98 protein-coding genes and 1 tRNA gene (2 of these 99 running past the window's edge) are annotated in these 115,343 nt (G+C 39.4%); 39 read left to right on the top strand and 60 right to left on the bottom strand.

The genetic code is table 11. The features are described from left to right. Positions 1 to 1,789: the 5' portion of a SusC/RagA family TonB-linked outer membrane protein gene (locus B3H30_RS22460; RefSeq protein ID WP_070569522.1), read on the bottom strand. The gene continues 1,307 nt to the left of window position 1, outside the view; only the first 1,789 of its 3,096 coding nucleotides appear in the window; its start codon is at positions 1,787 to 1,789; its stop codon lies beyond the left edge, outside the window. A 439-nt stretch (positions 1,790 to 2,228) separates the two neighbouring features. Beyond that, positions 2,229 to 3,215 (bottom strand): hypothetical protein, encoded by a 987-nt coding sequence (locus B3H30_RS22455; protein ID WP_070569519.1) that lies wholly within the window; start codon positions 3,213 to 3,215, stop codon positions 2,229 to 2,231. A 226-nt stretch (positions 3,216 to 3,441) separates the two neighbouring features. On the opposite strand from B3H30_RS22455, the gene B3H30_RS22450 reads away from it, so the two are divergent. Together B3H30_RS22450 and cydB are read left to right on the top strand one after the other, a co-directional pair. Next, entirely contained in the window at positions 3,442 to 4,779 is a 1,338-nt protein-coding gene (locus B3H30_RS22450; protein ID WP_070569516.1) for a cytochrome ubiquinol oxidase subunit I, read from the top strand. A 6-nt stretch (positions 4,780 to 4,785) separates the two neighbouring features. Then, positions 4,786 to 5,862, top strand: coding sequence for a cytochrome d ubiquinol oxidase subunit II (cydB, locus tag B3H30_RS22445; RefSeq protein WP_070569513.1), 1,077 nt, complete (start codon positions 4,786 to 4,788; stop codon positions 5,860 to 5,862). Between the two features lie 9 nt (positions 5,863 to 5,871). Here cydB and B3H30_RS22440 read toward each other — a convergent pair whose 3' ends face one another. From B3H30_RS22440 to B3H30_RS22420, 5 genes are all read right to left on the bottom strand, one after another. Beyond that, positions 5,872 to 6,498: a LuxR C-terminal-related transcriptional regulator gene (locus B3H30_RS22440; protein ID WP_070569509.1), complete on the bottom strand. Its 627-nt coding sequence runs from the start codon at positions 6,496 to 6,498 to the stop codon at positions 5,872 to 5,874. Positions 6,499 to 6,510: 12 nt separating this feature from the next. Then, the gene (locus tag B3H30_RS22435) at positions 6,511 to 8,466 is read right to left on the bottom strand and encodes a sensor histidine kinase (protein ID WP_172462337.1); all 1,956 of its coding nucleotides are present in this window, start codon (positions 8,464 to 8,466) and stop codon (positions 6,511 to 6,513) included. Positions 8,467 to 8,831: 365 nt separating this feature from the next. Further along, complete coding sequence (locus tag B3H30_RS22430; protein ID WP_070569503.1) at positions 8,832 to 9,386, bottom strand: NADPH-dependent FMN reductase; 555 nt, start codon at positions 9,384 to 9,386, stop codon at positions 8,832 to 8,834. Beyond that, positions 9,386 to 9,883, bottom strand: a complete 498-nt coding sequence (locus B3H30_RS22425; protein WP_070569500.1) for a DUF2480 family protein — start codon at positions 9,881 to 9,883, stop codon at positions 9,386 to 9,388. The genes B3H30_RS22430 and B3H30_RS22425 overlap by 1 nt, the downstream gene beginning before the upstream one ends. A gap of 1 nt (position 9,884) precedes the next feature. Beyond that, positions 9,885 to 10,511, bottom strand: coding sequence for a superoxide dismutase (locus tag B3H30_RS22420; RefSeq protein ID WP_070569497.1), 627 nt, complete (start codon positions 10,509 to 10,511; stop codon positions 9,885 to 9,887). Positions 10,512 to 10,700: 189 nt separating this feature from the next. Between B3H30_RS22420 and B3H30_RS22415 the strand changes: the two genes are divergently transcribed. From B3H30_RS22415 to fabF, 3 genes are all read left to right on the top strand, one after another. After that, positions 10,701 to 11,327 (top strand): helix-turn-helix transcriptional regulator, encoded by a 627-nt coding sequence (locus B3H30_RS22415; protein WP_204990747.1) that lies wholly within the window; start codon positions 10,701 to 10,703, stop codon positions 11,325 to 11,327. An 84-nt stretch (positions 11,328 to 11,411) separates the two neighbouring features. After that, the gene (locus B3H30_RS22410; protein ID WP_070569491.1) at positions 11,412 to 12,005 is read left to right on the top strand and encodes a TetR/AcrR family transcriptional regulator; all 594 of its coding nucleotides are present in this window, start codon (positions 11,412 to 11,414) and stop codon (positions 12,003 to 12,005) included. A gap of 60 nt (positions 12,006 to 12,065) precedes the next feature. Beyond that, complete coding sequence (gene fabF / locus B3H30_RS22405) at positions 12,066 to 13,304, top strand: beta-ketoacyl-ACP synthase II (protein ID WP_070569489.1); 1,239 nt, start codon at positions 12,066 to 12,068, stop codon at positions 13,302 to 13,304. Between the two features lie 652 nt (positions 13,305 to 13,956). Here the strand turns inward: fabF and B3H30_RS22400 are convergent. Beyond that, the gene (locus tag B3H30_RS22400; protein WP_070569964.1) at positions 13,957 to 14,841 is read right to left on the bottom strand and encodes an AraC family transcriptional regulator; all 885 of its coding nucleotides are present in this window, start codon (positions 14,839 to 14,841) and stop codon (positions 13,957 to 13,959) included. 453 nt (positions 14,842 to 15,294) lie between these two features. Here B3H30_RS22400 and B3H30_RS22395 point away from each other — a divergent pair, with 453 nt between their 5' ends. From B3H30_RS22395 to B3H30_RS22385, 3 genes are all read left to right on the top strand, one after another. Continuing rightward, the gene (locus B3H30_RS22395) at positions 15,295 to 16,683 is read left to right on the top strand and encodes an aminopeptidase P family protein (protein ID WP_070569486.1); all 1,389 of its coding nucleotides are present in this window, start codon (positions 15,295 to 15,297) and stop codon (positions 16,681 to 16,683) included. Positions 16,684 to 16,756: 73 nt separating this feature from the next. Continuing rightward, the gene (locus B3H30_RS22390) at positions 16,757 to 18,931 is read left to right on the top strand and encodes a S9 family peptidase (protein ID WP_070569483.1); all 2,175 of its coding nucleotides are present in this window, start codon (positions 16,757 to 16,759) and stop codon (positions 18,929 to 18,931) included. A 22-nt stretch (positions 18,932 to 18,953) separates the two neighbouring features. Beyond that, positions 18,954 to 20,627 (top strand): M1 family metallopeptidase, encoded by a 1,674-nt coding sequence (locus B3H30_RS22385; RefSeq protein WP_070569480.1) that lies wholly within the window; start codon positions 18,954 to 18,956, stop codon positions 20,625 to 20,627. 261 nt (positions 20,628 to 20,888) lie between these two features. Here B3H30_RS22385 and B3H30_RS22380 read toward each other — a convergent pair whose 3' ends face one another. From B3H30_RS22380 to B3H30_RS22325, 13 genes are all read right to left on the bottom strand, one after another. Continuing rightward, positions 20,889 to 23,120 (bottom strand): S9 family peptidase, encoded by a 2,232-nt coding sequence (locus B3H30_RS22380; protein WP_070569477.1) that lies wholly within the window; start codon positions 23,118 to 23,120, stop codon positions 20,889 to 20,891. Then, positions 23,107 to 23,943 (bottom strand): APC family permease, encoded by an 837-nt coding sequence (locus B3H30_RS24800; protein WP_349682248.1) that lies wholly within the window; start codon positions 23,941 to 23,943, stop codon positions 23,107 to 23,109. Before B3H30_RS24800 ends, B3H30_RS22380 begins: the two co-directional genes overlap by 14 nt. Beyond that, complete coding sequence (locus B3H30_RS24795; RefSeq protein WP_349682247.1) at positions 23,940 to 24,530, bottom strand: APC family permease; 591 nt, start codon at positions 24,528 to 24,530, stop codon at positions 23,940 to 23,942. Before B3H30_RS24795 ends, B3H30_RS24800 begins: the two co-directional genes overlap by 4 nt. 6 nt (positions 24,531 to 24,536) lie before the next feature. Beyond that, positions 24,537 to 26,309 carry a DUF885 family protein gene (locus B3H30_RS22370; RefSeq protein ID WP_217493567.1) on the bottom strand — a complete coding sequence of 591 codons (1,773 nt, stop codon included), beginning with the start codon at positions 26,307 to 26,309 and terminating at the stop codon, positions 24,537 to 24,539. Positions 26,310 to 26,337: 28 nt separating this feature from the next. Further along, complete coding sequence (locus B3H30_RS22365; protein WP_070569474.1) at positions 26,338 to 27,603, bottom strand: NAD(P)/FAD-dependent oxidoreductase; 1,266 nt, start codon at positions 27,601 to 27,603, stop codon at positions 26,338 to 26,340. A gap of 23 nt (positions 27,604 to 27,626) precedes the next feature. Then, on the bottom strand, positions 27,627 to 28,625 hold the full coding sequence (locus B3H30_RS22360) for a 4-hydroxyproline epimerase (protein WP_070569471.1): 999 nt from the start codon (positions 28,623 to 28,625) through the stop codon (positions 27,627 to 27,629). A 38-nt stretch (positions 28,626 to 28,663) separates the two neighbouring features. Continuing rightward, positions 28,664 to 30,121, bottom strand: coding sequence for an aldehyde dehydrogenase (NADP(+)) (locus B3H30_RS22355; protein ID WP_070569468.1), 1,458 nt, complete (start codon positions 30,119 to 30,121; stop codon positions 28,664 to 28,666). A gap of 171 nt (positions 30,122 to 30,292) precedes the next feature. Next, a complete protein-coding gene (locus B3H30_RS22350) occupies positions 30,293 to 31,192 on the bottom strand; it encodes a dihydrodipicolinate synthase family protein (RefSeq protein ID WP_070569465.1) in 900 nt (299 codons plus the stop codon). Positions 31,193 to 31,594: 402 nt separating this feature from the next. Beyond that, a complete protein-coding gene (locus tag B3H30_RS22345; protein ID WP_070569462.1) occupies positions 31,595 to 34,690 on the bottom strand; it encodes an efflux RND transporter permease subunit in 3,096 nt (1,031 codons plus the stop codon). 1 nt (position 34,691) lies between these two features. After that, positions 34,692 to 35,798 (bottom strand): efflux RND transporter periplasmic adaptor subunit, encoded by a 1,107-nt coding sequence (locus B3H30_RS22340; protein WP_286834859.1) that lies wholly within the window; start codon positions 35,796 to 35,798, stop codon positions 34,692 to 34,694. Further along, positions 35,798 to 37,069, bottom strand: coding sequence for a TolC family protein (locus tag B3H30_RS22335; protein ID WP_083296095.1), 1,272 nt, complete (start codon positions 37,067 to 37,069; stop codon positions 35,798 to 35,800). Before B3H30_RS22335 ends, B3H30_RS22340 begins: the two co-directional genes overlap by 1 nt. 90 nt (positions 37,070 to 37,159) lie before the next feature. Then, positions 37,160 to 38,506: a sensor histidine kinase gene (locus B3H30_RS22330; RefSeq protein ID WP_070569456.1), complete on the bottom strand. Its 1,347-nt coding sequence runs from the start codon at positions 38,504 to 38,506 to the stop codon at positions 37,160 to 37,162. A gap of 2 nt (positions 38,507 to 38,508) precedes the next feature. Beyond that, entirely contained in the window at positions 38,509 to 39,189 is a 681-nt protein-coding gene (locus B3H30_RS22325; protein ID WP_046675722.1) for a response regulator transcription factor, read from the bottom strand. 236 nt (positions 39,190 to 39,425) lie between these two features. On the opposite strand from B3H30_RS22325, the gene B3H30_RS22320 reads away from it, so the two are divergent. Beyond that, positions 39,426 to 39,815, top strand: a complete 390-nt coding sequence (locus B3H30_RS22320) for a helix-turn-helix domain-containing protein (RefSeq protein ID WP_070569453.1) — start codon at positions 39,426 to 39,428, stop codon at positions 39,813 to 39,815. A gap of 50 nt (positions 39,816 to 39,865) precedes the next feature. After that, positions 39,866 to 40,621: an SDR family oxidoreductase gene (locus tag B3H30_RS22315; protein WP_070569450.1), complete on the top strand. Its 756-nt coding sequence runs from the start codon at positions 39,866 to 39,868 to the stop codon at positions 40,619 to 40,621. Positions 40,622 to 40,736: 115 nt separating this feature from the next. Here the strand turns inward: B3H30_RS22315 and B3H30_RS22310 are convergent, their stop codons facing one another. Beyond that, on the bottom strand, positions 40,737 to 41,267 hold the full coding sequence (locus B3H30_RS22310; protein ID WP_070569448.1) for an NAD(P)H-dependent oxidoreductase: 531 nt from the start codon (positions 41,265 to 41,267) through the stop codon (positions 40,737 to 40,739). 155 nt (positions 41,268 to 41,422) lie between these two features. Here B3H30_RS22310 and B3H30_RS22305 point away from each other — a divergent pair, with 155 nt between their 5' ends. After that, positions 41,423 to 41,785: a winged helix-turn-helix transcriptional regulator gene (locus B3H30_RS22305; protein ID WP_070569958.1), complete on the top strand. Its 363-nt coding sequence runs from the start codon at positions 41,423 to 41,425 to the stop codon at positions 41,783 to 41,785. 29 nt (positions 41,786 to 41,814) lie between these two features. Here B3H30_RS22305 and B3H30_RS22300 read toward each other — a convergent pair whose 3' ends face one another. The 5 genes from B3H30_RS22300 to B3H30_RS22280 form a co-directional block, all read right to left on the bottom strand. After that, positions 41,815 to 42,291 (bottom strand): DinB family protein, encoded by a 477-nt coding sequence (locus B3H30_RS22300; protein WP_254667764.1) that lies wholly within the window; start codon positions 42,289 to 42,291, stop codon positions 41,815 to 41,817. A gap of 469 nt (positions 42,292 to 42,760) precedes the next feature. Next, positions 42,761 to 44,176, bottom strand: coding sequence for a Gfo/Idh/MocA family protein (locus B3H30_RS22295; protein WP_070569442.1), 1,416 nt, complete (start codon positions 44,174 to 44,176; stop codon positions 42,761 to 42,763). A gap of 11 nt (positions 44,177 to 44,187) precedes the next feature. Next, complete coding sequence (locus B3H30_RS22290) at positions 44,188 to 45,579, bottom strand: 3-keto-disaccharide hydrolase (protein WP_083296094.1); 1,392 nt, start codon at positions 45,577 to 45,579, stop codon at positions 44,188 to 44,190. Between the two features lie 246 nt (positions 45,580 to 45,825). Next, the gene (locus tag B3H30_RS22285; RefSeq protein WP_070569439.1) at positions 45,826 to 47,703 is read right to left on the bottom strand and encodes a RagB/SusD family nutrient uptake outer membrane protein; all 1,878 of its coding nucleotides are present in this window, start codon (positions 47,701 to 47,703) and stop codon (positions 45,826 to 45,828) included. Positions 47,704 to 47,713: 10 nt separating this feature from the next. After that, entirely contained in the window at positions 47,714 to 50,854 is a 3,141-nt protein-coding gene (locus tag B3H30_RS22280; RefSeq protein ID WP_070569436.1) for a SusC/RagA family TonB-linked outer membrane protein, read from the bottom strand. Positions 50,855 to 51,883: 1,029 nt separating this feature from the next. Here B3H30_RS22280 and B3H30_RS22275 point away from each other — a divergent pair. Continuing rightward, entirely contained in the window at positions 51,884 to 52,369 is a 486-nt protein-coding gene (locus B3H30_RS22275) for a hypothetical protein (RefSeq protein ID WP_070569433.1), read from the top strand. Positions 52,370 to 52,387: 18 nt separating this feature from the next. Here the strand turns inward: B3H30_RS22275 and B3H30_RS22270 are convergent, their stop codons facing one another. The 6 genes from B3H30_RS22270 to B3H30_RS22245 form a co-directional block, all read right to left on the bottom strand. Next, positions 52,388 to 52,975: a Crp/Fnr family transcriptional regulator gene (locus tag B3H30_RS22270; protein WP_254667763.1), complete on the bottom strand. Its 588-nt coding sequence runs from the start codon at positions 52,973 to 52,975 to the stop codon at positions 52,388 to 52,390. Between the two features lie 394 nt (positions 52,976 to 53,369). After that, positions 53,370 to 54,521, bottom strand: a complete 1,152-nt coding sequence (locus B3H30_RS22265; protein WP_286834858.1) for an AAA family ATPase — start codon at positions 54,519 to 54,521, stop codon at positions 53,370 to 53,372. Then, positions 54,464 to 55,177, bottom strand: a complete 714-nt coding sequence (locus B3H30_RS22260; protein ID WP_286834857.1) for an RNA ligase family protein — start codon at positions 55,175 to 55,177, stop codon at positions 54,464 to 54,466. Before B3H30_RS22260 ends, B3H30_RS22265 begins: the two co-directional genes overlap by 58 nt. A 263-nt stretch (positions 55,178 to 55,440) precedes the next feature. Continuing rightward, entirely contained in the window at positions 55,441 to 56,118 is a 678-nt protein-coding gene (locus tag B3H30_RS22255) for a LytR/AlgR family response regulator transcription factor (RefSeq protein WP_070569424.1), read from the bottom strand. Between the two features lie 5 nt (positions 56,119 to 56,123). Beyond that, a complete protein-coding gene (locus tag B3H30_RS22250; protein WP_070569420.1) occupies positions 56,124 to 57,620 on the bottom strand; it encodes a TlpA family protein disulfide reductase in 1,497 nt (498 codons plus the stop codon). A gap of 87 nt (positions 57,621 to 57,707) precedes the next feature. Then, positions 57,708 to 59,213 (bottom strand): sensor histidine kinase, encoded by a 1,506-nt coding sequence (locus B3H30_RS22245; RefSeq protein WP_070569417.1) that lies wholly within the window; start codon positions 59,211 to 59,213, stop codon positions 57,708 to 57,710. Between the two features lie 337 nt (positions 59,214 to 59,550). Between B3H30_RS22245 and B3H30_RS22240 the strand changes: the two genes are divergently transcribed. The 7 genes from B3H30_RS22240 (at position 59,551) to B3H30_RS22210 (ending at position 63,782) form a co-directional block, all read left to right on the top strand. After that, positions 59,551 to 60,201, top strand: coding sequence for a hypothetical protein (locus B3H30_RS22240; RefSeq protein ID WP_070569414.1), 651 nt, complete (start codon positions 59,551 to 59,553; stop codon positions 60,199 to 60,201). A 201-nt stretch (positions 60,202 to 60,402) separates the two neighbouring features. Next, entirely contained in the window at positions 60,403 to 60,801 is a 399-nt protein-coding gene (locus B3H30_RS22235) for a hypothetical protein (RefSeq protein WP_070569411.1), read from the top strand. A 20-nt stretch (positions 60,802 to 60,821) separates the two neighbouring features. After that, positions 60,822 to 61,349, top strand: a complete 528-nt coding sequence (locus tag B3H30_RS22230) for an NUDIX domain-containing protein (protein ID WP_070569408.1) — start codon at positions 60,822 to 60,824, stop codon at positions 61,347 to 61,349. Between the two features lie 110 nt (positions 61,350 to 61,459). Beyond that, positions 61,460 to 61,999 (top strand): GNAT family N-acetyltransferase, encoded by a 540-nt coding sequence (locus B3H30_RS22225; RefSeq protein ID WP_286834856.1) that lies wholly within the window; start codon positions 61,460 to 61,462, stop codon positions 61,997 to 61,999. Positions 62,000 to 62,029: 30 nt separating this feature from the next. Further along, entirely contained in the window at positions 62,030 to 62,272 is a 243-nt protein-coding gene (locus B3H30_RS22220; protein ID WP_083296093.1) for a hypothetical protein, read from the top strand. A gap of 85 nt (positions 62,273 to 62,357) precedes the next feature. Beyond that, entirely contained in the window at positions 62,358 to 63,122 is a 765-nt protein-coding gene (locus B3H30_RS22215) for a tetratricopeptide repeat protein (protein WP_083296092.1), read from the top strand. A 126-nt stretch (positions 63,123 to 63,248) separates the two neighbouring features. Then, a complete protein-coding gene (locus B3H30_RS22210) occupies positions 63,249 to 63,782 on the top strand; it encodes an NADPH-dependent FMN reductase (protein WP_070569402.1) in 534 nt (177 codons plus the stop codon). Positions 63,783 to 64,141: 359 nt separating this feature from the next. On the opposite strand, the gene B3H30_RS22205 is transcribed toward B3H30_RS22210, so the two are convergent. From B3H30_RS22205 to B3H30_RS22165, 9 genes are all read right to left on the bottom strand, one after another. Further along, positions 64,142 to 64,696 (bottom strand): peroxiredoxin family protein, encoded by a 555-nt coding sequence (locus B3H30_RS22205; protein ID WP_286710317.1) that lies wholly within the window; start codon positions 64,694 to 64,696, stop codon positions 64,142 to 64,144. A gap of 126 nt (positions 64,697 to 64,822) precedes the next feature. Beyond that, positions 64,823 to 65,290 (bottom strand): DUF4369 domain-containing protein, encoded by a 468-nt coding sequence (locus B3H30_RS22200; RefSeq protein ID WP_070569396.1) that lies wholly within the window; start codon positions 65,288 to 65,290, stop codon positions 64,823 to 64,825. Between the two features lie 8 nt (positions 65,291 to 65,298). Further along, positions 65,299 to 66,489, bottom strand: coding sequence for a thioredoxin family protein (locus B3H30_RS22195; protein WP_070569393.1), 1,191 nt, complete (start codon positions 66,487 to 66,489; stop codon positions 65,299 to 65,301). 76 nt (positions 66,490 to 66,565) lie between these two features. Next, on the bottom strand, positions 66,566 to 68,014 hold the full coding sequence (locus B3H30_RS22190) for a RagB/SusD family nutrient uptake outer membrane protein (protein ID WP_070569390.1): 1,449 nt from the start codon (positions 68,012 to 68,014) through the stop codon (positions 66,566 to 66,568). Between the two features lie 12 nt (positions 68,015 to 68,026). Then, positions 68,027 to 71,635: a SusC/RagA family TonB-linked outer membrane protein gene (locus B3H30_RS22185; protein WP_286710314.1), complete on the bottom strand. Its 3,609-nt coding sequence runs from the start codon at positions 71,633 to 71,635 to the stop codon at positions 68,027 to 68,029. Between the two features lie 94 nt (positions 71,636 to 71,729). Continuing rightward, complete coding sequence (locus tag B3H30_RS22180; RefSeq protein WP_286710313.1) at positions 71,730 to 72,611, bottom strand: FecR family protein; 882 nt, start codon at positions 72,609 to 72,611, stop codon at positions 71,730 to 71,732. Between the two features lie 15 nt (positions 72,612 to 72,626). Further along, positions 72,627 to 72,779 carry a hypothetical protein gene (locus B3H30_RS22175; RefSeq protein ID WP_175442034.1) on the bottom strand — a complete coding sequence of 51 codons (153 nt, stop codon included), beginning with the start codon at positions 72,777 to 72,779 and terminating at the stop codon, positions 72,627 to 72,629. A 185-nt stretch (positions 72,780 to 72,964) separates the two neighbouring features. Then, positions 72,965 to 73,558, bottom strand: a complete 594-nt coding sequence (locus B3H30_RS22170; RefSeq protein WP_286834855.1) for an RNA polymerase sigma factor — start codon at positions 73,556 to 73,558, stop codon at positions 72,965 to 72,967. A gap of 175 nt (positions 73,559 to 73,733) precedes the next feature. Then, complete coding sequence (locus B3H30_RS22165) at positions 73,734 to 74,081, bottom strand: winged helix-turn-helix transcriptional regulator (protein ID WP_070569380.1); 348 nt, start codon at positions 74,079 to 74,081, stop codon at positions 73,734 to 73,736. A 112-nt stretch (positions 74,082 to 74,193) separates the two neighbouring features. Between B3H30_RS22165 and B3H30_RS22160 the strand changes: the two genes are divergently transcribed. The 6 genes from B3H30_RS22160 (at position 74,194) to B3H30_RS22135 (ending at position 78,810) form a co-directional block, all read left to right on the top strand. Then, complete coding sequence (locus B3H30_RS22160) at positions 74,194 to 75,258, top strand: NADH:flavin oxidoreductase (protein ID WP_070569377.1); 1,065 nt, start codon at positions 74,194 to 74,196, stop codon at positions 75,256 to 75,258. Positions 75,259 to 75,436: 178 nt separating this feature from the next. Continuing rightward, a complete protein-coding gene (locus B3H30_RS22155; protein ID WP_070569374.1) occupies positions 75,437 to 76,090 on the top strand; it encodes an alpha/beta fold hydrolase in 654 nt (217 codons plus the stop codon). 318 nt (positions 76,091 to 76,408) lie between these two features. Then, positions 76,409 to 77,467 (top strand): SMP-30/gluconolactonase/LRE family protein, encoded by a 1,059-nt coding sequence (locus B3H30_RS22150; protein ID WP_236560156.1) that lies wholly within the window; start codon positions 76,409 to 76,411, stop codon positions 77,465 to 77,467. A gap of 331 nt (positions 77,468 to 77,798) precedes the next feature. Further along, positions 77,799 to 78,113, top strand: a complete 315-nt coding sequence (locus B3H30_RS22145) for a hypothetical protein (protein WP_070569368.1) — start codon at positions 77,799 to 77,801, stop codon at positions 78,111 to 78,113. A gap of 32 nt (positions 78,114 to 78,145) precedes the next feature. Next, on the top strand, positions 78,146 to 78,466 hold the full coding sequence (locus B3H30_RS22140; RefSeq protein WP_070569365.1) for a hypothetical protein: 321 nt from the start codon (positions 78,146 to 78,148) through the stop codon (positions 78,464 to 78,466). Between the two features lie 11 nt (positions 78,467 to 78,477). Beyond that, positions 78,478 to 78,810: a hypothetical protein gene (locus B3H30_RS22135; RefSeq protein WP_070569361.1), complete on the top strand. Its 333-nt coding sequence runs from the start codon at positions 78,478 to 78,480 to the stop codon at positions 78,808 to 78,810. Positions 78,811 to 78,823: 13 nt separating this feature from the next. Here the strand turns inward: B3H30_RS22135 and B3H30_RS22130 are convergent, their stop codons facing one another. Further along, positions 78,824 to 79,588 (bottom strand): DUF72 domain-containing protein, encoded by a 765-nt coding sequence (locus B3H30_RS22130; protein WP_070569952.1) that lies wholly within the window; start codon positions 79,586 to 79,588, stop codon positions 78,824 to 78,826. A 199-nt stretch (positions 79,589 to 79,787) separates the two neighbouring features. On the opposite strand from B3H30_RS22130, the gene B3H30_RS22125 reads away from it, so the two are divergent. After that, positions 79,788 to 80,897, top strand: a complete 1,110-nt coding sequence (locus B3H30_RS22125; RefSeq protein WP_070569358.1) for a glutaminyl-peptide cyclotransferase — start codon at positions 79,788 to 79,790, stop codon at positions 80,895 to 80,897. Positions 80,898 to 80,962: 65 nt separating this feature from the next. Here the strand turns inward: B3H30_RS22125 and B3H30_RS22120 are convergent, their stop codons facing one another. Next, on the bottom strand, positions 80,963 to 81,838 hold the full coding sequence (locus B3H30_RS22120; RefSeq protein ID WP_139145081.1) for a hypothetical protein: 876 nt from the start codon (positions 81,836 to 81,838) through the stop codon (positions 80,963 to 80,965). Positions 81,839 to 81,864: 26 nt separating this feature from the next. Beyond that, complete coding sequence (locus B3H30_RS22115) at positions 81,865 to 82,365, bottom strand: hypothetical protein (RefSeq protein WP_070569355.1); 501 nt, start codon at positions 82,363 to 82,365, stop codon at positions 81,865 to 81,867. Positions 82,366 to 82,752: 387 nt separating this feature from the next. On the opposite strand from B3H30_RS22115, the gene B3H30_RS22110 reads away from it, so the two are divergent. The 3 genes from B3H30_RS22110 (at position 82,753) to B3H30_RS22100 (ending at position 83,914) form a co-directional block, all read left to right on the top strand. Beyond that, positions 82,753 to 83,001: a hypothetical protein gene (locus tag B3H30_RS22110; protein WP_046675688.1), complete on the top strand. Its 249-nt coding sequence runs from the start codon at positions 82,753 to 82,755 to the stop codon at positions 82,999 to 83,001. A gap of 7 nt (positions 83,002 to 83,008) precedes the next feature. After that, positions 83,009 to 83,239, top strand: a complete 231-nt coding sequence (locus B3H30_RS22105) for a hypothetical protein (protein ID WP_197084131.1) — start codon at positions 83,009 to 83,011, stop codon at positions 83,237 to 83,239. 114 nt (positions 83,240 to 83,353) lie between these two features. Next, a complete protein-coding gene (locus B3H30_RS22100; RefSeq protein WP_083296089.1) occupies positions 83,354 to 83,914 on the top strand; it encodes a GNAT family N-acetyltransferase in 561 nt (186 codons plus the stop codon). 87 nt (positions 83,915 to 84,001) lie between these two features. Here B3H30_RS22100 and B3H30_RS22095 read toward each other — a convergent pair whose 3' ends face one another. From B3H30_RS22095 to B3H30_RS22085, 3 genes are all read right to left on the bottom strand, one after another. Further along, the gene (locus B3H30_RS22095; RefSeq protein WP_286710312.1) at positions 84,002 to 86,248 is read right to left on the bottom strand and encodes a GH92 family glycosyl hydrolase; all 2,247 of its coding nucleotides are present in this window, start codon (positions 86,246 to 86,248) and stop codon (positions 84,002 to 84,004) included. A gap of 34 nt (positions 86,249 to 86,282) precedes the next feature. After that, positions 86,283 to 88,568, bottom strand: coding sequence for a GH92 family glycosyl hydrolase (locus tag B3H30_RS22090; protein WP_201303499.1), 2,286 nt, complete (start codon positions 88,566 to 88,568; stop codon positions 86,283 to 86,285). Positions 88,569 to 88,924: 356 nt separating this feature from the next. Beyond that, a complete protein-coding gene (locus B3H30_RS22085) occupies positions 88,925 to 92,062 on the bottom strand; it encodes a GH92 family glycosyl hydrolase (RefSeq protein ID WP_286834854.1) in 3,138 nt (1,045 codons plus the stop codon). 799 nt (positions 92,063 to 92,861) lie between these two features. Here B3H30_RS22085 and B3H30_RS22080 point away from each other — a divergent pair. Further along, on the top strand, positions 92,862 to 93,623 hold the full coding sequence (locus B3H30_RS22080) for a response regulator transcription factor (RefSeq protein WP_070569349.1): 762 nt from the start codon (positions 92,862 to 92,864) through the stop codon (positions 93,621 to 93,623). Between the two features lie 2 nt (positions 93,624 to 93,625). On the opposite strand, the gene B3H30_RS22075 is transcribed toward B3H30_RS22080, so the two are convergent. After that, on the bottom strand, positions 93,626 to 94,318 hold the full coding sequence (locus B3H30_RS22075; protein WP_070569347.1) for a hypothetical protein: 693 nt from the start codon (positions 94,316 to 94,318) through the stop codon (positions 93,626 to 93,628). 118 nt (positions 94,319 to 94,436) lie between these two features. Then, positions 94,437 to 95,186 (bottom strand): ThiF family adenylyltransferase, encoded by a 750-nt coding sequence (locus tag B3H30_RS22070; RefSeq protein WP_070569344.1) that lies wholly within the window; start codon positions 95,184 to 95,186, stop codon positions 94,437 to 94,439. A 190-nt stretch (positions 95,187 to 95,376) separates the two neighbouring features. Between B3H30_RS22070 and B3H30_RS22065 the strand changes: the two genes are divergently transcribed. Continuing rightward, the gene (locus B3H30_RS22065) at positions 95,377 to 95,727 is read left to right on the top strand and encodes a DUF2200 domain-containing protein (RefSeq protein WP_286834853.1); all 351 of its coding nucleotides are present in this window, start codon (positions 95,377 to 95,379) and stop codon (positions 95,725 to 95,727) included. Between the two features lie 33 nt (positions 95,728 to 95,760). On the opposite strand, the gene B3H30_RS22060 is transcribed toward B3H30_RS22065, so the two are convergent. Next, positions 95,761 to 97,014 (bottom strand): PQQ-binding-like beta-propeller repeat protein, encoded by a 1,254-nt coding sequence (locus B3H30_RS22060; protein ID WP_070569336.1) that lies wholly within the window; start codon positions 97,012 to 97,014, stop codon positions 95,761 to 95,763. Positions 97,015 to 97,038: 24 nt separating this feature from the next. Further along, positions 97,039 to 98,253, bottom strand: coding sequence for an exo-beta-N-acetylmuramidase NamZ family protein (locus B3H30_RS22055; RefSeq protein WP_115047888.1), 1,215 nt, complete (start codon positions 98,251 to 98,253; stop codon positions 97,039 to 97,041). A gap of 224 nt (positions 98,254 to 98,477) precedes the next feature. On the opposite strand from B3H30_RS22055, the gene B3H30_RS22050 reads away from it, so the two are divergent. Continuing rightward, a complete protein-coding gene (locus B3H30_RS22050) occupies positions 98,478 to 99,344 on the top strand; it encodes a helix-turn-helix domain-containing protein (protein WP_172462352.1) in 867 nt (288 codons plus the stop codon). A gap of 176 nt (positions 99,345 to 99,520) precedes the next feature. After that, on the top strand, positions 99,521 to 101,041 hold the full coding sequence (locus tag B3H30_RS22045; protein ID WP_201639451.1) for an acyl-CoA dehydrogenase family protein: 1,521 nt from the start codon (positions 99,521 to 99,523) through the stop codon (positions 101,039 to 101,041). Positions 101,042 to 101,123: 82 nt separating this feature from the next. Here the strand turns inward: B3H30_RS22045 and B3H30_RS22040 are convergent, their stop codons facing one another. Then, entirely contained in the window at positions 101,124 to 103,037 is a 1,914-nt protein-coding gene (locus B3H30_RS22040; RefSeq protein ID WP_070569327.1) for an AAA domain-containing protein, read from the bottom strand. A gap of 215 nt (positions 103,038 to 103,252) precedes the next feature. On the opposite strand from B3H30_RS22040, the gene B3H30_RS22035 reads away from it, so the two are divergent. The 3 genes from B3H30_RS22035 to B3H30_RS22025 all read left to right on the top strand — a co-directional run bounded on the left by B3H30_RS22035 (position 103,253) and on the right by B3H30_RS22025 (position 104,710). Continuing rightward, a complete protein-coding gene (locus tag B3H30_RS22035) occupies positions 103,253 to 103,591 on the top strand; it encodes a cupin domain-containing protein (protein ID WP_070569321.1) in 339 nt (112 codons plus the stop codon). A 96-nt stretch (positions 103,592 to 103,687) separates the two neighbouring features. After that, the gene (gene bla / locus B3H30_RS22030; protein ID WP_070569933.1) at positions 103,688 to 104,416 is read left to right on the top strand and encodes a BlaB/IND/MUS family subclass B1 metallo-beta-lactamase; all 729 of its coding nucleotides are present in this window, start codon (positions 103,688 to 103,690) and stop codon (positions 104,414 to 104,416) included. Positions 104,417 to 104,636: 220 nt separating this feature from the next. Further along, positions 104,637 to 104,710: transfer RNA gene (locus B3H30_RS22025), tRNA-Ala, on the top strand. A 63-nt stretch (positions 104,711 to 104,773) separates the two neighbouring features. Here B3H30_RS22025 and B3H30_RS22020 read toward each other — a convergent pair. Continuing rightward, entirely contained in the window at positions 104,774 to 105,202 is a 429-nt protein-coding gene (locus B3H30_RS22020) for a nuclear transport factor 2 family protein (RefSeq protein WP_083296087.1), read from the bottom strand. A gap of 342 nt (positions 105,203 to 105,544) precedes the next feature. Here B3H30_RS22020 and B3H30_RS22015 point away from each other — a divergent pair, with 342 nt between their 5' ends. Beyond that, positions 105,545 to 106,747 (top strand): hypothetical protein, encoded by a 1,203-nt coding sequence (locus B3H30_RS22015; protein WP_236560154.1) that lies wholly within the window; start codon positions 105,545 to 105,547, stop codon positions 106,745 to 106,747. A gap of 3 nt (positions 106,748 to 106,750) precedes the next feature. Here B3H30_RS22015 and B3H30_RS22010 read toward each other — a convergent pair whose 3' ends face one another. Next, a complete protein-coding gene (locus B3H30_RS22010; RefSeq protein ID WP_070569311.1) occupies positions 106,751 to 107,875 on the bottom strand; it encodes a lipid II:glycine glycyltransferase FemX in 1,125 nt (374 codons plus the stop codon). Between the two features lie 260 nt (positions 107,876 to 108,135). Between B3H30_RS22010 and B3H30_RS22005 the strand changes: the two genes are divergently transcribed. Continuing rightward, positions 108,136 to 109,797, top strand: coding sequence for a DNA polymerase/3'-5' exonuclease PolX (locus tag B3H30_RS22005; RefSeq protein WP_286834852.1), 1,662 nt, complete (start codon positions 108,136 to 108,138; stop codon positions 109,795 to 109,797). Between the two features lie 3 nt (positions 109,798 to 109,800). After that, a complete protein-coding gene (gene ybaK / locus B3H30_RS22000) occupies positions 109,801 to 110,277 on the top strand; it encodes a Cys-tRNA(Pro) deacylase (protein ID WP_286710308.1) in 477 nt (158 codons plus the stop codon). Position 110,278: 1 nt separating this feature from the next. Here the strand turns inward: ybaK and B3H30_RS21995 are convergent, their stop codons facing one another. From B3H30_RS21995 to B3H30_RS21975, 5 genes are all read right to left on the bottom strand, one after another. Then, a complete protein-coding gene (locus tag B3H30_RS21995) occupies positions 110,279 to 111,046 on the bottom strand; it encodes a methyltransferase domain-containing protein (RefSeq protein ID WP_115047878.1) in 768 nt (255 codons plus the stop codon). Between the two features lie 42 nt (positions 111,047 to 111,088). After that, positions 111,089 to 112,072: a lipoate--protein ligase gene (locus B3H30_RS21990; protein ID WP_115047876.1), complete on the bottom strand. Its 984-nt coding sequence runs from the start codon at positions 112,070 to 112,072 to the stop codon at positions 111,089 to 111,091. Positions 112,073 to 112,204: 132 nt separating this feature from the next. Then, on the bottom strand, positions 112,205 to 113,209 hold the full coding sequence (locus B3H30_RS21985; protein WP_075991800.1) for a glutathione synthetase: 1,005 nt from the start codon (positions 113,207 to 113,209) through the stop codon (positions 112,205 to 112,207). A gap of 13 nt (positions 113,210 to 113,222) precedes the next feature. Next, a complete protein-coding gene (locus B3H30_RS21980; protein ID WP_070569297.1) occupies positions 113,223 to 115,055 on the bottom strand; it encodes a flavohemoglobin expression-modulating QEGLA motif protein in 1,833 nt (610 codons plus the stop codon). Beyond that, positions 115,045 to 115,343, bottom strand: partial view of an N-formylglutamate amidohydrolase gene (locus B3H30_RS21975; RefSeq protein ID WP_286710307.1) — the 3' end only. 481 nt of this gene lie beyond the right edge of the window; 299 of the gene's 780 nt are visible here — the last part of the coding sequence; its start codon lies beyond the right edge, outside the window; it ends in the stop codon at positions 115,045 to 115,047. Before B3H30_RS21975 ends, B3H30_RS21980 begins: the two co-directional genes overlap by 11 nt.

The following is a 115,343-nucleotide window of genomic DNA, read 5'->3' as shown; positions in this document are numbered from 1 at the left end:
CCCAATCGTAATTTACCCGACCAAAAAACGAACGCAAGCCATACTGCACATCATATCCATTATTGTTTTTGGTCGCATCATCGGCTCCCTGTCCGATGGAGGTGATATCATTATTGTAGAATCTTTCACGATAAGCCGTCAAGTAATTTTGGTAATTGTGAATCTGTGAATAGCCAACAAGTGCCTTAATATGATTTGGCCCAACCGCCAATTGATAGGTCAACAGATTGTTCCATGTATACTCGCTGCTATTATCACGAATTTCGTTTAATGAATTGATCGGAAAACTTTTTACAATACCTGTATTTCGGTCCTTATTTTCAAAAGCGTTCAAAAAGGTTTTGGTATTATTTAGGTTCACTCTTACACCAAATTGGGACGTAAATAACAAATTTCTCCACAATTGAATGTCGGTTTTAACGATGGAGCTTAAGTAGTTTTCATTAACCTTTTTAAAACCACTTTTCTCAATCAGCATCAAGGGGTTATTGCCTTGAGTACTCAATCCATAGGTACCATCATCATATTTAGGCACCACCCACATCGAGCCATGGAGAAAGTTGTTGATCGGATCACGTCCAGGCTCAGCGGCTTTGCTATATCGGTAGTTTATACTTCCTGTAAAATTAAGCCAAGAGCTTGCTTTATAATCGTTGTTTAGCCTAATATCCGCCAGTTCAGCGCCATAATGATCAATAATACCATCCTGTTTATTATAACGAACCGCCAATCTAGAACGTAGAATGTCATTTCCACCTGCGAATGACAAGGCATGGTCTTGTTGAGGAGCTGTTTTCAACAGTGTATCAAACCATGTATTCGGTAAAGGATATTTTTCGCGATCGGTCGCAGTCCGATAAGCCGTTATTGATTCGTCAGTAAATCGCGCCGGCACAGCCAGCCCCGCGTTACGGTAGGCGTCCTGTTGCAATTGGAGGTAGGATACGGCGTCCATCTGCTTTGGGGTGTTGATTGATTTTTGTAAGGCGTAGTAGCCATTATAATCAATCACAACATGTCCAGATTTTGCACTTTTGGTAGTTACAATAATTACACCGTTGGTCGCACGTGATCCATATATCGCCGTGGAAGCCGCATCCTTCAGGACTGAAATTGAAGCGATATCATTGGGGTTTAACTTGGACCAGGGTTGTTCAATTCCGTCCACAATGACCAAAGCATTATTCTTGCTGAGATCATATCCACTGGTGCTGCTCGAATTGGTATTAAATGTCGTCAATCCTCTAATTCGAATATTGGCAGCCGATTGCCCTGGTTTTCCACCAAGGTCTTGAACAGTCACCCCCGGTAATAAGCCCTGCAAAGCCTGCTGCGTATTAGAAACTGGTCTTTTCGTCAATTTATCACCATCAATACTGGCGATTGAATTGGTCAACGAGATTTTTTTCTGAGTTCCATAGCCAACAACCACCACCTCATCCAGGTCCTGTGTAACTGGCTCTAATTCAATTTTTGTGGGAGATTCGGAAACTAACAAGGTCTTTTTCTTATAGCCAATGCGCGAGAGTGTAATGGAAAATGGTAATTTCTGTCCCGTTACAATTTGAAAAAAACCTTTTTGATCTGTTGTAACAACATGCGTTACAGCTTCGAGTTGAATGGTTACGCCTTCAATAGGCTGCTTACGTTGACTATCATATACATAGCCTGATAAGGAAGCATTGACAATCGGTTTAACATCTGTTTGCGCATATACCTGATGCCCAACGCCAGATAACAATAAACATAGCGACAAGGTAGAATACCGGAGTACCCTAAGATTTTTCATAGATAAAGTATTAATGGTGAATACGAACAAGTGCCAACGCCAATCGAAAACTTGTTTTTATTTTGAAGACATGAGGGGAAGCGAGCGCCTCCCCTGCTGTCAGTTTGAGAAAAGATAAGGGAAATTATCCTATATGACACATTCGCATCTTTCTTACATCAGGGGATTTAGCCTTCAGAGACTTTGCAGTAATACTTACGAAAAATGTGCTTTTACTAATATTGATATGTTCCATAATAATGTGTTAATACGCCACGCTGAAAAGTAATGCATATTTTCAACAGCGATCTGTTATCTTTTCACAAATATAGGAGTAAATTTAATATAATCTACTAATTCTATAGATTTTCTTAAAATAAATATACGAGACCTGCAGAGGGACTATATAAGCAGACTGGTAGCCGTAAAAGGTTACCGATTAAGGTTAAGCAATGAATGCTTATTTTAAAGTTTTTAGATAGGTTTTAATCAGCAGTATTCCTTCATCATGCAGTACGGTGGTTCCCTTTTGAGGCATATGCATCTCTCCAAGCGTAGACATCCGTCCAATAATCTTCGCTTGTTTCAACCAAATTCCAGTTTCATGCATGGGGCTTTCATAACGAAGATCCAGCATGGTCATGTAGGCTGTCCCTTTCGGATTGTGACAATGGGCACAGTTGATTTCCAAATAAGCTCGCGCACGACTTGCAGTTGATTGGGCAAGGTCATCATAACTCGGTAAATTCGTGAAGCTTTTGAAGGACTTCAGATCGAGAGCCCCCTGTTTGGTCAACTGCACCAGTTGCTGAATGCTGTCACCATCGTGACCGATTATCCGGTTCAGATTTCTGATCTTTGGACATATCGGAAACAGCTGATTTCCTTGTCGATGGCATGCCATACAATCGTTTCGTGAAGGAATAATATAATTTGTTTGTCGCTCGTCACCTTTGCTGTCCAAAAACGAAACATGCACGGAAGCACTGTCCATCAACAACAAAGCTTCATCTTGGGCTGCATTCCATTGATAGGTTGCTGCATTCCACTGTCCGTCTTTATAAATCAACAGCCGTGTTTCAAGCAATTGCTGTCGTACATCTCCGGCCGCATCTTTTTGCGGATAAAAAAATGTTTTGGCAATTAGGGTACCATCGGGGAAGCTGGGCAAACCATCATCTGAGGCGATCATTTTTTTTCCCCTGGGAAGAAAGATGACGCGCTTTTTATCGGTATAGTCTGTAAATAAGGTGGAGGCTAATTCATAGGAAATTCCCTGGTCGTTTGGAACAAGATCAGCAATTTTGCCTTTGAATAAATTGTAATCAGATAATTTATCTCGAAACACAATATTATCTTTAGCGATTGTACCCCGCCCCGTATTATTCAATACAATAAAAAATATAGGTATCAATAGAATACCCATCAAAATCAGCACTTTCTTCATTTCACTAATGCTCTTTTCTACCGTTCAAGTCCGTTTTAAATTCGGGCGAAGATAAGATAAAAAAGAGATTACGCTGATTGATATCTGCTATTGAGGTTCAGATTTTACAATGCGTACAGAAAACAATAAAAGTCCCGTTATTTTATCAAAAAATAAAACGGTTTCATGGCTATATACGCGAATAAAAGGTTATATTTAGCTGTCTTTTAACCAAAACTTCGGCTACATGGAAGATATGATTCTCTATAATCGACTTCAGTTCGCATTTACGATTACATTCCATTATTTATTCCCTCAATTGACCATGGGTTTATCCCTCATGATCGTCTATTTCAAATGGAAATTTCTACGGACACAAAACGAAGATTACAACCATGCATCCAAATTTTGGATGAAAATCTTTGCGCTTAACTTCACCATGGGCGTTGTAACAGGTATCCCCATGGAGTTTCAATTTGGTACCAACTGGGCTAAATTTTCTGAACTTACGGGTGGTATTATCGGACAGACCTTAGCCATGGAAGGTATGTTTTCCTTTTTCCTGGAGTCATCATTTCTGGGGATGTTTCTTTTTGGAGAGAAGTTGCTGGGGCATAAGCTCCATTTTTTATCCGGACTCATGGTCTTTATTGGATCTTGGGCTAGTGGTTTCCTGATTATCGCCACACATTCCTGGATGCAGCACCCTGTTGGGTATGAGATTCTTGAAAATGGCAAATTTGTGCTGAACAATTTTAGTGCATTATTCAATAATCCATGGTTATGGCCATCTTATTTACATAATCAAGCCGCTTCGTTGGTGACCAGTTCCTTTTTTGTGGCCTCTATTGGAGCTTTCTATCTCCTAAGTGACCGGCATAGTAAGTTTGGAAAGATATTCGTTAAAAGTGGCGTCATCTTCGGCGCCATTTCATCGGTTATTTTGGCATTTCCTACGGGAGACCTTGCCGCCAAAAACGTAGTCAAATATCAGCCCGCAGCCTTTGCCGGCATGGAGGGCATTTTCAAAACGGAGCAAGGCGGATCCGAGATTATCCTGGTCGGCCAACCCGACATGGAAAACAAAAAGCTGGACAATAAAATAGCGGTGCCGAATGTCTTGAGCTTCCTCACCTACCAGCGCTGGGATGCAGAAATCAAAGGATTAAATGAATTTGACCAGTCCTTACATCCAACCAACGTACCCGGACTGTATTACAGTTATCACATCATGGTAGGGCTGGGTACCATATTCATCGGCATTATGGTCCTGGGAGCGCTACTGCTTTGGCGGAACAAATTGTATCAAACGAAATGGTTATTGTGGATCATCATGTTTATGATTCCTTTTCCATACATCGCGAATACTGCAGGTTGGTATACAGCTGAACTGGGACGGCAACCTTGGCTTGTTTATAATCTCATGCGAATGGTAGACGGTGTATCCCCTACCGTATCTTCCGGAAATACATTATTTACCTTTCTCGGCTTCGTCGGTTTGTACATTCTTTTGGGCTTGTTATTTCTGATGTTAGTCTTGAAGATCATTAGAAAAGGTCCTGAAACGACAGTTGCATTAACCTAATTAGCTATGGAAATATTCTGGTTTATCGTATTAACTTTTATGCTGGGAATTTATATCGTACTCGATGGGTACGATTTTGGAGCGGGAATTATCCATTTATTCTTTGCTAAGACCGAACAGGAGAAAAAAGCTGTTACCAACTCAATTGGGCCGTTTTGGGATGCCAATGAAGTCTGGCTCATCGCCTCTGGTGGTGTCCTATTTTTTGCTTTCCCCACACTCTACGCCTCCTCCTTCAGTGGTTTCTACCTTCCCCTAATGCTTGTACTTTGGTTACTTATTTTTAGAGCAATAAGTCTTGAACTCAGAGGTCAGGTTCATCATCGTCTTTGGGAAGCTTTATGGGATAAGGCTTTCGGCCTCGCAAGCCTGTTGCTGGCACTTTTCTTTGGCGCCGCGCTGGGCAATGTCGTTCGCGGAGTAAACCTGGGTATGGTAGAGAATGGTGTATCTACCCAAGAGCCGCACTATTTCTTCTTGGCACTTTGGAACCCGACATTTGACCCATTAGCCCAACATCAAGGCATCATAGACTGGTTCACTATCATATTAGGTTTAGTTGCCGTCGTTACATTAACCATCCACGGCGCAGGCTGGGTCATTCTGAAAACATCCAGTACATTGAACACGAGACTAAAGAACATTGTTTTTAAGCTCAACTTTGTCTTGCTTATTCTCGTCATACTATCGGCCTATGTATGGCATTATGTGAAACCCATCTCCCTTAACAATCTTCAAAATCATTATTGGCTATGGATATTCCCTGTGATAGCTGCCGTTGGATTACTTGGACAATTTTGGATCAAAACCTTTAAAAAAGATGGTATTGGCTTCCTATTTTCATCGCTGTTCATCCTAGGGAGCTTTGCGACGACCGTTGCTTCCATGTTCCCGATAGTATTGCCTTCAACGAATGACGTAAACCCCTCCTTGACGATTCAAAATGCGGCGGCGCATGAATATGGTCTTTCCGTAGGTTTAGGCTGGTTTATGTTTGCCGCAATTCTGGTGATTGCCTATTTTATCATCCAATTTAGGGTCTTCAAAGGTAAGCTGGATGACGTGGGTTACGGCGAACATTAAGAGCGGTCTCTATTCGAGTCCCAACAACTTATGTTTCATTGCCAGCTGTACGAGCTCAATCATATTTTTAACTTTGAATTTAGTCAGGAGATTGCGTCGATGCGTTTCAACCGTAACTGGACTTAAAAACAACTGTTCAGCAATTTGGTTGGTCGTAAGTCCCTTGGAGATCAACGTCAAAATCTCTTTTTCACGCTGTGTAAGCCGAGGTAGACCGCTGATCGTCGAAATTGCACCACGATAAAGTTCTTTTGCCCGATCACAAACGGCCTCTTTCCCATCGAGCCCGAGCTCTACGCAGCGCAGGAATTCTTCGTTGGTAACATCCTTTAAGATATAGCCATTTCCACCAGCCTGCATAAACTGAAAAATAAGGTTTCCATCGGCTAAATTGCTCAATGCAACAATGGGAATCATCGGAAACAGTTTCCTCACCTGTGTACAGACATCCACCCCATTTGTCTTTAACAGCTGCATATCCATCAGGATGAGATCGGCCCCCGTGATCTTTAAAAATTCAATTAACGCAATCTCTTCCAAAAAGGGGTATACGAGATACCCATCCTGATTATTGAGAAAAGAAGCGACACCTTCCAACAATAAGGGATGATCGTCTAACACTGCAATTATCTTCATGACTCCGCTTATTTAAACCGTTACACCAATTTCGATCTGCGTTCCAGATCCAAGCTTACTCTGAATATCAATTGATCCATTGATCCATTTCACCCTGTTGACCATATTATTTAAACCCAATCCATAATTTAACACAGCAGAATCAAAGCCTTTGCCATTATCCTCAACGAGGATATGGAGTACTTCCTCAGATTTACTTACCTGAACGATAATTGAATCTGCATTTGCATACTTTAGTGCATTTGAAATAGCTTCTTGAACAATTCGATACAGGGCCAACCCCTTTTGAAAGTCCACATTCAATTCAGGCTCGTAGTTCTCAAACTGGATCGAAACGTTACTATTTTTCATCGCCATACACAATTGCTCCAATGCTGCTATCAATCCAAACTGACGCAGCGATTCGGGCATCAGGTTATGGGATATCCGTCTTACTTCACCTAAAATATCGTTCAACTTCTGCGGCACTTCATCTGTCAAGAGCGTACTCTTTGCCACATCGCCGGCAATCTTAAATTTTAAACCTGTCAACATGCCACCTATGCTATCGTGCAGATCTTGGGCAATACGCTGACGCTCCTGCTCCTCTCCTTTTAGCATCGATTCCGAAATTTGCAACTGCTTTTCCTTTTCCATTTTGTCCAATGCGATTTCGTGATTGAGCTGTATCTGTGTATTAAGCTTCCTTTGTTTTCGATAGGAAAAAGTAACAAATAGCACAATAAAGAAAAGCAAAACGGCAATACCCAAAACGAGGAAAATCCGAAATTGGTTGCGTTCCTTTTCTGCGCGCAGATTCAGAATCTCTTTTTCTTTTTCTACGGTTTTATATTTTGCTTCCATCTCATTCATTTTCTCCAACAATTGGACCTTCTGAATACTGTCGGATAGCTGATTTGCCTTATTGGACATTTTCAGCGCATCCTGATAATTACCCATCAGCTCATTTACAGCCGCCAGTTGACTGTACACAATTTTACTGTTGTAAAGATCTCGCGTTAATAATCCATTTTTTACGATTTCCTCCAACTGTAGTTTAGCATCAGCATACTTTTTCTGCAGGAGATACACATTAAACTTTCTGAACCGCATCATCTGGAATAATTTCCAATTGTTCATTTTCACCGACCAATCCAACCCGATATCCAGCAGACGAAGGGCTTCATCAGTCTGTTGCTTTGTGGTAAAATAAAGCGCCTCATTGTAATAGTAATTGGGTAATTGCGAAGAATTTGGATAATCTTTCAAGAGCTGTTTGACTTTATCCAGTAGCACTCTTGCTTCTTTAGATTTCACCTGATAGCAATAATTGCTGACTGTATTGAGATAAGCCACCACAAGTGCTGTACTCGGCGGTTGCTGCTCGAGTTGCTTGATGGCCAATTGATGATATTCATCAGCTTTTGCAAGCTGATTGGACGACATAAAGGTCATGCCGATCATCGTATTTATACTACCTTCCATGATGGGGTCATGTGCTTTGGCATAAGGCAGGCACTTCCCGTTTAGGATATCCAGAAAATCAGCAAATCCTTTTTTAGGAAATCGAATCAAGCCCAGATTATACCAAGCTTTGGCCAAAAGGCCCTGCTGAAAAGGTTTTTGCGCATTTCCAAGGAGGTCTACACATCGTTGGGCTTCAATTCCGGCATTTTTACTATCCAGAAATTGTCCATAATAAAAGCTTTTGTAGAGTGCCCCCATCGCCTGTAAACTCCGGAATGGTTTGGCGAAACGCTCCCCCGCCCGCATATGATCCCAAAATTTGGTCGTATCCCTAAATCGATAGTAATCTGCCAAATAAAAATACTGCATCGCCTTCACACTGTCATCCGAACTCGACAGCAATAACCTTTCCGCATCAGATCGATATTTATTCTCATCCAATGGCAGAAAACTCTGTGCAGTTACAAGATGCACAGTAAAGTATACTATAAAAAAGGCAATTATCTTCGTTAACTCTTTCAACTGAAACATTATTAATCCAATTTCTTAATCATTTAAACAATTAAACTAAATGGGGCCTTTTCAGCCAATGGTTTCATAATATGCAACAAGAAAGTCTGATGGTGGTTCAAGACTTCTCCCTACGTCTAAATTTGCGGTCGATCCGGCTTCGTCAAAGTCGACAGTAGAAAACGTAGGTCGGAAAACCGCAAAGGCAATTAGCGGATCCAAAAAACAAAGATATATCTCCGCGATGAATTGCTAAAGATATTCTTCTACTTTTTTGAAATTAATTTTCCATACAGGATTTGGCCAGTCTATTTAAATATAGGCTAAAACATCTTCCGTTGATAAAAAAGCCTCTCGAGCGATCGAGAGGCTTTTTATCAATGATATTCGCTGCTCTTTTTGGTAGCAATATCGATCAGCAAGTCAAGCTTACATTGGTAAGCCGAAGATACCACATGTGGATTATCCGGCTCAAAAAGCATAGATTTCATCATAGGCACACTAAAAGGCAATGTCCAGGCGCGGAGCGACTTCGCGATAGCATCCATTGCATTAATGCCCTGTAGTGCGTGTACACCATCGGCCCAACAAACCAGTCCGATATGTTTATCCGTCAGGTAAGCCGGTTTATTTTTAGCACTGACCTCAAGCCAATCCAAACAATTTTTCATGACACCGGGAACACTACCATGATAAAGTGGAGACAACCAAAAATGTACATCCGCTTCCAGAAACTGGTTATTCATAATCTTGACGGCATTGGGTACCCGATTGAGGCTCAAATCAAATAAGGGTATTCCGCTATCAGCCAGGTTAAAAATCGTATTTTCAACACCTCGTTGGTTTAGTTGGTCGGAAAAATAGTGTGACAATTTTCCCGAAGTAGATTCTTGCCTTCTTTCCAAGGCGCCATTGAATATTAATGCTTTCATTATACTTTCCCTTTTTTAAAAATAACTTTTGCCATACCAACCTCACCATACATCAAGGTCTGCACAATAGGAATCAAACGTTCCGTCGCCAACATATAAAGTGACGCCGGGATATTCGGACGGGCCCGTATGACAACCTTTTGCTGCTGAAAATGCGATAGATCCATTGCTTGCAAAGCCTGTATCCACAAATCTATTTCCAAAGCCTCTACCGTCTTAAAATCGTAATACGCTGCAACAGGATGAAGTTTTTCCGCCAGGGTCATATAGACCCAAGGCGGGATAATTGCGTCGACAGAACAGTTGATAGCAACCGCCTGATTTCGGAAAGCAGACCAGTCCACCGCGGTCAACGCTTCTCGGAATTCCTTTTCTTTCACGATTGCTTCCCGATACAACAATGTTTTGATGTCAAAACTTTGGATGGCGAGATTGGACTTAAAATCAATCAGATCTAAAGCCAATATACCAGTGTTTTCAACTTTATTTATAAACATATCAAACCAAGCCTGCAATCACGGCATCGTATTTTTGTTCAACAACAGACCAATCCAAAAGCGACCAAAATGCATCTAAATAATCGGCCCTTTTATTCTGATATTTCAAATAATAGGCATGCTCCCAAACATCGACACCCAAAATAGGAAAACCCCTGCCGATCGATTGTGTATCCATCAGGGGATTATCCTGATTGGCGGTTGCGACGACAGCTAAGGCACCGGAATGCTTAACATAAAGCCAGGACCAACCCGAACCGAACTGCCCAAGCCCCGCATTTTTGATATTGGCTTTGAGCTCTTCTAAAGAACCAAAGGCTGCATTTATCTCATCTGCTAACTTCCCTGTAGGTACCGTTTTTGGATTGGGCGATAAGATTTCCCAAAATAACGTATGGTTAAAGTGACCGCCGCCATTATTGCGGACTGCTGGGCTATATGTACTTATGTTTGTGAGTATATCCAATAGCGTGTCAGCTTCGCTTTCCGATCCTTCCAATGCCTTATTTAGGTTGTCGACATAAGCTTGATGATGCTTTTGATGATGAATCGTCATGGTCTCGCGATCAAAATAAGGTTCAAGCGCCGCATAGGCATATGATAACTGGGGTAATTGAAATTTGTGCATAGTTTTATTGTTTTTTATGATAAGTCAAAACTAGAGAATCAATTTTAATAAAACAACTAAACAGTTGTTTTATTAAAGTCATAAAACTAAATTCGAAAAGACTAAACCTGTATCTGAAACACTTTTTAGAACAAAAAATAAAAATGCTATCTTTGTTGGTAGTACATAAAACAACTTTTTTATTGTCAAATGCAGAAAAGTCCAGCTGATCGAATATTGATGTTATTAAAAATGCGCCGAGAAGCCACAGCAGCTGTGATTGCAACAGCGTTGGCGATAACAAAAGAAGGCGCCCGTAAACATTTATTGAACCTCGCGAATCAAAACCTGATCGTATCCAATGCCCGTAGCGAAGGTATAGGCCGCCCCTCGACTTATTACAGTCTGTCGCCACAGGGTATGGCAAGATTCCCAGATAGTCATGCCGACATTACAGTACAATTGTTGCAGTCGATTAAACAGGTGCTTGGCGAGAATGCGTTGGATCTACTGATTAGTGACCGGGAGTCTAAGGTATATCAGAAATATACTGAAGCGCTATCAGGTATTGAATCCATCGAAAAAAAACTTGAAATTATAGCCGCAAAAAGAACAGAGGAAGGCTATATGGCTGAATGGAGGAAAGAAGCCGACGATTATCTTCTCATTGAAAATCACTGCCCCATATGTGCCGCAGCGACCGAATGTCAGGGATTTTGCCGGTCAGAACTGAATAATTTCCAGCAACTCATCGGTCCGGCCTTTCGCATCTGTAGAACAGAATACATCATCGAAAACGCGCCTCGCTGTACCTATCGCATTTCAAAGGCGAAGTAAAACCAATTTCTAAGACATTCCTGCACAAATTACTAATATACCAAAAAGTATTTTTTATATTTGCATTAAAAGAACAGGAATAACATGTCAAAAGCAGAACAGACACGGCAATATATCATTGAAAAAACTGCGCCCATTTTTAATAAGAAAGGCTATTTTGCGACTTCGCTCTCGGACATCACGACAGCGACAGGATTAACAAAAGGAAGTATCTATGGTAATTTCAAGGACAAAGATGACCTGGCTACTCATGTGTATACCTATCAGAGCAAAAAAATCGCCGAAGCCGTTAATCAGCAGATTATACAGCAAAAAACAGCGTTAAAAAAACTCTTGTCTTTTCTAGATTTCTACAAGGAAAATTTCAAAAATATCGCAGCTTCAGGAGGCTGTCCTATGATGAACGCGGCTGTAGAGGCCGATGACTCGCTGTCTTTTCTAACACCTAAAGTCAAACGCTCTTTTGACCTATGGAGACAACAGTTAATTCTAATCCTTGAAGAAGGAGTTGCCAGCGGCGAATTTAAACAGCATATTTCTACCGAAAATTATGCTATTACGTTTATGGCTATGGTTGAAGGCGGAATCCTGCTTTCCAAGATTTCCGGCCGAGCAAAAGATCTTGCCATTGTATTGGATAAAATGAAGGATATGGTGGATCGGGAGATCAAGGCGTAATTTTTTTTACAAAAACAAATACCAATTGGTATATTAATACATTTATATCAAAAAAAAGAGATGAAAAGAGTAGTAATAACTGGCATGGGAACGATTAACCCGCTGGGAGAAAATATAGACATATTTTGGGACAACATTTTACGGGGCGAGAACCATACAACGCTTATTAGCCGTTTTGATGCCTCGTTGTTTCGAACACAGATTGCAAGTGAAATTAAGCATTTTCAACCCGAAAAATACTTAGATAGAAATGAGATTAAACGAAGTGATCTCTTTACGCAATATGCTTTGTACAGTGCAGCGCAGGCGATGGAAGATTCGGGACTAGATCTCGATACCATGGATCCATTTGATATCGGTGTGATCTGGGGTGTTGGTCAGGGTGGAATGGAAACTTTCGAAAACGAAGTTGAGGCTTACGTAACGGGAGATTATAAACCGAGATTCAGTCCTTTCTTTGTTCCTAGACTTATTGTGAATATGGCTTCAGGCATGATTTCAATGAAGTATGGCTTAAAAGGAATCAATTACACCACCGTATCAGCTTGTGCCACATCCAATACGGCCTTTATGGACGCCTTTAATTACATTAGGCTCGGCAAAGCCAAAGTCTTCATCAGTGGCGGTTCAGAAGCCCCCATCACACCGGCATCAGTTGGCGGCTTTTCTGCAATGAAAGCCATGTCGAGCCGGCATGATAGTCCACAGACTGCGAGTAGACCCTTTGACCGCGATCGTGACGGTTTTGTCATGGGTGAAGGAGCCGGAGCACTCATCTTGGAAGAATATGAACATGCCAAGCAAAGAGGCGCAAAAATTTACGCAGAGCTTGTTGGGGCTTCAATGACCGCAGATGCTTACCATATGACCTCGCCCCATCCCGAAGGGATAGCGGCAGCCAAAGCCATGTCATTGGCGCTGGAAGAAGCAAAAATCGATATCAGCCAGCTCGACTATTTGAATCTCCATGCGACTTCCACACCAGTGGGTGATATCGCCGAACTTAAGGCCGTGCAACGGGCTTTTGGAAGCCCAAATAATCTATGGGTCAGTTCCACCAAATCGATGACAGGACATTTACTTGGGGCGGCTGGCGCTATCGAAGCAATCATTGCCATAAAATCCATCAACAATAATGTAATTCCTGCAACTATTAATATCGAAAATATCGATCCCGATATTCCCGAAGGAGTTCAGATTGTCATCAATCAACCGCATGAAAAAACAGTTCAGACCGCAATGAGCAATGCATTTGGCTTTGGAGGACACAATTCGAGTATCGTCTTCAAAAAGATTTAATTTTTTTGAAATAATTCTTGACAAAGTGTAAAAAACACACTATCTTTGTAGTATCATAATTTAGGTTTATAATTGGTTATTTAAGGTTTTCATTCTCCCCGTTTGAAAACCTTTTTTTTTGCCTATTTTTTTCATCAATTGCACGTATAGATCTGCTTTTTTGAATCGTTATTCCTGTTTGAAGGTCTTTAGGTTTATTTCCAGGAGTCGAATGGGTATAGAATTAGCATCACATCTGCATATCAACTTATAGCTAATCACAATTTTCAATCAATTTTTAGACAGTGATTCGTCACTCGTTATTCAGTTTCCACTGAGTCATCACTGAACGAGCACTGAACAAACACTGAACGAGCACTGAACAAGCACTATCTAAAACTATAATATAATTCCTACTTGATCCACAGTTGATTCGAAAAAAATTAAGACGAAAAAAGATAAGAGAGAACATTCTAACTGTCTTACACGTACATTGGAATTTAAAATGTGGTAAAATAGCAATTAAAGGATGCTATTTAAAGGCTATAAAAAACAGCGAGGCAACGGAAGTTGCCTCACTGCAAACCTGTTCTTTCATTTTACGAGTTTTAAATCGATAGTTGCCTTGTTGTACTTTAGCGGCAAGCCTAAATCTTGATTTCGGTACTGTATTCTAAATCACAGAGTAAAGCGTTTGTTTATATTGCTGCACATATTCTTTCGGATTGCAGCCTACGATTTGTTTAAAAACCCGATTAAAATTGGTTATGCTATTAAATCCGCAGTTATAGGCAATAAATGAAACACTGTCTAAGTGATCTTCATTTAACTGGTTACATACTTCCTTGACTCTTATTCTATTGAGGTAGGTGACAAAGGTAACACCGCAATGCTTTTTAAAATAACGGCAAAATGCCTGTGGAGTAAGATTAGCATGATCAGCAACATCCTCTAAGGTAATTTCGTCCCTATAATGTTCTTTAATATAATTACAGATAAAATTTATGCGATTCGGTCCTTGTATATTATCAAAAACCACTTCTACCCTTTCATTACAAAGCGCTTCTGCTTCACGGGATATATTTGCTAAAGACCACAATAGATAGAAGAAATGCATCAGTTTATCCATTTGGTCTGCAGATTTTAATAAACAGACCCGTTCTGCTATTTGGGGAAAATATGAATCGGGAACCTTAAACCCTCTTGAGTTGTTATAAATAAACTGATTCAACGATTCAAATTCCTCCAGGGAAAAAAGCGATTTAAGCCTTCCATTTGGATCGAAAAAAATGGAAACGGAGCGAGATTCATTCGAGAATCCGTCCTGGGAGGCAGACTTAAATACATGTGGTTGATTCGCTCCCAAAAAGAAAATATCATTTTCCTTAAAAGGATGTAAGGTGTCTTCCACAATCAAAACTCCCTTACCTTTTTTTATCCACATTAATTGAGCTTCTTGATGTCGATGGAAATGAGGATAAAAAGTTTCCAATATATCTTCTTGAATTGTTAGACTCTGTCCTCGCATGGTCGGCACATTAAATTGGAGCGTTTTCATATAGGTTTGTTTAGTTTTATGTTTACTGTTTAGTAACATAAATATAACAACTCCAAAGCAACAACACGACTTGGAAATAAAACATAAAAATACTATACTAAAATATGTTTAGTATTCGACAATATTTAATAATCCTCTAATAATACCACACACAAAACAACGAATTGACAATAAAAACCCATTTATATTGGAAAAATGGGTTAAAATACAATTAGACTTTGATAAATTGTGATAATTATTATTCAATAGAAAGATTGAACTTTATTAAATTTCGTTTTTAGCACTTTTTAGTATAAAAAACGGAGAACATATCATTTGTAACAAGAACAAACACTACACATTAAAGAAAGACCTTTTAAATAAATCATTTTGAAGCGCATAAATTTTACGATATTCGTACTACACAATAGGCACCTAATTAGACAATCCAACTTCAAATAATTCCCAAAACTTATGTTCAAAAAAGAAGTATATCTTAATCGCCGAAATAATCTGTTATCAAAGTTCACAACTGGCAAAATTCTTTTGCTAGGTAACATTGAAAATCCGATCAATTTTGAGCACAATACCTATCCATTTCGTCAAGACAGCAGCTTTTTATATTATATAGGTATCAAAAGTCCATGTTTGGCGGCCGTATTGGATGCTGAAAAAAACGAGACCATATTATTTGGCGACGAAATGACAATCGATGATATTGTGTGGATGGGTCAACAGCAAACTTTAGCTGAAAAGGCAGACCTGTCGGGTATCGACAAAATCCTGCCTTTCAATCAACTTTTCGACTACCTTAGCAAAGGAAAACAGGAGGATATTCACTATCTTCCTCCTTATCAGTCGCATAATAAATTATTACTTGAGCAGCTAACCGGCCGTACTGCAAATCAGCTCACCCCCTCTGTGGCTTTGATTAAAGCAGTCGTCGCACAAAGAAGCATTAAATCGGCAGAAGAAATCCTCGAACTGGAGAAAGCGGTAGATATTGCCGTTGAGATGCATCGTATCGCTATGCGTATGACAAAACCTGATTGTTACGAATATCAGATCAGTAATGCCATGCAGCATTTTGCGCAAGATCAGGGTACCTCCTTCTCCTATCCACCGATAGTTACAAAACGTGGTGAAATCCTACACAATCATATGCAATTTCACCAACTTTATGCAGGTGATCTGCTTCTCAATGATTCGGGCGTCGAAACCGCTATGGGCTATGCGTCAGACTTGACCAGAACCTTTCCTGTAGGAAAACGTTTCACTGCGTTACAAGAGGAAATATACCAGATTGTTTTACATGCGTTTAAAACGGCAGAGCAGCTCCTGACTGCCGGAATCCACTTTAAAGAAATTCATTTAAAAGCTTGTGAAGCGCTTGTAGACGGACTTATACAAACAGGATTTATGAAAGGGAATACGCAAGATGCTGTCGCGAACCATGCCCATGCACTTTTCTTCCAATGTGGACTCGGCCATATGCTCGGCCTCGATGTACATGATATGGAAGATCTCGGCGAGCAATATGTTGGATATACCGAAGCAGAACCAAAGGATACCCAAACTTTTGGCATTAAATCGCTGCGGCTCGGTAAGAAACTGGAAGCTGGTAATGTGCTAACCGTTGAACCTGGCATCTATATTATTCCAGAACTAACGCAGCTTTGGGAGCAACAAAATTTACACAAAGAATTTATCAACTATGATTTCTTAAATAAACAGCTTGATTTTGGTGGGGTTCGTATTGAAGACAATTACTTGATCGAGCAGAATGGATACCGACGTCTCGGACAATACCTTGAACGTGAAATCCAGGAAATCTATCAGCTTAAAGACAATCCAATTGACTAAATAAACTCGTGATAAAACCTTGAAAGTGAACTGAAATCTTTTTTGGGGATTCTTAAAAAAAACAGATAAACAAATGAACAGAATTAAACAGTTAATCTTTATTATCCTTATACTGGTTTTTTATGCGCCAAATTTACTTGTTGCACAGCGATTGTGGACAGATCAGGGTGACCAGTATTATGAATTTTCCGACAAGGGAATAGAAACGGTAAATCCGCTAAATGGCATGCGGACAGTCTTCCTTTCGCAACAATTACTTATTCCAAAAGGCGCGACGGCGGCCTTAAAGGTCGAAAATTTTTCCATCTCCAAAAATAAGGAGCTTATTTTGATCTATACCAATAGCAAAAGAGTATGGCGAGAGAATACGCGCGGTGATTATTGGGTTTACAACAAGAAGACCAATCAATTGCAGCAACTAGGCAAGAAATTCCCAGCCTCGCAACTGATGTTTGCGAAGTTTAACCCGCAAGCGGATAAAGTAGCATACGTGAACAAAGCTGACCATAATATCTACCTAGAGGATCTCGCCAATGGCAGCATTGTTTCGGTTACTAACGATGGTACAGACCGTTTAATCAATGGTACTTTCGACTGGGTATACGAAGAAGAATTTGGTTGTAAAGACGGTTTCCGTTGGTCGCCGGACGGCACTTCCCTTGCTTATTGGAAACTTGACGCCCGCAACATCCGCAATTTTCTAATGATCAACAATACCGATAGCCTCTACTCCTACACCATTCCCGTAGAGTATCCTAAAGTTGGACAATCACCGAGTGCCTGCTCCATATGGACTTATGAACTTGCAAATAGCAAGAACACACAGATCAATATCCCGGGAGATCCCAACCAGCATTACATCCCACGTATGGAGTGGTGCCTTGATAGCAAACAACTTATTCTGGAGCAACTCAATAGAAAACAGAATGAGAGCAAGATCTACACTGTTGCACTCTCCGATAATAAAGCGCAGAACATACATCAGGAGCAAAGCGATTCGTGGATTGATATCAAAGCACGGTGGAACAACAACGATCCTTCCGGATGGGACTGGGTTCAAGGCGGCAAGGCCTTCATCTGGGTATCTGAAAAGGACGGCTGGCGCAAAATTTACCAGATCGATCTAGCAGGAAATGAGAAGCTGGTTATGAAAGCCGATTATGATATGATCAATCTTGATTTTTTTGATCCGAAAAATGAAACCATTTATTTTACGGCCTCGCCAAGCAATGCGACGCAAAAATACCTCTACAGCGTATCTACAAAAGGTGGCGTTCCAAAACGACTTACACCAGGCTCATACGAAGGAACCTGCGATTATGATATTTCAAAAGACGGTAAAATCGCCATCTTCAACTTTAGCAACCGGACAACATTACAGCACAATGCCGTTATTGAATTACCGACCCACAAAATACGCGTCGACTTTGAACTGAAACGTGAAAAGAAAGTCAGCGACGGCATTGCGGAGTTTTTTAAAGTTAAAACCACCGAAGGTATTGAATTAGATGGCTGGATGGTAAAGCCACTGGATTTCGATCCCAATAAAAAGTATCCTGTTGTCTTTATGGTTTATGGCGAACCCGCATCACAAACTGTGATAGACAATTTTGGTGCAGGTTATAACAGTCTATATAAAGGAAATATGGCACAGGACGGTTATATTTATATTTCGTTGGATAATCGCGGTACGCCTGCTCCTAAAGGCAGCTCTTGGCGAAAAAGCATCTACCGCAATATCGGACAGCTCAATATTCGCGACCAGGCTTTAGCAACGCAAGAAATACTGAAATGGCCGTTTGTCGACAATTCACGCGTGGCCGTTTGGGGCTGGAGCGGTGGCGGATCGAGTACGCTTAACCTATTGGGGCAATATCCGCAGATCTATAAAACCGGTATTGCCATTGCAGCGGTAGCCAATCAGTTACTATACGACAATGTATACCAAGAACGCTATATGGGCCTTCCGCAAGAAAATCTGGCGGACTTTGAAAACGGCTCGCCACTGAAATATGCAAAAAATATCAAAGGCAACCTACTCTACATCCATGGAACTGGAGACGACAATGTGCACTATCAAAATGCCGAAGTCCTGATCAATGAACTGATCAAAAATAACGTGCAGTTCCAGCTGATGTCTTATCCAAACCGCAGCCATTCAATTAGCGAGGGACAGGGCACACATGAGCATTTAAGGACATTATTTACAAACTATCTAAAATTACATTGTCCTCCGGGAGGAAGATAGACTGAATCGTTATTATTTAAAAATGAAAAAAATACTGTTATATGCATTGGGTACCTGCGGTCTATTGACCGCAGGTATACAGCAATCGGCAGCGCAGCTGATGAAAGAAAAAAATGAATTCACAAGAGCGGATTCACTGCGCGGATACCTGACGCCATTACGCACCTGCTACGACATCCAATACTATCATCTGGATGTTAAGGTGGATATAGATAATAAATATATTTCAGGTTCAAACCTTTTCCGTTTCAAGGCCACGACTGATTTTAACCGCCTGCAATTTGATCTTTTTGCAAATTTAAAAGTAAATAAAGTCATTTATAAAGGGAAAGAACTTTCCTTTACCAGAGAGCACAATGCGGTCTTTGTCGAATTTCCTACTGCGATCAAGAAAGGGACACAGGATGAATTTACCGTGTTTTATGAAGGTCATCCGACAGAGGCGGTTAAAGCTCCATGGGATGGTGGCTTTGACTGGAAAAAAGACAGCAAGGGCAAACCGTGGGTAGCAACCGCATGCCAGGGTATGGGCGCGAGTGTCTGGTGGCCAAACAAAGACCATCAATCCGATGAAGTGGATAGTATGATGATTTCCATTGCCGTCCCAAAAGAGGTGATGAATGTGTCCAATGGTCGCCTGGTCAAAGTAGAAAAAATGAAGGATGGTTATACCAAATACCATTGGAAAGTCGCCAATCCGATCAACAACTACAATGTCGCCATCAATATCGGCGATTATGTTCATTTTAAGGAAAAATATAAAGGTGAAAAAGGACCATTGGATATAGATTACTATATCTTGCGCGAAAATGATACGGCAGAAAAGAAAGCCCATCTTCAAAAAAATGCCAACCAGACCTTAGAGGCTTTTGAACATTGGTTTGGTCCATATCCGTTCTATGAAGATGGCTATAAGCTTGTTGAAACCTACCATACAGGCATGGAACACCAAAGTGCCATCGCCTATGGAAACCATTATCAAAATGGCTATCGTGGCGGGGATGCGTCGGGAACTGGCTGGGGACATAAATGGGATTTTATTGTGGTCCACGAATCTGGCCACGAATGGTTTGGCAACAATATAACCTCCGCTGATCTGGCCGATATGTGGATCCATGAAAGCTTCACGAACTATTCTGAAGGTTTATTTATCGACTATTTCTATGGCAAAGAAGCTAGCCAAGCGTACGCTCATGGTATCCGAAGTGGAATCCAAAATGACAGCCCCATTCAGGGCCCCTACCACGTCAATAAAGAAGGATCTGGCGATATGTACCCTAAAGGCGGTGTCATGCTCAACATGATCCGTACAATGATTGACAACGATGAAAAATGGCGAAATATTCTCCGGGGACTAAACAGCAGGTTTTATCATCAGCAAGTCGATTATAATGATATCGTCAACTACGTAAATCAGCAATCCGGTTTAGACCTGTTAAAAGTATTTGAACAGTATGTACAGCATACCGCCATTCCTACACTGGAAATCAAACAAGATCCTTCGGGGAGAGTCTTGGGCCGATGGATCAGTGAAGTCAAAGGCTTCCATATGCCTATACATATTGGCGTAAAAGGTCAAAAAAGAGAACTTATCCAGTTGGATCAACGTTTCAGACCGATTAAAATAGCCGGTTTAACGAAAGATAATATTGATATCGATACGTTCAACTATTATGTTGGCGTATTGGTCGAATAAAACGGATTCAAGGTTACAGACATAAAATAAATGCAACGCCCCGGAAAGTAAGTCACTTTCTGGGGCATTGTATTTATTGAACCACTCTTATCGCTTCATAAGTATTCCCAATTGGACCCTTCATGACTTCGCAAACACCAAAAGCAATGAAAGCAAACTGAAGGTTCCTTCTGTCCAATAAGATCAGGTACTTTCAGAAAAAATAGGCAATAAACCTACATTACTGGATCATTCATTATAGGATCATTAGCCTACTAACGATCAATACTGACTCCATACAGGCGGGTCTACGCCAAGTAGATGTTTAACAAAATAGTCCCTCCTTTTTCGTTCACCATAATCTCCCCCAGAAGAATGTCCCATCCCAGGAACCATAATAAAATCATGGTTCTTACGCGCTTTGATCAAGGCATCAACCAATTGGAAAGTGGATGAAGGATCCACATTTTCATCCAGTTCTCCAACAATCAACAAAAGATTTCCTTCCAGCTTAGCGGCATTTTCAATATTGGAGCTGGCCGCATATTCAGGCCCTACAGGCCAGCCCATCCATTGCTCGTTCCACCATATTTTATCCATTCGGTTATCGTGGCAACCACAGGAGGAAACACCAACTTTGTAAAACTCCGGATGGAATAACAGCGCGCCCGTCGAGCTTTGACCGCCAGCCGACGTTCCATAGATCCCTACTCTACCGATATCCATGTATTTGTATTGTTTCGAAGCGGCCCGCATCCAGGCGATCCGATCGGGAAAGCCCGCATCTTTCAGATTTTTCCAACAGATATCATGAAAAGCCTTTGAACGATTTGACGTCCCCATTCCATCGATCTGCACCACGATAAAGCCCAATTCCGCCAATTCATACATCCCACTCGGGTTGCTGTAGAATGATTTGGGCACGAAAGAGCTATGCGGTCCCGCATAAATATATTCGATGACAGGATAACTTTTTGCAGGATCAAAATTGGTCGGTCGAATAATAATACCCCAGATATCCGTTGCACCATCCCGTCCCTTGGCTTTAAAGGCTTCTGGAGCACGCCAGCCTACCGCTTCGAGCAAGCTGCTGTTTGTTTTCTCCAGTTCCATGATAAGACGACCATGGTTGTCGCGCAATACTGAAATTGGCGGCTGATCAACTCGGGAATAGGTATCCACAAACAAGGAATAGTCTTTATTGAAAAAAGCTTGATGATTTGCATTTTCTTCCGTCAGCAGTTTTAAGCCCTTTCCATCTAAACCGATTGAATAATAATGGATCAAATAGGGATCTTCCTCTGCATTCATACCACTGCCTTCAAAAATGACCGTTCGTTTGTCAGCGTCGACATGTACGACTTTCCGAACCACCCAATTTCCCTTTGTGATTTGATTTTTCACTTTTCCAGTAGATCCATCATAAAGATACAGGTGGTTCCATCCGTCACGCTCAGAAGCCCACACAATTTCCTTTCCATCGGCTAGATCCTCCCGATATTTCTTACCGCTATAATCGATAAAGGTCTTATTTTGTTCTCGGATCAAATAACTGGACATACCGCTATTGGCATCCATTTGCATGACACCATAGACCTGATGCCCGCGTTTGTTATACTCGAAGGTAAATGCTCTACTGTCATCGCGCCAGGATAATTCCGAAAGATAAAATTGATTCGGTATAAGCTCCGCATCAAATACCCACAGTTTATCTTTTTCGAGATCATATAAAACGGGTAGTTTTTGCGCTAATTCGTCACCAGGTTTGACATAATCTCGTGTCTGAATCTTTGGCTGTAATTGATCTTTAGGGGAAGATTCAATAAGCGTCAGTTGTCTGATCTCTATTTTTTGTGTTTTTACTGTAGCCAATTTCCGGCTATCCGGTGCCCATTGAATATCATTGCTATAGTAGTTTGACGTATTACCATCAAACGTAATTTGTCGCGCCTGATTTAAGTTTCCCTTCTTTGCTAAGAAAACATTATTGTTGCGGATAAAAGCAACATGTATTTTATCTGGAGATTCAACTTCCCGATAGGTATTTCCTTGTTCACGCTGCCCCCAATATCGCGGATTGCGCTCTTTACTTCCACTTGCAGCGCCCTGGCTCAATTGCGAGGAACGGCGGTTCCAGATCCAAAAGTAGCCCGCGATATCGAGCGAAACTTGATCTTGATCCATCAATTTTATCTGATCATTGGAAATAACGCGATTTTCGACTTTTCGTTCCAGCTTTTCATCCACCAAGGAAAATACCTTCGTTAGATCAAACAGCGGTTCTTTTGTTTTTGCCTGGGGATTGACCAAAATGTACTCTTTTCCCTGCGCCGTATTTCGATCATACCAAAACAGGTCCCCCCCATCATTCCAATAAAACTGCCCCGGTAGATTTTCGATTTTATTGGTCAATTGTTTTTTTAGGTTTTGTGCACGGGTATAATCTACCAAAGTTCCTTGACCAAACAGAAACTGTGCAGACAACAACAAAACCACTGTACTAAGAAACTTCATATTTTCTTCGCTTAGGATTGATTAAATAATAGATCGGGATACCCAATAGTGCAATGATAATGCCTGGCCAGGTATAATTTGGTTTAAAAATTACCATCAAGCCGATAAAGGCTAGCCCCATCAGAATATAAAGAATGGGAAGAAAAGGATATCCAAATGCTTTATAGGGTCTGTTCAAATCCGGACGCGTGATACGGAGGCGAATAATACCTGCAATTGCAAGGACATAAAAGATCACGACCACACAGGTAATCATATCCAATAAGTCACCATATTTTCCACTCAAACACCATATTGACGCTGCAAGACACTGTATCCAGAGGGCCCAGGCGGGTACCGCATGTGCATTCAGCTTGCCTGCCCTTTTAAAAAACAAACCATCTTTAGCCATGGAATAATACACCCTCGCGCCGGCCAGGATAATTCCATTATTGCAACCGAAGGTACTAATCATGATCATAATGGCTATAATCGTGATCCCAAAAGGGCCGAATACTTCTTGTGCCACACTCATCGCTACCCGATCCTTTGGTGCGTTGACCATAGCTTCCAAAGGCAATATGCCCGTATACATTAAATTGGTCAACAGATAGATGACGGTGACCAGCAAAGTCCCTAATGCCAGACTCAATCCGATATTGCGTTGCGGATTCTTAATTTCGCCCGCTACAGCTGAGGATGAGTGCCAAGAATCGCTACTGAAGAGGGCTCCGACCATAGCCGCAGAAAAAGCACCCATTGCTGAAAACCCATCATAAGATGTGTAGGTTCCATCCACATTTAAGCGGCGCATGGACCAAAGCGAAATATTGTCCCAGTTCAAAGCCCAGCTTCATGTTTCAAAGCCAGGAAGCCAAAGAGCAACAAAAGCAACAGGCTCCCAATTTTGATCAATGTAATGGATGTCTGCACACGCTTTCCGCTATTTACACCCCTTGAATTAATGTAGGTTAATACCATAATGACCGCAATGGCCAGCACCTGTGCTGCCGAGACGCGGTAATCTGACCATTCAAGCAGATAGACATCTTCGTCCATAAAGGGGAAAAGGTAGGCAGTGAATTTAGCAAACGCAACGCCGACGGCGGCGATTGTCGCGGTTTGTATCACAGCAAAAAATGTCCAGCCAAATACAAAACTCAATACGGGACCATAAGCCTCCCGAAGATAAATATATTGGCCACCGGCCTTGGGAAACATCGCGCTGAGTTCACCATAACTCAATGCTGCTGTTAAAGTCATAAATCCACAGATTAGCCAGACAACCATCATCCAACCCGCAGAACCGGTATTGCGTGCGATATCTGCAGAAACGATGAAAATTCCAGAACCAATCATACTTCCAACAACAAGCATCGTTGCATCGAGCAATCCCAGCGACTTTTGAAAAGTTTGTTTTGACTCACTCATAAACACCTAGTTGTTAAAATGATAGAATTTCCAATTTGTCTCATGGTCTGGTTTTAATTGCTCGCCTTTGATAATCGCTCTTAGCATTTCCATGGGCAGGTAATTTTCTTTAATCACACGATCATGAAAATCAGCAAATGACATTTTACCCTGATCAACCACCTCCTCTTTGATCCGCATCAGTTGTAATCCGCCGACCAGATAAGCCAACTGGTATAAGGGATCATATGAACCTTCAAAAGACCTCTTTACTTCACCATGGGCATTAGCAGACTCAAATCCCACCCTGTCTACCAAGTAATCTATGCATTGCTGCGGCGTCCATTCACCCAAATGAAATTTAATACTAAAGGTTATTCGCGCACAGCGGTGCATACGCCAAAATAACATTCCTATACGCTCTTCGGGAGTTTTGGCAAATCCTTTACTATACAATAATAATTCCCAATAAAGTGTCCATCCTTCTGTCCAAAAGGGTGTATTAAACGCTTCCTCGCGATAAGGCTTGTAGCGCCTATTCATAAAATATTGCAAATGATGACCGGGGACCAATTCATGCTGCACAGTACCGCGGGAGAAATAAGGATTATTACCACGCATACTCATCAATTTTGCCTGTTGATCCATCGTGTTGGTTGGATATGATATACTAATTTCCCGACCACCCGTAAAAAAAGGGTTGACACGCTGACGTTCTGGGGTCATCATGATCATTCCCCAAGTTTCATCTGCCAGTTCAGGAATATCCATGAGTTTATTTTTTTGAATAAACTGCTGTGCATCGTTATACAATTTCAGGATGAGTTCCGGCTGTTTACCAATGGGAACGTAGGAGTTTTTAACCTGCTCCTGTGCTGCCCGCCAGTCGTCTCCAAACCCCATTTCACGACTCGCTTTCAATAACTCTGCTTCACACCATTTAAACTCTTGATCAGCCAATTTTAGCAGATCGGCAGCTGTATAACTGATCATTTCAGCTTTGAGTCTTCGGTTTATTTCTTTTTCGCCAATCGGCACACCCGCAATCTGGCTACCATCATCAAAAACTTTCCGGTCGCTTTTTGCGGCTAATTTCTCCTTATAATCCGACAATTTACTTTTCACCTGTTGAAATATGGCGGGTACCCACCAGGTAAATTCAGGGTCGTATCCATTATAGAAATCGAAGGTGCTTGTTATCCTTAAATCCAAAGAATTTAATAGGCCAACCAAAAAGTTCACATCTGCATCAGGAATATTGGTCTTTTCTTGCAAAGCGGTTATCGATCGATCGATTTCATCGACAACCCGCGTCAGCTCTTTCGCGACATCTTCTCCCGCCAAACGTTTTCCTCGACGACGTTCCTTTTCGAGTTTAAATATTCGTTGTGCAAAAGGTAAATACAGGGATAACCTGTTGTAATTCGACTCATGTTCTTTCAGTGCAAGGAGATCACTTTTTAGTTTGCGCTTCAGTAAGATAAAATCCACCTGCCCAGATGTTTCAAGTTCTTCATAGGGAAATTTGTCCAATTTGTTCAAATATTCGTTATCCAAACGTTGAAGACGTGCCAGCTGTTCGGGCGATGCTGCAGCCTGTTGATTGCCCCAGCCTTTGGGCATTGGACCATAGAAATAGTTGATCGCCTCAACATCATGCCCATATTGCACGATATAAGGTTCTATGGGGGTGGTATGCTCGTATAATTTCATCTTTTGTGCATGTGTGGATACCGGGAATAGAAAGAGTAGTCCATAAAACAGTGTTTTGGGAGCTTTAAAAGAAAAAGAACGATTCATAATTCAGGTATTGGTTTATATCATAATTTTATCGATCAAAACGATCGGGCCTAAACCCATCAATATCAGCCTGTATTTTTTGTCCGGCCAATAAATCTGCAATGATTTTCCCGTATGCTGGACCTAAACTCAAGCCCATCATCCCACCTCCACCGGCAACCAGGACATTGTCAAATTTTTCCAATCGTCCCAAATAAGGCAATCCATCGGGCGAGCAGGGCCTATAACCATACCATATTTTTTCCTTTGGATAATCGACTTGTAGCTCCGGGTAATATTTGGGAATAGACTCTACTATGCCACGAACACGATTTTCATAAATTTTATCATTTGCAGGTCCCAATTCCATCGTACCACTGAATCTGATCTGGCCATTCATGGGGGTTACAGCAACACGAGCTTCCAGTAATAATGCCGCATGATTCAAGCTCTGCTCACCCTGGGGCTGATACATAAAAGAATATCCTTTTCCAGGCATAAGCGGTGTATTTAAATGCAACTTTGAAGTCAGCTGCGGCAAATAAGCACCGCCAGTCAAGACAAAAGCATCTGCCTGAAAACTTCCTTTATTGCTGATTGCCTCTTTAATCTTATTTCCGGCCGTCATAAATTTATGGACTTCAGTTTCTTCGAAAAAAGCAACACCTGCGGCTTTCAGGTATTGAATCAATTGCTGCATTAACTTGGGTGGATATAGTTTTCCATCGCAGCGATAAAGTATAGCACCCAATACATCTAGCTTCAGATTAGGTTCCAGTTCTTGAACGGTATTTCCTTCGAGGATATCGACATCGAGTCCGAGGTCCTGTGCACGATGCGCCAGCTCAATCTCCTCATGTTGCATTTCTTTCGATTTATACATCATCAGGATACCATTCTGCTTCAATTCAAAATCAAAATTATCTTCTTGGGCCAGTTCGTCATACAAGCGGCTGCTATAGAGATTCAGGTCACGTATGGCGGAAGCATGTTGCTCCACATGCGTGCGGTTGGCATGTTTTAGGAATTTCAGACCCCAATTGATCAACCGCGGATTGAGCGAAGGCCGTACATAAAAGGGGCTTTTACTATTGAACATCCACTTTATTCCTTGCGCGACTATCCCGGGGGCTGCCAAGGGCGTAAAATGACTGGGGACGATCATGCCTGCATTGCCATAAGAACAATTATTGTCCAAAGTATTTTTTTCCAGGATTTTCACATCCCAACCATCTCTCACCAGGTAATAGGCCGAAGCAAGACCAGCAATTCCAGCACCTATTACAACAACTGTACCTCTATTATTTTCTTTCACGTTGCTCTTTTCTTATTAATGTATTAAATCACCTGAAAACCGCCAAAATAAGGATCTTCATCATCCAAAAAAATGGTATTATATCCTGTTATCCGTGCCCAGCCTTCGATGGACGGCACAATAGCAGGCTTACCATCCACGGTTGTTTCCGCTTCAATTTTGCCGGTAAATTGTGAACCAATATAACTTTCATGTATAAATTCCGTTCCTTTTTTAAGCTTCCCTTTCGCGTACCACTGCGCCATACGCGCCGAAGTACCTGTACCACAAGGAGAACGATCCAAGGCATTATCGCCAACCAGTACGGCGTTGCGTCCGGACGAGTTGGGAAGCGTTGGATTACCTGTCCATTGGATATGTGTCAACCCATGAATATTCGCATCTTCGGGATGAACAAAAGCATATTTTTCGTTGAGCAGTTGACGAATTATTTTCCCATAATGGATCAATTGGCTCGCAGAATAAGAACTGATATCGTCAAAATTAGCCTGGGGATCAATAATACCATAGAAATTGCCACCGTAGGCAACATCTACGCTGATAATTCCTAAATCTGGACAGTCTACCGTTAGCCCTTCAGCATATAAAAAAGACTTGACGTTAGTAAGCTTTACGCTTTTCACCTTAGGACCCTCTTGAATATAATCGATATGTACAAGCCCTGCCGGAGTTTCCAACCTTAATTTTCCGGGAATTTTAGGTTGAACGAGTCCCTCCTCGATGGCAATCGTTACGGTACCGATCGTTCCGTGTCCGCACATAGGCAGACAACCACTGGTCTCAATATAAAGAACGCCGATATCGTTTTGCGGATCAAATGGTGGATAAAGCATACTTCCACTCATCATGTCATGTCCCCTTGGTTCAAACATCAATCCTTTGCGAATCCAGTCGTACTCACGTATAAAATGCAATCTGCGCTCCATCATGGAATTACCCGCTAGCAATGGGGTTCCCCCTGCAACCAATCGTACGGGACAACCACAGGTATGCGAATCAATACAAAAAAAAGTCTTCTTCATTTCTGAGTCCTTGTTGTTTATATGGTCATTTATCTATATTATGCTTTCGTCCATTGTTGATTGACCAGACGATCAATTTGTAATGGGTTTCCGTCTTGTAGCTCTTTAGGTAAAAACTCATTCGGCCAATTCTGGAAGCTAAAAGGTCGGACGAACCGTTTTACCGCATCTGGCCCTACTGAAGTAAAACGAGCATCTGTGGTTGCGGGATAAGGTCCGCCATGCTGCATGGCATACTGAACCTCTACGCCTGTTGGCATACCTTGGAACAGCAGTCTTCCGCATTTGTCCTGAGCCATTGCAAAAAGAGCCGGGCATTCATGTATGTCCTGCGCCGTGGCAGCGAAAGTCAGGGTAATCTGCCCATCAAGCTGTTGCATGACAAGATTCATCTCATTTTGGTCGTTACAGGATACAATCAACCCAAAAGGTCCAAAAACCTCTTCCAGCAAGTTGGGGTTGTTCAACACCTGACTTGCTTCAGTTTCGACAAGTAAAGCTCGGGCAAAATCATGGTGTGTATTATCTTCTCCTTCCCCCAATACGCTGATCCCTTCCGATTGAACCATTTCGCTTTTTAGGCGATTGTAGCTATCCAGAATACCCGCATGTAACATTTTCCCTGTAGCAGCAGATTTTAGTTCGCTCTTTAAGGCCAGTTTGAGCCGATCGAACGGTTCGCCCGCCAAGCCTACCAATACACCCGGATTAGTACAAAACTGCCCTACACCGAGGAGTAATGATCCAATATACTGCTTTGCAAATGCTTCCAGATGATTAGCGAGGTAGTCTTGCAAAATAAAAACCGGATTTACGCTTCCCATTTCAGCAAATACCGGAATAGGTTCAGGTCTCGACTGCCCTAAATCAAACAAGGCTTTTCCGCCACGAAATGAACCTGTGAATGCCACAGCCTTTACCTGTTTATGGCTTACCAACTGTTGTCCAACAGCAAATGAATCTGACAGTATATGATTAAAAACACCGATTGGGGCACCCTGTTTTGAAACCGCACGATCAATAGCGTCAGCCATTAATTGAGAAGTTTTAAGATGCGCAGGATGAGCTTTTACGATGACTGAGCAGCCAGCACCAATGGCACTTGCTGTATCTCCGCCAGCTGTTGAAAAGGCGAAAGGAAAATTACTCGCGCCAAAAACGACCACTGGACCAAGTCCTTTGTTATATTTCCTTAAATCAAATTGGCCATTTGGATCCCGATCTATCCGAGCTTCACTGTATAAACCAGTACGAACAGCATCGGCATATCGACGCCATTGATTGACTGTTCTCGCCTTTTCACCCTGCAGTCTTCCCAAAGGTAGTGCCGTTTCCAGATGAGCAGTTTCAATCAATATTTCGCCCAATTCCTCAATTTCAGCGGCAATGGCATACATCAATTCCGCTCTTTCGATGACATCCTTTTGCTGAAGAAACTGAAATCCAGCCTCCGCCTGTTTTACGACGTCATCAATCTCATTTTCGTTTCTATCCATTCCTTTTGTTTTTATTGTAAGTAGTATCTTCAAAAATCAATAAAAACCTTCCCTATATTTTCATTCCTTGCGGTTATTCAATATAATAAGAAGGTCCTTCTCGCCTATTTTTACTTGGTCCCTAAAAGAAAATTTCCTGAACCCTCATAGCTAGAAAGTTCAGAAGCATTCCTATAATTGTGGTCTCGTTGCGATTGAATCTGCAATAATTTTTTTCACACGTTGTTCTTCCTCACCGATCAATGGTAATCTTGGAGCGCGTGTATAAGGTGTTGAAATTCCTTCAGCTGTAGCGGCCAATTTAATGTATTGGACCAATTTAGGATGAATATCCAATTCCAACAAAGGCATAAACCAACGGTATATTTCTACCGCTTTTTTATATTCACCAGCTTTCACAAGATCATACATAACCACTGTTTCTCTTGGGAATGCGTCCACCAATCCAGCGACTAACCCATCAGCCCCTAACATTAAAGACTCGAGCCCCAAGGTATCTACACCGGCCATAATCTTTAATCGATCACCAAAACGATTTTTCAAACGCGTGATATTGGTTAAATCTCGTGTAGATTCTTTCACTGCCTGGATATTTGGTTCCAACAATAGTTCTTCAAACATATCCAACGATACATAAGTACTATAGTCAACTGGGTTATTATAGATTAAAATTGGCAGTTTGGTACTTTGTGCAACAGCACGAAAATAAGCGACAGCTTCTCTATCATCGGCTCTATAGCGCATTGGTGGCAATAACATCAAACCATCGGCTCCCAATTCCTCACTGGTCTGCGCCACTTTGATCGCAGCAGCAGTTGTATTTTCTGCAATATTTAGCAATACGGGTACACGACCACCAACAAGTTTCAACGCATAGGTCAATAAATCATACTTTTCTTCTGTAGTCAAAACACTTGCTTCCCCCAATGATCCAGCGATAATCAAACCGTGAACACCTCCATCCAATTGTGCTTCAATGTTTTTACCAAACATATCAAAATCCAAATTTCCATTTTCATCAAATGGTGATAACATTGCAGGATATATTCCTTCCCATTTAAATTGTGCCATAGCGTATTATTTTAATATTTCTTTATCACAAATCTATCTGGAATAGTACGTTCAGTCTTCTTATGAATTAATCAACACTGACCTAATATTGACCTTTTCTCGTAAATACAACTCACGAGGATTCAAAAGAATGTTTTTTCTAATTTTAAATACAGCTTTATAACTTATCTCGGCAAAACTTCAACGAAGTGCTTTTTATGTTGAGGCTTAATTTAAGGAACTTAAATGTAAATTCAACATTTATAACAAGATTTACACAAAATAGCATGTAAACGATATATCGCTATTCGCTTCAACTTTGGATTGCTATTACGAAACGTACAGCTGCATGTTAAAAATAACAAAGGTTGCACTGTCAGACAGGCAACCTTTGTTTCGTATATAATAATTAAAAATGGGTAACTAATCGCGGTTCTCCTTCTTATAAGCGAAGTAAAAAACAATAGGTAGTACTGAAAACGAGAGAATCATACAAATAATCAATCCACCAACGATCATAATCGCCAGAGGTTTTTGAATTTCAGACCCCATACCGTTTGAAAGTGCAGCTGGCAATAAGCCCATCGCCCCCATTAATGCAATCATTAAGATGGGTCTGATCCGGCTTTTGACAGCTTCATAAATAGCGGGTTTCAAGCGCATTTTATTCAACAGATTTTCTTTCATAATCCCGATTAAGACAATACCATCAATCGTGGCTACCCCAAAGAGAATAATAAATCCGATACCGGCCGAAATTCCAAATGTCGTTCCAGTAATCCACAAGGAAATGAATCCACCAATAAAAGCAAAGGCGAGGGTCAGTGAAGAAATCAGCGTATCTTTGACATTACCAAAATTGGCATACAGCAAGAGTAAGATCAAAATCAACGAAATTGGAACAACATTCATCAGTTGTTTTGTTGCCCGTTCCTTGCTTTCGAATTCACCAGCCCAGACGACCTTATAGGATTTGGACAGTTTCACATCTCTTTCTATCTGTTTTTTCGCATCGGCAATTGTGCTTCCCAAATCTCGACCTTCAATATTGAAGCCAACACCAATATAGCGGGAATTCCCTTCTCTGTAAATAAATGCCGGCCCGGTATGATAATCTATTGTTGCGATCTCCCGTAGGGGTACTTTCTGATCATTCATCGTCGGAATAATGATATTTCCGATCTTCTCGGGGTTGTCGCGGTATGATTTTTGGAAGCGCAGGCGAACATCAAAGATCCGCTCATTTTCGTAGAAATGTGTCACAGATTGCCCCCCGATAGTCATTTCGATCACGGACTGCACATCTTTGGTTGAAACGCCATATTTAGCCATTTTTGAATCATGCAGTTGAATGCGGAGTTCTGGCAAACCTATATTTTTAAAAACATTGACATCCGTAATGCCATTGACCTTTTTTAGTGACTCTGCAAACTTATTGGCCTTATTCTCTAAATCTTGTAAGTTTTCACCAAAGATTTTGATAACTAGTGGACTTTTTACCCCGGCCACATACTCCTCCACATTATCCTGAATCGGCTGGCTAAAGCCAAAGTTGATTCCAGGAAAAGTCTGCAGGCTATCCCGCATCTGACTGATCAATTTCTCTTTGGAAAGTTTACGTTTCCACTCCCCCTCGGGCTTCAATTCAATATTAAATTCAATATTAAAAAAGCCTGTTGGATCCGTGCCATCATTGGGACGGCCTGTCTGTGTCATTATAAAGTCGATCTCGTCAAACTGCTTCATCAGTTTTGTTTTCATTGTTTTGGTCAGCTTCACCGATTCTTCCAGGTTGACACTATTGGGTAAGGTTGCGCGAACATAGATTGCACCCTCATTCAATTTTGGAAGAAACTCGGAACCATAATGGCTAAACCGGAACATACAGACGAACAAGACAACCATAAAAATCGACAATGTCCATTTTGGATGGTCAAAAGCCTTTTTAAAACCTTTAAAAATGGCATTACGGCTGACTTTAGTGATCTTATTTTCATCTTCTTTGATGTTCTTTTTTAATAAGTATTTACACATCGCGGGCACATAGGTCAAACTTAGGATCAAGGACCCCAATAAGGCGTAACCGAGCGTAAAGGCTAATGGTGAGAACATTTTTCCTTCCACCTTTTGAAAAGAGAAAATAGGAGTCAGTGCGACAATTAAAATCAATAGTGCAAAAAAGATATACCCTGCAACAGAACCTGCACTTTTTTTTATGATCCCTAGCTTGGAGATTTTATTAAAGCGTTCCGTCCCAAGCCGATGGGCCTCTTTTTCTAAAGAGACAAAAACAGTCTCGACGATTACCAATGTTCCTTCGAGCAAGAGTCCAAAGTCCAACGCCCCCATTGAAATCAGATTGGCCGGCAAACCTTGTATTTTCAATAATATAATCGCAAAGAGGAAAGCCAGTGGAATGACCGAGGCAACAATAAAGGTTGTCTTCCAGTTGTTCAAAAAGATAAAGACAATAATCGAAACCAGAATAACCCCTTCTATCAGGTTTTTGGAAACCGTATGCACGGTATTATTCACCAGTTTAGTACGATCTATAACGGGTTCGATCTTGACATTTTCGGGTAAAATACGTTGGTTTAGCTCTTCGATTTTTGCCTTTAGCCTTGTGACGACAGCCGAAGGATTTTCTCCCCGCAGCATAATGACTATTCCCTGTACAAGATCATCTTCCTGATTGAGTCCCACTTGGCCAAGTCGTGGCTTTGCGCCCAGTTCTATTTCGGCTACATGTTTGACTAGAATCGGTGTATTGCCGACCACCTTGATCAAAATATTACCAATATCGTCGATCTTATCCAATAAACCTACTCCACGAACGACATAGGCTTGATTTCCTTTCTGGATCACATCGCCACCGACGTTGATATTCGAACGCGATACGGCTTCATATACGTCCAGTGGCGACAAGTTATAATTCGCCAGCTCTGTTGGGTTGATCTTTATTTCATAGATCTTTTCCTCCCCCCCAAAACTCACGACGTCCGCCACACCTGGCACCCCCACAAGTTCCCTTTCGATCACCCAATCTTGAATGGCAGAGACTTCTTTAATCGGAAGATTGCTCTTCACCACATAGCGAAAAATTTCTCCGGTAGCACCCGAGGGTGGTTCGATGGAGCTTTCCGCGCCGTCCGGCAAATCGATGGAACGCATCTTATTACCCGCATACTGCTGGGCATAAAAGTCCTCTACACCATCCTCAAATTGGATCGTTACAACGGATAAGCCAAACAAGGAGATCGAACGAACATCCGTATTCTTTGGGATGGTATTCATCTCTTTGGTTACCGGTAATGTGACGAACTTCTCGATTTCTTCAGCACTACGTCCCGGCCATTGTGTGATAATCCTGACCCGTGTATTGGTGACGTCGGGGAAAGCTTCAATCGGTGTATGCAGGTAGGCGTATATCCCGCCGAATAATAATGCCAACGTAAAAAATAGGACGACCAAGGAGTGTTTCAATGAAAACGAAACAATATTTTGTACAACTTTCTTCATCCTATCTATTTATCAATTCATCAAATACAATCAGCTCATTTTCTGTCAGCACCTGATCTCCCTCGGCTATTCCTGTTTTGACAAAAGCATAGGTTTCATTCTCAGCAACAATATCCACAGGCTTTACGGACAGATCACAGTCATTTTTGTACAGCACCACGAAATTCTGGTTATTATGCAGAATGATGGCATCTTTGGGAATAGCCAGCATCTGCTGTTCTTGTCCTGAAACAGCTTTTTCCACCAATACATCCACACTCATGCCCGGCTTTAACCTCAGGTCTTTGTTCAACAACTTTACACGCGCCTTGACGACACGTTCTTCAGGATCGAAGAAATTGGCTACCTGATCAATATAGCCATCAAAAGATTCCCCTTTATAGGCTAACGTGGTGATTTTGACAGGCGCACCATTTTTCACAAAAGGTAAATTATTTGCATAAATATTGACCGAAACCCATACTTCATTTAGTTTACTTACCGAGAGTAACTCGGCATCATCACCAACTGTCATACCGGGGCTCACCTTTTTATCGACTATATAACCCGCTTTGGGTGCACGAATGTAAAATAGACCATTTTCTGATGATCCATTGAGCAGGTTCATATTGGCCTTTACATGACGTATTCCGATTTGTGTGGCTTTCAATTCGCTTTCCATCTCTTCTAGTTCCCGTTGGGAAGCCATACCATCTTTCAGTAGACTGCGAAGACTTGCCAATTTACTCTCCACCAAGCGCTTGCTATTCTCCAGCTCACGCAGCTCCTTTCCTAAATCATTGACCGAGGTCCCTTTAAGCGATACAAGAATCTGTCCGTTCTCCACATAATCACCCATCTTGACGGAGACAGACTGCACGATACCGGGTATCGGGCTCTTTAGTGCAGCAAGCTCATCCTGATCGTATTGAATGACCCCATTTAAAGCGATCTGTTCAAATACCGCCCGCTTCTGAATCGAATCAATTTTAATTTGGTTTTTGAAATCTGCGCTTAGGCAAAAACCTTTAGTTGGCGGCGTAACCTGCTCTTCATTTTTCGTTGATTGACAGCTCCACAATAAACATATGGACAGGAGTGTCAGTGGCATTAAAAAGTTCCCTTTCATTAGACAATGTCCTTTCCGATTAAATACGTCAATTCTTCCTTATACTGAAGGTATTTTGCCCTGCGCTCCAATATTGATTCTTTGTTTTCCATGTAATTATTGATAAAGTCTATAAATTCAACGATGGTCAACCGTCGTTCTTGAAAATTGCGGACATAGCGTTCAAGCGCGACATCCAGTTTACGATCAAAGCCTGTATCCATCGTTTTCAAGCTCGATTCGAGATTGCTCAAACGCGCCGAAAGGAACTCGATCTCTCGTTCAATATCGATACGAAATTGTGCGATTTCAACTTTGTTTTTCTCAAGTTCCAGTTGAGCAACTTTGATATTGCCCTGGTTTCGATTAAATAAAGGAAGATCCATAGCAACACCCAGGCCTATAAAATCGCGCATGATATTTCCGCCCCGGTCATAATTCATTGATACCTTGAGATCTGGTGTACGTTCTGCTTTTTCGATTTCCAACTGCGCATTACTTTTCTTCCAGGTATTGTGGATGATTTTATAGTCGCTACGGTTTTCCAGGGCCATCATTTTCCATTCCTGTTTCGTCCCCAGGAGAAAAAGTGGCATACCTATCGTATCCGAAATGTAAAGTGCAGTCCCCTTATCTCCTAGATAGCTCGCAACTGTATTCATTTTTGCAATTTTTTCCTGCTGGATTTCGTTGAGTTTATTCCCAAATGCAATCGACTCACTTTCAATCCTGAGATAGTCCATTTCACTCACATTGCCTTCTTTCCATTGATTTTGAAAGGACTTCGCTAGGGTCTGAAAAATATCGACCTGACTACTGTATAATTGTTCTTTTTCCTGTAAGATCTGTAGTTCGAGGCATTGGCTCCGGAGATCATATTTCAAATTCCGCAATAATTCTTCAAATTGAAGCCGGGCATTCTCTTTTTCCAAAAGCTGCAATTGCACCCTTTTTTTCCGTTTCCCGGCCATTTCGATCGTCTGTTCCAGCTCAACCGCCAGCTGCTGGTATTTACCATAATGACCGATCAGCGCAGGAAAGGATTCGCTGCTGGAATTTTTCCAAAGATTGACCTCTGAGATTGAGATCGTTGGATTGGGCCAGAGCTTTGCCTGAAGTACTGCTGCATCAGCCTGTTGTATATGAAAACGTTGTGCCATTAAGCTCAGGTTATGCGCAAGGAACACCTGTTCAATCTCCGATTTTCGTAAACGGCTTTCAACCGCTTCCTGCGAAAATAGTTTGCTACTCAGGCCAAGAAGTAAAAATAATGTAATACGTAGCTTTCTCACTTAATTTTGAATTTCCACAAAACTAACGGACAGAGATTACAGGCAACTTTAGGTTAAATTAAAGTTTAATTAGAAGAGATTAGAAAAGGATTAGAATTTAGGGAATAGCAGTGATACGGTAGTTCCCAGATGGTTCGAGCGAATATCAAAGTCTACGCCTTGATCCTTAAAAACGATTTGCGCAAATGAGAGACCGATGCCGCTTCCCTTCACCTGACCGACATTTGATCCACGATAAAAAGTCTGTTTCACAGACTCCAGTTCGGCCTTTGGGATACCGATGCCGTGATCTATAATTTGTAAAGACAGTCTGCCATCTGCACTGGTCATTCGGATAAGCACTTCTTGCCCATTTGCGTATTTCAGTGCGTTTTCGATTAAATTAGAGATCGAAAGGGAGATGAGCATCTTGTTGCCCCGAAAATTAAAGTATTGTGGTTCGTCGACCTCTATATCGACTTTCAAGGGTACGGCAAATGATCTCGAAAATTTAGGTACAAGGTCCCACACGATCTCATCGATACGAAAGGTTTCCAGGGAACGTTTCAGGGCCTGATCTTCGGTCAGTAATAGAAAATTACCAATAAGCTGATTCAGAAAATTCACATGCTCGGTAATGGTTTCGGCCAGTTCACGGTATTCTTCCTCCGTTCTAACTTTTGCGCCGAAGACCTCCATTGAGCCCAGGATACCCGCTAAAGGCGTTCGGAACTCGTGGGAAACATAACTTACAAAGTTCTTTCTGATAATCATATTTTCACTGATCCGACGTAGGAGTGCATTATAACTTTCAATCAGATCCTGGAGTTCATCCTTGGTTTTTATGGCGGTCAAGGGCTCCTGAATGGTACTTAAATCTTTATGCTGAATTTCTTGGATCACTTTACGAATGGGCAGATAAGCATACTTACTCAGCCAGACCGACAACAAGGCAATACTAATCAATGCAATGAGAAAAACAAAGACAAGCGTAATGAGTAAACGGTTCAACTGATGATCAAAATCTGCGCTGGACTCTTTGACAAACACAAAGAAATCGCCCTGATTATCGGGATAATACAAACCAAAATAAAAGCTATCGGCTGTTTTAAAATAAACCGTTTTGTCTGTTTTCAGCTGGTTCAGCAAATCTGTATTAATTTGATTATCAAACCGCATACCACCATAACTCACCTTCCCCGCTGCGTTGTAAACGGCTACCATCGCGCGCTTGACCAGACTTTCATATTGATTTTTGGATTCCATGTGCTTTAGCGGACTCTGTTCGTCCGCTTCAAGGTAATAAATACCGGCTATCTTCGCATTTTTTTCCATCGATCTTATCAGATGTCGTTCAGAAGAATTATAAAATATCCAGTAGATGACTAGCGTTGCAAGCCCAAAAATGATGGTGAATACCAAGGTAGAAAAGAGTGTGAGTCGAATCTTTAAATTCATGGTCAGTCCGTTGTGAGCATATAACCTACCCCTTTCACCGTTTTGATAATGGAGGTATCACTCCCCGCATCAATCTTACCTCTTAAATAAGAAACGTATACATCGACAACATTGGTATTATTATCAAAATCAATTCCCCAGACGGCCTGTAAGATCGCTGTTCTTGAAAGGGTTTTATTGCGATTTTCGATCAGATACTTCAACAGTTTAAATTCTTTAGGTGATAGATCGATATTTTTACCATTCTTATGGACTTCATACCGTTCAAGATCCACTTTTAAATCATGAATTTCTACGCAGCTATCCTTTGGTACGTTTTTATAATTGTCGCGGCGTACCAAGGCTTTGATACGGCTAACCAATTCCTTAAAGGAAAAGGGTTTGACAAGAAAATCATCAGCACCACTTTCCAAGGCCTCGACTTTATCTTCAACTTCTCCTAAGGCACTTAAAATCAATATTGGAATATGATTTTTTCGATATCGGATCATCTTCGTAAATTGTATACCATCTATTCCGGGCAACATTATATCAAGTACGACAATGTCCAATGAATCCGCATTGATCCATTCACGTGCCGCTTCCGCAGATTCAACCAAAATGACCTTGTGGCCCATCTCTTCTAGACCTTTAACAACAAAGCTGCTAATACGGCGATCGTCTTCTACTAAAAGTATCTGCATATACTCAGTTTATTTTTATGCGGGATTATAAAAATTACGAATTTCTCTTAGAATTCTACAAGTATACGAATTTACAAATTAATCGTTCGGGTGATCAAGAGCAGTGTCGAGGATAAAAATCTTTGTCTATAACGTTGACGAGTCCATTATGCGGAATTCTCTATTATTCAGGTAAAAAATATTACGTCCAGTATTATTTGTTTATATTTAACCTAACAATTCGGAAAGGAATTAAAATGAACACAGCATTGCTCTCCGATAGAAAAAGAAGTGAAGAGATTACGATTCAATATTTTAACTTTTTAGATCGTCATTTAGCGGAATTGGTTCGTGGAGACAGCATAGATATGATGGAGCTTCAGGATATCGCCAACATACTCTGTGTTTCACAAAAGCATCTTATCAAGATTATACAGGAAACTTCCGGAAATCACCCCTGCTATTTTTATGTACAAAAAATATTAGCTTGTATCAAAGACCTACTCATTAATAGCGATCTGACCATTGCGAAAATTGCACAGATGCTGACATACGACCCGTCCAACTTCACCAAATTTTTTAAAAAATATGAAGGCATGTCGCCATCACAATTTCGTCAATTGAAAAAAGCGAAAAGTTCACCATAAGAGGTTCCTTAACATTTGTGAGATTTGCTATAATCAAAATTTAAATTATTATGGCAAGAAATGATGTAAAAGGAAAAGTTGTCCTTATCGCTGGTGGTGCAAAAAACCTTGGCGGATTATTAAGTCGGGATTTTGCGGCTCAAGGGGCAAAGCTGGTGATCCATTACAATAGTGAAAATACCAAAGCAGACGCTGAACAAACTCTGGAAGCTGTCAAATCCGCGGGGGCAGAAGCAATATTAGTGCAGGCGGACCTGACAAAAATTGAGCATATCACGAAACTTTTTGATGTCGCAATTGAGCAGTTTGGTGGCGTAGATATCGCCATTAATACGGTCGGTAAAGTATTGAAAAAGCCAATTGTGGATACCACGGTCGAAGAATATGACAGCATGAGTGACATCAATTCAAAAGTTGCTTATTTCTTTATTCGGGAGGCGGGTAAAAAACTGAATGCGAATGGCAAAATCTGTACGATTGTTACCTCATTATTGGCGGCCTATACGGGATTATACTCTACTTATGAAGGACTGAAAGCTCCAGTAGAGCATTTTACGCGAGCTGCTTCAAAAGAATTTGGAGAACGGGGAATTTCGGTTACTGCTGTAGCCCCGGGGCCAATGGATACGCCATTTTTCTATGGACAGGAAAGCGAAGACGCTGTTGCTTACCATAAATCTGCTTCAGCATTAGGTGGGCTAACCGATATAAAAGACATTGCGCCTTTGGTGGAATTCTTGGTCACCGATGGTTGGTGGATAACGGGGCAGACCATTTTTGCCAATGGTGGTTATACAACACGGTAAAACAACAAAGAGAAAGCATCTTGAGAAAGATGCTTTCTTGATAAGCCTATTTCTTTGGATTGATTCGTATATCACAAAAGCTAAGCAACAATAAACAAGCCCTGATATTTATTAACTAGAGTTGCTCCAAAAAACGGAGATAGCGCGTCACGCCCTCTTCTACCCATGCGGTAGATGACTCTTTTTCAATTCCATAAAAGACGAAAGGTTTTTGATAATCCGCTTTAACATAATCAAAAGTAATTTCAAAAGGACTTGTTAATTGATCCATGCTATATTTATACTTTCCTGTCTCCCTATACTCCTGCTCGTCTATCCCAGCAGAAATTGCTAATGCAATTTTCTTTCCTTCCAATTTGTAGCCACTGTTCTTACCATAAGCCCATCCATAGGTAAGCACTTCATCCAGCCATTGCTTGAAAAACGGCGGACAATTAAACCAATAAAAGGGAAATTGAAAGACAATTTTATCATATTTCTCTATCATCTTCTGCTCGGCCAAGACATCAATTTTACCATCAGCATAGACTTGGTGCAATTGATGGATGTCATACAACTCAGGTTGATTTTCCAAGGCCTTAACCCAACTTTTATTTACGACGGAAGCAGCAAAATTGGGGTGAATAACGACTATTAATGTTTTCATTTTATTTATGTATCTATATATGCACAAGTCACCACATTTAGCCGATTCGTAGCGGCAGTTTTAATAAACGACAGGACTATGATTTAAAAATAGCGACATAATTCCTATTTTGGCTTATCTGTAACCCAATGTTAGGTACTATAAAAAATGTGCGTATGACTAAAATCAAGACGAGCTCCACGAACTTTTCAAATAAAAAGCAACTTGAGCATAATTGCCCCGAAGTTTTTGCCGCTAATGTGATTGGTGGTCAATGGGCTCTAGCCATATGCTGCTATCTCATCTATGGCGCGCTACGTTATTCTGAAATCAAAAAATGTTTACCGGGTATCACTGAACGTATGCTCACCTTACAATTGCGCAAGCTAGAAGATGATAACATTATTAAACGTACTGTATATGCAGAAGTCCCGGCACGTGTACTTTATGAGCTGACTGCACTGGGATATGAACTCAAACCAATTATTCGAGAACTAGGGAAATGGGGAGAGAAGTTACAACAGGTTCAAAAATCTTAGACTTTAGCTGACAGAACGAAAGGTTGTTTTTAGTTCATACATCGTGCTGTTACCAGTAATTGGCCGACATGACGCTGTGCATGCTCTGCAGCGTGGAACAACAAACCAATCAACGTCGTAGGGATCCGTTTTCTACCCAAAAAACGCACTTCAGTCAGGGTGTCCGGATCAATTAACGCCAGTTTTTGCAAAGATTGCTGAATCTGCCGATGTAAGTTTTCTACAAGCGATATCACGCTTAAAGCACTATTTTCTAGACCTTCCTGACGGAGGTCGTCAAATTGTTTATCCGTTAAGGATTTATTTTCGGCATAAGTAAACATGCGATCGATTACTCCACGAATATGTTGCAGGTGAAAACCTATACTGGCGTTGCCACCCGGTTTTGTCCAAAGCTGCGCTGAGGATATTTGTGCGGTATACTTCAAAACATCTTCTTCAACTTGCAAAAGTGCATGCGCAACGGGTTGGAGAAGAGCGGGAACCCCTTCAATAGGTCCACGCATCCATACTTCTAAATTTTCCATGCTTTTAAAATAGCTAAAAGTCTACGCGGATGCTTTTTAAAATCCATAAAGCTACAGCGTTTAAAAAGAATGCAGATAGCAGTCCGTTTCGTCAAAAATACAGTTTACTCCTATAAAAATAGCTACTTCCTATAGCTTGTTTAAAGTCGATTCAATTATTTTTTAAAATAAATTTGCATAGTGTAGTAAATACACTTACATTTGTATCATCATAATTTAGGTTTATAATTGGTTATTTAAGGTTTTCATTCTCCCCGTTTGAAAACCTTTTTTTATAAATGACTGCAAAAATATAATCTTCCATCATCCTTTATCATATCACCGAATCGAGAAAAAGTACGTCCATCTTCCCATTAAAAGCAGGATAGGTTATAAAGGCTTTTCATTTCAAACATAAAAAGGGCAATGTTCACATTGCCCTTTCTTTTAGATACCCATTTAATGGCCTTTACATCTTATAATATTGCTCCCAACCTCTTGCTGGTGGAGGTCCGGCTAAGAGTGCGTTGGCAAACTTATCATTGGTCACTTCTTTTGTCTGCGTATTCAATATCAACTTACTGTTTAAGCGTTGTGCAATTACACCCAAGCAAAATACTTGGCTCAGAGGACCTGCAATTTCAAAAGCCGAGCGGGTTTTTTCTTCGCCTTTACAACCTTTCAAGAAATTAGCAAAGTGGTTTGACGGTGATTTTGGCACTTCCGGTAACCGAGACTCCATTTCCTTGGCTTTCGTTGCTGGAATAATCTGCAAGGTACTGGCATGGGAGCCACCTTTAAATATCAAATCCTTGCTGTAGATAATTTTCCCAGGATTTAGTTTGGCGGGTTCCAATTTCCCTGTACTAGGTGCAGGAATATTGGGATCCAATCCAGATACACCATAGCCTTCGGGTATAGGTGGCAAATTATCCAGTCCATCATACCAATTGATATCGACTGCTGGCATCTTTTTCCTTTTTGGGAAATGAAATTTCAAGGTTGAAGACATGGGGAAAAAATAGGAATTATACCCGTCGAGCTTCACAGCGGACACTTCTGTAGGCAGCCCCAAATCTAAAAATTCATGCGCTGTATCCAATATATGTGCCCCCCAATCGCCCAACGCTCCCATTCCAAAATCATACCAACAGCGCCATTGACCATTCACAAAATCCTTATTATAATTATGGCCAATAGTCTGCATTTGCCAAAGATCCCAATCTAATGTTTCGGGGATCATTTCTGCGGCTGGAAAACCCTTTATATTTACATCCCAGCCATGCCATCTACGCGGCATATTCATGTGCGCATCGATGCGTGTCACATCCTTAATAATGCCGGCATCCTTCCAGGCTTTAAACTGAAAGTAATTTGCTTCGGAGTGCCCTTGATTTCCCATTTGGGTAGCAAGCTTAGGGTTTTTCCGAGCTTTATTTGCCATTAGTTCGACTTCAAGGAATGTTCTCGCCATTGGTTTTTCCACGTAGACATGTTTACCTAAATCCAGTGCAAGCATCGTTATGGCAAAATGCGAAAAATCAGGAGTTCCGACACTTACAGCATCAATCTGATTTCCCATTTTGTCAAACATTACCCTAAAATCCTTAAACTTCGGTGCATCGGGAAACAAACCCAAAATTTCCTGCGTATGTTTCGCACCAAGATCGACATCACATAGCGCAACAATATTACAGAGTCCTGTTTTATAGAGTTCTTTAATGATGTCGGCAGCCCTGTTTCCCAAGCCTACACAGGCTAAGTTGACACGTTCATTTGGTTTGGCCAAATTGACATTCCCCAATACACTATTGGACAGCATAACCGCTCCTGCAGCGATAACGGACTGTTTAACAAAGCTTCTGCGCGATAAATAATGATTCATAAGAGATAGGCTTAATTCGGTGTATTAATTTTTATGCTGCGAAATGAAACACGATCACCATGGTCCTGGAGAAGAATAAAACCTTCCTTCGCTTCGCCAAAGTTTTCCCAATCTTTGTATTTACTGATCTGAACTAAATCTTTAAACGCTTTGGATCCCCGCTCATAAGACAACATCTTAATGCCATTTAAATAGTGTTCAACTTTGTTATCTGCTGTGACCACAACTCGACCTCTATTCCACTCGCCGATCGGTCTACGCGCGCGATCATCACGATTGGATGTAATGAGATCGTAAAGCGATGCCAAGGTACGATTTCCGTCACGTCCCAACTTCGCGTCAGGATGTAAAGCATCATCCAGCACTTGATATTCCAAACCAATAGCCGATCCTTTTGATTTTTCTTTTAAAGTCACAAAATACTTAACACCACTATTGGCTCCCGGACTAAGCTTAAATTCAAATGAAAGATCAAACACCGCGTATTTATCTTTTGTGACGATATCGCCACCATTGGTCGATTCACCACCGTCAGATTTTAGCACAGTCATTTGGCCATCCTTAACTTCCCAACCGCGTTCCGGAAATTTATCGCCATGTATACTCCGCCAGCCCTTATTGGTTTTACCGTCGAACAAAAGCTTAACACCTTTCTTCTTTTCAGCGTCAGCCAAGTCGTTTGGCTTCAAGTTCACGATATAAAGATCTTTTGGAAAACCTTTTGATTTGAGGTCGGTTGTTTTTATTTTAATATTCTTAAAGTACACTTTCTTTCCATCCAGTTTAGGTGGAATACCATGCACCTGCAACCCGATAAAGCCAGATCTATCGATCGTATCAACGACATAAGCAACAGGAATATCATTGATCCAAGTGCGCAGCTCATCACCAATGGCTTCAATTCGAATATGATTGAATTCCTCTACTTTATAGGCTTTTTTAGCATTTTCATTTAAATCGAGTGGATAAATCCATCCACGACGCGCCTCATCATAGATTCCACCTGTCCAAGCACGGGCAGAGGGGTCTATTTCTACTTGCCTTCCATATACACGTCCGCGTCCATCATTAGCCTTTGGATCAAGATGGCTCCGTGTCTGAATACCTGAGTTTGTTTCATTGCCTTCAAGTTTAACATCCAGCTCCAATATGAAATCACCATATTCTTTTTCAGTGATCAAAAAAGAATTGGGTGTACCTTTTGTCATTCGACCTACGATAGCATCGCCCTCTATAGAATAAGGTGCTTTTCCGCCGACAGACTTCCAGCCATTTAGCGTTTTTCCATCAAAAAGGTTCGTCCAACCTTTCTCATTACTCTTATCTGTCTGGGCATACGACATAACAGCATTGCCGACCATAACAGCCATCAAAACAGATTTAAATAGTGTATTTCTTTTCATTGTAAAATTTAATCTTGAGTCTATTGACCCGGTTTATTTATTCATCATTGGTTTTTAAATTACAACGTGTGTCTGGCCAATTTATTGAAAATTATCAATCCACAGCTTCTCCACATTCAAGCCTGATACATATCATTTACTAAGCAGTCATTAATCATTTGACTCAGCGAAACAATAATATCAATTAATATAAGTGAAATGAATCAAATGATCTGATTTATTTACGAAAACGTTTGAAAACACTTGTTACTTACCTTCAACCAATAGCGGCGTTTTATTTTTCTCTGCACCTGGGTAACCTATATTTTGATTGATAACACCTTTAATATTGGTGTTAATCGCATTAGCGGGCACAGGCCATAAGATATGGTGCACACTAATTTTATATTCGGCCCACTTATGTTTTACCCCTTTATTATAGAAATTACTTTTAGCAACCACTCTATCGTACCAGAAATTAACTCCGGTTTGTTTAATGTTCGCATTCGTTCCGCCTGGGCCGCTAATCTGTTTTAAATCATAGACACGACCACCAAAAATTTCGCATGGTTTTCGGGTCTTTGCATAGGTATAGGCAATCCTTACGAGCTCAATATGTCTGTTTTCTTCGTAATACAACTCACGTGCGCGCTCATCTAATAGCTCACCGATATTGATTTCATCTGCTGTTAGCTGTGATGCACCGGCGCGTTGACGGACTTCGTTAATGGCAATGGCAGCCTGACCAAGATCATTTTTCCAATAGTAACTTTCGGCCAACAATAAATAGACTTCTGCAGAACGGTAAATATACCACGGGGTCTCCCCGCCTTCCCATTGTGTCTGCAATGGATCCGGCACAAATAATTTGTAATGCGGCCAAGAGAACCATAGCCGAATGGAATCCTCCACACTCATTCCCACCGGTTTAACCAGATTTTTTCCATACCAGGGATTGCCCGTCTTTTTTAAGTTGGGCTCATTGTACTTCAAATCTTCCATCTTTCGCCAACTATCCCGGTTAAAGATCCCCCGCAAGTCATTATCCTCTTTGCCAGGCCTCCAAATCTGATTTGTAAAATACCAGGTTGGACGCAATCGTCCTATACCACGACCATAGTTCTTATTTAAGTCCAATGAAAGATCAGTTTCATCCGCTGCCAATGATAATCCTGCCCCCGTTTTCCCGTCTGGTGTTTTTATACCGCCGTTGTTCCAAAAAGGAACGCCATTACGCATTGTTCTGATACGATCAGAACCATCAACTCCAGGATAAGAAACTACATACATTAAACCTTCGGTATTGGCACCATCTAATTTTGCTTCAACACTATGAAGATCAAACATCAGATTGGTATTTGGCCTTGTCTTATTCACTGTAAATCGACTTTTCATAAGTGGGTGTAGTGCAACTATCTCTTTTCCAACAGCAATCGCCCTATCAAAATCCGCCAAGGCCATGCATACCTTCATTAACAATATACCACAAGCCGATTTGGAGGTACGCCCACGGTCTACTTTTTCGGGCACCCATTGGTAGGCAAATTCCAGGTCTTTTCGTAATTTTTCGAGAATGCTCCAACGATCGTAACTATAGAAATCGTACTTCGGTTCATTTATTTCTTTATCAATAAAAGGAACATCGCCAAACTGGTGCACCAATTTAAAATAACGATAGGCACGTTGAAAATAAGCAGCTCCTAAAATCGCGTTTTTTTCATTTTCGTCTTTAAAAGTTCCTACATCTATTCTTGAAATAATCAGATTGGCATATTTTATCCCCTTAAATCCCTCGTACCAATACCACCCCACTTTAGTTCTATCGTTGTGATTGAGATCTGCATCGGGGAGCAGTGCAATATCCATATCCATTTGTGGACCAGCTTTATCTGTTGTCCCCTCTACGGCTACTTCAGATTGGATAATCTCGGTCAGAATGGGCGCAGCATCGCCAAAAAATTCATGCCGCATATTTCTTTCACAGGCCGTTAAAGCGGAGTACATACCTTGCGCATCGGCAAGTGCAACATCAGGCTCATAGAAAGACAAGGGTTTCGGTTTAAGCCAATCCTTACTACACGAAAATGTAAAAACAGCCATTGAACCAATACATAAACTAAATAGTATATTTTTTTTCAATTTCATGATCTAAAAATTAAAGGGTAAGGTTTAAACTAAGGTTATACGTACGGGGGGTTGGGTCACCTGAAGCTTCAGGATCACCGAATCTCCAATCTTTTGTCCAATAGGCTACATTTCTCACAGATGCAGCAACACGTAACTGCTTTATTTTCAACGAATTCAAGAGTATTTTAGGAATGGAATATGATAATACGATATTTTCCAATCTAATATAAGACTTGTTGATGTAGTTAGTCCCGTTATTTTTTGAACCAATTCGGGCATAATCATTGATCGGATTTTCGGGGGTCCAACGAGGTAGCGCATAATCCGTACTGCGATCTGCAAAATTACTATTGTTTGCGGCCCTATTGAATTCTGCGAAATGCCCCCAATTGGAGTACATAAAGAAAGAGAAGCTCAAATCTTTATAGCGCAATTCATTTCGAAACGACCAGCGAAAACGCGGTGTTGTATACCCCTGAAATACGCGATCGGCATCCGTTAAGACCCCATCTCCATTTTGATCTATATATTTAAAATCGCCAGGTTGGTTACCATATTTTGCTGCCATTTCCTCTTCCCCTAATTGCCAGATTCCATTTCGTTGGTAGGCCCATATCCGGTCGGGATCCTGGCCAATAAACCATCTATTTTTAACATCGTCCGCTTCCTTCTGGCCAACGATATTTCCCTCACTATCTTTCACATCCACCATATCACCATATAACTTCACGATTTTTCTCCGATTCAACATAAAGATCGCCGTCGCATTCCAACTAAAATCGCCCCTATTCATGATGTTACTATTCAAGGTAATATCAAAACCTTTATTTGAGAGCTCACCAAGATTGGCGGCAACACTGTTAAACCCTATAATTTCTGGCAATGCTCGATCCACCAATAAATCCTGCGTCGTCGCCGTATAAAAATCTAGTGCGCCACTCAGACGGCCTTGGAAAATTGAAAAATCCAAACCGGCATTATACGAACTTTTATTCTCCCATTTTAAGCCCAAATTGGCCATTCTATTCACGTATAGCTGAGAAGAAAGATAAACTTTTCCACTCGCATCAATATAGGGATGTAATCCAGAGGTCATGTCGGAAAGAGCTTCATACATTCCAATATCGCGGTTTCCGTTTCTTCCCCAGGAAAGCCGCAGTTTACCATAGTCTAACCAGGATTTGGTCTTTTTCATAAATTCTTCCGCCGTAAAATCCCAGGCAAAAGCCAGGGCGGGAAAAGTTGCTCTCGGATTTTGAGCGCCAAATGCTGAATACCCATCACGTCGAACAGAAGCAGTCAACATATAACGATCTTTAAAGGAATAAAATAAGCGGGCCATCAAGGCGTCCCCTGTCCGGTAGGTATCATTACTTTCATTCAATGGAATAGTGCCCGCCTGCAGACGATGCCAACCCAGGACATCAGAAGGTACAAACTGAGAAGCTGTGGCCTTGGTCTGCCAATACTGCCCTTTCTCTGCATTTTGAAGCAATGTTACTTCAAAATTATGTTCATCAAATCGCCGCTTCCAACGCAACACATTATCTAACTGCCAATTATAGGTTTTTTCAAATGATCGTTCGCTACTGCCCCCTTTTGCCTTCCACTCTGGATTTTTAGAAGAATCGTGGTTATAATATTCGTGCCAGATAAACGAAGGCGTAAAATTGGATTGTAATTCTATCCCAAAGGGCAAAGTAATGACACCGTACAAACTGGAATTCAATGTATTGTAATGATCTTTTCGGTCTCTAAATTGATTATCAAAAAAAGGATTTACTGGTGTAACATCTCCAGTAGGAAGTCTTTGATAAATACTTGTAGGATCATCGATATTATTTGATCCATAGGGAGATATCACAGCGGACTGTTTCCAATCCGCCTGTAAAAAACCTTCATTTCGAACCGCAAAATTAGTATTAGCACCAACTTTTAAATAGGGTGTAATCTTTGTTTCCAAATTTAATCTAGTACGAAAATTTCTAAATCTATTACCAGATATAATCCCCTCTCTATCAACATGATTCAAGGACAAATAATAATTTGACACCTCATTACTATTCGATACAGCAACTGCATAATCCTGCTGGATCCCCTTTTGAAAAACCAAATCCTGCCAATCCGTAATCTTATTGTTCATGTAATTTTCAATTTCCGGCGTCTTAAGCTCTAATCGAGAAAGCCAAGACCTGATCAGCTGATCCTCTGTTACATTTGTAACGGGCGTCTTTTGATCGTAATTATACCAGTCCAATTGATTGGTTCCATTGAGCAGTCTTGGGTCCACAAACATTTCGGGGTGTGCTTTAAGATAGTCCTCTGTCCGACGACCTACTTCAAAGTCATAACGATATTTCAAAAACTCATCAGCATTCATCACTGCAGGCATACCTGCATTTTCCACCATTCCAAAATTACCATTGAAAGTAATAGACGGTTTTCCTTTTTTACCTCTTTTTGTCGTAATTAAGATAACGCCATTGGCTGCTTTTGCACCGTACACAGCAGTCGCACTAGCATCTTTTAAAATATCGATTGACTGAATGTCATTGGGATTAATATCAGCAAATGTTCCGTCAAAAATAACGCCGTCCACGACATTTAGCGGACTGCTGCCAGCTTTCAATGTTCCCTTTCCCCTTACGAGCAAATCAGCATCACCTTTAGCTGAATTACCCTGTCCAATCACCAATCCAGCTGCATTTCCCCGCAGGAGATCCTGAACTGACCTGGGCGCCTCCTTCTCAAGCTTTTCGGTCTGCACAGAAACGATTGCACCTGTCACATCTTTCCGCTTGGCTGTTCCGTACCCAATAACGACAACTTCATCTAGATTCTCTGTAGATTCAGAAAGGGTAATCTCTATTTTCTTACCCACTTCTACCTCAAGTTCTTTGGACAAGTACCCTGTATGGGTAAAAGTTAAAGTAACTTTAGCAGTACTACGCTGCAATTTTAAACTAAAGCGACCGTAACTATCTGTTACTGTACCCATGGAAGTTCCCTTCATCAAAACGGTGACTTTTTCCAAAAAACGACCATCATTTGTTTTGACGGTACCCATTAGTTCTTTTCCAGTTCCTTGTGAATAAACAATTCCTGTAGACAGCAATAGCATACACAAAAAAGAAAAGCTAACGAAAATTAAACGATTAAATTTTCTCATAGATTAAGATTTATTGGTTATTAATAAATAAAACTATAAAAAGCCCAAAAACAAGACCTTTTAGTCCATTAATATCAATTGGTTATTATTTAATCAACACAAAACAATAGTATTAATTAAGAATACACAATCAAATCTTTTTAATCCATTTATTTACGAAAACGTTTGAATGACCATAAAAAACAAATCACGGCATTCCAACAAAATAGAGAGAATAGGTTATACCTCAGGCAAAAAAAACAACACACGGCAAACAAAAAAGCCCTTAATATGCTTTAAAGTGAATAAAAATTAAAATAAATTGATACAAAAAAGCATATTTTTGACACAAAATGATATCTTTTTACACGTACAATTTCATTATCTTTTAAATTAAAACAAATATTGAATTTATAAATTTTCATAAAAGAAACCACACACACTTTACTAAATTCAAGAACGACATGATCAAGAATTTTTTCTTGGCCGGGGACAAAAGTCACCTGTATTATTTACATCGGGTCAAATGAAAGAATCGGAGTTTGGAACAAAATCGTATTGCTGATGAGTTAGCCAAAACAGGTCTCCATCATTCGGCGTCAGAAGTAGTTGGACTAATCTCCAATTCTACATACAACCTCTTCTCATTAGCTTATTTCTAACATTGCCCTACCCAGGCCGTGTAAACCAGGTGCCCCCACATTGAAAACAACTAAAAAAGTTAGCCTCAACATAGACTCAAGTTATTTGTAGGAGGAACTTGATGATACGATGGTCATAAAAAGGGCTCAACGACAGGGTCGTGTACGCAATTCGTATTATTTTAGAAAAGTAAATAAAAACAATCAGTAAAAAATTTGGAGAATACGAAAATTATATACAACTTTAAAGCACAAACACCTGCTCTAAACAGGCTACAAGTTAACAAAGGAAATTTTTTATTTTAAAACGAGGATTTTATCTTAGAATCGCTCATAGATAAAAGTCTAAATTAGTTTTTTTGCAGAAAAACTTACTTTTACTTAATGTACAAACAGTAGCATACAAAATATGACAACCAACCCCATTAAGGTATATACAGTAGTTTCAAAAGAAGTAAAAGAAGATCCAGATTTATTCACCAATCTGGAAGGTGTCTTCTCAACATATGAAAAAGCACAGGAATATATTGATCACTTCTTTGGTAATGCTAAATATGGTTATCGATCTATTGTTACGACCTATTTAGACCCCTTTCAGGAAGAAATCCAAAATAATGATTCTTATTATAGCATATCATCTCAATTAATAGGGCCGCATTTAGAAGTTGAGATCTGTAAAACTTCTTTTGCTGTTGTCCTCTCCGAAGTTGAACAATTGCGTATCGATCCGGCCACCTCAGAGAAACCCTTGGAATTAAACCTGCACTGTTTTGCTGCTTCTGAGGAAAAGGCAATGGAAAAATTCGAAAAATTAGCACAAGACTATGCAAAAGAACACAAGCTTCAATTTCAAATTAGCCCTTTTCGCATTGCAGATTCGGACCAATGCTATTAGCCTTCAATTGCAATGAAATTATAGCAAGAGATTCAGGGAAGTATTTTTTTTACGGATTTCACTTAAATATTCTGGCGTAAATCCCAGATACGAAGCAATCAGGTATTGCGGAACACGTTGTACAAACTGCGGATATTTACGGAGCATATCATGGTAGAATTCTTCTTTAGATTTAGAGAATAGATATTTAACCCGCATTTGCGCAGCAGCATAAGCCCTTTGGTAGACAAATCGAAAATAACGCTCCATGATCGGAAATGCAGCTACCAATTTTTCTTGATTTTCTTGACTGATATAAACTAAATCTGAGGTCTCTACGGCCTGAATGTAAAATGACGTAACAAGCTTATGTTCGAAAGCCATATTGTCCGTAATCCACCAATTTTCTATGGCAAATTCAGTCGTTTGTTCGACTCCCTTTTCATTAACAAAGAATTTACGGAGAATACCTTTCAATACAAAAAAATGGTATCTACACACTTGGCCCTCCTCCAGTATATTTTCTTTTTTCGCGACCGTTTTGGTCTTAAAGTAATGCAATATTTCTTCTAATTCGACCGGATCGATAGCGACAAATTTCTTTATATGTTCTTTCAGTTTTTCCAACAGTCTGTCAATTTTTTGTACAGACAAAGCTACTCATTCATTTTATCATAAAAAATACATGCGGCACCATTTCAAATAAGCTCGAAGAGCAAGGCTGGGAAAATAAATTCAAGTAATGGATGTCATCGATATCAAAGAAAAGGACCTCATGTCCATGTTAACACCAAAATTGAAGGAATGACAGCACATTGTGACTAGTGTTCCTAAAAAGGATTCTAACAGAAAATCAGCCCGCCATTAAAATAGGCGGGCTGATTCGCATTTATGGTATCCAATACGGTTTATCAGAAAACAACCTTACTATACTAACGTAAAATTCGAACTTTTCGTACTTTATTTACTTAATCCGTAAAACCAATCTACAAAGCCGCAATCTCCTGCTAAAAAGCGCCATCTATTCCGTAATGTAGTGAACCTCATGCGCCTCTGTCAACTGCGGAACTTCCAAATTATGAAGCATTTTATCCAATACAACATCTGGCAGTGGATATTCCCGATCGTTATTCTGCGTGCGCCAAATCTTGTAGGGTTTTTCAACGTACAACAATTTCACGTAGGCTTGATAGCTGACAAAAAGATCGATCAATTGTTTTCGCATCTGGGAAGTTATATTAGTGGCATTCCAGATAAAATCCTGTCCGCAGCGTAAGTATTTTTTTGCCTGCTCTTTTGCTTCCTGTACAACCCATCCGTTTCTCTTTTTATCGGTCGGATCAATGCGATACTTGCATCTGATGTCGTCCAGACTAATAACTGGAAGGTCGGTATTCATTGCTAAAATCTGATAATCTTTGCCCATTCCCGGCAAACCTGAAAGTACAGTCACCGTGGATTTGAATATATCAAAAGGCACATAACCAACATAACTATCGTTTCCATTAAAATATGTAAATCGTGCATTTTCAGACAAAAAAGAACGCGTACCATCCCAGCAGCCAATCTCTTTACTATACAGTTCGAACATATCCAATGCATAGAGCAAATTATCCAAATCGCCACAATACCTTCCTTTAGCATCAGCTTCGGCCAACAACTTAAGTTGACTCATATTGACACATAGTGACGCTTCCAAGGCGCTCTTCATCGGATCGGCTTTTTCCATCAACCATAATGGCAACCTATGATAGCGTACCAATGCGACAATTTCCTCCCGTAATGCAAAAGGGGTCTCCACATCACGAAATAAAATCTCCCGTGTGGTCTGTGCTCCTTTTTTGGCATGATTTGGTGAACTGATACGACCATCGGCAGCGACAACTGTCGTCGATCTCTTCTCGACATCATGCAATAAAGCGGAAGCCCAGAGGAGCTCCTGCTTTTGTTCATCCAGATTCCGATATTCAGGCAATACTTCCAGCTGCTGTAATACCATTTGGGTATGAATCGCGACATTCCCTTCGGCATGATGTAAAGGATCCTGTTGTACCTGTTCCATATCCCTGACCCAAGAAAATTGTTTCGCTAAAGCCGACCAATCCTTATTTGTTGCTATTGTCCATTCCATGAATAATCCCTCCTTTCCCAAATCATTTTTGCTCTTCGCCATGATTTTGTCCAATGTTCGTCGGTCTGCACATGTCCTTTTCTAACGTATTTAAAAACATTGTGCTGAAATTCGCTGACGGTATATGCATCAGCATTCCTGCAGACTAACCCCTCCATCGTACATGCTTCTTCAGTTTTAGGATCAACCGATCCAAATATAGAAGACTGCATGGCCAAATTTTCGACTAAACGCCGAAGTTCTAACTCAGTCAAATCCTTTACCATGTCGAGTTTTAAAACAGGTACAGTAGGCAAATCAAATAAACTGGCATAAAAAGTAACTTCTTCCCATGAAAGCCACTGATTTTTAATTCGAGCAGCAAAAACATAATAATAGTGCTCAAGTTGCATATACTCGATCGAATGCACAGCATAAAGATTTTCACCAAAAAACTCCAAATCACCCAGATCGTTTTTTAATCTGGACCAATGCTCCCGAAGCTGGGCCGTCCATGGCGACGTGGTTGGAGCTGCATGAGATCGTGCAAATACTCCACGCCGTGAAAGGCAATTATTCTCGCCATCTAATTTTTCTGTAAATAACAGTTGATGGAAAGATTGCATATCCTTCCAATAATATTGATTAAAACGATCGTCGCTGCTTGTCCCTGGCGAAAATGGGAAATGATAGGTACGACCATATTTTGTTGATTCCATTTTTAAAATTTAAATCCATACTAAAAAATTGAAGACATAGGCATTGGGTAAACAAATCGGGTAAATCCCGTTGTTTACTTTCTTCCTAAATATCGACAATGCATTACATGACTTTAAATTTTAAAAATTGACAACACAAATGATCTGTTGCTACAAAAGTATACAATTTATTTAAAAAACATAAATACGCTCCCTTTGATTTTGGACAACACACCGCCTTCCCTACTTTCTAATCAGCCTCGATTAGTCAAAAAACGCGTCAATTAATATAATTTCAATTCAGTGTATGTCGTTCCAATGGGAATAACCCTGTCTGCTACCCAAATTTGGGTTTTGTCGAACTTCATCATTTTACTTCGTGCGACGATAAATGCTCTGTGACAACGAACAAATTCGCCCTTCGGGAGCAGTTCCAGCAGCTCGCTAATGGTAATTCTAGAACTAACGCATTTATTATCGTTCAAATGTATTTGGGTGTAATTGCCTGATGCTTCAATATACAGGATACGGTCGAATTCAACTTTAACATGTTCATAACCATCTTTGACGAACAGATAGTCTTTGTTATGCTGTAGCTTTTTTGCCCGAAGGCTATACAATTCGCTCGCCTTGTTGCAGGCTTTCAAAAACCTGCTCATAGAAAATGGTTTAAGCAAGTAATCGATGGCGTCGAGCTCGAAACTCAATAGCGCATGCTCGGAATAAGCCGTCGTAAAAATCACCATTGGCGAAGTATTCAAACTGCGCAGAAACTCTATTCCTGAAATATCTGGCATTTTTATATCTAAAAAGATAAGGTCCACCTGCTCCTTCTGGAGATAATCAATCGCCATAAACGCATCCGTAAATGTACTTTTTAATTCAATAAAAGGGACTTTAGCTATATGGTGTTCAATAACCTGCAGTGCCACAGGTTCATCATCTATCGCGATGGCTATCATAACAATTATTGATTTAAAATCTGATCTATTTGGTCATACAGTTGTTTTCCATTACTTGGTCGAAGAGCCTTTTCCACAACTAATTTTCCTGTTTTATCAAATATAAAATATTGCGGATAATATTCGGCTTTGTCTTTTGCATTTAGCAGTAATTCCTTCCAAAAGGGCTCAATCTGTTTCCTATTTTTACGTAAATGGATTCCGGTTAAATTGTTGACGCGTATAAAGTCTTTCCAGTCCTGATCGCGATGGTCTTCATCCATATCCAAATAAACGAAGGCAATATCTTTATCCATGTATCTTTTCTTCAGTTCAGGTGTATACTTCAATTCAAACTTGCAGGGACCACACCAGGTTCCCCAAACATCCAAATAGACCACTTTTCCTTTCAATTCAGCAATCAGGTCGTCGATCGATGAGATAGGTTGATCATCTTCAATCAACCGAATCTGTTTGTTGTGTTTATTCGCCACCAAAAGAGCGTCAAGATCGGCAATATAGCTTTCAACAAGCGGCTTATGCTTATCTTTTGGAAATATCTTCCAATGTGCCCCTGCCAATGCTTTTAAATGCGTTAAGTCCTTGTCATGATATAGATTGACCAATTGTTGAAAATTGTAGTTTTCTACGATAGGCTTGGAGAAATTATTTAAAGCACCGATAAACCGCCAATAATCTTTACTATAGATAGTCATTAATCTATTTGCACTGTCTAAGCTTATCCCGAAATAAGGGATTGGTTCACTAGACGGAATTTTCTCGGCCCGAATCTTAACAAATGCTTTCGTTTCCAAATAACGCAGGTAATTGTCAAGGAAAGAATAAAAAGAAGGGCCTCCAAAGTCGTCCTGTAAATTAATAAGTGCTTTTCCAAACAGCTCTAGAACCAAACTATCTGCGGTAGACTTTGGCAATTCAGCGATACGGGCAAAATCGTTCAGATGGTTCATCCGTTGCGCGTAAAACTCAGTACGTATATAGTTTTTTAGTGAGGAAGACAATGGACTAGTTTGGATCACTTTATTGATTTGATTGCAATCCGCTAAACAGGGAATTAAAACTTGCTGTCTCAACTGAGCCAAAGAGCATTGAGCAAGATTATTTACGTTCGGGGCCTTCATAAAAAAAGGCACTTCATCGTGTTTTATTTGCTGTATAATTTTGTTTTCTGTCAAAGCACTACCGTCTGTAAATACGATCGTAGTGTCGGTTAAATTCAGGATAAGATCTTTACCGGGGCTTAATAACAAGGTTTGAAATACACTGCTGTAATTTAGAGTCGCGGATTTTCGAGCTGTTATTGGCAGTGCGACCTCAAATGTGCCATCGCTGGCAACGGTTATCTGTTGCGAATTTTCTTTATAAAAACCAAAAACAAGAGGAATATTAATTTCCAAGGCCTTGTTTGGATCATAATTCCAAATCTTACCGCTCAATTTAAATTGAGCATGACTGCTTAGACAATACAAGGTCATAAGCAAAAAAACAAGTATTTTTTTCATTGCTATTAATTAAGGAACCAATAAATCAGGTGAATAATTGATTAAAAGATAGTGGAACTAGTTAGATTTAAATAACACTAGCGATCTTTAAATATGTAAAGTTAAATGGATAAAAAATTCATTGGCATTTTCACGTATCATCAGTTCATGTCGATCTCGATATAGCAATGAAAGACGTTGGCGTACATTCTCCAAACCGACACCACTTTTTAGTTTTTCGGGATCACGATCACTTTTCGGATTAATGCTATTACTCACATCGAAAAACAAAACCTGGTCTCGCACTTGCAAAGATATTTTAATATAAGACGATTTCTGAAGGCTTATACCATGCTTAAATGCGTTCTCGACGAAAGGGATCAGCAACATAGGGGTAATTTGATAATTTTCAAACTGCTCCTCTATTTCCGTTATAATGGTAATTTTGTCTGACATCGAAGTCCGCAGGGTCTGTAAAGCGATGTAATTATTCAGGTATTCTATTTCACGCGTCAACGAGATTTTATCTTGCGTATTTTCATGGAGCATAAACCGCATCATATCGCCCAATCGCTGAATTCCCTCCCCTGTCCGTTCGGCTTTTTCCTGTAATGCCGTGCCATACAATGTGTTTAAGGCATTAAATAAAAAGTGTGGATTTATTTGAGATTTTAGAAAGGTCAGATTCGCATCCGACTGCCCGAGCTCCGTACGTAGGGATGCTATTTCGTTTTGACGCATTAGACGTTTTTTAAAGAGAAACCAGGACAGCGGAATGCTAACCAATAATTGCGTGGGTAAATGAAACATAGCAACGATAAAGATCACTTCGTTTGTCTGATTAAAGAAAAATAGCGCCGGCACACTTAATGGCAGGACTGAAATCAAGCTAATAGCAAAGATAGTCCAGAAGAAATCACGGAATTTCTTCTGTTTTTCCTGTAATTTTGGCAACAAATAGTATAAGGAATAGATTACAATACCGACTGCAGACAACACAACCAAAGTCCATAATACCGAAAGTTGTGAATGGGATCGCGATGTAATCAAAAAAAACAATCCAATAAACCAGCAACCAATTCCAAAGGATAAATCCATTTTTAGCTGCTTTTGCAGGGTCAGATTTTCTGCCTTGCTTTTAAGCAAATAGCTGATCAGATATTGCGCACACGTGTATAAAGAAATTATAATTGTTAATAAAATAGCTTGCGCAAAAGCCTTAAAAAATATACTATTATAGCTTCTTTGAATACTGTCATAATCCTTCAATTCGTAGGCGTGGCTATAGGTCCGGCATACACCTAAAATCAGTCCGGATACCAAGATCAAAGCAGCTAGTAATGAATAATTCAGCAGCTCCCGTTTTCTGTTGATGAGGGAAGGAATAAGGACAAAATTTAAAAGGAGAAACATCACATATAGAAGCAAATCAATGATAAAATTTGGCACAAAAAAGTTAAAGAAATAGGAGTAGCTTATTTTTTGGTGAAGGAAATAGTTATGCATACCGCTATCATCCCGATTGTTTGTATCAACAAGCAAAGCATAAACAACAGCGACAAATACGACAGTTGCCATCCAAAATTCTATTTTTCTTACGTCTTTCAGTTTCATGTTATTGGTTTTGATGAGGCAATATTAATTGAAATGAAAACATAAAACAGAAAAATGTGACGAATACCACCAAAAATGTGATGAATCAAATGTTTCTTCATCTTATAGCTGGGATTCTATTGTTGTTTCTATAAAATAGAATTTGATTTTACTATCTTTAAGCTGAAAAGTATCAAACCAGCTTTATTAACTTTATTCAAAAAAGACACTACATAATTAATCCGCTATTTACACATTCACGTCCTATTTTGCGGTGTTACGGCAAATAGCCAAGATTGCACACAGCATTGGACTGTCAAATGATCATAAATACAGGTATTAAAAAATAATTGATCACATGGATACATATATCGTGTTAAAAAGGTTCTCTAGTTTAGAAGAAGCTCAAGAATGTCATAAACTACTTTCGGAAAAAGGTGTAACAACGCGGTTGGCAGATAATGTCCCCCCCGTGGATATTACATTTTCTGGAAACACGGTTGGATATCAATATGAGGTTCAAATAGACCCTGCCAATTTCGCAAATGCAGAATCTATTTTAGAAGAGCAGGAAATGCAGTCTCTCCCTTTGGTTGAAGACGACCATTACCTGTATCAGTTTTCCGACGAAGAGCTCTTAGAAATTCTTCAAAAATCCGATGAATGGAACAAATTAGACTACGCACTGGCTAGAGAAATTTTATTAAAAAGAGGGAAAGATATTGATCAGGAAAAGCTTGATCTTTTGAAGAAGGAGCGACTCATGCAACTACGGGAACCGGAACCGCAGCAGAAGTATTGGATTATTTTTGGCTATATTTCCGCCCTTCTAGGTGGACTTTTAGGAATTGCAATCGGGTATATGCTGTTTAGTTCCAAAAAGAGCCTACCGAATGGCGAACGGATATTTTCCTATTCGGATCATGACAGAAAACATGGGACAAATATATTCTATATCGGATTATTCGTATTCACAATATCCGTTCTCATCAAAATGCTCTGGGGATGATAACATAAAATGAATACGATTTACATTTTTTAGCGGAACAGCTCGAGTGCAGCTTTGTGACTGTGGTATTCTGTATCCTATCGCGATCTAATTAGCGCTAACGTCAACTGTAAATTTTTAATACTAAAAAAAATACCTATATTTAAGATGACATCTTTATTCTTGAATTATTTTTTGTAAACCTACAAACAAATTAACTTTATGAATAGTTTAAAGACCACAGCCACTCATTTCCGTTATAAAAAGCATCCGGGAGATCTATTCAGAAATACGTGCGTTCAATTATTACCGCATCCCTATAAAAATCAAGAAGACTTTTGGGTATGGTTTCATCCCTCCTACCACCGTAGTGAAGACATTTCAGATTTAGGCGACCTGTACAAACAGCTTCACGATACGCCTTGCCAAGAAACGAGAGTATCATCAAAAAATGAGCTTTGTTACCCTGCGGTCTCGAAAGAACGTCTCTTTGAGGAAATAAAATCATTGGAGCAAAAGATCTATCAGGATTGCTTTGAAAACTTTTATTTGCTGATTATCGAAGGCCGTATCGAGCTGTTAGAGAGTCATCAAATTGAAAGTAAAGAACCTGGCTCCTAACACCTATTCTTTAAACCGTTATGCATTATTTGACTTGTGCGATTATAAGGGAGGACGATAAGATACTCATTTGTCAGCGTCCGGCATCGGTGACGCATGCCTTAAAGTGGGAATTTCCTGGTCGCATTACCGAGTCCCACCAATCAATGAAAGCAAATTTGTCGCTCAAAATCAGGGAAGAGCTTAATATAGATATTCTTGTCGGAAGGCCGTTAAAGATGACGCAACAAGACTATACAAGTCCAGCACCTTGTCTCTATCCTATTCTCTGCACCTTTTGTTCTGGCGAAGTTGCCTTTCAAAAATATGTTCAAGCATTATGGGTTTCCCCCGCAGAATTATTACATTTTGACTGGACCGATAGTGATCGACCAATTGTAGACGAGTATACCAAATACCTTGAAGATTCAAATCCTCCGTCCCGCATAAAGGAAGCTTTTTTAGAAATCCTGATTGGACTCATCGGCTTTACACTGGTCCATATATTCTTCAATCTATATATAGCCTTATTGATAACATTGATCTTAATCACTGTTACCGGAATTTAGACCTATTACACCCGAAAAAATATAAAGAAAAGAATCCCATAAAACTTCCCTACATTTATAAAACTAAGTAACCCATAATTTCATTTTAGCCATATTGAAGACTTAATCAAATGAAAGATTTCCCACAATTAGTTACAGAACGACTTATTCTCAACGCCATTGACACGACTGATATTCCACAGATTGTAGACTATCTGCAAGACAAGGTTTATTCGGACTTTACCTCAAATATTCCCTACCCATACCGAAAAGAAGATGCTGAATATTGGCTTAAATTAGCCGAGGAAGCGTTTGCCAATCGTAAAGGCTTCACTTTTGCTATTCGAAATAAAGATAAAAAGCTGATCGGAGCTATTGGTCTGCAGGATGAAGGCTCGGATAAGGCCGAGTTGGGATACTGGATCGCTATTCCTTACTGGAATAATGGTTATGTCACGGAAGCCGCAAAAGCAATCATTGAGTTTGGTTTTAAAGAACTAAACTTCAATAAAATCTTTGCGACCTACTTCCCACATAATCCAGCCTCTGGAAAAGTCATGGAAAAAATAGGCATGAAAAAAGAAGCCCTGCTAAAACAACATTTAAAGAAAGATGGCCGGTATTATGATATTCCATTGTATGCTATTTTTAGAACGGATCTATCTTTTTAATAAAAATCAATCATTTAATCTGCTAAAAAAATGAAAAACAAAATTGGATATATTGCCGTCGTTTTTTTATTTCTCACTGGACAAATCACCTATGGTCAAGAAACAAATCGGGAAAAAGCTTCTTCAAAAGGAAAGGAAGCCATCCAACTCATGGACGATGGAAAGGTAGATGAGAGTATCCTATTATTGAAAGAAGCTCAAAATCTCGATCCGAATAGTATCACGTACCCCTATGAGCTCGGCTACGCCTATTATTTAAAAAAAAGACTATAAAAAGACGATTAAGTACTTAGAAAGTATTAAAAGTGAAAAGATTACCAATGACAGAGTATATCAATTATTGGGAAATGCATACGATATGCTTGGCGAAAGTGATAAAGCTGTAGGTACTTACGAGAGTGGATTAAAAATATTTCCCAAATCAGGTCATCTTTATTTGGAAATGAGAGCCATCCAACGTGTCAAAGGAAATTTAGAAGATGCATTAGGTTATTATGAAAAGGGCATAGAGGTGGATCCGGAATTTTCTTCAAATTATTATTGGGCATCAAAGATATTTTGTATTTCCGATGAAAAGGTTTGGGGAATGATTTACGGTGAGATATTTATGAATTTAGAACGAAACACCAAAAGAACAGCTGAAATAAGTGAGCTTCTTTATGATCAATACAAAACGCAGATAAAATTGAAAAGTGACACAGCGCTTTCCGTTAGCTTTAGTAAAAACGCATTTGTCAATGCAAAAGCAGCAGATTCCAGTCAAATAAAACTGCCTTTTGGAGTAGGAATTTATGAGACAACATTAGCGATGTCAATACTTGGTTTAAAATCTATAGATATCAATACATTAGACACTATAAGAACTAACTTCATAAACAACTACTTCAGCAGTAAACACAACAAAATATTTCCAAATGTCCTCTTCAGTTATCAAAAAAAGATCATCGATCTAGGTTACGGCGAGTCTTACAATCATTGGATATTAATGAAAGGCGACGAAGATGCTTTCGAAAAATGGCTAGAAAACAATGAAGAGAAATGGACACTTTTTTCAAATTGGTTTTTGAAGAATCCCCTAAAAATAGACAGCACAAACAATTTTTTTCGTAAACAATATGATTAAACCTTCAGTATCATAAATAGCCAAATTGATATAGCGATTTGTTCAAAATCTATTCCAAAAAATGAAAATTTATTTTCGTGAAAAATTGATTAAATTTAAGCAACTGATATTCATAAAGGATAAAACATGAAAATATTTGCATTCGCTGGGAGTAATTCTTCCACATCGATTAACAAACAATTGGTCAAATTTGTACTTAAAAGCTTCGAGGGGCACGAAATTAATTTGATCGACCTGAATGACTATAACATGCCTGTTTTTTCTGTAGACTTAGAAAAAAATGGGTTCCCACAGGAAGCGCAGCTTTTCCTAGATCATATAGCCTCGAGTGACATGATCATTTGCTCCCTCGCAGAGAATAATCGCTCCTATAGCGTAGCGTTTAAAAATGTATTCGACTGGGCATCTAGAATAAATGTCAAAGTTTTCCAAGATAAACCCATGTTGCTTATGACAACTTCACCAGGTGGTTATGGTGGTGGAAATGTGATGGCCGAAGCGCAGAAATTCTTTCCGCAGTTTGGCGCTATCATTAAAGAAACATTCTCGCTTCCCAAATTTTACGAAAATTTTGATCAGGATAATGGCGTAATCAGTCCGGAACACCTCAATAGTCTGAGGGAAAAAATAGCGGACTTTAAGGAACAGATTTCTTCCTAGTGATATCCCGCTAAAAATCTATTTGCCTTTTCGTGCATTCTGCATAACTTATGCCGATGTACTGAGTACATACTGCTTTGCATATTATTGACCTTTTGCTTACCTTTTCTTTGTTTTTCAGGCAAAGAAACACCAATAAAACGACAAAGAAATAGCAAAGAAGAAGCGAAAAAACAGCAAAGAAACACCGAAGAAACAGCACCGGAATAGCAGAGAAACACCAAAGAAATTGCGAATAAGCTGCAAGCCGTTACCCTAGCTCCCCAAAGAGCGGCACTATAATATAAAACGGACCCCGTAGGGATAGCAGCTATTAAAGGTTCATAATTAAGGAGGGGTGAATCACCCCTCCTTAAAATTTATTTAAGTAACTCTTCGAGTTTCTCTATCAACTTTACTCCTTTTAAGTTAATTCCAACAATCTTACCTTCTGGAGAGATGAGGTAATTTTGCGGGATAGCCTGAATACCGTACAATTGAGCGGCTTGATTTTGCCAACCATTCAGATCCGACACCTGAGGCCAGGTTAATCCATCTTGTTCAATCGCTTTCAGCCAGTTATCTTTCTTTCCTGGTTTATAGAGTGAAACACCCAGTATTTCAAATTTTGATCCTTTAAATTTTTGATAAGCTTTCACTAGATTAGGATTCTCTGCACGACAGGGACCGCACCATGATGCCCAAAAATCCAGAAGTAGGTATTTACCTTTAAAATCTGAAAGTTTTAGCTCCTTACCTTCGGGAGTTACCTGTGCAAAATCTAAAGCTGGCTGTCCAATTCCTAGTTTTTTTGCTAGTTGAATATCTGCATTCAATTTTTTTCCGATAGCTGTTTGCCTTAATCTCGATGACAAATTGAAAAACAAAGGTTCGGTGGTAACTACATTATCATCGTAGCTGGCAACTTCCTGCAAGGCCAACAAACTGAAGTAATTGTCTGGATTATTGACGATAAAATTTCGCTGCGCCTTCTTACGTTCTGTTTCGATCTTGTCTATTTCTTGCGCAATTTGGTTGAGCGCATTCTCGTCACGATTTTTTTACTGATACAAATCAGCTCTTTTAGACTGCTGAACCATAAGCTTTTTCTCATAGGAGTTTAAATAATCTTGATACTGCTTATAGGCTACCTGCAGTTTACCGCCTTTCACCAAGGAAGACTCGAAAGGACATTGAACAGTGATTTGCGTATTGGGTTCCATAGGGTCTACGTAAAATGTAAGACGCTCCATCGGGCCACCTTTGCGGTTCCAGAAGGAAGCTCCATCTTTGGAATAAAATAACATGACTTGCGTTGGTTCCATAATTTCCCCCTTATAGATCACATCATTGGATCCAAAATTAATAGAGTCAATTGTCAATTTTCTGTCCACGATGTAGCGAACAAATGCTTTAGATTTTGCGGGAAATTGTTTTCCCTTTATTGTTAATTGAAAACGCTGACCTTGAGCCGATACTGTCCCAAGACAACTTAAAACCAAGAATATGGATGTAGCTATTTTTTTCATATTGACTATTACAGTGCTTTAGCACGTGCCACAAGAGCATCGGCCAGTTTAATAATTTTTGAAGTTTCCAGTTCCGCCAATCCACGCGCAGCTTCTGCAGCTTGAACAGCTTCTTTCTTTTTTTTCAATGCGATACAAATATCGGCCAATGTTCCTTGATTGGAATAACTTGAGGGATTCAATTCGACTGCCTGTTTGGCCAGCACATAGCATTGTTTTAGGATAACTGGATTTGCAATATTTCCTTTTGCATTGGCATTGCGGCGGGCAATAAAGCTCAATCTCTCGTCCTCATTTTTGAGCAGGCCTTTTCTTAAGACATTCGTGAGGGTAACAAACTCCTTATGGGTACCATGTGCAGCGGTCCATTCTACTTTATACAGTGCAGCTTCTATTTTTTGTTCTTGATCTTTTAGGCCTTCAAAATAGGCTAGGCCAGCATTAAACTCATCTACTTTATGATCTCTAATATAGCCATACATGGCATAACGTAGCAGCTGTGCCTCTTTTTTCGCAAAATCCGCCGGCACTGCTATGCTTTTAAAATAAGATTTGTTCGACTCAAAAAATTTTCCGTAACGATCATCCAGGCTTTGTGCCATCATTTTTATGGTTTCCCATCCGTTTGGGCTCCTCAAAAATTTATCGGTAGCCACGCTGTCCAATGCCTTTTTCGCTGCATTTGCTGCTTGACTATCGGTTTGCTCCATCACTTTAATATAGCGGATTAGAAAATTAGACTCCCGCATACCCAAATCGTACGATTTACGCAAGTTGGGGATTTGAAAATTGGGATCATTAGCTTGCTCTGCCTGTTTCAGGAACAAATCAGCTTCCATGCGAGACTGGGTTCTATAGATCAATGTCCCCTGCCCATCTAAAAATAAATACGTGGGAAAACTTCTGATTTGGTATAATTTAGCAATGTCTACACCCTCTCCTATCTCGCAGTCAAATTTAGTATTGATAAACCTGCTATTAAAATAACGAGCGACTTCAGGTTGTGAAAACACATTTCCTTCCATCCATTTACAGGGAGCGCACCAGGAGGTAAATCCATCCAGGAAAATCAGTTTATTTTCTTGCTTGGCCAATTCCTTTGCCTGGCCAAAAGTGATCTTCTGAAACTGTATATGTTCTTGTGCGAGCAATAGCATCGACTGTGTAAAAGCCAGTGCTGTCAATAGTATCTTTTTCATATTTTTTTATTAAGAACCTAATCAATTTCCATGTTGATAGAAATTGATTAGGAATGAGTGGTCTACATCTAATTTTTTAGCGTTCGTATTGGGGAATTCCCGGATTCAACGAAAGTACCTTTGGGGGAACCGGAAGTATCATCCGGGCATCCGTGGATTCCATTTCGAAAACTTTCCCTGCCAATGGATGTTGGATTGACTTCTTAAAATTGTCTGCTATAGCGAGTCGTTTCAAATCAATCAGCCTATCGGATGCCATAAAGGGCATTTCACGACGTCTTTCGTCAAGTACCGTCTGTAAAACAATTTTTGGATCCGTTGAGGTTAACGCTTTATTATTCTCTATTCGGCTATTTCTTAATGTATTCAAGAAGCTTAGTGCCTCCGCCGTATTACCCGTCCGAACAGCTGCTTCCGCAGCAATCAAAAACAATTCAGGCGTATTAAATCCTGTGCTAAATTCGACGTAGGGAGCAAAAAGAACCCGTCCTGGAAATTTTACAATAGTAGCACCTAAAGAAGCCTGATCGCGACAGAAAAATAATTCATAACGTTTGTCGGTTGCACCTGCTGGCAAATCTTTGGCGTATGTTTCTATCAGCTCTTTAGAGGCATAAAATTCGGCATTGGGGCTACCTAGGGAACTTGTTCCCAATCGAGACCATACAGCCTCCATATTCGTTCTGGAATCGGGAAATTGAACCGAATTATCTGTTTTAAGACAAACTCGTCCCCAAGTCGTCTTGTCTTTATTGGTATATAAACTATAATCAATGAGCGTTTTATTCACAGCAAGTGCTTGTTTTGCATTCTCAAGGGCCTCTTTGTATTTTCCCTGATAGAGATAAACCCGACTTAGAAAAGAGAAACCGACGGAACGTACTGCTTGAAATCTATTTGACTGCACTGTACTCAAATTTGGCAACGCGTCATTAAGATCGCTAACTACCTGATCATAGATCGCCTGAACAGATACACGTTCGTATTTTTGATTGATATCCTCTTTCAGCACCAAAGGTACCCCTAGATCTTTTGTTGCACTTGCAGGATTATAATGAGCGGCATAGATATTCACTAGACTAAGGTATTCAAATGCACGACCGACCTTAGCCTCAGCCCAAACCCTTTTCTTTTCGGCTTCCGATCCCTCTGTTGCTGCCAATACATTGTTAATAACAACATTGTAAGTGAATATGTGGCTATAAGCCGATTCCCAGTATGGATCATACTGGCCATCTTCAAATATCGCACCGTGAGCAAAGCTATAGAGTTGTTTTTTTACATAGTCATAATAGTCATAGCTTGCTGCCGATTGTACATCCTGAGGATCTCCGGACTGTAAATTATCTACTAAATAGTTCGGATAAACAGCGGAAGCCCTTACTAAAGATTGATCGTTTAGAAGCAATTTGTAATCATTCAGATTCTCTGGAATTGTAAAACCTTTTGGTTTAATATCCAAGTATTTGTTACAGCTATTCAATGTCAATAAACCGAATAGCAATCCTATATATATTTTTCTCATGATATTTTCTTATTAAAATCCTACAGATACACCTAAATTGTAAATTATTGGTGCTTGTATCCCTCTACTTGGACTCGTTACCGTACTATACCCAGCCCAAACCTCGGGATCAAGATTATCCTTGTTAGCGACCCAACGCCATGCATTCAATACCTGTCCTGTTAGACGCACATAAGAAAGTTTTGTCGGTGCAATCCATTGTGCAGGAAGGTTGTAGGATAATGAAATATCGCGCAATTTAATATAGTCAGCCTTCTGAACAAATTTATGTGCAGCATTGAAAATATCGGAAATATTGCCTGAAGCAGCAGAAACAAATGCGGGAGCAATATCAGGGTTACTTTCATCACCTGGGTTCTTCCAATAGTTCAACCATAATTTGTCGAAGTTATTATTGTAGTTAAGCTCCGCGTATTTACTCAAGAACTCTGGATGAACTCCCCGCATCACATGGCCACCATTGAAAATAAACATAAAGGAAAGCGTCAAATCTTTATACTTAAATCCATTTCTGAAAGAAACAGTGTAGGGAGGTACTGTCGTACCTTCATAGATTAAATCATCGACAGTCAATTTTTGCGTGGTCTCGACCAGACTACCATCAGCCTTTCGTGCCAAAGGTCGTCCCTTATCATTTAATCCCGCATAATCTATGCTATATAAACTACCCATTGGGATTCCAACCCGATTTTGGGGAGCATAATAGTAATAGTATGGGGTATTCTGTTCAACATATAGATTGGTAATCTTATTTTTGTTGTAACTAAAATTCACTGTGCTGTTCCAGCTGAAGTTTTCACGTTGAATCATCTTACCATTCAGCCCCAACTCGATCCCGCTATTCTGCATATCAGCATAATTAAGCAACACCATATCCCATCCCAAAGTTGGATCCAACGGCGTATTCCCCAATAAATCAGAAGTTTTCTTATTGTAGATATCAAGAGTAGCTGTAAGTCTATCTTTAAATAGTGAGAAATCAAAACCAACATTGAATACTTTTGTTCGCTCCCATCGCAACAATGGATTAGGCGGAGAATCAATGTAGGCTTGCATTTCACCGTTAAAGTAGTTCAGATTGTTATTCACCCTCGAAATCAAATATGGTCCATTATCCTTTGGGACATTTCCATTTACACCATAAGTCGCACGTACCGACCAACGATCTAATGGTTCCCAATCAATTCTTGGCAGATGATATAAAGCGCCTATGGACCAAAGAGGTTTGTATTGATTTTTGATATTTGTTCCAAACAAATTAGATTGATCCATCCGGATGCTTCCACTCAAAGTCAACTTACGATCATAGGTATAAGATCCATTGGCATAGAAGGAAACAAATCTATCGACTAGATCCTTAAATCCAGTCTCTTTTTTCGAAATAGTATAGCTATTAAAAAGCGCCTGTGTGTTTTGGATCTGAATACCAAAAAGCTCTTCATTAATTCCTTTGTAGACTAGGCTATTTTCATCGTAACCATACTTGTAAATATTCGTATATCGGTTATTGATCTGTCTACGTTCAGCACCGGCGATTGCGACAATTTCATGTTTTCCCTGAATATTATTTTGATAATTAAATTGGCCACGTAAGGTATAGCTATTGACATCATTACGTTGTTCAGCAAATTGTCCCCCTTGCGGAATATTGCGTTTGATTGCCCCGTCCTTTCCGATTTGGGTAGCGTCATTCACCATACCTACAACCGATTGGGCATTTTTCCTATTCAATGTGCCATTATACCCTTCGGTCCGTTCACTTTGATAGGACATATCGAAGTCCAGTCCTTTGATAATCTTAAAATTTGCAGCAAAATTTAAGTTAAGGTATTTATTATAGAACTTTTCGTGAATCGCGGCAACATGATTTAAAGGAATATAGGTCTCATCTTCCAGTCCCAGCGCATTCAAGCGATCAATCTCAAACTGAGATTTTGAACTATACCATTGCGCTGGAGAACCATCCTCATTTTCAAGCAGATAATAGGATGCTTTGCCTCCCATATAGTTATCGTAGAAATTGAAGCCAATATCACCCTCTCTATTTTGGTTTTTCCCTAATACATTTGCGCGTAAACTAAACCAGTCGGTAAACTTAAAATTATTTTTCAGACTAAATCCCAGCTCCTTGTTTGTCGCCCGTCCCTTATTGTAATCTCCCGGCTGCGTATAATTGAGGGAATAATGGTATGTATAACGATCGGATCCTCCCGAAATAGCGAGATTATGCTGCTGATCGAATCGGGTCGTATTCAGAAATTTATCCATTTGACTAAAGCGATCACGATTTCGATATACATCCAGCCGCTTTTCCATCTCTTCTTCCGAAATTACTCCACCTTTGCGATCGTACAAAATTCGATAAACGTCGTTCATCGCTTTTCTCGGGTCAATAACTGCATAATCTCCCGAACGGTAATTAAACATTTCCTTTTGAAAGTTGACCAGTTCAGCGCTACTCATCTGATTGAGGTAGCTACGGCTTGGAAGTCCTCTAAAAGAAAGCGTATTGCTATAATCAATCTTTGTTTTGCCTGCGGAGCCTATTTTTGTCGCAATAACAATAACACCGTTAGAGGAACGCACGCCATAAATGGAGGCTGCCGAAGCATCTTTCAAAACGGTTATGGAAGCAATATCATTGGGATTAATAGCTGTTAAGTCACCTTCAAAAGGCATACCGTCAACAACGATTAGCGGAGCAGCCTGTGCGTTGATGGTGGAGCGTCCACGAACCTCGATACCCAGGTTATTTTTCGAATTCTGTGGACTTGAAGTATTTCGCACCAAATTTAGCCCGGGCAACAATCCATCGATCCGGTCCAATAAATTAGGTTGAAGCCGTCCTTCCATGTCTTTGGCTGTCACCTGAGCAATTGAGCCTGCTGCTCTTTCTTTGCTTATTTTTTGGTATCCTGTATTGACCGTAATGTTCACTTCCTGCAATTGCTCATCCAAGGCTCTTAAGGTAATCGTACCCAAATCGGACTTAGCTGCAATCGTAAGTGGAGCAAATCCGACCATGGTAATGTCCAAAAAGCTATTTAAACTAACGCCATTAATTTCAAAATGACCATGCTGATCTGTAACGGTTCCTTTTGGAACACCTTTTACACGAATCGTTGCACCTTGAAGTGGTCTGTTGTTATAATCGACAATAAAACCTTTTACCGTCATTAACTGATTAGTGATCGATCGTTGAGTCTGTTGAGATTTTTCGTGTACGACAATAATCTTCCCCTTGATCTCAAAATCGAGATCCAAATCGTCCAATAACTTCCCAAGAGCATTTCCCAACGATTCTTTTTTAACGGTTAAGTTAACCTTTGTATCTGGATCAATAGTTGTGGCCGCCCATACATAAGAATAGCCAGTCTGCTTATTGATCTCTGAAAAAACCTTTCTCAACGACACTGATTTCTCCTGTATCGATACGTCCTGTCCATACGTTTTAGCTCCAACATGAAGCAGACAACAAGACATTAGTATGGTTGTAAGCGATATGCGCATAATGTTTCCCCTCCATTGCGGCCTACCCCAAATATCTGGGCGATCGCTGTTTTTCATTTGTTGCGTTTGATCGTGTAGGGCACGACCAAGTTGTGCATAATTTTTATACATTTGTTTTAGGTTAAGAATTAAAATTCTGTTACAGTTAGAATTACTTGATCTGAAGCCCTAAATGTTGCAAGCGTTTAGGGTTTCGTCTTTTCATTTAGGTTGTTTTTTCTACATAAATGGTCTTTCCTTTAAATTTAAACTTAATTTTCCCGGTACTCTCCAGTACGTTGATGATATCTTTCAGACTGCTGTTACGAGACAACATCGCTTCAAATTTTTCCGATTTTATTTGGTTATCGAGATAGACGACATCTACATTATACCAAGACGCTAACTCATCCATAATACCCCCTAAAGTCTCCGAATTGAACACGAAATATCCGTCTTTCAATGCATTGCGCGCGTCAAGATCAATTATTCGTCGTTCAATTTGACCGAGTTTGATATACGATTCTTCCCCTGGCAACAGTATAATCTGCCTGTCGCCCTGTCGAACCCTAACTTTACCTTCGTATAATGTCGTTTTAAAGTCTTCTATATTCTTGGTTGATTTCACATAAAAATGTGTCCCCAATACGGAGATATTGATCTTCCCTGCTTGTACCACGAAAGGTTTCAGTTTTGGAACCTCACCTTCCCATGGTAAATATTTTTTGGCAACTTCAAAATAAGCCTCCCCCACCAAACGAACCTCCCGCATACTATCTACTTCATAATAATCCAACTGCGTTTTGGCATTCATCCATACTTTGGTTCCATCAGGTAATAGCATGGTCATTTTCCCACCCTTGGGTGTCGCAGCGAATAAATTATTCACTCGTGCCGCTTTATTTTTAACGGGTGATACAAACGATAATAAAGTATCTCCTGGAGCCATCGAAATTGAATTTCCATTTCCTAGACGTACTACCCCTGTCATTTGAGCGGGTTGAATATCTTTATCCGGAGTCTCCTGATAGACCGTATCCGAAAGATTATGTATAAAAAACAACACGAGTAATCCAATCAACGCCGCGGCGATACCATAGGACAACATACGTTTATAAAAAGGTTAAGTGTATGAGGTATTGAGGTAATCTTGTTCAAAGAGGGCAAATGATTCCTCCCAATCATAACGGGCTATCCCGTCTAAATCCGCTTGCATTTGATCTTTGTTGTCAATCAGATCACATAGCCCCTTATTTGCATCAGTTTCGGACCCCATAAGTCCAACTTTAATTTTTCGTCATCGCGCAATCCTTCCAGCTTGGATTTGCTCAGTAAATAAATGATATGTTGGGGTATTTGCTCCATATTGCTCTATATACTTAAAACAATATTTTGATTTCGTTTCTCTAAAGAGGTGGTAGATATTTTCACAAAAACCTATGTATCAGAAGTATAAATTTTCTAATAATAGAGTAAAAGCAAAAGTAGGCAAAAAAACCGGTCAGGCTTGAGTCTTAATCTCAAAAGTTCAATTCCCCTTTTCTTTTGATTGTAAATCGTACTAGTGGTTAGTCCTAAGGAGATCGCTGCTTCCTGTGGGCTTAAATCTTCAACAATCAACTTACGCATCACTTGCTTACATTGCTCAGGCAGGGTATCAATGGCATCATGGATCGTTCGAAGCGTCTCCAAATAGATCATTTGATGGCTGATCGGTAAATCGACCAGATCGACCTGTGACGTATAAAAATTGGTTTTTTGTTGAATTCTATTTTCTTGTTGGATCCTGTTTAAAGCGGCGTTTCTACAACTTGTGTAGAGAAAACCTCGGATTGATTCAACATGATCAAAATCTATCCGGCGCTCCCAAAGCTTTAAGAATACATCCTGCACGATTTCTTCGATGGTAACTTTATCAAGATTCATCTTTTCTAAAAAATAGCACATTGGACTATAGAAAGTTTTGTACAGAAACTGTAAACCATCCCTTCTGCCCTCCCGAAAAGATTTTAAAAAATCTTGCTTGCTAAATTCTTGGTTTACCTTGTTTTTCACAATTCAATATTACTTAAATTTTAAATAAATATGAAAATTTCATTTATTGTGATCAACAGTCCCGCGCTGGCAAGCAATAGAAAACGGACAGGCCAAACCGGTTGACACAATACTATTCCATTCGGCAGCGATAGCGTAAAAGCGAAGCAAGATCGATGTATTTAGATTATAATTTCTACACGATCAATTCTGGTGATACAGACTCTTCATAGTAGGCTTCATTCCATTTTGCCAATTGGCACATAATAGGTATTAAAGCCTTGCCCTTTTCTGTCAAAGAGTACTCTACGCGTGGTGGGAGCTCCTTGTACTCTTCTCTCAAAATAACGCCATCCTCTTCCAATTCTTTTAATGAACTGGTCAAAACCTTTCGAGAAATATGTTCGATGAGCGCATCCAATTGACCAAATCGGGCTTTTCGATCGCGCAAAGTATAGATAATCACAGGCTTCCACCGGGTACCTAAAATTGCCATGGAACGCTGCATGGCACAGGAACAACTTTTAAATTCAGTCCTTTTCATTTGAATATATTCAAAATAGTTACGCGAAGGTAACTAGTTTATACTAATAATAGTTACAAATATATACTATTTAAAATATATTTGTGAAGATTCACGATTTAAAACGAGAAAAATGAGCATACAAACACTTTTTAATCCATTTGAGTACAAAAATCTAACACTCAAAAACCGCTTTGTAATGGCACCAATGACGAGAGCATTTTCGACGGATGGAATTCCCGACAGCGCTGTAGCGGGATATTACGAGCGTCGTGCCGCGGGAGATGTCGGTTTAATTTTGACGGAAGGTACCGTTATCGAACGACCTTCATCAAAGAATTTAAAGGATATCCCAAACTTTTACGGTGACCAAGCACTGGCCGGCTGGAAAAATATCGTGGATGCAGTGCACGAAAAAGGCGGAAAAATAGCCCCTCAACTATGGCATGTTGGTTATACTCCTATGCAATGGACTCCGCCCGCTGCGTTTGAAAGCCCAGATACAATGACATTAGCGGATATAGAGGCCACGATACAAGCTTACGCTGATGCTGCTAAATCTGCAAAAGACCTCGGTTTTGATGCTTTTGAAATCCATGGCGCCCATGGCTATCTGATCGACCAATTTTTCTGGGAAGGAATGAACCACAGAACAGACGAATTTGGCGGAAAAACAATTAAGGAGCGCTCTAAATTTGCGGTTGAGGTAGTCAAAGCAATGCGAAAAGCGGTTGGACCTGATTTTGTAATCATTCTACGTCTATCACAATGGAAGCAGCAAGACTACACAGCCAAGCTTGCTCCCACCCCCGCAGCGATGGAAGACTGGATCCTACCATTGACAGATGCCGGTGTCGACATTTTTCATGGAAGCCAACGTCGTTATTGGGAGCCGGAATTTGAAGGTAGCGACTTAAATTTCGCTGGATGGCTCAAAAAAATTTCAGGACAACCCACAATCACGGTTGGATCCGTAGGTCTTGACAAAGATTTTGGCGATGTATTTACAAATTCGGAGTTCAAGTCCTCTCCCGCTTCACTGGATGAACTGGTTCGTCGTTACGAACGTGGCGATTTTGACCTTGTAGCTGTAGGCAGGGCGATCTTGCAAGATCCGAATTGGGTGAAAAAAGTGCAAGCCGAAAAATACAACGAATTATCGACTTTTGAAGCGAAGAGTTTGGCGAGCTTATCTTAGTAAGCTCGAGCGATTAGGTGGATTAAAATTACGTTATTTAATATTTACGTTATTTAATATTTACGTTATTCAATAGTATAAACAGGGGCAAAAATTCACTTTCGAAGCAATTTTTGCCCTGTTTTGTAACGATAATTCAGTACCTTGTCTCCGCAAATGGATACAGACACTTGATTAAATGAAAATCACCGCAACCAAAATATATGTCATCAGCGGATTGGGTGTAGATCAACGTGTATTCAGCAAAATAGACTTTGGCTCGCTTGATCTAACCTATCTAGATTGGATTACACCAAGCCCCAATGAACCACTGTCTATTTATGCAAAAAGAATATCGACTAAAATTACTGCAAAGAACCCCATCCTCGTTGGGCTTTCCTTTGGAGGAATGCTTGCAATAGAAATTGCCAAGATTATCGAAACAAAACAAATTATCCTGCTTGCTTCAGCCAAAGGACGGCATGAATTACCCAAACTGTATCGCTTAGCAGGCAGACTCAAAATCAACAAACTGGTTCCTAGTCCGTTACTAAAGTTCCATTGTTTTCTATCAGATTACTTTTTTGGCATACGTAACAAAGAAGATTCCCGCTTGCTAAAACAGATTTTATACGATACAGACCCCATCTTTATGAACTGGGCAATACATCAAATTCTGCAATGGAAAAACAATTCGGTTCCGGACAATTTAATTCATATACATGGTAGTAGAGATCATATTATCCCCATCAAAAATGTAAAGCCCAACTTTATCATTAGGGGTGCGGGACATTTTATGACAGTCACCCATGCCCAGGAGGTTGAAAAGCTCTTGCAAGAAATCTGCTTGTAAATCACCTCCTTTTAATCACCGAGACCAATCCCAACTTTTCTAGTCGCTCAGAAAATTAAATCCAAGCGGATTCGTATCGACATGAAACACACGATATGCTGAGCAGTGTAAAAAAGTATTATTTGAAGAAAAGGACAAACAATAATTGAGAATAGAAGGTTCTTCTATGAGAGCGCGGTCTCTTTACGTAACTAAAAAATCGCTGTTTATTGCTTAATGGGACCAGTCCAAAGTAATATAGTAAGGTTAAATTATAACAAGAATATGCGAACACGGCTCATATTAAGTTTTTTATTCTGTCACATCTTTTTTCTCACTATGCTGGCACAAGTTAATGATACTACAGCCCCGAAATTGGAGGTCGCAGCAGCTTTAGGCCCGTACCGTCCGATCGGTGTTAGCGCTAGCTCCAACAATCGATTATTTGTTTCCTTCCCAAAACAAGCTAAAAATTATCAGTATGCACTTACTGAAATCATCAATGGAAAACCTGTTCCTTATCCAAATGAAGAATGGAATTTAGAAGGAAAAGAGAATTCCCACTTTGTAAATGTTCAGGATATATTTGTAGATACCGAGGACAATCTCTGGGTATTGGATTCTAAACCATCTGCTGCTGGATCAATTTTTGGCAAAGATGAAAAATCAAATCAAGGCCAGTTTAAATTATTAAAAATCAATACAAATACAAATCAAATTGAACATATTTATCGTTTCGACGACCTTGATAAAACCAAATCAGGTCTAAATGATATGCGTATTGATCACAAGCGAAATTTAGCCTATCTCTCCGATCCCGGCCAAGCGGCCATCATTATTTTAGACCTTAAAACTGGACTGACTAGAAAGGCTTTAACTGGAAGCCGTTTTACGCTGGCTGATCCTGATGTATTATTAAGCTATAATGGTATTGAAATGCGTAGTGAAAATGGAAAGCCTTTTTCTTCCAACGTGAATGGCATAGCATTGAGTCACGACTTTAAATATTTATATTTCAAAGCCATCAATCAGACCCATTTGTACTGTATTGCAACAGAATTTTTAGCCGACGCAGGGCTGACGGATCAAGAATTGGAGGCAAAAGTGGAAGACAAAGGAGAAGTCGGAATCACGCATGGCTTACTAGCAGACATTGATGGAAATATTTATCTCACATCGTCAATAGATTATAGTATTAAATATTTAAATCCTGAGGGAAATGTGAATACCCTGGTAAGGGACTCCCGAATACTATGGCCCGATTCTATGGGTATCAGCGGAGATGGATACCTCTATTTCTCTTGTGCACAGCTCTTTAAAGACCCGCAATGGAATAAGGGAGCTGATAAGGTAGAGTTGCCATATTATGTCTTTAAGGTCAAATTACCGAAATTTTGAAAAAAATGTTACAACAAGTGAAATTCTTAAGCATAAAACTCGCGCTGACACATCTACTTTTCACCTAGCTATTATTCTATGCGCAGCCTTCACAAAATTCCCTTCGAATAGTTCCCCTTTATATTTGTCCATCTTTTCTACCCACAAGAAAAGGAACTGAAATTCAGATTCATAAAAACAATAAAATCGAAGTAAAAGCACAAATCACTAAGACATGCCTCCAACTATAAAAAAACAACAGCCTGTTAGATGAAGTATAAAATTTTTAGCAAAAACTTTTTTATACTAATATTTTTAGTATATTTGAATATCAGTTTTAGACAATGCTTTTATGGAACACAGCGCAGCATATGACAATAAGGATTTACACGTAGGTGACATCGTTCGCTTTCATACCCCCCATCCCGATGAGGATCCAAATACGATTTTCATTGTACTATGGTCATACTACGATCCGGCTGGAAAATCATCACGGGCTGAAGTGGTTAAATTTGACCAACGTTCCAAACAAACACCTGTCATTCAGAAGTGGTTTATACGAGATTTAGAAAGAGTCCCCGAAGTAAGTCCAGAATTGCTGAAACAAATTGAGTTATTTATGAAAAGTAAACTTGGCAATGCTATTATCAGTAAGCTAGTCATCTAACAAATTTTAGATCTTCAAATTCGACGTAAAATATGGAAAATAAATTCAAAGAGAAGCGAGGGATGGTGTCAGGTCCGATCTGGTCTGACTGGCGAGAACAACTCCGGGAAAGTGAATTAATCGGCTTACATCAGAGACTCGAGAATCTAGAAAGAGAAATACTCCTTGATTGGCTACAATGGCATGATCCAAAAGGAAACTATACCGATCGTAAATGTATTGAAAATGGCGTGCAGCAGCTTTCCAAATTAAAGGCTGTCGCGTATATCCATAAAGAAATCCTGCGCATCCACATGAAAAGAAGATACAATGCCTTTTCGAATACACACGCACAACTCATCTTTAACAACTAAAATTTCAGATTATGGAGTCTTTTATTAAACAGATCATAGCGCATCAGCTTCCAAAAATTCTAGCTATGGAATCGCATCGCACAGATTGGCGTTATCAGCTCATGAACTTAAAAGATAAGACACTATTCGATAGATTAATGCTGATGAAAAGACAAGAATTACTTGCTTGGCTACAATGGCACGATAATGCTGGGACTTACGCTGATCACGACTGCATCCGGAGAGGTATTCCCTTATTTACGAAAACTCAAGCATTGACCAATGCTTATCAGCGGATTATGCGTGAACATGAAGGCTGGGACGGCTATATGGGAAATGAATATATCCGTGGCAGTGTACTTTAAAAAAAGACACCTTTTAAGCAGGAAATATTTTGTTCGCAGTGATATACGAGGCTAATGTCTTTAGATTAGGAAGTGCCGCTCCTATTGTATTATTAAAATAAGTATAGACTTCTTTTCCCGCTGCAATCCATTCGTTAATATAGGTACTGTATTCCAACAATAGGCTGTCCGAATAGCTTCCCTTATAGTCACCATTTGGGCCATGAAAGCGCATATAGATTATCTTTGCATCCGCATATTGAAGACGCATACCTTGCATATCCTTATCATGAATAACCAGATGCATTTCATAGGATTTTAAAAGTTCGAAAGTTTCTTCTCTATACCAGGAAAGGTCCCTAAATTCTACACATACCTGCCATTTTTCACTTCTCTTATCCTGGGCAATACAATCCAGCAGTTCAACAAGCATTCCAATAGAAGCAAATTTAAAAGATGGTGGTAACTGTATGAGCAAGCACCCTTTCTTTTGGCCGATAGCGTCAATAACAGATAGAAATCTAGCGACATCCTGTGGATCAAACTTAAGTTCTTTTTGATGCGTAATTCCCTTCCATAGTTTAAAGGTGAAACGAAAATCATCGGTCGTCTCTTCGGACCATCTTCTGACTGTTTCTTCTCTGGGAATTTTATAAAAAGAACTGTTTACTTCCAATGAGTTAAATAGTAAACTGTATACAGCCAATCGACTTTTATCCTGTAACTCCTCAGGATAATAACTTTTATTCTTGTAAGGTAAAAGGATACCGCTCGTTCCAGTAAAATATGATTTTTCCATACCCTTATAACAATCGAGCAGCATGCAATGGTTCATTTTTTCTTTCATAGACGAATTATCCTTTGTATTGGTCTGCAATTGAATTGCATATAAAAAACAATTTATCTAAGTTTGAGAAACAAGTAGTACAGCAACAGCTATTTTTAAGCAACTTGTTTTCTAGTTTATTAGTGGATAATTAATCAAGCACACTATATCAATGCAAAAAAAATCGTACCTCATTTGTTTCATTATTGGCGCCATTTTGGGCAGTTGTACCGGAAATAAAAGCAACAATACCAATACAACTTTAAGTTCCCAGTCCGAACATGCTGATGAAAATCCGACATTTACCTTTGACAATATTAAACAGCACTATACGCGGGGTGAGGATCTGATATTAAAGATGTATAGCAAAAACACATCCAAAATAGACTCTGTTATTTACGCTATAAACGATAAAAAGATTGGCCAGGTCGTCGGAAATGAGCCCTTCAATTATTCATTAAAACAGGAGAAATTTGGTAAGCAAATTATTAAAGCTGTCGTATTTAGTAATGGAAAGCGAGAAGAAAATTCGGTCAACATCGATCTATTCGCCTCTAACCCTCCGCTTTTGCTAAGTTATAGCATTGTGAATATTTATCCACATGATGCCAAAGCTTTCACACAAGGACTGGAGTTTTACGGTGATAATTTGATCGAAAGTACTGGGAATGGGGTTGGTCCAAGTGGAAATAAGGGGAAATCGAGTATCCGTATTGTTAATCCTAAAACGGGTCAGCCCATCAAAAAAAATGAATTGGATGATTCAATTTTTGGCGAAGGTGCTACCGTCCTAAATGGAAAATTATATCAATTAACCTATAAAAACAATCTAGCCTACCTCTACGATATAAACAGTCTTTCTGTTATTAAGACACTTCCTTACTTTCAGCCAATGGAAGGTTGGGGCTTAACTTCTGACGGTAAAAACTTATTCATGTCGAATGGTTCTGATTATATCTATACACTTAATCCAAATGATTTCTCAAAAGTGGATTATATCCGTGCAGCAACGAACACGGCCATCGTGGATCAAATCAATGAAATGGAATGGGTAAAAGGGAAAATCTATGCAAATTTCTTTATGGAGGATGTCATTGGACGAATAGACCCTAAAACAGGTACAGTGGAGGCTTTAGTCGATCTATCCAAATTACGTGAGCATGTAACACAGCATGTGGATTTAGATGTATTAAATGGTATCGCTTACAATAAAAGATCAAACACCTTCTTTGTTACCGGTAAAAACTGGGATAAAATGTTCGAGATAAAGCTAACAGAATAGCTTTATCTCCATCAAAAAAAACAACATGCTGTTCCGGAAAGAACCAAATCGCACTATTTTTGACTTTATGGTAATTCTTTCATTTTGTTAAAGCCCTCAGTTACCATCGGTATAATTTGTGGTGCAAATAACTGTGGTATAATCGTCCTTGTCCCCGTATCCTTATTGGCAATCCATTGCGCATATTTATTTGCTAAAAATTCCAATCGCTGTGCTGAAGATAATCCCGGTAAGGTATAATAGATACTTTTTTCGCCTTCTTTACCTTCCATCTGCACATACCGCCCTTTAGTTACTTTCAGGTGACTGCGGTGTTCAAAATCACGTAGGAAAAGCTCATCCTTGTCTGCATTATCCCATTTCGGGTCACGCGGGCAACAAACCGATCCGTAACTGTCTCTTCGATAAATTGTAAGCATGCCTTTAGCTGAAATTGGTTTAACAAAATCTAATCTAGGGTTATCAAGACCAGAAAGCCGGAGACTGTCGACTTTAACCATACCGTCCTCTCTTTTTATGGAATAATAAAAATTGGTTGTCGCAGGTTCTATACACATCCCATTTTTCGAAGCTTCTTCGGCGACTTCACCATAAAACTTCCAATCGGGAACAATCAGTACAAAATGTTGAAGATCGGGATAGAATTCATTGGATTTTTTTAGTAACTCCACTGGAATTTTAGTACTCAAAAAGAAAACGTAAGTGGAATCCGGAACGATCTGCAAAGGAAGATCTACTAAATAATTGCCATCTTTCTGCGTTACAAAATCATTGTCGATCATTACAACCCGACCATAGTATTCACGATACCAATCGGGTTTCACAGTATCAGCTAATGAATACGGGGGTATTGACTGATGCGCTGCTATTTTGCTCTTACAGGACAATGCCATCATAGGTAAAATGATAAGCAAATACCACATATTTTTTCGTATTAACATGGTTATAAAATTAAAATATATTTCAACTACTTTCCTGTTTGACTATCTACTTTTATTCCAGCTTGATTCATGAAGGCTATTTGATGTCCTAAACACGACTCAGCTAAGGCTTCAATTTTCTCTTTTTCATCAGTAATCTCCCGCAACAGACTTTTCCGAGTCCCTTTTTTCTGTTCATCAATATATTTAATTAATAAAATACCATATCCATCAACGATCTCTGTCATGTAACCAACTGAAGCGATGTGAAAACTTTCGGCAGTTTTACTGTATTTCAGTTGAGAGGCTTCGCATTTTAATCCTTTGATGTAACTACTCAAAGCGCGTGCCTCATTCAATTTCATGTGATAGGAATAGTCTGATTTATCGACATCATATTCCCCTTCTAGCAATTTTCCATAGCTCTCATCCATTTTTTCTCGACAGCTATGAAAGAGCTTAGCCATTTTCTCATTGTACCCCAAATCCAAATTACCCCTACAGGAACACATGGTAAATAGCATAAAGATTAAAGCTAGCATTCTCATTTCTTAATTTTTTTTACAAATAACAGTTTTTTAAACCAGCCTATCCGTCTCGTTTAATATTCGTGGTCGTTGTTTTAAGATTCGTTATTTTCCGTACAACCTGCTCGCTAAAAAGCAATACGCTTATCCTTACTTTGCACAAACTATTTATTTCTTTGAGAGATGAAAAGCCTACTCTTCTAAACAGGGAATCCATAAAAATCACCTTATACTGCATTATTGTAAAAAAGGTCCTTCGAAACCTACTATATTAGCCATTTAATTAATCATTTTTTAAAAAATCAGAAAAAAAAGCTATATTTATTTAAGAATCACACATCATTTAAGGCAAAATTCTTTGTTTCTTAAAAAAAATTACGGAACTTAGAGACTATAAACCACCGAAATATGAATAACAGACCTTTAAACGGAATGACTGACGAAGAGCTTCAAACCAACAAAAAAAATGCGCTGGTAATTACATGGATGCTCACCACCATGCTCTTTATTCTATTAGGCATGGGGATCTATACTTCAATTAACAAAGGATTCAGCGCACTAATGGCGATTCCCTTCGCCTTATCTCCTATTGTTATTCTCAATTTTAAAAGAATAAAAGAAATCAATGAAGAACTCAAAATAAGAGGAGCTCAATAAACCCATCATGAAACACCTCGCATTATTCATATTCTTTCTTTTCATCTCGGATATTGTATTTGGCCAAGAGATAAGTAAATCAACGACACAGACGATCACCCAATCGGGTATTGGGCTGGGTTCTGTCATTGCCGTTGTCACCTCATGGGATCGCAACAAATCCATACTATGGGCTTTAATTCATGGGATACTCGGTTGGTTATACGTCATCTATTATGCATTCACCCGCAACGAGTAACGATTTTTAACTATAATTCTCACCAGAAGAGCCAAGCCGATCATTAGCAGAATGTCTTTTCTTACATAACACAGCGATCAATTCCTTTTCTATATCTCATCCGCAATCAAACACATGAGTTCCTCACCTATTTCCAATACAGATTTTGTCGTTGAAGAAGTCAACGAATCCAGCATTACCTTAATTTCTGAATTAGTAGACCTGACTTTTAATATTGTCCAAGGAGGTGCCTCTGTAGGCTTTATGGAAGATCTAACAGTTGAGCAGGCAAAAAGATTTTGGACTGAAGTACTGAACAAGGTCAAGCAGCAAAAAACAATATTGATTATTGCAAAAGATGCTTCTACGCATCGAATCGCAGGAACCGTTCAACTCCAAATCGACCTCCCCTCAAATCAAATACATCGTGCAGATGTAGCCAAAATGTTAGTCCATACTGACTTTCGAAGAATGGGCATTGCACAAAATTTACTTCAACACATTGAAAATATAGCTATTGATCTAAATAAGACACTATTGGTACTAGATACTGTAACCGATAGCCCGGCTTATATTATGTATCAAAAATGTGGCTGGACGAAAGTCGGCGATATCCCAAATTATGCGCTCTTCCCGAATGGAACATTGTGTAGCACGACATATTTCTACAAAAACTTAATTCTGCCAATAAAATAAAAGCCCCCAAATCGATTAATATTCATTTGGAGGCTTCTCTTAATTATTTGGGAGCTTCACATATGAATCTCCATATACTTATAGATCCTATTTATTTTTGTACCATATCGGTCCCGGTTTTTCGCCCATTTCTAACACCAATGTCGCTCCGGACATAATTTGTTCGTGTGTGATATAACTTGTTTCAAGAGGCTTACCATCAATCGTAATGGCTTGGATATAAATATTGGCTTTACTGACATGGTTAGCTTTCACGGTAAATTTCTTTCCATTGGACAACTTCAATTCAGCTTTTTCAAATAAAGGTGTACCGATTTCGTATTTTCCACTTATGGGATCTACAGGATAAAATCCCAATGCGCTGAATACATACCAAGCCGACATCTGCCCGCAGTCATCATTTCCACTTAATCCCGAAGGTGTATTCAAGTAAAGTTTGTTCATTACCTCGGCTGCATATTGCTGCGTTTTCCAAGGCTGTCCAACCGCATTAAATAAATAGAGTGCATGATGGCTCGGCTCGTTACCATGTGCATACTGCCCAATCATTCCTGTACTAAAAATTGGCAGCTTGCTGGTGTCGGAAGGATGAAATGTAAACATGCTATCTAGCTTCTGTCCAAAGCGCTCTTGCCCACCAACAAGTTTAATCAATCCAGGAATATCATGTTGTACAGACCAAAAATATTGCCATGCATTACTTTCACAGATATGTGCACTATATTCCTCCGCATCAAACGGGGTAATAAATTTACCATGGCTATCTCGAGGTTGCATAAATGAAGTAGCCGGATTATACACATTTTTATAATTTTGAGCTCTCGCAAAAAACGCTCCTGCAATATCTTTCCTTTCCATCTTATCGGCCATCATTGCGATACAATGATCGTCATAGGCATATTCAAGTGTTCGTGATAAGGACCAGTTTTCGGCATTGTATTCATCTTTTACGTCATAGGGCACATAGCCTAATTTTTTATAAAGACCTATACCCCGGTAATTATCAATATTAGCTGTGGCAACACAGGCTTCTAACGCTTTTATTGCATCAAAATCACCAATTCCTTTTAAATATGCATCTACAATGACAGGAATGGCATGATTGCCAATCATCATATCCGTTTCACTCCCATAAATATTCCATACCGGTAGTCGGCCATGCTGTTCATAAAAGGCAATGAAGGACTTAATCATATCATTTACTCGACTAGGGTCTATATAGGTAAATAATGGATGCGAAGCTCTATAGGTGTCCCAAAGTGAGAACGTGCTATAATTGGTCCAACCTTCAGCCTGATGTACCTTCCGGTCCGCCCCCATGTAAGCACCATCAACATCACTGAAAATTGTCGGTGCCAACATCGAATGGTATAGTGTTGTATAGAATTTAACCTGTTCCTCTTTGTCTTTGGTCTCGATTGCTACCCGCCCCAATTCATGGTTCCAATTTTGTTCGGCCTCTTTTAAATAATAATCAAAATCATCATTTGGAACTTCTGCTTTTAAGTTCTTTGAAGCGCCTTCCATACTTACTCCCGAAAGGGCCGTACTTAAAGTCACTTGTTCTCCAGCTGCTGTCTTGAAATCAAAACGTGCTTTGAATGCTGTACCAATACGTTTTGCACTTTTTGCCGTTGTATCAGCACTGGATAATATTGCTGAACTATCGATATGAACGGCCATAAAAGGCTTAGAAAACCGAGTTTCAAAATAAACGCGTTGGCCTCTTGCCCAGCCCTCCGAAAAACGGTAACCACGGATAGTAACAGAATCAACCACTTCGATGTGTGAATCTGTTGTAGCATCCCAATTCATTGCTTTCTTTAAGTCTAAAAATACTGCAGACTCGGCTTTTGGAAACGTATAACGTTGAATACCGCAGCGTGCCGTTGCTGTCAGCTCTACATTTATATCGTAATCAGTAAGTTTTACCTGATAGTATCCGGCGTGAGCCTTTTCGTCTTTATGCGAAAATTTGGAATGTATACCTAAGGGAGCCGGGGCTTCATGATAAGGTAAGGTAACCGGCATATAAGATATGTCGTACAAGTCGCCGGCTCCGGTTCCACTTAAATGTGTATGGCTAAAACCAGCAATCGTACTGTCAGGATAAAAGTATCCGGAAATACGGTCCCAGCCAGGCAGTCCATTATCTGGGCTAAGCTGTACCATTCCAAAAGGTGACTGTGCTCCAGGATATGTATTCCCCATAAAATCCGTTCCGATAAAAGGATTTACATACCCAGCATAAGAAGTCTCATCGGAGTTTTTTAGTGAAGCGCAACCCATTAAGGACAAAAGGCCTGCACAGACCGCGTAATTAATATATTTCATCGTGTAGATCAGTTTTTCAATTTAGTTTGCCTAATTATCTATTTCCAGTAACGATTAGAATATCCTTGCTATTGACCAAAGTCTGATGGTTGATTTTAAATCCATTGAATGGTTTTCCATCGATAAAGATCTTTTTTATATAATCTCCGGCACCCTCTTTTTGACGTCTTATTGTCACTTTGTCGCCATTTGGATAATATTTTTTATCGAGTTGAATGGTCACTTTGTCGAAAACAGGTGTTACAACAGTATAATCTGGTCTACCTGGACAAAAAGGATAGATGCCGATCATGTTCATTAAAGCCCATGTGGACATTGTTCCCGTATCGTCATTTCCCGGTATACCCCCAGGGCTATTCGTAAAATGTTTTTCTAAAATTTCCTTAACCAGCTTTTGGGTACGCCATTCTTCTCCTTTGATTTCCGAAAACACATGTGGATACAGCATATCTGGTTCGTTGGTAACATCAAAATACCCTTTATCAAACGTTGCCTGCAGTCTATCCACAAATTTTTGCTTTCCGCCCATCAACTTCACCAAACCAGGTATATCAAATGGTATGGCAAAGCTATAGTTCCAAGCGTTACCTTCATGGAAACCATGATTTGGTTCAAAATTGGCGCCCATCAATGGGCTAAATGGACTTAAAAACTCGCCGTTAGGAAGAATAGGCCTGAAAGTCCCATACTCCGAAGAATAATAGTGTTTATACCCCTGTGCTCGCTTAGCAAAAAGCTGAGCATCTTTAGTTTTCCCCAATGAGGCGGCCAGTTGGGCTAGGTTCCAATCGGCAACATAATATTCAATGGCATGAGATACCGAATTATCGAATGAATCGCGCAGTGGAACATACCCATACTTCACATAGTCCGCATTGTCTGGTCTAATTTTATTTGTCGAATCCGTAGTCGTAGCCGATTTCAGAAACGCTTTGTAAGCTGTATTAACGTCAAAATCCCGAATGCCTTTCATCCATGCATCAACGATCACTGGAACTGCCGGATCGCCATCCATGGTATAGCTTTCTCGACTATACAACTCCCATTTGGGCATCCAACCGCTTTCCTTATAAATATCGATCATGGAACGTATCATACCCACCTGCTTATCAGGATAAACCAGTGACATTAGAGGCTGAACATTTCGGTACGTATCCCATAGCGAAAACACGGTGTAACGATTGTGATCTGCAACGAGCGTCTTCCGGGTTTCCATTGCCGGATATTCTCCATTTACATCCTGCAAGATATTTGGATGAATCATAGCATGATATAATGCCGTATAGAACACTGTTTTTTGGTCCTCTGTACCACCTTCGACCTGTATCTTTGACAATGCATTATTCCAAAGTGAAGCTGCGTGCTTTTGCGTTTTTTCAAAGCTAAAGTCTGCTTGCTCAGCGTCTAGATTTTTACGCGCATTTTCAACACTCACAAATGATACGGCCAGCTGTACTTCTAAGCTTTCATTTTCTTTGACGTCAAAACTAAAATACGCACCAAGATCATCGCCTGAAAGCTGATCGGTATAGTCCGTAAAAATTTTATATTTTCCGGCATCTTTATTCCAATCGTTTTCCCATTTTTCTCCGGCACGCTGGAATTTCCAATATCCTCTTTTTGACGGTTTTTTATTGACACGCATAACAAAGAAGATGGGATAAACAGCCTGATTGTTCGTGTAACAGAAAGAGCCCAACAATTTAGATCCTTCTATTTCGGTGTCACTTACATAACGAACTGTTGCTCCCGTTTCATTTGTTAACCCTTCGCCTAGATTAAGTAGGATATTTGCCTGTCCTTTTGGAAAAGTAAATTTCGACACACCTACACGGGTTGTCGCTGAAACTTCTGTCTTGATACCGTATTTCTTTAATATATTGCTATAATATCCCGGATGGGCAACCTCTTGTGTATAGGTACTCCCATATTGATGATAATCAACCTCCAATTTCCCCGAAGTTGGCATCAACAACAGACTTCCCATATCTGGACATCCTACCCCACTTAAATTAACATGAGAAAAACCTGTAAAATAACTATTGCTATGTTCATAGGGAGTAGACCACCATCTTGCATCCTTATCAAATGCATTAAGTGATGATCCCATTACATTAAACGGAGAAACATTCATCAAGCCGTTGGGAACCTGAGCACCCGGATTAGTTGTTCCATAATTACTGGTACCAATAAACGGGTTGACATAGTCTGTAGGAAGCTTTTGGGCAGAAACGTTCTCCCAAAGAAATAATCCTAAAAGTAAAAAACGAATAGATTTGATCATATAATCTTGATAGACGACATTGTTAATTGCTTTCATTCAAGCAAACACCATAGGCCGCGCATTTTAGCGTGTACCTACAATACTACAGATAATCGCAAAGATTTACAAATCGTACTTGTCGTTATATCGATGATTTTACGTTTGTTAATAGGATTTAGCAAAACTATACATATTAAGCAAAGAGATTTATGATGGTCAATAACAACAAAAGCCTGAAGTGGGGAACTTCAGGCTTTTACTAACTAACCAATTATTAACCTAAATTATGAAACTACTGATATAACGTCATCAAAAACGAGTTTCTTATGTTAGGCCGAATGGTTTAACCAAATTTTAACAAATCGTTGTTATCATTCAATGCGCTTCAGGTTTGGTCCAGCAATAAATATATTTTATTGATACAGTCCCCATTGCTTATTCGGTGTAGCGCCCATTTCTAAAACAAGCTCACCTCCTTTCAGAAGTTCCGAAGCATCAAAATAAAACGTATTAAGCGGTTTTCCATTTAATGTAGCACGTTGTATATACATATTTTTCTTATTTGCATTTTTCGCTATGATAATAAATTGTTCACCTCTACCGTATTTACCGCCCAATTTAATCTTCACTTCCTCAAAGAGAGGGCTTCCAATTTCATAAATTGGCTTGACTCTTGTCCCGCCATCTATCTGAAATAAACCAATAGCATTCATAATATACCAAGCACTCATTTGCCCTTGGTCTTCATCTCCCAAATAAGCATTTGAAACCCCTTGGCCATAATAGCGTTCACCTATGGAGCGACTCCATTTTTGCGTCAACCAAGGCTTATTCAACCAATTAAAAATATAGGCAAAATGCATCGATTGCTGATTTCCCTGAACAACAGGATAATCCCAATATTGATCATTGGGACCATTGTAGCGCCATTTCTCACTTTCCGGAAATCCCCATTCCAATCGTTTTAAAAACACATCCTGTCCGATCATTTTAGCTAACCCAGGAATATCCTGTGGCACAAAAAAGGTCAGTTGCCATGCATTTCCTTCTACATAATGATGGTTAGCTCCCGATTTAAAAGGATCAAAATCTTTATACCATTCTCCTTTTGAATCCTTCATCCGGGCATAGCCACTACTGACATCTATCGCGTTTCTCCACCATTTTCCGCGATCATTGAAATAGTTGTACTCCTGCTCCTTTCCTAACGATTTTGCGAACTGCCCAACTGTCCAGTCGTCAAAACTATATTCCATTGAATTGGAAAACCGGCCCAAATCATAAGGAACGTACTTATATTTTAAATAGACATCCAAATCACGATTACCTGCAAAACCACCTTCAAATTTCAATGGACTTGTTGTCTGCATTTTTTTAACAGCTTCAAATGCCTTTTCAGTATCGTAGTCTCTAATCCCCATCTGGTATGCCCCAACAATTAACGGTATTTCATGTTCTGCAACCATGACGGGAATATACTCCATTCCAGCCGGTCCTTTCGCCAACCAGCCATTTGCGTCATACATCGCAAGTTGCGATCTGACCCATTTATTGGACCATTCCGGCGTAACCAAGTTCCAAAACTGATTTAAATTCCAAAAGGTATTCCAGAAAGCATCACAGCCTAAAGCGAGATCCCCTTTATGGGCTAAAGTTCGTATCACTTCATCCGAAGATCTCCATTGACCATTCACATCACTAAATGTGTTTCGGCTTGCCAAAGTGCGATACATATTTGTATAGAATTTCTCTTTTTCAAAATAGTCTGAAGACTTTATCGCCAATCTACTTAAAAGTTCATCCCAAACTTTATGTTGGTTTTCCACGACCCGATCAATCGACCATCCGAATGGCTCCGACAGTTCCGTTTTTAGATTCTCCTCCGCATTGGCTAAGCTCACATAAGAAATCCCTGTGCGCAGTTGTACAGCCTTATCTTTATGCACATCAAATTCCACGTACATTCCCGCAAATTGAGCGCTATCAGCAACCAAATCAGCCCGTTCAGTCAACCGATCGTTATGCCATGTGCCATAGTTTATGATAGGTTTGTCAAACTCCATCACAAAGTATACGACATAATCCTGTTTTGCATCCGTGGACCAAACGTTTTCAGATAATTGATTACTATATCCTACGACCTTATAGTCAGAAACCTTTTTTAGCGAGAAGACTTTAATTTTATAATCATATTCTCCGTTAACCTTAAGATCAATCATAATACGTCCTGTGTCCGACTTATGGTAGGTATATTGTTGAAAACTGGAACGTGTACCAGCCGTCAATTTCACATCGATATCGTGATCAAGCAGATGAACAGCATAATATCCCAATGGTGCCTTTTCACTGGTTTTATCTATCGCTGATCGATATCCTGAATTTTTACTGTACTGATCTCCGACCCGAGTCTTCAATTGACCTGCTGTCGGAAATGTACCCAATCCAGCCATTGTCCATTCATGGATATGGCTAAAAGTACCAATAGATTCGATAGAAGGTTCATAACCTGCCTGCCAGCCAATATTTTGGTTATCTGGACTTATCTTTACCATGCCAAAAGGCATCCATGGTCCCGGGGCTATCATCCATCTGGAATGTGCTGCCCCCATCATCGTGTTCACATAATCTGAAACTCCACCTAGTCTTTTTGGGCCCCGCTTGATTGTTGAAGACTGTATTAATTGCCCATTACTATAAATTTCATACTTACTCCATATATCCTTAGCGACATAAGGCATTGGTATTTCCAATTTCGCTGCACCTTTTTCAAGTGTTTTCTCATAAATTTTCTTTCCATCTAAGACTACTTTCAATTGTTCATCATCTTTCAATTTCAAGAGATCAACCAGCATATTTTGGACGGGTTTCCCTGCATTTAAGATCTCAAATTCAGCTTGCTGTACATTTTTAACAATTACAGAACGATTGGCTATTAGCTTTACTTGCTGTGGCCCCAGCAGTTTAAAGGAATCAAATTCTACCCATCCTACCTTTATGACAGTCATTGTAATCTGATTTCCGCCTTTCTTAATGAGATCAGCTGGTAATGGTATATTTATCGTAGAATTTCCAGATTTTAAAGGATTCTCTAACGGCTCACCATTTCCTGCTCCCCCCTCCACCTCAAAATTATAGGGCTTGCCATTGATTACGATCTGTAGTGTAGGTTTATTTTTAGGGTCACTATTGGCCAATTTAACCTGAAGTGTACACTGACCATTTTTTATACTATTGTTTAACACATAGTATAAATTCAAAAAATGTGTTCTCAGACCAGAGGTTCCTCCAGTCCCGCCCCATTCATTGGCCGGACCGGGCAATACATAGGGTAAATCCCTTGTTAAAGAAGATTGGCCGATAATAAACGCATTGTCTTCATAACCGAAATCATGTTCCAAAAATTTCTTATATCCATTCGGGGACAAGGCAAATTCGCTGCTTGAACCGTCTGAATTTCCCAATTGCCATATTGTGTGCTCCTGGCCAACAACAGACTGAGCACACATGAACAACAGACCGGCGACAAAAGAAAGTGAGAAACGTAATTTCATAAGTATCAGATTTTATAATTTTTAATTACATCAGTTGCTTTCCTCATAAACTGCACAAAACAATTCACAAAACACATTACATTGTACATACATTAATAACTTACAAAAACGTTTAAAAGCAAAACTTTATGCACAATATTACTACAAAAAAAACAAATATCAAATGAAAAACAGCAAAATGTATATACATATAAAAAGAAAGAAACAAAATGAATTTATTGACACAAGTTAGCGAAAATGAAAGGTTTTGATTCTTAGAGAGGAAAGTTATATCAATTTGTAGTTTGCGCAATATCCACCGCATTTTCCAGTTTTCGGGGAAAAATTGCCTTTACTTAGAAAAGTGTTTCTACAGATTATTTATGATAAAAAAACTTAATAGAAGTTTTCTCATTGCAATATTTGCCTAGAGTCCATTATTTTAGGATTAAAACTTTGTCAAAACTCAAGTAAAGCAATAATTACTATTGGCTATTTGGATCTAATAAGTTATATTTATACAATTATTTGCTTTGAAACCTTAAAGATAAGAGTATTATCTTTTGTATTATCATTATAAACGATATTCTACCCATTTGTGTAGAAACTTATTTCATTGCTGGATAGAGATGCAATGTTTGAACAAGTTCAACTATAAACGTTGACAATGATTACGAGGTAAGGATAGGAAGGTAAAAAAAGTCTATTATTAGCGTATAAATTGAGATTACGTCCTTATTTTTGTAACTTGCACGCCAGGACAACATCGATTTTACGTGGTATTCAAAAGCGATTGCGGATCATCTTTGTATTTTACACTATGAAAATTAAGATTGAAGATTTTTTCAAGCCGGTACAAGTTAAAGACGACTTTAGCAAAGATGATTATGAGATTGTCGAAGCCTTTATAAATTTTGCCAAGTCCTTAAGCAGATTAACCTATCAGAGTATATATTTAATTGACTATTCAAAGAAAAGCTTTCTATTTGTGTCTGATAATCCAATCTTTCTGTGTGGAAGCACGCCTGGGGAAGTCATGCGAGAAGGGTATTATCACTATGTTAATAATGTACCTGAGAGTGATTTACATTTATTAAAAAAGATCAATGACGTTGGTTTTGACTTTTTTGGAAATTTAGATGCCGAAGATCGCTTAAAATACTCCATATCTTATGATTTTCATTTAAAACAACCGGGAAATAAGCCACTGTTAGTAAACCATAAACTAAAACCTCTGCTCCTGGATAAATTTTCTAACCCCTGGATCGCCCTATGCTTAGTTTCCATGTCCTCACATGCTAACTCAGGAAACATTAGATTTAAATCTGATGAGGACGGAAAACAGTTTGAATATGACTTGGATAAAGATATTTGGGTAGAAACTCCGCGAATTAAATTGAAACCCCGTGAAAAGGACATTCTTCTTTTTTCCGCACAGGGTCTTACTATGGATCAAATAGCAGATCGACTTTATGTATCGATTGATACGGTAAAATTTCATAAAAAACAGATATTTTCAAAACTGAAAGTCAAAAGTATTACAGAGGCTACAGCATTAGCCATTGAACTATCTCTTTTTTAATCTTATTCATTATTTTTTGAACATAATAGCATTAGTTTTGACATCTCAACAAATTTTTGAATATCGGCATGATTTCCTATACTAAACTGGGAATATTTATTTTTTTCAATAAAAGTCTCCAGCCATTCCGATTTAATATAGATCGGTAATGTCTCAGAATAGAGGTAGATGATTGGATCACCAAGTTGAAAAGATTCTATCTCCAATTTTCGAAGCGTATTGACCACTTTTCGATCACATTCAGCTATAACCAATCCACTACCAAGGCTGTACGGACCATAGAATGCGTCAAAAAGCATCTTTTTCAGAATATTAATGCGATTACCTATTATCTTTCCAGAAATTACGAAACGTCCAATGTGCCAAAAATTCTTTACATCTGGAATTAACAAACTTTCTGTCTCGATATCAAATAATTTTTGAATCGGCAAACTCGTTTCCTTATCCCAAAATGTAATTCTAATGGATGCCTGAATACAGTTATCAAGCTTACTTCGAAGCACATAATAAATGGAACGATCAAAAAAAATCTGATCCTCTCCTATCAATGACTCAAAGTCAAACGCATATTCCTCTTCGGAATAACTATCCAGTTTGTAATGCTGCTGAGTCGTTACTAAATAAAAATGAATAAGTTCAGGAAGTTCGTTTTTATTAAGCTTGGTAAAATAATGGTTTTCAGGCGTCCAGTTCATGCAAATGTTATTCGATATGCAATTATAAAAATAAAGACTTTTCGTTTAAATTCCCACAGAGACAAATTTACTACACAAAAGTGTAATGAAACGGATGTTTTTTTCAACTATATTAAGTTCAACCAATCATTGATAAATAATAGGAATCTGGAAAGAATTTTACAGGTTTAGATGTCGCTAAATTAAATACAATATGACTAACCATACCCGATAATAAATACAAACCTAATGATAATTGCGGAGGAGAAGACGTCAGCGCGATTTTACCATATTCTGCCAAAAATTCCTCAAACCATTTCGTTTCCATTCCTTTTGTTTTTAAACTGTCAACAATAAATTTACCGACATTTAATTCAAATGTCTTGTGGGCCTTTTCCAATGAATGAAGATTAAGGCCTTCAGGAGGAAGAACCGTTAAAAATCCTGCCCAGCCCAAATTATAAGGATGTACTACCGGTATATTTCGTTTTGCCATATACTGGTCAAAGACAAAAGGAATATCAGAAGAAAAATCCAACGCATTAATGGCAACCTTATGATTAATATCGATATTATATAAATTATCTTGGTTAATAAATTCAGAAAACACTGTTATTTTGGCTTGCGGGTTAATTGAATGCAAACGTTCCTGCAAAGCAAATACTTTCTTAATACCAATATCCTTGTTTGTATAATTTTGTCTGTTTAAATTTGTCAATTCGACAACATCTCCATCGGCAATTGTCAAATTTTCGAAACCCATACGCAATAAGCACTCGGCAATGTAACTTCCTATTCCACAACCTCCTATTAACACAGGAAAGTCTTTGATATGTTGTTGATCCTCTTCTTTAATATGTATGTTATTTCGAATATACCTCAAATCCATATATAATCTCTCAATAATTTTGTATCACATAAAGATAGAATTATAATTTATATTATTATTAAAGAAATTGCTAAGTAAATTTCATAGTTGCGTAGTACAAATTAGCGGCGATTTTGCTTAATTTAGCCACCTATCTTTTGTTTTTATTTTGATTCAAAATGAATACCTTTAATAAAATCAACGTGTAAAAATGGATAATACAAGAATATATCGCATGTCATTTGCTGGTGTATACCCGCTTTATATACAAAAAGCCGAAAGAAAAGGACGTACAAAAGAAGAGGTTGACGAAATCATTTTCTGGCTTACCGGCTATAGTCCCATATCGCTACAGCAAGTAGTTGAAAATAAAACTGACTTTGAACATTTCTTTAAACAAGCACCAAGTTTAAACCCGAATGTTTCGAAGATCAGGGGTGTAATCTGTGGCTATCGCATTGAAGATATTGAAGATCCGCTGGTTCAGAAAGTTCGCTATCTCGATAAATTAATTGATGAACTGGCCAAAGGGAAACCCATGGAAAAAATTTTGAGAAAGTAAACTCTGCTACGATTCGTAAATAGCGCGTACTTACTATTCCAATGCATAGATGGCACCATCTGCGGAGCTAAAATAAAGCCGATTTTCATCGATCCATATTGTTGAAAAGATACTTCCCATCTGCAGGTAGTCTGCAAACAGTCTTGTAATATCATCCTCATATTTTTGTTGCAGATCGGCTCGCAGCACATTTTCATCATTTATAAACAATTGCCTATTCTTTTTACTTGACTCCGTTTGAAAAATAGGCACAACCCCTCCGTTTTTTATATCCAATCTATAAATTACACCATCCAGCGTTCCAAAAAAGGCCTCATTACTTACGATAGTGGCACTGCTAAATGTATTTAAAGGCACTTTAGGTTCAACTATTTTCACGCCGTCCATTCTATTTAAAACAAGTATACTATAGGAATCCGACATGGTTACGACAAGCTTATCGTCAAAAATACTAGGAACACTCGTCCAGCTCCCTGGTTGATGATATACCCAAAAGCCACTTCCATTCGCGGCATTAAGCGCATATACATTAAAGTCACGAGCACCAAAATAGACTGTACTGTCGGCGACTGCTGCATGGAACTGAATCTCGCCTTTTGGAAAATAACGTTCACCAACCGTTTTAAACTTCCAATGTAGGGTACCATCTTTTTTCAAACAATAAAAATAACCATCAAAACTACCAATGAAAACACGTTCTTGTGTCAGCGTTGGGGCTGCATGCACAATGCCCCCAGTCAGGAATTTCCAAACAAGTTTTCCCGATTTAGCATCTACGGCATAGACATGATGATCCCCAGATCCAAAATAAACTACACCATCTGCAACCGCAGGAGATGAGAGGAAATAGTCCCATATATCATAACTCTTTTCACCATCGGTTGAAAACTGCCATAATTTTCGACCTGTTTGGGCATCCAGGGCATACAAGTAGCCATCAGTGCTTAAAAAATACACTTTTCCGCCATCAAGAGCAACCGTCGACCGAATTTCGCCGGTAGTTTTATACTTCCAAAGTATATTACCGCTCGTTTTATTCAATGCGTAAAGATTACTGTCGCAAGACCCGACAAAAACGATATCCTTCCAAACGACGGGCGAAGAAAACAGCCTTCCCTCTGTTTTGAATTTCCATTTCAACGCGGGATTTAACCTAATATTGGATTGTGCTGTATAATTTTGGCGATCTAGGTCTCTAGCCAGATGCTGCGCCCGTAATTGACAAAAACATCCCACTGCAATAAATAGGATAATAATTGGGCGCCAATCATATTTTAGTCCAAACATCGCTGTACTTCTATTCAGGTTATATTATTGATAGATAAGGTATTTTTCCCTAGTTTTTCTATAATTACTTAGGCCCGGCTCCCAGCTTTTTCGGATTTCTTCTTCCGAAACACCGGCTTCAATTTGCTTCCGAAATAAACCTACGCCGACGAGCTTTTCGATACTGCCAATCTGTTTCGAAAATGATTGATCAAAAAACTTATCTTTTTCCGGAGAATTCCGATAAAGCGCTATCATCCAGGATAGGTTTATTTTTTTGCTATCGACAAGCTGCTGCAGATCATATTTACGCAGGTCTATTCCATAACATTCTTCATTCATAAAGAGAGGCGATTCACTCATCCCTTTTTTACTGACGGGGACAAATGAGAAATCATATGTACCCTTATAGATTGGGCTACCGATCACAACAAAGGGATAATCGGTGCCTCTACCATGATTTACTTTTACACCTTCAAAAAGACAGGTACTTGGATATATGAGTATGCTTTGTTCCGTATTTAAATTGGGCGAAGGATTGACTGGCAGCTTATAAAGCATACTATGATCATAATCTGCTACAGGAATAATCTTCAATTTACACTTCTTTTTAGTATTCATCCAACCTTCTCCGTTGATCATCTGGGCAAATTCAGCAGTAGTCATCCCATGCGCAATAGGAACAGGGAATTGCCCAATACCCGACTTATATTCTTCCTCCAAAATAGGACCGTCAATTAGATAAGCATTGGGATTGGGCCTATCTAAGATCAAGAGCTCCTTATCATTTTCGGCGCAAGCTTCCATAATATCCCGAAGGGTATTAATGTTGGTATAAAACCTCACCCCCATATCCTGCACATCATAAATAAACAGATCGATATCTTTTAGATCCTTCGCTGTTGGCTTTTTCTTATTCCCGTATAAAGAGACAATAGGAATTTTAGTTGTCGGATCGACTTCATCCCCCACTTCAGTTCCATTACTTGCATTCCCTCGAAATCCATGCTCAGGCCCAAAGATTCTCACAATCTGAACCCCGCGCGCAAGCAGACTATCAACAAGGTGCCGCCCTTTAATAACCGTAGATGGATTGCCCAATATCGCAATGCGTTTATTCATTAAATAAGGAAGGTAACGCTCGGTTTGTTCTGCTCCAGTTTGTATACGATCATTACAATAATTCAACGAGATCTGTGCAGTTGCATTTCTGAATAGGAATAGAATCAAGATAGAAATAAGCACTGGTTTCATATTCATTTGGTTTATACTATTAAAATATAGCCCCTGAGCATCAAGCTATTTATCCGATTGCAAAAACTAAACTAAGGATAAAGCTTTATTTTAGCAAATCATTTGTTAAAATTGATAAACAAGTTTTATCCAGCTACCTTTGGAATATTATTGGGAGCGTGATTTGCACATGAAACAATAGATGACATTCAGAAGCTGTGGCATACTAAATTTTATACTAATAATTGATAATGGAAAAGCAGGTAAATGCGGGCGAATTTGTAGATCGTTTTATGACAGGTAGTTTGGAGCACCTTCGCTACCAGCAATCGCCGATCAAGATATTTCAGCTCAGTGAAATCGCCCCTTACATTAAATTCCCTACTCCGCCTATTTTCTTGGGCTATAACCTCCTCGTCCATATAACTGAAGGTTATTTTAAACATCAGATCGGTGCCAAAGAATATGTCGTTCAGGCTCCAGCAATTCTTATCAGCAATTATGGTAATATTTCAACAATAAAGTCTGTCGATAAATCTTCGAAAGGGCATTGCGTCTTGATCAACGACAATGCGATGACGTCCATATTCAGGGAACAGGAGATTTTGAATATCTTTAACATCTCGCCCTTACTTAACTTAACTGCACAAGATAGTAGTGATCTTCAGGAGCTTTTTAGATTACTTTATAATGAACTACTTTCGGAATTCCCTTATCGAGAACTGTTTGAAAATTTGTTAAAATCGGCAATTTTAAAAATCATCAAACTTTCGTCCTCCAATCAAGCCCTCAATCGTCGGCAGGAAATTGCAATGATGTTCAAACAGCTTGTGCACAAAAACTTCAAAAAGCAAAAAAATATTTCATTCTACGCCGACAAACTTGCAGTATCTACAAACTACCTTAATCGCTGTGTATTTTCAGTATTTAAAAAATCTTCCAAAGAACTTATTCTAGAAGTACTGATTATGCACAGTCAATTTCTGCTGTTTGAATCCACTAAAAGCATTGCAGATATCTGTTATGAATTGGATTTTTCTGACCCGTCTTACTTCTCACGACTTTTCAAAAAAATAGTTGGCGTCTCTCCTACTTCTTATCGAAACAGAGCAACTTAAATTTTCAACATGCACGATTTGTCCTATCTTTTATACTGAAGTACACAAGAAAATCAAATTGATTGCAGTTATTTTTGTGTAAGTCATTGAAGCAAAAGAGAATTTCAGTTCGGTAGCACTCTTTATTCTCGATGTTTCAATTTACATTGTTCCATCATTTAATTACATATTTAAAGATGCTTAAGGTTTCAGAAGACAACAATATAACCCAGGATTTCGATTTGTTTATTGCAGATTTTAAAACTAGGCTGTCAAGCTTATTTAATAAGGAATACGATTACAACTCGCTCAGTTTAACGCGTGGGCTTCCGCCTGAGTTTTTAAAAGAGATCATGAAAATGCAACCATTGTCGGTTGCTATCCCCGAACATCACGGTGGTCGTGGTCTTCATGTAAAAGAATGTTTGGGTGTACTGGCGGCAGCTTCTTATGAATCACTATCGTTATCGCTAATCTTCGGGATTAATATTGCACTATTTTTGGAACCTTTTGCCAAATACGGCAACACCTTACTTCAAGAGAGGGTATTCCATCAATTTTTGGAAAATCAGGCAATGGGAGGACTAATGATTACCGAACAGGCTTACGGCAGTGACGCACTCAATATGCGAACATCTTACGAACAAAGGGACGATAAGTACTATATAAAAGGTGAAAAACACTGGCAAGGTCTTACTGGAGCTGCAGACTTTTGGCTCGTGACGGCACGCAAGAAAAATGAAAATGGAGAACTGGTGCGGGATATAGATTTCTTTGTCACAGAGAACGCCGTCGAAGAACAAAAGATTGTTGTAACAAAGAAATACAATAGCCTCGGTCTCTATGCAATTCCTTATGGTGTCAACAACATTGATATCAATGTTCCCGCGGATCATAAACTAAATCCGGAAAGTACAGGAATTAAATTGATGTTAGATACCCTCCACCGCAGCAGATTACAGTTCCCAGGAATGGGCATGGGTTTTATAAAACGAATGTTGGATGAGGCCATGACACATTGTTCCGAACGCCGTGTAGCAGGTATTAGTTTAACTGAATTAGACGCTGTTAAATTTCAGTTGTCGCGCATACAGGCTGCATTTACCTTGTGTTCTGCAATGTGTTCATACAGTGTCTCGATCAGCTCTATCCATAATGACCTTTCAGCCTATGGTGTAGATGCCAATAGTGTGAAAGCATTTGTGACAGACTTAATGCATGAAGCCGCGCAAATATGTGTGCAATTATCCGGTGCAAATGGCTACAGGTTAGACCATGTTGCCGGTCGTGGCCTCATAGACAGTAGACCTTTTCAAATCTTTGAGGGATCAAATGAAATGCTATATTCTCAAGTTGCTGAAGCGATCGGTAAACTTATGCGCAAAACCAAAGAAAGCAACTTATTATCTTTCTTAAAAAAATATAGCTCAACTGAATTTGCAGCACCATTTTTCTCATCAATCTTGAATTTTGACTTTCCGCTACAGCCGAAACAACGTGAACTGGTTACACTTGGAAAGGTAATCGCCCGCGTCATTTGTTTTCAGTATGTTTTAGAAATTAACAATGCCGGGTTCAATGATAAGATGACTGAAATAACACGTCAACACGTAAGTATGGATATTTATATGTTGGTAGGCCAATTATCAAATAACAATAATGCCGAACCACTTATGAACTATGACGAGAACACGGATTGGATGAAGTTCACTTCTTAATCAGGAGAGATTACAGGAATCAAACTAGTCAGTAAGTTTCAATAAACGCAAGAGGCCACTTCCTATGAAGTGGCCTCCTGCGTTATATTGCTGAAATATCCCATTCCCAAACACTATGATAGTGCCCTATCGACTCGGTATAGGCAATAAATTCTCGGTAAAACGGATGTGAACCTATTGTAGCACTATCTCCAATAACAACCAATTTCTTCTTAGCCCTAGTCATTGCCACATTCATCCGGCGGACATCAGACAAAAAACCAATCTGCTGTTCAGCGTTACTTCTGGTCAAACTGATATAAATAACATCCTTCTCTTGTCCCTGAAAACTGTCTATTGTCTGTATTTTAATCAAGTCATTAAAAGGTCGCAGCTCGTCTTCCCCTTCCAATACTTCCTTCAGGAAAGTAGCCTGTTTCCGATAAGGTGCAATCACCCCGATGCTCAGGCTTTCATTTAGGGTCGAGGAAGCTTTCCAAGCCCCAATATGGTCGTTTAGATGAGCTTTAATAAAATGAGCTTCGCCCATATTGAAGATTGCGCCGTCACTTTCCGTTTCTTCAAATCCCGCTCCTGCTGTATCAATAAATAACACCGGTTCAGTATCCACTGCTAAGCTCCACTGTGCCACGGTACTATCTGCTCTTAACGAACCATTATATAAGGCTACAGATGGGTAATGCATAATTTGTTCATTCATGCGATACTGCACATCTAGCAAAGAAACTAATTGTGGATTACGGTCTACCAATTTTTCAAATAATGTATGACTCAGGCCATGGTTAGATCCCTTACTCGATTTTACTGTTGGAGGTAATTGATTATGATCACCGGCCAAAATAAGCCGATGTGCCTTTAATATCGGTATCCAGCAAGCAGGCTCTAATGCTTGTGCGGCCTCATCAATAATGACTGTTTCATAGCTACGATTGCGGATAACCTCATGATTTGATCCAACCAAAGTTGCAGTGATTACCTGCGATTTATCCAAAACATCTGCACTGATAAAATCTTGAATTTTATCGACATCTTTTCTGATTCGATGGGCCTCATCAAACAATGCTTTTCTTTGCTCCCGCTCAGCCTTTCCAAAATTACGTTTATATTTTTGAGCCATCTCTGTATACGTCCGCACTTGTTTTTGAAGTGTTTTAATATCCTTATTTGCGGGATGTCGATCAATCTTTGCATCGAGTGTCAATTCTTGAAGATGTTCCGAAACCTTAACAGGATTACCTATTCTTGTTACTGTAATGCCAGCAGCGTCTAAACGTTCGGTTAGCAGATCAACGGCCGTATTGCTCGGGGCAACAACCAATACTTGCTTGTTGTATTGTTTTAGGAGTGCCTGCACGGCCTGAACCAATGTTGTTGTTTTCCCTGTCCCCGGCGGCCCATGCAAAAGAGCCACGGTACTTGCTTCCAATAGCTGTTGGATCGCTTTATTTTGCCCCATATTTAAGCTGGGATGCTCAAAGAATTCTCCAATAGAAGCAATCGGAATGACCTCTTCACCGATTAATCTTCTCACTAAACTACCCTGCTTTGCATCACGGCTCAATTCCTTTCCTTTCTCCAATGCATTAAACATCTCCCGATAGGAATACTCATCAAATAACAAATCAACACCAAGCTTCCCTCTTCTGCTCCATTCTGGAAGTTCATCGACACGAAATGAAATTCGCATCCCATCCCTATTGATCGAAGATATGATGCCCTCTATTCGATCTCGGTCGGGATCGTGATTTGAAAACAGACAAACTGGCATACCAAAGCGAAACTTATGTTCGACCTCATAATGATTTGTTCGGTTTAAGTTAACGGACAAATAGTCTCCTCTTCCAAGCTCCATATCCGTTATCTGAATCGGAAACCAGGTGACACCTTGCATTCTTCGTTCATTCAAACTACTTTTCAACAACAAATTTTCATGTTGTAATTTATCAAATTGCTGCTCTTCTTGTAATAAAGTAATAAGCTCGTCGAAATAATTCATCGTGTCATATATATATTGCTCAGGCACAAAATAACTGTTTTTTCACGTATTTGGACCATTTGGTTTTTAATTTCATCTCATCCTTTGCCAAATTTTGTAAAGCAAATCGATATCCTTCTAAGGAAGCAATGGATGTAGCCGTAAATTCATTTTTTTTTGTTATAATTGAAAAACAGAGCGTTTTCCAATCGAAACATCCATAAATCAACAATTAGATGAGCGAAATATTCTTACACGACAGCGAACAGCAATGGACAGACTTGGGCGAAGGTGTGATGCGAAAAATACTTGTTTTTAATGATGAACTCATGCTCATGAAAGTTCGTTTTAAAAAAGGGGCCATCGGTGCACTTCATCAACACCCCCATACACAGATTTCTTATGTTAGTGCTGGAACATTCAGATACCATATTGACGGTGTTGATCGCATCCTAACTGCAGGAGACTCTTGTATCATCTATTCGCAATTGGTTCATGGATGTGAATGTCTCGAGGAGGGTGAACTGATCGATTCATTCACTCCTTATCGCGAAGACTTTGTTCAGTATACGTAAAAATGCATTGATAAGGTCTTGAAAAAATAATAATCATTTTGTTCTAACGTTAATGCAATAACATTCAAAAATATGATCTCACTTCTTTCTCCTCATATGCGCGCAACATTTGCTGGTGTATGCCTGAGCATTGGTTTACTCGGTCTTTCCCCATCTCTACAAGCGCAAGAAAAACCTCTTTTAATAGAGAAGATAAATTCGCAACTATACCTCTATACCACCTTTAATAATTTTGAAGGCACCAAATATGCTGCTAATGCGGTCTATTTAATAACAAAAAAAGGCGTTATTCTATTTGATACACCATGGGATTCCACACAATATCAACCCTTATTGGACAGTATCAAACAGAAACATAATTTACCCGTCATTGCGGTGTACGCAACACACTGGCACGAAGACCGTGCGGGTGGTTTTGCGTATTACAACCGTATTGGAATTCCAACCTACGCAACGAAAATGACGAACGACCTACTAAAGGCAAATCACAAAGCCCAGGCCACTCATCTTGTTTCCACCAATAAAACCTACAGCGTCGGCGGACAATCTTTTGTTCTGAACTTTTTTGGTGCCGGACACTCCATGGACAATGTTGTTGTCTGGTTTCCTGAATATAAGATTCTAGACGGTGGTTGTTTTATAAAAAGCTCCGAAGCCCAAGATCTAGGATTTACGGCAGATGGGGATATAAAATCCTGGAAGCCATCCCTAGCGAGGTTATTGGCAAAATATCCCGAAATTAATATGGTTATTCCTGGACATGATGCCTGGAAAGATAAAGGTCAGATAAAGCGAACCGAAGCTCTGCTTACTGAAGGACACTAATACATTTCTTTTATCCCCAAGGATGCCGGTAAACTCTCTTGTTTTTCAATAGGATAAAAATATCTGTAAGGAACCAAATAGATAAAACCTTTGATTATAATGCATTTAGGTCGTCAAAAAAGAAGCAACTAGATAACAGACCTACAAAAAACAGTAGAAAAATAAAAAAGAGGCTTTGTTTATCCAAAAAAGTACTATCTTAGCGACACCAAATAAAGCAGGGGCATTAGCTCATTTGGCTAGAGCGCTTCGCTGGCAGTGAAGAGGTGATCAGTTCGAATCTGATATGCTCCACAAAAAAAGGGTACTTAAGTACCCTTTTCTTATTTTTAATCGACCAATTTTGACAGCAAATTCTTATTTATAAGAGTTTACAGATTTAGAAATTTTCCAGGTTCCGTTTTCTTTAACCAGTGTGATCAGATCTGTTTTAGCAAAACCATCAAATTGCATCGTAACTTTCGCAATGGCATAATCAGGTAATTCTTCAACGATCTGTGTTGTTGTTCTGCAGTTCATCTTAATTCCTTTTTGTTTTTTCAAAAATTCAATCATCTCATGACGGCTATGTTTCAAATCTTGTTTACCACAAACCTTTTGATCAAAATCAGCTGTAAAAAGCTTGTCTAAATTAGCTACTTGACCTTCGGTCATTGCACCAACGTATTCATCGATGGCTAAATCAGCAGTAATTAAATTGCGTTCTTCTGGCTTAACTGAAGCCATCGAGCAAGTAGAGATTGCAATCATTGCCGCTGCTACAAATGTTTTTACTAAAGTTTTCATATCTTTTTCAATTTTATAATGTATTAGTATATTTTCTTATTTTACTGTCGCTTACTCTATAAATTTGTTGTGTACTTTTTTTATTTATTTTCTGATTCAAAGTTAAGACAACTCATATATTGATTTCATTACATTTAGATTAACATTACATTAAAATCGGTAAATGCTATTTTTTTCTAGGCGAATGAAATTTCCAATCAATTCGCTGTATAGCCAAAACGTGACAGAATAAATAAATTATTGGTTTGAATATTGTTATTCTGTCTATTTCCTGCTAGATTGCATTCTTTCATGACACACTACGATAGCGTATATTTTTTTTATATTAAATGTTCTATTTTGATGGTTTTACTTGTACTTGGCGACACTGTATATGCACAACGTCCTGTCAATGAAATAGAAACCACCAAACATCTCGCCGATACAAGTAGACAACGGGACCTGATTGATATTGGAAAAGAAATATTAAATATCAAGCCCCCCCAAACAGTCGATAGTACAGGAAAGAAAATCTATTTTTCCTTTTTACCGTTTTCGACAAATGTTCCCGGAGGAGGACACGCCTTAATTACAAGTACCACAGCAGGATTTTATTTAGGAGATCGTTCCGATACCTATATGTCCAAGATGACATTTACCCCTTACACAAATTTTGGTAAACGATTTGGTCTGCCAATACGTTCTTACATCTGGTTAAAAGAGAATACATGGGTGATCGATGGCGATATCCGACTACTAAAATACCCGCACGAAACTTGGGGAATTGGCAAAGAGCATTATGGCGATCAGCAGATTAATTTAGACTACACCTACTTTCGTTTATACCAACACGCATTAAAAAGAATTCATGGGGGACTTTTTATGGGAATCGGTTATGATTTAGATTATAGAATGAATATTAAGTCTACGAGCAACACCAAGCTCGAAGACTACACGTCCTACCCTTATGGAACAGATTTAAAAGACAATACCATGTCTTCGGGAGTAAGCTTCAATTTAATTTACGATACACGGGCCAATTCGATCAATACTTGGTCGGGTAACTATGCCAATTTACAGTTCCGTATAAATCCGACATTTTTAGGTAGTGATCAGAATTGGAAATCGCTATTTCTTGAAGTTAGACGATACCATAGGCTCACCCAAGACCGAAACCGACAAAATATGATTGCCATAAGGAGTTTCTTCTGGACCGTATTTAATAGTAAAGCACCCTATCTCGATCTTCCTAATTTGGGATGGGATCCATACAATAGTTCGGGAAGAGGCTTTCCAGTCAGCCGTTTTCGTGGCAAATCACTTTATTACTTAGAAACGGAATATCGTCGTGATATCACTCAAAACGGCTTATTTGGATTCGTAGCATTTATGAATTTTACGACATTAAACGGGCCAAAGAATTCCATGTTCGAAGACTGGAACGTCGGCACTGGTGCTGGTGCACGAATTAAGTTTAACAAAAACTCGGGCACCAACATTGGAATCGACTATGGTATCAGCAAGAATCACCGTGGCGTTAGACTCACCTTGGGTGAGGTCTTCTAGTTTCTAACTTAAATGATAGCGCTGGTTTTTAAACTCCATTGACGCATAGTACTGATATTTCTTATTGTCCAAGGGATAATCCCAACAGCCCATACGGTGGTAGATTTCACCACCAAATCCTGTTTTGAAACGATAAAGTCCATATAAAGGGTGTGACGGATCTGCCTGTGGCGATACTCCAAAGAAATCATATTCTGTACAGCCTTTTTCTTTCGCAAGCTGCATCGCACGCCATTGCAAAGCGTATGTCGCCATATAATTACGATTTTCGGAAGCAGAAGCTCCATATAGATAAGTCCCCCGATTTGCTGCAATTACCAAAAACATCGCGGCCAAAGGCTGGCTATCCACTTCGGCAACTAAAAGATATACATCTGCGGGAGATAATGTATCACTTGCCCTTGCAGAAAGAACGATCTTAAAATAGCTTATATCATGTAAGAAAAAGTTATTTCGAAGAGCTGTCTGCCGATAAAGCTCATACCAAACCGCCAAACTTTCAAGCCCCAGCGAACGCACACGTACGCCTTTTCGTTCTGCTAAATTGATATTATATCGTGTCTTAGATTTCATATTTCCAAGCAAGATGTCCTCCCCTTTTCTAAGATCCATAAAAATAGTATTTGAAGGAAGTATGTCCGTATTGGCTTTATGAAAGTTCCAGTTTTCTGTGTTAAAATTAAAGCGCATTTCCTGAATCCGTTTCTCCGGCACCCCTAGCCAGTTACCATGAAGATCGTAACAATCATCCTCTTTAGCCCAATGTGATTCCCAAGATAAATCATAGCGTATCATTATACAATTTGGTGGCAGATGGGAACGTAAACTTTCCGATAACTGTTCTAAAAAATAGCCCTGGTTTTCATCTGAAGGTTCAATCTCAGGTCCATAAGGAACATAGGCTATGCTATGTTCCTGATCTATGGTTTGTATAATAATTAATAGATCACCGATAAAATAGGTATCGTCGTCGACTCCGACATACAGATCGGATTGTTTGGATTTAAAATTAAATGCCTTCGATTGTATACCTTGCATTTTTTTTACTGCAGACCAGTAAGCAGTTTGTTGAATAATACCTGTTTTATAAAGCCCACTGATTTCTTTGTCACTAATGTCTGCTATCATGATATTTTACTATTTAATAGGGTTGTTTTTATAAGATATTCACAAAATCGATGCAATTTTAACACCCAAAAACGGCAAACATAGCCAAAATGTTTGGTTAAGCGCACATGCATCTGTCACTTTGTTGTTAATTTCAAGAAATAGAGAAAAACAGGCATTCAAAGTCGCTTTTTTACATTATTTAACGCTATAATATCCGCGTTTGAATTGTTATTTTGACCTAAAATTTAAGATATTTGTAGCTTAACAATTCAAATACGATGGACAATAAAGCGATCTCAAAAATTTTCAAATTATGTAGCCAATTGATGGAGCTTCACAACGAAAATCCTTTTCGAACAAAATCCATTGCAAGTGCATCTTTTAAGTTGGACAAGCTACCTTTCCGTATTGAAGAGGCCAGTCTTGAAGAATTGAGTGCACAACCTGGAATAGGAAAAAGCACTGCTGAAAAAGCCAAAGAAGTCGCTGCTACGGGAACTTTCAAAGAGCTTGAGGATCTTATTGAAAACACACCATCCGGTATTACTGAAATGTTAACTATTAAGGGCCTTGGCCCTAAAAAGATTCAAATTATCTGGAAAGAACTCGAGATTGAAAGTGTCGGCGAATTACTTTACGCCTGTAATGAAAACCGTCTCGTAGAAGCAAAAGGGTTTGGTCTTAAAACGCAGGAAGACATCAAAAAATCCATTGAGTTTTCTATTTCCAACAAGGGATGGTTTTTATATGCGAAAGTACTTCCACTGGCAGAAAAATTTTTCAACGAATTGAAATTGCATTTCCCTTCTTCGCTGCTGTCATTTACAGGAGATTTCAGAAGAAAATGCGAGGTTTTGAGTACCGTAGATCTTTTAATATCGGAAAGTATAGACAACGTCGAAAAATTCCTCGATGGATTTACTTTAGTGGAAAAAACAGAAAACTCCATAGAACTGACCGATGAATTGGGGTTTACTTTCAAAGTATTCAGTAGTAATATCAATGATTTTTATCGCGACCTGATTCTTAGTACCGGATCCACTGCACATCTCGATCTTCTATTTAATATTCTACCGGATCTACCTTCACTTTCCAGTGAAGAGGCCATTTACCGTAACTTGGGTTTAGATTATATTGAACCCGAATTACGAGAGGGCTTGAATGAAATAGTGCAGGCCCATACGCATACACTGCCAAAGCTGATTCAATACAAAGATCTCAGGGGAACACTCCACAATCACTCCACCTATAGTGACGGCGTACATAGCCTCGAGCAAATGGCAGTGCATTGTAAAGATGTCCTGGGGCTAGAATATTTGGGTATATGCGATCACTCGCGAACGGCAGTCTATGCCAACGGCCTTTCCATTGAGCGATTGGAACAACAATGGAATGAGATTGCTACCTTAAACGAAAAATTGGCTCCATTCAAGATTTTCAGGGGAATTGAATCTGATATTCTAGGTGACGGTTCATTAGACTATCCCGATGAGGTATTGGCTAAGTTTGACTTCGTTGTCGCCTCCGTACACTCCAATCTGAAAATGGACGAAGACAAAGCCACAACAAGACTAATCAAAGCGATCGAAAATCCGTATACAACAATCTTAGGCCATCCAACAGGAAGACTATTATTAAGTAGAGCCGGATATCCCTTAGATTTTAAACGGGTAATCGATGCTTGTGCGGCAAATGGCGTTGTCATTGAGATAAATGCAAATCCTTTACGATTAGATCTGGATTGGAGATGGCACCGTTATGCAGTAGAGAAAGGAGTTTTACTTTCCATCAATCCCGATGCCCATCGTACAGAGGGATTGCATGATATGCAATATGGTGTATTGGTGGCTCAAAAGGGTGGTCTGCAAGCAAGCAACTGTTTGAATGCATACGCGCTAGATGCCATAACGACCTATTTTAATAAGAAAAAACAAGGCTAGGGTATGTCGAGTAAAACAAATGCTGTTCGGCTGTTGGACACAGCAAAAATAACGTATGAACTCAGAGCATATGAGGTAGACGAACAGGACGTCAGTGCTGCGCATGTCGCCGAAACCCTAGGTTTATCACCCGAAACACTTTATAAAACCTTAGTCTTAAAAGGCAACAAAGATCCTTATATTGTCGCCGTAGTTCCCGGAAATGCACAGCTCGATCTAAAAAAAATAGCGAGGGCCTCTGGGAATAAAAACTGCGAAATGCTCCCGATGAAAGACCTTTTAACGGTGACCGGCTATATTCGTGGTGGCTGTTCACCTATTGGCATGAAAAAACAGTTCCCAACCTTTATTGAAGAGGCCGCACAATTGGAGACAGCGATTTCGGTAAGCGCAGGAAAAAGGGGGCTTCAGATTATTTTAGCCCCAACAGACTTGGCTACGATCACAGCTGCCCATTGGTCCGATCTGATCGATATGTGAATTACCCTTTACGCCCATATAATAAAATGCGCTTGAAAGAATAGATCGCTGGAAATTTAGTAAAATGTTTTTTGATGCGTGTTTTAAATTCAGTTACAAACATAGGCTTCTTATCTTCCTCCAATTGTTCCATGTAAGGAATCAAAGCAGACCCAGCGATAAAATTGTAAAGCATGTCTGCATCAGCAGCAATGAGCGGATATACACGAAGAGAAAGGTTTAATTGATCCAGGCCATTATCAAATAACAATTGCGCATAAGTATCAATATCCAATACCGAAGAAGGCCTATTCCAGCCCCTTAAATAGGATCGATAGGGTTCTTCCGTCGCCAATTCGAATAAAATTTTATTTAGTATATTTTCGGGCTGATAAGGCATTTGTATCGCCAATTGCCCGCCAACATTAAGCTTAGAAATAATTTGAGGGAAAACAGCCTGATGATCTTCCAGCCATTGTAAAGCAGCATTACTGAATATAAGATCCCATGTTTTTGGCTCTGCAATGAAGTTCTCAACGGAACTTTGCCTAAATTTTAGACGTTCCGTTTCCAACTTATGACTTTTAGAAAGCATTTCCGCAGAAGAATCTACCCCAAGAAAGGTCGCTTGAGAAAATTGTTCGCTTAAGATAGCTGTCTGTTCACCTGTACCGCAACCTAAATCGACTGCATGCTCCATTTTATCGGCAGTAATTAGCTCAGATAAATCATAAAACGGTTTAAAACGGATATCTTTAAATTGATTGTATACAACTGGATTCCAAGGCATATATTTATTAATTAACACCCGTATCGGGCAATACTACATTTTCTATTTAAACAAGGTAAGAATTTCTGCGGGTTCAACTTTACCAAAATACGCCGTCAAATCAATTGATTTCAGTAAGCTATCAATTTCTCCTACTTCATGCTTTTCACCAATCAATAAATTTTCAAGTTCATGAATTGATCGGGATGCAAAAAAATCACCGAAAATTTTAGCCCTTTCAATGTATCCTTTATGTACATCCAAATGCAACTCGATGAATCCTGCTGGGATCTTAATTGCTTTTTTAAAGTTATAATTTGGTGAAAAACCGAAGTTCCAATCCCATGTTTCATACTTCTCTTCGACCAATTTTTCTATATTTTCAATATCCGAAGCGGTAAACTCAATCATTTTGGCTGCTGGATTCTCACGTTTTATTTCTTCAATCAGCAATTCCTTAAAAACTCCAGTCGTAAAACCAGCAGGTAGATATTCAATTAAATTTGTGACACGTGCGCGATTCGATTTTACCGCCTTATCTACAAACTTCAATGGATTGACCTTTAAGGCATCGCTTAATACCTGCATCTGCGAATCAATCAATATCGTACCATGTTGAATCATCTTCCCATTTTTTGCAAGCTTGGCATTTCCACTAAACTTCTTCCCATCTACCAGGAGGTCATTTCTTCCTTCTAATTTTGCAGGGATATCCAATTTGTTCAAAATATGTACAATCGGCTGGGTAAAGGTCGAAAAATCCATAAAATCATGATTTCCCAATAAGGCATGAAAAGAAAAATTTAAGTTTCCAGCATCATGATAAACAGCACCACCGCCAGACATTCGTCGCACAACCTTAATCTGATGCTCGTTGACATAATCAAGATTGATTTCGGCCAAGGTATTCTGAAATTTACCAACGATAATTGAAGGGTCATTTACATAGAGTAAAAAAATATCCTCTTCCGGAAATTTACCCAATAAATACTCCTCTGAAGCGATGTTAAAATAGGCGTTGCGGGATGGAGAATCGATAATCAGCATATTTTTCTTTTTTCAAAAATAACAAGAATTTAATTCCTGTAATTCATTTCAAATTCATAATTACCGCAAATCATTAGCTTAGCACTCCTGCAGCGATTTCAACAACATCAATTTTCATCGATACAACTGTCATCAACCTCGTTTTCTGAAAGCAACCTTTTCCGCTAATTTTTCAATAATAAGCGCCGAAAAATCCTCTTTTACAATTTCTTCCGTCTGGCATAATGCTCCCGGACTAAATACATTGATTTCCATAATACGATCTCCTACCACATCCAAACCAACGAAATACATTCCGTCTTGAACTAATTTATTCCGGATCTTATCGACCATAAGCAATAACTCCGGTGAAATAATAGCTGCTTGGGTCTTTGCACCTTGATGCACATTGCTCCGAATCTCATCCCCTTGTTGCACGCGATGAACAGCAGCATATTTTCCATTGATCGAAATAGGCTCTCCATTTAGTAAAAAGAATCTTATATCACCGCGGGCAGCTTCCGGAAGATATTCCTGGCCAATTACATACCCATCTCGGGCAATAGCTTCTACCGTTTGCTTGAGGTTTTGCTGATTATCCTTATTGATTAAAAACACGTTTTTACCGCCGGACCCCTTCAAGGGTTTCAAAATAATAAGCTTATTCTGTTGTTCAAAAAATTCAATGACATCGGCATAGTTTCGGGTTACAATTGTTTTAGGTCGAATAGATTCATCAAATCCCTCGAGATACAACTTATTACTGGCCCGACTAAGGCTATCGGGATCATTGATAACCAATACACCTTTTTCTTTTAGGAGAGCGGCAAATTGTAGGGCTGAAGCGGCAGCCCAAGGTCGGCTAACCATATCGAGGACTGGATCAAATCGTAGCCAGACCACATCCATTTCTTCCAACATCATCTTCGTTTTTTCTGTTGCGCGCAATACTTCCATGAGGCTATTGGTTGAGGTAAGCATCTGATCAGGGAGTACTTTTCGCACATGGGCGGCAATATGGGCCGATTCATAGTAGAAATCGGCCAAGCCAATATAATAAATTTCATGTCCCATTTGATGGGCTTTCAATGCCAAAACAGTCGTCGTGAAACGAGCAGTTTCTTTATGGGTTTGGTTGATCACGAATGCTATCTTCATATAAAATATCTGATTATTGAATCATTTGAAATATTCCATTACTTTTTTTGAGCTGTAATAAGGCATCCTTGTATGGATCCATTAGATACCTTGGTGTCAGGAGCGGAGCCTTCAAGACGCCCTTTAACATGAGTTCTTCAACGATTGGTATATAATCTTCGCGGATTTTGCCCATCGTCAACAGGGATAGATCTCGCCCACTCTTGATATAATTAGTCAATTCGATTAAACCACTCAAGTATAATGCATCTTTGGTAAGCCCACCACTTCGATAGACCCGCATCGCCATTTGAAAAGCTGTTTCGGTCAAAAATTGGTACTTGTCTACCAATACTGAAAATGTATCAATAAATGAACTGCCCTGCTGCATATGATGGACAGCGATAACTCTGCCTGCCAGAATACGTAGTCTATTATTTGTCAGGCCCCCCACCAAATATTCAGCAAGTACAGCGAGGCCTTCCTGAAGTTTTTCATAACCGGGAACCCCTAATCTAAAGAGACTGAACGGCTGTTGCTTCCCATTATAGTAAGTAACAATATGTGTACCGACCTCATGTTGGATCAATGCCTTTACCCTATTCCTAGGCAAACTATACTGCTTACTTATATTGAGTACCCCTTGATTTACCATCACACCATAGATATCATCCCGTAGCCTCACTGTGGTACCAAAGCTTGGATCTTGATTTTTGAGATAATCCAATTCTTCCTGGGCGAGCTTAGCAAACTCTTCGGCATAGACAATATCCTCTTCTTTCGTTCTCACTTCTCGATCCGTTGTCGTAATGGTCAAAATTGCCTGAGCCTTTTCCAGCAATTTTTCATTGACAGTACCAAAAACCTGCATACTGCCCAACAAAAATCCTTCTTTTCCCCGCTCGCTCAACATGGTCATCATCTGATCAAGCTCCTTGCGTTTATCACGAAACAAATAAGCAATGGAAGGATCAAATAAATCTTCGATATGCAAGTTATAGAGGTTTCTCTTGATAATATCTGGATCAATAGGCATGGGCCTATATCGAAAAACAGGAGTTTTTCGGTAATTCCCTTTTTTAAATTGCTGCCAGGCATCGTAAGAATTTGTCGGTGTAACCAATAATAAAAAATCAAATCGTTGACTTTCCCGTGCTAATTTCTGATCAATCTCCCAAGCTAAAGGAAGCATCTTTTTAGGCTGGCTTATTTTAAATGCCGTAGGTTTAGATAAGGTGTGTATACGTATGAATTCAAAGAATGTTTTCGACAGACTCCTGGATATGGCTTCACGGAAATGACGCAGATCGATCGGTAAAATTTGCTGATCTACGCCTAAAAGGTATTTCGGTTTTATCTCTAGCCCCATGTAAAATATATTGGTGTTCAGATTATCCAACTGTACACTCGAAGGGGATAAACTTTGCGTTGCATTTGTTTTGGAATCTGTCAGTATCTCCACTTTGGAAATCGATTCTTCTGTTGTCAGTTGCTTACCTAGATACTGAGCGATAGCCTGTACATTTTTCCGCGCAATATGAATTTGGATATCTTCCTCCTGTGATGAATCTGCTGCCCAAGCTTCAATAATCAAACAAGCACCAAACTCTTCGACAAGTTGATTAAGGATTGGAGCGATCCATTCAGAAACATTCATCTGCGGATCTCTTACCCTAAAATAAGCTGGTTCTGATTTAACCAACTCTGCCAGCATAGGATCTTGACTAAAAAACTGTCTGTATAAAAACAGATAAGGAACAACTTGATTAAATACCAGTTTGTTTTTTGGCGGAATCTGTACGTGGAAAACCTCCTTATTTTTGATCATTTTTAAAATGCCAGCAAGTTGTTTCGCATTATCTTTCATAGGCAAAATAATTTTCCAGTGTTCCAATGCTGTGCAAGAGAAGTTGTTTATACTCCTGAAGCTTTTGCGGATATACTTCCCCAGTCCATTCGTCCATAAAGTCTTTCCGAAATTCGATAGAAAAAATACAGCCTTTATCACCAAACTTAGCATTCAAATACGCAGAAAGGAATCCGCCCTTAAACTTGACATTCTCACGTACGTCGTAAACTTGTCCATCTTTTCCAGTCTGTAGTGCTTCCAAAACCTGATCAGTCAGCGTTCGCCATTTTTTGTGATTATGTTGTG

Origin of the sequence: Sphingobacterium sp. UBA7038, from assembly GCF_002494055.1 — a bacterium.
Taxonomy (GTDB): domain Bacteria; phylum Bacteroidota; class Bacteroidia; order Sphingobacteriales; family Sphingobacteriaceae; genus Sphingobacterium; species Sphingobacterium multivorum.
Note: the sequence above shows the minus strand (reverse complement) of the source record. Positions and strands in the feature narration are given on the sequence as shown.

Bases quoted from the DNA above. Each gene is read 5' to 3' on its own strand.
- B3H30_RS22115 (WP_070569355.1), bottom strand. From the start codon at position 82,365: ATGAGAATGCTAGCTTTAATCTTTATGCTATTTACCATGTGTTCCTGT.
- B3H30_RS22300 (WP_254667764.1), bottom strand. From the start codon at position 42,291: ATGCGTGGACCTATTGAAGGGGTTCCCGCTCTTCTCCAACCCGTTGCG.
- B3H30_RS22345 (WP_070569462.1), bottom strand. From the start codon at position 34,690: ATGAAGAAAGTTGTACAAAATATTGTTTCGTTTTCATTGAAACACTCC.
- B3H30_RS22135 (WP_070569361.1), top strand. From the start codon at position 78,478: ATGGAGTCTTTTATTAAACAGATCATAGCGCATCAGCTTCCAAAAATT.
- B3H30_RS22360 (WP_070569471.1), bottom strand. From the start codon at position 28,625: ATGAAGAAGACTTTTTTTTGTATTGATTCGCATACCTGTGGTTGTCCC.
- B3H30_RS21980 (WP_070569297.1), bottom strand. From the start codon at position 115,055: ATGAAAGATAATGCGAAACAACTTGCTGGCATTTTAAAAATGATCAAA.
- B3H30_RS22200 (WP_070569396.1), bottom strand. From the start codon at position 65,290: ATGAAAAAAATAGCTACATCCATATTCTTGGTTTTAAGTTGTCTTGGG.
- B3H30_RS22245 (WP_070569417.1), bottom strand. From the start codon at position 59,213: ATGAAACTGAAAGACGTAAGAAAAATAGAATTTTGGATGGCAACTGTC.
- B3H30_RS22050 (WP_172462352.1), top strand. From the start codon at position 98,478: ATGGAAAAGCAGGTAAATGCGGGCGAATTTGTAGATCGTTTTATGACA.
- B3H30_RS22385 (WP_070569480.1), top strand. From the start codon at position 18,954: ATGAAAAAAATACTGTTATATGCATTGGGTACCTGCGGTCTATTGACC.
- B3H30_RS22020 (WP_083296087.1), bottom strand. From the start codon at position 105,202: ATGAAAACTTTAGTAAAAACATTTGTAGCAGCGGCAATGATTGCAATC.
- B3H30_RS22055 (WP_115047888.1), bottom strand. From the start codon at position 98,253: ATGAATATGAAACCAGTGCTTATTTCTATCTTGATTCTATTCCTATTC.
- B3H30_RS22390 (WP_070569483.1), top strand. From the start codon at position 16,757: ATGAACAGAATTAAACAGTTAATCTTTATTATCCTTATACTGGTTTTT.
- B3H30_RS24795 (WP_349682247.1), bottom strand. From the start codon at position 24,530: ATGAGTGAGTCAAAACAAACTTTTCAAAAGTCGCTGGGATTGCTCGAT.
- B3H30_RS22235 (WP_070569411.1), top strand. From the start codon at position 60,403: ATGAATAGTTTAAAGACCACAGCCACTCATTTCCGTTATAAAAAGCAT.
- B3H30_RS22195 (WP_070569393.1), bottom strand. From the start codon at position 66,489: ATGAAAAAGATACTATTGACAGCACTGGCTTTTACACAGTCGATGCTA.
- B3H30_RS22140 (WP_070569365.1), top strand. From the start codon at position 78,146: ATGGAAAATAAATTCAAAGAGAAGCGAGGGATGGTGTCAGGTCCGATC.
- B3H30_RS21995 (WP_115047878.1), bottom strand. From the start codon at position 111,046: ATGCCTTGGAATCCAGTTGTATACAATCAATTTAAAGATATCCGTTTT.
- B3H30_RS22410 (WP_070569491.1), top strand. From the start codon at position 11,412: ATGTCAAAAGCAGAACAGACACGGCAATATATCATTGAAAAAACTGCG.
- B3H30_RS22325 (WP_046675722.1), bottom strand. From the start codon at position 39,189: ATGCAGATACTTTTAGTAGAAGACGATCGCCGTATTAGCAGCTTTGTT.
- B3H30_RS22045 (WP_201639451.1), top strand. From the start codon at position 99,521: ATGCTTAAGGTTTCAGAAGACAACAATATAACCCAGGATTTCGATTTG.
- B3H30_RS22265 (WP_286834858.1), bottom strand. From the start codon at position 54,521: ATGGCGAAGAGCAAAAATGATTTGGGAAAGGAGGGATTATTCATGGAA.
- B3H30_RS22010 (WP_070569311.1), bottom strand. From the start codon at position 107,875: ATGATAGCAGACATTAGTGACAAAGAAATCAGTGGGCTTTATAAAACA.
- B3H30_RS22180 (WP_286710313.1), bottom strand. From the start codon at position 72,611: ATGTTGTCCTATGGTATCGCCGCGGCGTTGATTGGATTACTCGTGTTG.
- B3H30_RS22100 (WP_083296089.1), top strand. From the start codon at position 83,354: ATGAGTTCCTCACCTATTTCCAATACAGATTTTGTCGTTGAAGAAGTC.
- B3H30_RS22035 (WP_070569321.1), top strand. From the start codon at position 103,253: ATGAGCGAAATATTCTTACACGACAGCGAACAGCAATGGACAGACTTG.
- B3H30_RS22440 (WP_070569509.1), bottom strand. From the start codon at position 6,498: ATGAAGATAATTGCAGTGTTAGACGATCATCCCTTATTGTTGGAAGGT.
- B3H30_RS22175 (WP_175442034.1), bottom strand. From the start codon at position 72,779: ATGGGGTCCGAAACTGATGCAAATAAGGGGCTATGTGATCTGATTGAC.
- B3H30_RS22455 (WP_070569519.1), bottom strand. From the start codon at position 3,215: ATGAAGAAAGTGCTGATTTTGATGGGTATTCTATTGATACCTATATTT.
- B3H30_RS22285 (WP_070569439.1), bottom strand. From the start codon at position 47,703: ATGAAATTGAAAAAAAATATACTATTTAGTTTATGTATTGGTTCAATG.
- B3H30_RS22240 (WP_070569414.1), top strand. From the start codon at position 59,551: ATGGATACATATATCGTGTTAAAAAGGTTCTCTAGTTTAGAAGAAGCT.
- B3H30_RS22250 (WP_070569420.1), bottom strand. From the start codon at position 57,620: ATGAAAAAAATACTTGTTTTTTTGCTTATGACCTTGTATTGTCTAAGC.
- fabF (WP_070569489.1), top strand. From the start codon at position 12,066: ATGAAAAGAGTAGTAATAACTGGCATGGGAACGATTAACCCGCTGGGA.
- B3H30_RS22370 (WP_217493567.1), bottom strand. From the start codon at position 26,309: ATGAATCGTTCTTTTTCTTTTAAAGCTCCCAAAACACTGTTTTATGGA.
- B3H30_RS22125 (WP_070569358.1), top strand. From the start codon at position 79,788: ATGCAAAAAAAATCGTACCTCATTTGTTTCATTATTGGCGCCATTTTG.
- B3H30_RS22075 (WP_070569347.1), bottom strand. From the start codon at position 94,318: ATGAACTGGACGCCTGAAAACCATTATTTTACCAAGCTTAATAAAAAC.
- B3H30_RS22395 (WP_070569486.1), top strand. From the start codon at position 15,295: ATGTTCAAAAAAGAAGTATATCTTAATCGCCGAAATAATCTGTTATCA.
- cydB (WP_070569513.1), top strand. From the start codon at position 4,786: ATGGAAATATTCTGGTTTATCGTATTAACTTTTATGCTGGGAATTTAT.
- ybaK (WP_286710308.1), top strand. From the start codon at position 109,801: ATGTCGAGTAAAACAAATGCTGTTCGGCTGTTGGACACAGCAAAAATA.
- B3H30_RS22255 (WP_070569424.1), bottom strand. From the start codon at position 56,118: ATGATAGCCATCGCGATAGATGATGAACCTGTGGCACTGCAGGTTATT.
- bla (WP_070569933.1), top strand. From the start codon at position 103,688: ATGCGCGCAACATTTGCTGGTGTATGCCTGAGCATTGGTTTACTCGGT.
- B3H30_RS22290 (WP_083296094.1), bottom strand. From the start codon at position 45,579: ATGAAAAGAAATACACTATTTAAATCTGTTTTGATGGCTGTTATGGTC.
- B3H30_RS22295 (WP_070569442.1), bottom strand. From the start codon at position 44,176: ATGAATCATTATTTATCGCGCAGAAGCTTTGTTAAACAGTCCGTTATC.
- B3H30_RS22380 (WP_070569477.1), bottom strand. From the start codon at position 23,120: ATGAAGTTTCTTAGTACAGTGGTTTTGTTGTTGTCTGCACAGTTTCTG.
- B3H30_RS22340 (WP_286834859.1), bottom strand. From the start codon at position 35,798: ATGAAAGGGAACTTTTTAATGCCACTGACACTCCTGTCCATATGTTTA.
- B3H30_RS22040 (WP_070569327.1), bottom strand. From the start codon at position 103,037: ATGAATTATTTCGACGAGCTTATTACTTTATTACAAGAAGAGCAGCAA.
- B3H30_RS22105 (WP_197084131.1), top strand. From the start codon at position 83,009: ATGAAACACCTCGCATTATTCATATTCTTTCTTTTCATCTCGGATATT.
- B3H30_RS22085 (WP_286834854.1), bottom strand. From the start codon at position 92,062: ATGAAATTACGTTTCTCACTTTCTTTTGTCGCCGGTCTGTTGTTCATG.
- B3H30_RS22225 (WP_286834856.1), top strand. From the start codon at position 61,460: ATGAAAGATTTCCCACAATTAGTTACAGAACGACTTATTCTCAACGCC.
- B3H30_RS22275 (WP_070569433.1), top strand. From the start codon at position 51,884: ATGACAACCAACCCCATTAAGGTATATACAGTAGTTTCAAAAGAAGTA.
- B3H30_RS22095 (WP_286710312.1), bottom strand. From the start codon at position 86,248: ATGAAATATATTAATTACGCGGTCTGTGCAGGCCTTTTGTCCTTAATG.
- B3H30_RS22220 (WP_083296093.1), top strand. From the start codon at position 62,030: ATGAAAAACAAAATTGGATATATTGCCGTCGTTTTTTTATTTCTCACT.
- B3H30_RS22425 (WP_070569500.1), bottom strand. From the start codon at position 9,883: ATGTTTATAAATAAAGTTGAAAACACTGGTATATTGGCTTTAGATCTG.
- B3H30_RS22315 (WP_070569450.1), top strand. From the start codon at position 39,866: ATGGCAAGAAATGATGTAAAAGGAAAAGTTGTCCTTATCGCTGGTGGT.
- B3H30_RS22450 (WP_070569516.1), top strand. From the start codon at position 3,442: ATGGAAGATATGATTCTCTATAATCGACTTCAGTTCGCATTTACGATT.
- B3H30_RS22420 (WP_070569497.1), bottom strand. From the start codon at position 10,511: ATGCACAAATTTCAATTACCCCAGTTATCATATGCCTATGCGGCGCTT.
- B3H30_RS22430 (WP_070569503.1), bottom strand. From the start codon at position 9,386: ATGAAAGCATTAATATTCAATGGCGCCTTGGAAAGAAGGCAAGAATCT.
- B3H30_RS22070 (WP_070569344.1), bottom strand. From the start codon at position 95,186: ATGGATTTGAGGTATATTCGAAATAACATACATATTAAAGAAGAGGAT.
- B3H30_RS22160 (WP_070569377.1), top strand. From the start codon at position 74,194: ATGAGCATACAAACACTTTTTAATCCATTTGAGTACAAAAATCTAACA.
- B3H30_RS22305 (WP_070569958.1), top strand. From the start codon at position 41,423: ATGACTAAAATCAAGACGAGCTCCACGAACTTTTCAAATAAAAAGCAA.
- B3H30_RS22190 (WP_070569390.1), bottom strand. From the start codon at position 68,014: ATGAGAAAAATATATATAGGATTGCTATTCGGTTTATTGACATTGAAT.
- B3H30_RS22230 (WP_070569408.1), top strand. From the start codon at position 60,822: ATGCATTATTTGACTTGTGCGATTATAAGGGAGGACGATAAGATACTC.
- B3H30_RS21990 (WP_115047876.1), bottom strand. From the start codon at position 112,072: ATGCTGATTATCGATTCTCCATCCCGCAACGCCTATTTTAACATCGCT.
- B3H30_RS22330 (WP_070569456.1), bottom strand. From the start codon at position 38,506: ATGAATTTAAAGATTCGACTCACACTCTTTTCTACCTTGGTATTCACC.
- B3H30_RS22310 (WP_070569448.1), bottom strand. From the start codon at position 41,267: ATGAAAACATTAATAGTCGTTATTCACCCCAATTTTGCTGCTTCCGTC.
- B3H30_RS22005 (WP_286834852.1), top strand. From the start codon at position 108,136: ATGGACAATAAAGCGATCTCAAAAATTTTCAAATTATGTAGCCAATTG.
- B3H30_RS22120 (WP_139145081.1), bottom strand. From the start codon at position 81,838: ATGTTAATACGAAAAAATATGTGGTATTTGCTTATCATTTTACCTATG.
- B3H30_RS22080 (WP_070569349.1), top strand. From the start codon at position 92,862: ATGAAAATTAAGATTGAAGATTTTTTCAAGCCGGTACAAGTTAAAGAC.
- B3H30_RS22210 (WP_070569402.1), top strand. From the start codon at position 63,249: ATGAAAATATTTGCATTCGCTGGGAGTAATTCTTCCACATCGATTAAC.
- B3H30_RS22150 (WP_236560156.1), top strand. From the start codon at position 76,409: ATGCTGGCACAAGTTAATGATACTACAGCCCCGAAATTGGAGGTCGCA.
- B3H30_RS22260 (WP_286834857.1), bottom strand. From the start codon at position 55,177: ATGGAATCAACAAAATATGGTCGTACCTATCATTTCCCATTTTCGCCA.
- B3H30_RS22400 (WP_070569964.1), bottom strand. From the start codon at position 14,841: ATGAAAACGCTCCAATTTAATGTGCCGACCATGCGAGGACAGAGTCTA.
- B3H30_RS22155 (WP_070569374.1), top strand. From the start codon at position 75,437: ATGAAAATCACCGCAACCAAAATATATGTCATCAGCGGATTGGGTGTA.
- B3H30_RS22415 (WP_204990747.1), top strand. From the start codon at position 10,701: ATGCAGAAAAGTCCAGCTGATCGAATATTGATGTTATTAAAAATGCGC.
- B3H30_RS22350 (WP_070569465.1), bottom strand. From the start codon at position 31,192: ATGGCACAATTTAAATGGGAAGGAATATATCCTGCAATGTTATCACCA.
- B3H30_RS22165 (WP_070569380.1), bottom strand. From the start codon at position 74,081: ATGAAAAGGACTGAATTTAAAAGTTGTTCCTGTGCCATGCAGCGTTCC.
- B3H30_RS22185 (WP_286710314.1), bottom strand. From the start codon at position 71,635: ATGTATAAAAATTATGCACAACTTGGTCGTGCCCTACACGATCAAACG.
- B3H30_RS22145 (WP_070569368.1), top strand. From the start codon at position 77,799: ATGGAACACAGCGCAGCATATGACAATAAGGATTTACACGTAGGTGAC.
- B3H30_RS22280 (WP_070569436.1), bottom strand. From the start codon at position 50,854: ATGAGAAAATTTAATCGTTTAATTTTCGTTAGCTTTTCTTTTTTGTGT.
- B3H30_RS22065 (WP_286834853.1), top strand. From the start codon at position 95,377: ATGGATAATACAAGAATATATCGCATGTCATTTGCTGGTGTATACCCG.
- B3H30_RS21985 (WP_075991800.1), bottom strand. From the start codon at position 113,209: ATGAAGATAGCATTCGTGATCAACCAAACCCATAAAGAAACTGCTCGT.
- B3H30_RS22060 (WP_070569336.1), bottom strand. From the start codon at position 97,014: ATGTTTGGACTAAAATATGATTGGCGCCCAATTATTATCCTATTTATT.
- B3H30_RS22110 (WP_046675688.1), top strand. From the start codon at position 82,753: ATGAATAACAGACCTTTAAACGGAATGACTGACGAAGAGCTTCAAACC.
- B3H30_RS22320 (WP_070569453.1), top strand. From the start codon at position 39,426: ATGAACACAGCATTGCTCTCCGATAGAAAAAGAAGTGAAGAGATTACG.
- B3H30_RS22090 (WP_201303499.1), bottom strand. From the start codon at position 88,568: ATGAAAGCAATTAACAATGTCGTCTATCAAGATTATATGATCAAATCT.
- B3H30_RS22130 (WP_070569952.1), bottom strand. From the start codon at position 79,588: ATGGAAAAATCATATTTTACTGGAACGAGCGGTATCCTTTTACCTTAC.
- B3H30_RS22355 (WP_070569468.1), bottom strand. From the start codon at position 30,121: ATGGATAGAAACGAAAATGAGATTGATGACGTCGTAAAACAGGCGGAG.
- B3H30_RS22015 (WP_236560154.1), top strand. From the start codon at position 105,545: ATGGTTTTACTTGTACTTGGCGACACTGTATATGCACAACGTCCTGTC.
- B3H30_RS22215 (WP_083296092.1), top strand. From the start codon at position 62,358: ATGCTTGGCGAAAGTGATAAAGCTGTAGGTACTTACGAGAGTGGATTA.